107 protein-coding genes and 1 pseudogene (2 of these 108 cut by a window edge) are annotated in these 115,343 nt (G+C 45.8%); 57 read left to right on the top strand and 51 right to left on the bottom strand.

Features of this window, described 5'->3' with window-relative positions; genetic code table 11:
* Positions 1 to 1,144, top strand: the 3' portion of a protein-coding gene (locus EPL05_RS05785; RefSeq protein WP_128532996.1) for a PepSY-associated TM helix domain-containing protein. 26 nt of this gene lie to the left of the window's left edge; the window shows 1,144 of its 1,170 coding nt (coding positions 27-1,170); its start codon lies off the left edge, out of view; its stop codon occupies positions 1,142 to 1,144.
* Positions 1,145 to 1,249: 105 nt separating this feature from the next.
* Here the strand turns inward: EPL05_RS05785 and EPL05_RS05780 are convergent, their stop codons facing one another.
* The 7 genes from EPL05_RS05780 to EPL05_RS05750 all read right to left on the bottom strand — a co-directional run bounded on the left by EPL05_RS05780 (position 1,250) and on the right by EPL05_RS05750 (position 7,687).
* Complete coding sequence (locus EPL05_RS05780; RefSeq protein WP_128532994.1) at positions 1,250 to 2,278, bottom strand: ferredoxin--NADP reductase; 1,029 nt, start codon at positions 2,276 to 2,278, stop codon at positions 1,250 to 1,252.
* 3 nt (positions 2,279 to 2,281) lie between these two features.
* Positions 2,282 to 3,280 (bottom strand): zinc-binding dehydrogenase, encoded by a 999-nt coding sequence (locus tag EPL05_RS05775; protein WP_128532992.1) that lies wholly within the window; start codon positions 3,278 to 3,280, stop codon positions 2,282 to 2,284.
* A gap of 230 nt (positions 3,281 to 3,510) precedes the next feature.
* Positions 3,511 to 4,122 carry a superoxide dismutase gene (locus tag EPL05_RS05770; RefSeq protein ID WP_128532990.1) on the bottom strand — a complete coding sequence of 204 codons (612 nt, stop codon included), beginning with the start codon at positions 4,120 to 4,122 and terminating at the stop codon, positions 3,511 to 3,513.
* A 164-nt stretch (positions 4,123 to 4,286) separates the two neighbouring features.
* Positions 4,287 to 4,754 (bottom strand): nucleoside deaminase, encoded by a 468-nt coding sequence (locus tag EPL05_RS05765; RefSeq protein ID WP_128532988.1) that lies wholly within the window; start codon positions 4,752 to 4,754, stop codon positions 4,287 to 4,289.
* On the bottom strand, positions 4,754 to 5,128 hold the full coding sequence (locus EPL05_RS05760; protein WP_128532986.1) for an SdpI family protein: 375 nt from the start codon (positions 5,126 to 5,128) through the stop codon (positions 4,754 to 4,756). The genes EPL05_RS05765 and EPL05_RS05760 overlap by 1 nt, the downstream gene beginning before the upstream one ends.
* A 1-nt stretch (position 5,129) precedes the next feature.
* On the bottom strand, positions 5,130 to 5,465 hold the full coding sequence (locus tag EPL05_RS05755) for a tRNA-binding protein (RefSeq protein WP_128532984.1): 336 nt from the start codon (positions 5,463 to 5,465) through the stop codon (positions 5,130 to 5,132).
* 395 nt (positions 5,466 to 5,860) lie between these two features.
* Positions 5,861 to 7,687, bottom strand: a complete 1,827-nt coding sequence (locus EPL05_RS05750; protein WP_128532982.1) for an FAD-dependent oxidoreductase — start codon at positions 7,685 to 7,687, stop codon at positions 5,861 to 5,863.
* An 86-nt stretch (positions 7,688 to 7,773) separates the two neighbouring features.
* On the opposite strand from EPL05_RS05750, the gene EPL05_RS05745 reads away from it, so the two are divergent.
* A complete protein-coding gene (locus EPL05_RS05745) occupies positions 7,774 to 8,298 on the top strand; it encodes a YfiT family bacillithiol transferase (RefSeq protein WP_128532980.1) in 525 nt (174 codons plus the stop codon).
* Positions 8,299 to 8,517: 219 nt separating this feature from the next.
* Here the strand turns inward: EPL05_RS05745 and EPL05_RS05740 are convergent, their stop codons facing one another.
* The 12 genes from EPL05_RS05740 to EPL05_RS05685 all read right to left on the bottom strand — a co-directional run bounded on the left by EPL05_RS05740 (position 8,518) and on the right by EPL05_RS05685 (position 18,241).
* On the bottom strand, positions 8,518 to 9,936 hold the full coding sequence (locus EPL05_RS05740) for a hypothetical protein (protein ID WP_128532978.1): 1,419 nt from the start codon (positions 9,934 to 9,936) through the stop codon (positions 8,518 to 8,520).
* Between the two features lie 43 nt (positions 9,937 to 9,979).
* Entirely contained in the window at positions 9,980 to 10,777 is a 798-nt protein-coding gene (locus EPL05_RS05735; RefSeq protein ID WP_128532976.1) for a hypothetical protein, read from the bottom strand.
* Between the two features lie 23 nt (positions 10,778 to 10,800).
* A complete protein-coding gene (locus EPL05_RS05730) occupies positions 10,801 to 11,298 on the bottom strand; it encodes a heavy-metal-associated domain-containing protein (protein WP_128532974.1) in 498 nt (165 codons plus the stop codon).
* Positions 11,299 to 11,357: 59 nt separating this feature from the next.
* On the bottom strand, positions 11,358 to 11,747 hold the full coding sequence (locus EPL05_RS05725; RefSeq protein WP_128532972.1) for an HYC_CC_PP family protein: 390 nt from the start codon (positions 11,745 to 11,747) through the stop codon (positions 11,358 to 11,360).
* Positions 11,748 to 11,974: 227 nt separating this feature from the next.
* Positions 11,975 to 12,472: a DUF3347 domain-containing protein gene (locus tag EPL05_RS05720; protein WP_128532970.1), complete on the bottom strand. Its 498-nt coding sequence runs from the start codon at positions 12,470 to 12,472 to the stop codon at positions 11,975 to 11,977.
* A 16-nt stretch (positions 12,473 to 12,488) separates the two neighbouring features.
* Positions 12,489 to 12,929, bottom strand: coding sequence for a low molecular weight protein-tyrosine-phosphatase (locus EPL05_RS05715; protein WP_128532968.1), 441 nt, complete (start codon positions 12,927 to 12,929; stop codon positions 12,489 to 12,491).
* 98 nt (positions 12,930 to 13,027) lie between these two features.
* Entirely contained in the window at positions 13,028 to 13,822 is a 795-nt protein-coding gene (locus EPL05_RS05710; protein ID WP_128532966.1) for a S1/P1 nuclease, read from the bottom strand.
* A 1-nt stretch (position 13,823) separates the two neighbouring features.
* The gene (locus tag EPL05_RS05705) at positions 13,824 to 14,330 is read right to left on the bottom strand and encodes a fumarate hydratase (protein ID WP_128532964.1); all 507 of its coding nucleotides are present in this window, start codon (positions 14,328 to 14,330) and stop codon (positions 13,824 to 13,826) included.
* 66 nt (positions 14,331 to 14,396) lie between these two features.
* Complete coding sequence (gene fumC / locus EPL05_RS05700; protein ID WP_128532962.1) at positions 14,397 to 15,794, bottom strand: class II fumarate hydratase; 1,398 nt, start codon at positions 15,792 to 15,794, stop codon at positions 14,397 to 14,399.
* A 94-nt stretch (positions 15,795 to 15,888) separates the two neighbouring features.
* On the bottom strand, positions 15,889 to 16,200 hold the full coding sequence (locus EPL05_RS05695) for a hypothetical protein (protein WP_128532960.1): 312 nt from the start codon (positions 16,198 to 16,200) through the stop codon (positions 15,889 to 15,891).
* Entirely contained in the window at positions 16,200 to 17,216 is a 1,017-nt protein-coding gene (locus EPL05_RS05690) for a tetratricopeptide repeat protein (RefSeq protein WP_128532958.1), read from the bottom strand. The genes EPL05_RS05695 and EPL05_RS05690 overlap by 1 nt, the downstream gene beginning before the upstream one ends.
* A 2-nt stretch (positions 17,217 to 17,218) precedes the next feature.
* Complete coding sequence (locus EPL05_RS05685) at positions 17,219 to 18,241, bottom strand: tetratricopeptide repeat protein (protein ID WP_128532956.1); 1,023 nt, start codon at positions 18,239 to 18,241, stop codon at positions 17,219 to 17,221.
* A gap of 212 nt (positions 18,242 to 18,453) precedes the next feature.
* Between EPL05_RS05685 and EPL05_RS05680 the strand changes: the two genes are divergently transcribed.
* The 3 genes from EPL05_RS05680 (at position 18,454) to EPL05_RS05670 (ending at position 20,842) form a co-directional block, all read left to right on the top strand.
* Positions 18,454 to 19,662, top strand: coding sequence for a serine hydrolase domain-containing protein (locus tag EPL05_RS05680; protein ID WP_128532955.1), 1,209 nt, complete (start codon positions 18,454 to 18,456; stop codon positions 19,660 to 19,662).
* Positions 19,663 to 19,762: 100 nt separating this feature from the next.
* Positions 19,763 to 20,068, top strand: a complete 306-nt coding sequence (locus tag EPL05_RS05675) for a YbaB/EbfC family nucleoid-associated protein (protein WP_128532953.1) — start codon at positions 19,763 to 19,765, stop codon at positions 20,066 to 20,068.
* A 93-nt stretch (positions 20,069 to 20,161) separates the two neighbouring features.
* Complete coding sequence (locus EPL05_RS05670; RefSeq protein ID WP_128532951.1) at positions 20,162 to 20,842, top strand: metal-dependent hydrolase; 681 nt, start codon at positions 20,162 to 20,164, stop codon at positions 20,840 to 20,842.
* A gap of 52 nt (positions 20,843 to 20,894) precedes the next feature.
* On the opposite strand, the gene EPL05_RS05665 is transcribed toward EPL05_RS05670, so the two are convergent.
* Together EPL05_RS05665 and EPL05_RS05660 are read right to left on the bottom strand one after the other, a co-directional pair.
* A complete protein-coding gene (locus tag EPL05_RS05665; RefSeq protein ID WP_128532949.1) occupies positions 20,895 to 22,157 on the bottom strand; it encodes a glucose-1-phosphate adenylyltransferase in 1,263 nt (420 codons plus the stop codon).
* On the bottom strand, positions 22,154 to 23,578 hold the full coding sequence (locus tag EPL05_RS05660; protein WP_128532947.1) for a glycogen synthase: 1,425 nt from the start codon (positions 23,576 to 23,578) through the stop codon (positions 22,154 to 22,156). Before EPL05_RS05660 ends, EPL05_RS05665 begins: the two co-directional genes overlap by 4 nt.
* A gap of 368 nt (positions 23,579 to 23,946) precedes the next feature.
* Between EPL05_RS05660 and EPL05_RS05655 the strand changes: the two genes are divergently transcribed.
* Positions 23,947 to 24,279, top strand: a complete 333-nt coding sequence (locus EPL05_RS05655) for a hypothetical protein (protein ID WP_128532945.1) — start codon at positions 23,947 to 23,949, stop codon at positions 24,277 to 24,279.
* Between the two features lie 372 nt (positions 24,280 to 24,651).
* Here the strand turns inward: EPL05_RS05655 and polA are convergent, their stop codons facing one another.
* The 4 genes from polA to EPL05_RS05640 form a co-directional block, all read right to left on the bottom strand.
* Positions 24,652 to 27,462 (bottom strand): DNA polymerase I, encoded by a 2,811-nt coding sequence (polA, locus tag EPL05_RS05650; protein WP_128532943.1) that lies wholly within the window; start codon positions 27,460 to 27,462, stop codon positions 24,652 to 24,654.
* 152 nt (positions 27,463 to 27,614) lie between these two features.
* Complete coding sequence (locus EPL05_RS05645; protein ID WP_128532941.1) at positions 27,615 to 28,172, bottom strand: DNA-3-methyladenine glycosylase I; 558 nt, start codon at positions 28,170 to 28,172, stop codon at positions 27,615 to 27,617.
* A 382-nt stretch (positions 28,173 to 28,554) separates the two neighbouring features.
* Positions 28,555 to 28,686 carry a hypothetical protein gene (locus tag EPL05_RS24450; protein WP_262708155.1) on the bottom strand — a complete coding sequence of 44 codons (132 nt, stop codon included), beginning with the start codon at positions 28,684 to 28,686 and terminating at the stop codon, positions 28,555 to 28,557.
* 239 nt (positions 28,687 to 28,925) lie between these two features.
* Positions 28,926 to 29,282, bottom strand: coding sequence for a carboxymuconolactone decarboxylase family protein (locus EPL05_RS05640; protein ID WP_128532940.1), 357 nt, complete (start codon positions 29,280 to 29,282; stop codon positions 28,926 to 28,928).
* 138 nt (positions 29,283 to 29,420) lie between these two features.
* On the opposite strand from EPL05_RS05640, the gene EPL05_RS05635 reads away from it, so the two are divergent.
* The 4 genes from EPL05_RS05635 (at position 29,421) to EPL05_RS05620 (ending at position 31,947) form a co-directional block, all read left to right on the top strand.
* Complete coding sequence (locus tag EPL05_RS05635) at positions 29,421 to 29,798, top strand: VOC family protein (protein WP_128532938.1); 378 nt, start codon at positions 29,421 to 29,423, stop codon at positions 29,796 to 29,798.
* Between the two features lie 50 nt (positions 29,799 to 29,848).
* The gene (locus tag EPL05_RS05630; protein WP_128532936.1) at positions 29,849 to 31,090 is read left to right on the top strand and encodes a hypothetical protein; all 1,242 of its coding nucleotides are present in this window, start codon (positions 29,849 to 29,851) and stop codon (positions 31,088 to 31,090) included.
* A gap of 20 nt (positions 31,091 to 31,110) precedes the next feature.
* Positions 31,111 to 31,473, top strand: a complete 363-nt coding sequence (locus EPL05_RS05625) for a VOC family protein (RefSeq protein WP_128532934.1) — start codon at positions 31,111 to 31,113, stop codon at positions 31,471 to 31,473.
* Positions 31,474 to 31,542: 69 nt separating this feature from the next.
* Entirely contained in the window at positions 31,543 to 31,947 is a 405-nt protein-coding gene (locus tag EPL05_RS05620; protein WP_128532932.1) for a hypothetical protein, read from the top strand.
* On the opposite strand, the gene EPL05_RS05615 is transcribed toward EPL05_RS05620, so the two are convergent.
* Both EPL05_RS05615 and trmB read right to left on the bottom strand, forming a co-directional pair.
* Positions 31,904 to 32,236: an MGMT family protein gene (locus tag EPL05_RS05615; RefSeq protein WP_128532930.1), complete on the bottom strand. Its 333-nt coding sequence runs from the start codon at positions 32,234 to 32,236 to the stop codon at positions 31,904 to 31,906. The two genes, EPL05_RS05620 and EPL05_RS05615, sit on opposite strands and share 44 nt — an antisense overlap.
* A 10-nt stretch (positions 32,237 to 32,246) precedes the next feature.
* Entirely contained in the window at positions 32,247 to 32,894 is a 648-nt protein-coding gene (gene trmB / locus EPL05_RS05610; RefSeq protein ID WP_128532929.1) for a tRNA (guanosine(46)-N7)-methyltransferase TrmB, read from the bottom strand.
* A gap of 722 nt (positions 32,895 to 33,616) precedes the next feature.
* Between trmB and EPL05_RS05605 the strand changes: the two genes are divergently transcribed.
* The 7 genes from EPL05_RS05605 to EPL05_RS05575 all read left to right on the top strand — a co-directional run bounded on the left by EPL05_RS05605 (position 33,617) and on the right by EPL05_RS05575 (position 39,265).
* Entirely contained in the window at positions 33,617 to 33,982 is a 366-nt protein-coding gene (locus tag EPL05_RS05605) for a CoA-binding protein (RefSeq protein WP_128532926.1), read from the top strand.
* Positions 33,983 to 34,384: 402 nt separating this feature from the next.
* Positions 34,385 to 34,804, top strand: a complete 420-nt coding sequence (locus EPL05_RS05600) for a very short patch repair endonuclease (protein WP_128532924.1) — start codon at positions 34,385 to 34,387, stop codon at positions 34,802 to 34,804.
* A gap of 110 nt (positions 34,805 to 34,914) precedes the next feature.
* Complete coding sequence (locus EPL05_RS05595; RefSeq protein ID WP_128532923.1) at positions 34,915 to 36,084, top strand: DNA cytosine methyltransferase; 1,170 nt, start codon at positions 34,915 to 34,917, stop codon at positions 36,082 to 36,084.
* Positions 36,081 to 36,974 (top strand): BsaWI family type II restriction enzyme, encoded by an 894-nt coding sequence (locus tag EPL05_RS05590; protein ID WP_128532921.1) that lies wholly within the window; start codon positions 36,081 to 36,083, stop codon positions 36,972 to 36,974. Before EPL05_RS05595 ends, EPL05_RS05590 begins: the two co-directional genes overlap by 4 nt.
* A gap of 114 nt (positions 36,975 to 37,088) precedes the next feature.
* The gene (locus tag EPL05_RS05585) at positions 37,089 to 37,400 is read left to right on the top strand and encodes a hypothetical protein (RefSeq protein ID WP_128532919.1); all 312 of its coding nucleotides are present in this window, start codon (positions 37,089 to 37,091) and stop codon (positions 37,398 to 37,400) included.
* 153 nt (positions 37,401 to 37,553) lie between these two features.
* Positions 37,554 to 37,922 (top strand): DUF4476 domain-containing protein, encoded by a 369-nt coding sequence (locus EPL05_RS05580; RefSeq protein ID WP_128532917.1) that lies wholly within the window; start codon positions 37,554 to 37,556, stop codon positions 37,920 to 37,922.
* 521 nt (positions 37,923 to 38,443) lie between these two features.
* Entirely contained in the window at positions 38,444 to 39,265 is an 822-nt protein-coding gene (locus EPL05_RS05575; RefSeq protein WP_128532915.1) for an N-acetylmuramoyl-L-alanine amidase, read from the top strand.
* A gap of 443 nt (positions 39,266 to 39,708) precedes the next feature.
* Here the strand turns inward: EPL05_RS05575 and EPL05_RS05570 are convergent, their stop codons facing one another.
* Positions 39,709 to 41,367, bottom strand: coding sequence for a glutamine--tRNA ligase/YqeY domain fusion protein (locus EPL05_RS05570; protein WP_128532913.1), 1,659 nt, complete (start codon positions 41,365 to 41,367; stop codon positions 39,709 to 39,711).
* 542 nt (positions 41,368 to 41,909) lie between these two features.
* Here EPL05_RS05570 and EPL05_RS05565 point away from each other — a divergent pair.
* The 13 genes from EPL05_RS05565 (at position 41,910) to EPL05_RS05505 (ending at position 50,344) form a co-directional block, all read left to right on the top strand.
* Positions 41,910 to 42,332, top strand: coding sequence for a cobalamin B12-binding domain-containing protein (locus EPL05_RS05565; protein ID WP_128533066.1), 423 nt, complete (start codon positions 41,910 to 41,912; stop codon positions 42,330 to 42,332).
* A 10-nt stretch (positions 42,333 to 42,342) separates the two neighbouring features.
* On the top strand, positions 42,343 to 43,125 hold the full coding sequence (locus EPL05_RS05560) for an enoyl-CoA hydratase/isomerase family protein (RefSeq protein ID WP_128532911.1): 783 nt from the start codon (positions 42,343 to 42,345) through the stop codon (positions 43,123 to 43,125).
* 260 nt (positions 43,126 to 43,385) lie between these two features.
* A complete protein-coding gene (locus tag EPL05_RS05555; protein ID WP_128532909.1) occupies positions 43,386 to 43,982 on the top strand; it encodes a hypothetical protein in 597 nt (198 codons plus the stop codon).
* A 182-nt stretch (positions 43,983 to 44,164) separates the two neighbouring features.
* Entirely contained in the window at positions 44,165 to 44,731 is a 567-nt protein-coding gene (locus EPL05_RS05550) for an outer membrane beta-barrel protein (RefSeq protein ID WP_128532907.1), read from the top strand.
* Between the two features lie 173 nt (positions 44,732 to 44,904).
* Positions 44,905 to 46,341, top strand: a complete 1,437-nt coding sequence (locus tag EPL05_RS05545) for a sigma-54-dependent transcriptional regulator (protein WP_128532905.1) — start codon at positions 44,905 to 44,907, stop codon at positions 46,339 to 46,341.
* Positions 46,342 to 46,346: 5 nt separating this feature from the next.
* A complete protein-coding gene (locus EPL05_RS05540) occupies positions 46,347 to 46,562 on the top strand; it encodes a hypothetical protein (protein ID WP_128532903.1) in 216 nt (71 codons plus the stop codon).
* Between the two features lie 77 nt (positions 46,563 to 46,639).
* Positions 46,640 to 47,683, top strand: coding sequence for an AI-2E family transporter (locus EPL05_RS05535; RefSeq protein WP_128532901.1), 1,044 nt, complete (start codon positions 46,640 to 46,642; stop codon positions 47,681 to 47,683).
* A gap of 114 nt (positions 47,684 to 47,797) precedes the next feature.
* Positions 47,798 to 48,064 (top strand): YtxH domain-containing protein, encoded by a 267-nt coding sequence (locus EPL05_RS05530; protein WP_128532899.1) that lies wholly within the window; start codon positions 47,798 to 47,800, stop codon positions 48,062 to 48,064.
* Positions 48,065 to 48,111: 47 nt separating this feature from the next.
* On the top strand, positions 48,112 to 48,450 hold the full coding sequence (locus tag EPL05_RS05525; protein ID WP_128532897.1) for a phage holin family protein: 339 nt from the start codon (positions 48,112 to 48,114) through the stop codon (positions 48,448 to 48,450).
* A 3-nt stretch (positions 48,451 to 48,453) separates the two neighbouring features.
* A complete protein-coding gene (locus tag EPL05_RS05520) occupies positions 48,454 to 48,888 on the top strand; it encodes a hypothetical protein (protein ID WP_128532895.1) in 435 nt (144 codons plus the stop codon).
* A gap of 179 nt (positions 48,889 to 49,067) precedes the next feature.
* Complete coding sequence (locus EPL05_RS05515; protein ID WP_128532893.1) at positions 49,068 to 49,628, top strand: RNA polymerase sigma factor; 561 nt, start codon at positions 49,068 to 49,070, stop codon at positions 49,626 to 49,628.
* A 14-nt stretch (positions 49,629 to 49,642) separates the two neighbouring features.
* Positions 49,643 to 50,053 carry a hypothetical protein gene (locus EPL05_RS05510; RefSeq protein ID WP_208394681.1) on the top strand — a complete coding sequence of 137 codons (411 nt, stop codon included), beginning with the start codon at positions 49,643 to 49,645 and terminating at the stop codon, positions 50,051 to 50,053.
* 78 nt (positions 50,054 to 50,131) lie between these two features.
* Entirely contained in the window at positions 50,132 to 50,344 is a 213-nt protein-coding gene (locus EPL05_RS05505) for a hypothetical protein (RefSeq protein ID WP_128532891.1), read from the top strand.
* Between the two features lie 72 nt (positions 50,345 to 50,416).
* Here EPL05_RS05505 and EPL05_RS05500 read toward each other — a convergent pair whose 3' ends face one another.
* Both EPL05_RS05500 and EPL05_RS05495 read right to left on the bottom strand, forming a co-directional pair.
* Positions 50,417 to 50,899 (bottom strand): DinB family protein, encoded by a 483-nt coding sequence (locus tag EPL05_RS05500; protein ID WP_128532889.1) that lies wholly within the window; start codon positions 50,897 to 50,899, stop codon positions 50,417 to 50,419.
* Positions 50,900 to 51,055: 156 nt separating this feature from the next.
* A complete protein-coding gene (locus EPL05_RS05495) occupies positions 51,056 to 52,606 on the bottom strand; it encodes an NAD(P)/FAD-dependent oxidoreductase (RefSeq protein ID WP_128532887.1) in 1,551 nt (516 codons plus the stop codon).
* Between the two features lie 360 nt (positions 52,607 to 52,966).
* Between EPL05_RS05495 and EPL05_RS05490 the strand changes: the two genes are divergently transcribed.
* The 15 genes from EPL05_RS05490 (at position 52,967) to EPL05_RS05425 (ending at position 79,899) form a co-directional block, all read left to right on the top strand.
* Positions 52,967 to 53,536: an RNA polymerase sigma factor gene (locus EPL05_RS05490; protein WP_128532885.1), complete on the top strand. Its 570-nt coding sequence runs from the start codon at positions 52,967 to 52,969 to the stop codon at positions 53,534 to 53,536.
* A gap of 238 nt (positions 53,537 to 53,774) precedes the next feature.
* On the top strand, positions 53,775 to 53,939 hold the full coding sequence (locus EPL05_RS23895) for a hypothetical protein (protein WP_166727638.1): 165 nt from the start codon (positions 53,775 to 53,777) through the stop codon (positions 53,937 to 53,939).
* A gap of 10 nt (positions 53,940 to 53,949) precedes the next feature.
* Positions 53,950 to 55,158, top strand: a complete 1,209-nt coding sequence (locus EPL05_RS05485; RefSeq protein WP_243837221.1) for a glycosyltransferase family 4 protein — start codon at positions 53,950 to 53,952, stop codon at positions 55,156 to 55,158.
* Between the two features lie 128 nt (positions 55,159 to 55,286).
* Positions 55,287 to 58,091, top strand: coding sequence for a TonB-dependent receptor (locus EPL05_RS05480; RefSeq protein WP_243837220.1), 2,805 nt, complete (start codon positions 55,287 to 55,289; stop codon positions 58,089 to 58,091).
* Positions 58,092 to 58,173: 82 nt separating this feature from the next.
* Complete coding sequence (locus EPL05_RS05475) at positions 58,174 to 59,631, top strand: hypothetical protein (protein ID WP_208394680.1); 1,458 nt, start codon at positions 58,174 to 58,176, stop codon at positions 59,629 to 59,631.
* A gap of 77 nt (positions 59,632 to 59,708) precedes the next feature.
* Positions 59,709 to 60,308 carry a helix-turn-helix domain-containing protein gene (locus EPL05_RS05470; protein ID WP_128532881.1) on the top strand — a complete coding sequence of 200 codons (600 nt, stop codon included), beginning with the start codon at positions 59,709 to 59,711 and terminating at the stop codon, positions 60,306 to 60,308.
* A gap of 152 nt (positions 60,309 to 60,460) precedes the next feature.
* Entirely contained in the window at positions 60,461 to 63,745 is a 3,285-nt protein-coding gene (locus tag EPL05_RS05465; protein WP_128532879.1) for a TonB-dependent receptor, read from the top strand.
* 236 nt (positions 63,746 to 63,981) lie between these two features.
* Entirely contained in the window at positions 63,982 to 68,115 is a 4,134-nt protein-coding gene (locus EPL05_RS05460) for a hybrid sensor histidine kinase/response regulator transcription factor (RefSeq protein ID WP_128532877.1), read from the top strand.
* Positions 68,116 to 69,207: 1,092 nt separating this feature from the next.
* Positions 69,208 to 72,372, top strand: coding sequence for a SusC/RagA family TonB-linked outer membrane protein (locus EPL05_RS05455; protein WP_128532875.1), 3,165 nt, complete (start codon positions 69,208 to 69,210; stop codon positions 72,370 to 72,372).
* Between the two features lie 22 nt (positions 72,373 to 72,394).
* On the top strand, positions 72,395 to 74,065 hold the full coding sequence (locus EPL05_RS05450) for a RagB/SusD family nutrient uptake outer membrane protein (RefSeq protein WP_128532873.1): 1,671 nt from the start codon (positions 72,395 to 72,397) through the stop codon (positions 74,063 to 74,065).
* A 7-nt stretch (positions 74,066 to 74,072) separates the two neighbouring features.
* The gene (locus EPL05_RS05445) at positions 74,073 to 75,221 is read left to right on the top strand and encodes an IPT/TIG domain-containing protein (protein ID WP_128532871.1); all 1,149 of its coding nucleotides are present in this window, start codon (positions 74,073 to 74,075) and stop codon (positions 75,219 to 75,221) included.
* Between the two features lie 81 nt (positions 75,222 to 75,302).
* The gene (locus tag EPL05_RS05440) at positions 75,303 to 75,848 is read left to right on the top strand and encodes a hypothetical protein (protein ID WP_128532869.1); all 546 of its coding nucleotides are present in this window, start codon (positions 75,303 to 75,305) and stop codon (positions 75,846 to 75,848) included.
* A gap of 27 nt (positions 75,849 to 75,875) precedes the next feature.
* Positions 75,876 to 76,757 carry an AraC family transcriptional regulator gene (locus tag EPL05_RS05435; RefSeq protein WP_243837219.1) on the top strand — a complete coding sequence of 294 codons (882 nt, stop codon included), beginning with the start codon at positions 75,876 to 75,878 and terminating at the stop codon, positions 76,755 to 76,757.
* A 126-nt stretch (positions 76,758 to 76,883) separates the two neighbouring features.
* The gene (locus EPL05_RS05430; protein WP_128532867.1) at positions 76,884 to 78,626 is read left to right on the top strand and encodes an alpha-L-arabinofuranosidase; all 1,743 of its coding nucleotides are present in this window, start codon (positions 76,884 to 76,886) and stop codon (positions 78,624 to 78,626) included.
* A 4-nt stretch (positions 78,627 to 78,630) separates the two neighbouring features.
* Positions 78,631 to 79,899 (top strand): glycoside hydrolase family 27 protein, encoded by a 1,269-nt coding sequence (locus EPL05_RS05425; protein WP_128532865.1) that lies wholly within the window; start codon positions 78,631 to 78,633, stop codon positions 79,897 to 79,899.
* Positions 79,900 to 79,910: 11 nt separating this feature from the next.
* Here EPL05_RS05425 and EPL05_RS05420 read toward each other — a convergent pair whose 3' ends face one another.
* The 3 genes from EPL05_RS05420 to EPL05_RS05415 form a co-directional block, all read right to left on the bottom strand.
* Positions 79,911 to 80,576 carry a flavodoxin family protein gene (locus EPL05_RS05420; RefSeq protein WP_128532863.1) on the bottom strand — a complete coding sequence of 222 codons (666 nt, stop codon included), beginning with the start codon at positions 80,574 to 80,576 and terminating at the stop codon, positions 79,911 to 79,913.
* Between the two features lie 315 nt (positions 80,577 to 80,891).
* Positions 80,892 to 81,053, bottom strand: a complete 162-nt coding sequence (locus EPL05_RS24180; RefSeq protein ID WP_208394679.1) for a hypothetical protein — start codon at positions 81,051 to 81,053, stop codon at positions 80,892 to 80,894.
* Positions 81,011 to 81,883, bottom strand: a complete 873-nt coding sequence (locus EPL05_RS05415) for a sugar phosphate isomerase/epimerase family protein (protein ID WP_208394678.1) — start codon at positions 81,881 to 81,883, stop codon at positions 81,011 to 81,013. The genes EPL05_RS24180 and EPL05_RS05415 overlap by 43 nt, the downstream gene beginning before the upstream one ends.
* Before the next feature lie 123 nt (positions 81,884 to 82,006).
* Here EPL05_RS05415 and EPL05_RS05410 point away from each other — a divergent pair, with 123 nt between their 5' ends.
* Positions 82,007 to 82,783, top strand: a complete 777-nt coding sequence (locus EPL05_RS05410; RefSeq protein WP_128532861.1) for an NUDIX hydrolase — start codon at positions 82,007 to 82,009, stop codon at positions 82,781 to 82,783.
* A 17-nt stretch (positions 82,784 to 82,800) separates the two neighbouring features.
* On the top strand, positions 82,801 to 83,631 hold the full coding sequence (locus EPL05_RS05405) for an alpha/beta hydrolase (protein ID WP_128532859.1): 831 nt from the start codon (positions 82,801 to 82,803) through the stop codon (positions 83,629 to 83,631).
* Positions 83,632 to 83,848: 217 nt separating this feature from the next.
* Here the strand turns inward: EPL05_RS05405 and EPL05_RS05400 are convergent, their stop codons facing one another.
* The gene (locus EPL05_RS05400; protein ID WP_166727637.1) at positions 83,849 to 86,170 is read right to left on the bottom strand and encodes a family 20 glycosylhydrolase; all 2,322 of its coding nucleotides are present in this window, start codon (positions 86,168 to 86,170) and stop codon (positions 83,849 to 83,851) included.
* Positions 86,171 to 86,355: 185 nt separating this feature from the next.
* On the opposite strand from EPL05_RS05400, the gene EPL05_RS05395 reads away from it, so the two are divergent.
* Positions 86,356 to 87,222, top strand: a complete 867-nt coding sequence (locus tag EPL05_RS05395) for a PfkB family carbohydrate kinase (protein WP_128532856.1) — start codon at positions 86,356 to 86,358, stop codon at positions 87,220 to 87,222.
* Positions 87,223 to 87,248: 26 nt separating this feature from the next.
* On the opposite strand, the gene EPL05_RS05390 is transcribed toward EPL05_RS05395, so the two are convergent.
* From EPL05_RS05390 to EPL05_RS05370, 5 genes are all read right to left on the bottom strand, one after another.
* The gene (locus EPL05_RS05390; protein ID WP_128532854.1) at positions 87,249 to 87,848 is read right to left on the bottom strand and encodes a hypothetical protein; all 600 of its coding nucleotides are present in this window, start codon (positions 87,846 to 87,848) and stop codon (positions 87,249 to 87,251) included.
* Between the two features lie 196 nt (positions 87,849 to 88,044).
* Positions 88,045 to 89,328 carry an MFS transporter gene (locus EPL05_RS05385; protein ID WP_128532851.1) on the bottom strand — a complete coding sequence of 428 codons (1,284 nt, stop codon included), beginning with the start codon at positions 89,326 to 89,328 and terminating at the stop codon, positions 88,045 to 88,047.
* A 6-nt stretch (positions 89,329 to 89,334) separates the two neighbouring features.
* Entirely contained in the window at positions 89,335 to 89,559 is a 225-nt protein-coding gene (locus EPL05_RS05380; protein WP_128532841.1) for a hypothetical protein, read from the bottom strand.
* 137 nt (positions 89,560 to 89,696) lie between these two features.
* Complete coding sequence (locus EPL05_RS05375; protein WP_128532839.1) at positions 89,697 to 90,287, bottom strand: TetR/AcrR family transcriptional regulator; 591 nt, start codon at positions 90,285 to 90,287, stop codon at positions 89,697 to 89,699.
* 98 nt (positions 90,288 to 90,385) lie between these two features.
* On the bottom strand, positions 90,386 to 90,682 hold the full coding sequence (locus EPL05_RS05370) for a hypothetical protein (RefSeq protein ID WP_128532837.1): 297 nt from the start codon (positions 90,680 to 90,682) through the stop codon (positions 90,386 to 90,388).
* Positions 90,683 to 90,947: 265 nt separating this feature from the next.
* Here EPL05_RS05370 and EPL05_RS05365 point away from each other — a divergent pair, with 265 nt between their 5' ends.
* A complete protein-coding gene (locus EPL05_RS05365; RefSeq protein ID WP_128532835.1) occupies positions 90,948 to 92,288 on the top strand; it encodes a polysaccharide deacetylase family protein in 1,341 nt (446 codons plus the stop codon).
* 1,708 nt (positions 92,289 to 93,996) lie between these two features.
* Here EPL05_RS05365 and EPL05_RS24595 read toward each other — a convergent pair.
* The 9 genes and pseudogenes from EPL05_RS24595 to EPL05_RS05325 all read right to left on the bottom strand — a co-directional run.
* A pseudogene (locus tag EPL05_RS24595) lies at positions 93,997 to 94,290 on the bottom strand (tetratricopeptide repeat protein); the annotation flags it as partial.
* Between the two features lie 661 nt (positions 94,291 to 94,951).
* On the bottom strand, positions 94,952 to 96,241 hold the full coding sequence (locus EPL05_RS05355; protein ID WP_128532831.1) for an MFS transporter: 1,290 nt from the start codon (positions 96,239 to 96,241) through the stop codon (positions 94,952 to 94,954).
* 127 nt (positions 96,242 to 96,368) lie between these two features.
* Positions 96,369 to 97,748, bottom strand: coding sequence for a M20/M25/M40 family metallo-hydrolase (locus EPL05_RS05350; protein ID WP_128532829.1), 1,380 nt, complete (start codon positions 97,746 to 97,748; stop codon positions 96,369 to 96,371).
* A 65-nt stretch (positions 97,749 to 97,813) separates the two neighbouring features.
* Positions 97,814 to 98,125, bottom strand: coding sequence for a HigA family addiction module antitoxin (locus EPL05_RS05345; RefSeq protein WP_128532827.1), 312 nt, complete (start codon positions 98,123 to 98,125; stop codon positions 97,814 to 97,816).
* An 18-nt stretch (positions 98,126 to 98,143) separates the two neighbouring features.
* Positions 98,144 to 98,422, bottom strand: coding sequence for a type II toxin-antitoxin system RelE/ParE family toxin (locus tag EPL05_RS05340; protein WP_128532825.1), 279 nt, complete (start codon positions 98,420 to 98,422; stop codon positions 98,144 to 98,146).
* Between the two features lie 49 nt (positions 98,423 to 98,471).
* Positions 98,472 to 100,580: an ATP-dependent DNA helicase RecG gene (gene recG, locus EPL05_RS05335; RefSeq protein ID WP_128532823.1), complete on the bottom strand. Its 2,109-nt coding sequence runs from the start codon at positions 100,578 to 100,580 to the stop codon at positions 98,472 to 98,474.
* A 10-nt stretch (positions 100,581 to 100,590) separates the two neighbouring features.
* Positions 100,591 to 100,971 (bottom strand): RidA family protein, encoded by a 381-nt coding sequence (locus EPL05_RS05330; RefSeq protein ID WP_128532821.1) that lies wholly within the window; start codon positions 100,969 to 100,971, stop codon positions 100,591 to 100,593.
* A 32-nt stretch (positions 100,972 to 101,003) separates the two neighbouring features.
* Positions 101,004 to 101,147: a DUF6728 family protein gene (locus EPL05_RS23890; RefSeq protein ID WP_166727636.1), complete on the bottom strand. Its 144-nt coding sequence runs from the start codon at positions 101,145 to 101,147 to the stop codon at positions 101,004 to 101,006.
* Between the two features lie 74 nt (positions 101,148 to 101,221).
* Positions 101,222 to 102,700, bottom strand: a complete 1,479-nt coding sequence (locus EPL05_RS05325) for an OmpA family protein (RefSeq protein WP_317127882.1) — start codon at positions 102,698 to 102,700, stop codon at positions 101,222 to 101,224.
* A gap of 109 nt (positions 102,701 to 102,809) precedes the next feature.
* Between EPL05_RS05325 and EPL05_RS05320 the strand changes: the two genes are divergently transcribed.
* Entirely contained in the window at positions 102,810 to 104,096 is a 1,287-nt protein-coding gene (locus EPL05_RS05320) for an aminopeptidase P family protein (protein ID WP_128532819.1), read from the top strand.
* Between the two features lie 69 nt (positions 104,097 to 104,165).
* Here the strand turns inward: EPL05_RS05320 and meaB are convergent, their stop codons facing one another.
* Positions 104,166 to 105,065, bottom strand: coding sequence for a methylmalonyl Co-A mutase-associated GTPase MeaB (meaB, locus tag EPL05_RS05315; RefSeq protein ID WP_128532817.1), 900 nt, complete (start codon positions 105,063 to 105,065; stop codon positions 104,166 to 104,168).
* 96 nt (positions 105,066 to 105,161) lie between these two features.
* On the opposite strand from meaB, the gene EPL05_RS05310 reads away from it, so the two are divergent.
* Both EPL05_RS05310 and EPL05_RS05305 read left to right on the top strand, forming a co-directional pair.
* Positions 105,162 to 106,037 (top strand): glycosyltransferase family protein, encoded by an 876-nt coding sequence (locus EPL05_RS05310; RefSeq protein ID WP_128532815.1) that lies wholly within the window; start codon positions 105,162 to 105,164, stop codon positions 106,035 to 106,037.
* Positions 106,038 to 106,044: 7 nt separating this feature from the next.
* Positions 106,045 to 107,100, top strand: coding sequence for a glycosyltransferase family 4 protein (locus EPL05_RS05305; protein ID WP_128532813.1), 1,056 nt, complete (start codon positions 106,045 to 106,047; stop codon positions 107,098 to 107,100).
* Between the two features lie 4 nt (positions 107,101 to 107,104).
* On the opposite strand, the gene EPL05_RS05300 is transcribed toward EPL05_RS05305, so the two are convergent.
* On the bottom strand, positions 107,105 to 107,797 hold the full coding sequence (locus tag EPL05_RS05300) for a glycosyltransferase family 2 protein (protein ID WP_128532811.1): 693 nt from the start codon (positions 107,795 to 107,797) through the stop codon (positions 107,105 to 107,107).
* A 114-nt stretch (positions 107,798 to 107,911) separates the two neighbouring features.
* On the opposite strand from EPL05_RS05300, the gene EPL05_RS05295 reads away from it, so the two are divergent.
* From EPL05_RS05295 to EPL05_RS05280, 4 genes are read left to right on the top strand one after another with little or no spacing between them, the layout of a single operon-like run.
* Positions 107,912 to 109,051: a glycosyltransferase family 9 protein gene (locus EPL05_RS05295; protein ID WP_128532809.1), complete on the top strand. Its 1,140-nt coding sequence runs from the start codon at positions 107,912 to 107,914 to the stop codon at positions 109,049 to 109,051.
* Positions 109,052 to 109,109: 58 nt separating this feature from the next.
* A complete protein-coding gene (locus tag EPL05_RS05290; protein WP_128532807.1) occupies positions 109,110 to 110,945 on the top strand; it encodes an ABC transporter ATP-binding protein in 1,836 nt (611 codons plus the stop codon).
* Between the two features lie 12 nt (positions 110,946 to 110,957).
* Entirely contained in the window at positions 110,958 to 111,554 is a 597-nt protein-coding gene (locus EPL05_RS05285) for a hypothetical protein (RefSeq protein ID WP_128532805.1), read from the top strand.
* Positions 111,555 to 111,593: 39 nt separating this feature from the next.
* Complete coding sequence (locus EPL05_RS05280; protein ID WP_128532804.1) at positions 111,594 to 112,544, top strand: nucleotide-diphospho-sugar transferase; 951 nt, start codon at positions 111,594 to 111,596, stop codon at positions 112,542 to 112,544.
* Positions 112,545 to 112,592: 48 nt separating this feature from the next.
* Here the strand turns inward: EPL05_RS05280 and EPL05_RS05275 are convergent, their stop codons facing one another.
* Positions 112,593 to 113,285, bottom strand: a complete 693-nt coding sequence (locus EPL05_RS05275) for a porin family protein (RefSeq protein WP_128532802.1) — start codon at positions 113,283 to 113,285, stop codon at positions 112,593 to 112,595.
* A gap of 344 nt (positions 113,286 to 113,629) precedes the next feature.
* On the opposite strand from EPL05_RS05275, the gene EPL05_RS05270 reads away from it, so the two are divergent.
* Positions 113,630 to 115,343, top strand: the 5' portion of a protein-coding gene (locus EPL05_RS05270; RefSeq protein ID WP_128532800.1) for a glycoside hydrolase family 3 protein. Its footprint extends 11 nt past the window's final position; the window shows 1,714 of its 1,725 coding nt (coding positions 1-1,714); its start codon is at positions 113,630 to 113,632; the stop codon falls past the right edge of the window.

The following is a 115,343-nucleotide window of genomic DNA, read 5'->3' as shown; positions in this document are numbered from 1 at the left end:
TTTTTGCCACCGCTGGCTCGGATTCATTTCCGGGCTCGTGGTGTTTATAGTGGCTCTTTCCGGCTGTGTCTTTTGTTTTCAGGATGAGATCCAGGATGCTATGTACAGCTACCGCACTGTAAAACAGCAGAGTAAAGGCTACGTGCAGCCATCTGAACTACTGGCCTCGGTAAAGAAAGCATATCCGAAAGCGTCGCCCGATTATATTTACTACTATGGAGTTGAGCGCCCCGCAGGTGTATTGGCGAATTTAGGGGCGGAAGGCTACGAATATGTGTACCTGGACCCATACACCGCCAAAATAACCTATCACGAAAAGCCGCAAACCAACTTTTTTATTATTGTAGAGTACATTCATCTGTATTTGCTACTGCCCCCGGCTATTGGCAAATGGGTGGTTGGCATAGCGGTTATTATTTTTGTAGTGCTGATGATAACCGGCATAATACTATGGTGGCCCAAACGTAAAACCGACCGCAAACGTAGCTTTACCATAAAATGGGGTGGCCGCTGGCGCAGATTTAACTACGACTTACACAACGTGTTAGGGTTTTACGCCACCTCTATTGCGCTGTTATTAGCCATCACCGGACTGGCGATAGCGTTTGAGCCGGTGAGCAAAGCCATTTACAATGTAGCTAACCTCGGGCGTATAGATTACAAAAGTGAAGTAACGGAGCCCAAATCAGATTCGCTGAAGCGTTCTGGGTTGGCAAAACAACCGGTGATAGATATGGCTTTTGCTTATGCACGGAAGCAAGTTCCTAACGCCCAGATGTTTCTGATCCACAACGACCCTGCTCTTTCCGGGACTATTGGCGTAGGGGCCTATGCCAAATCTATGCACTACTCACACGCCGACGGCTTTGAGTTTGACAAGTACAACGGCAAACTGCTAAAAACGTACGACTACGAAAAAAAGAGCGCCGGCCTGAAACTGAACGAGATGAATTACGATATCCACGTTGGTCAGATACTCGGCTTACCGGGTAAGATCATCGCTTTTTTGGCGAGTTTAATTTGTGCCAGTTTACCCGTCACCGGTTTTATCATCTGGCTGGGAAAACGTAAAAAAGGCAAGCCAAAAAAGGAGAGGATAATAACCCACAGGCGGTCGCGAAAACACCAAATGCAAAAGATTTAGCCAAATTTACCTTCTAAAATCTCCGTGAATTTGCTATTTTTTTGACTTTTTAGGTCGATTTTATCGCTTTTTTCACCTTTTCCGCGCGGGAGAAGGCTGCTTTTTTTAAAGGTAGACGATCTCTACACCGTCAGTAATTGGATGGCCGGTGCAGGTAAGGATGCGTCCACCGGCAAGCTCGGTATCGGTGAGGACTTCGTTTTTAGCCATCTCTATCTGGCCGCTTGTGCAATTTGCCATACAGGCCGAGCAAATGCCGTGGCGGCAACTGTAGGGTAGCCGGATATTGTTTTGCAGAGCAGCCTGCAGGATGGTTTGATTTTCCCCAACTTGGATATCGTGCCCTTGGCCATTGTAGTTGATGCGAATATTTCGGGGTGGGTAATTTACCGCAGTGCCGGTTACCGGGACGGTCTCTAATACAAAATTTTCCTTGTGGATGTGCTTGTACGCTATGCCCATATAAAGCAGGGTGAGCCTTATCATCCGCATATAGGCAAATGGTCCGCAGAGATAAAATTCAGCCTGTTCTTTGGCGAAATTCAGCTGCTCGTTTACCAATCGTTCTACCAGGTTATTGTTGAGGCGGTTGCTCTCGCTGCTAAGCAGGTAAGTGATATTGAGGCGGTTGCGGTAATTAGTCGCCAGCTCATTCAACTCGTTGTGAAACAGGGTGCTGGCTTTGTTTTGGTTGCTGTAGATAAGGTGCAGCTTGCTGTTGCCCTGCCTGTTTAGGATATATTTGAGATGCGATAACACTGGTGTAAAGCCGCTGCCAGCCGCAAAATACACGACATCCTTCCCCGATTCATAAGCAGGGACAGTGAACACTCCTGCAGGTTTTACAGCAGTAAGAATATTGCCCACCTTTACCTTGTTGAGCAGGAAGCGGGAGATCTCGCCATTGCTGATGCGTTTTACGGTAATAGCCAGTCGAGGCTCATCCGGTGAGGAACTTAATGAATATGAGCGCCTTATCTCCTCGTGATGATGCCCGAATATAAACGTAAGGAACTGCCCCGCCTTATAAGGTACTGGTCGCAGTATCTTTTCTACGAAGTAAAAGGTTGCGGTATCGGGCGTTTCCCATTTAATGCCATCTACCCTAAGCTCTAATATATCGGGGTAAGTCATTCTTTAGCCAACGCTGATAACCAACTTGCCAAACTGCGAGGACTGCTCCATTTTTTTGAATGCCTTAGCCGCATCCGCCAGCGGGAAAACTTCATCTACCACCGGCACAATTTTGTGTTCGTTCACAAAGGATACCATCGCTTTAAATTCTTCCTGCGTGCCCATGGTGGTGCCCAATATTTGCAGCTGTTTCCAAAAAATGGGGCGGGCGTTCATTTCGGGGATATTGCCGGCGGTGCCACCAAAGAATACAATGCGTGCGCCGGGGTTACACAGATCTGGGATCTTGTTAAAATCGGGGCCAAGGGCGCTATCTGCCACTATATCAAAGCCACCGCGCGAGAAGTGTTTTAGTTCCTCCGCCCAATCCTGCGCTTTATAATTTACGCCAGCCGCTGCGCCCATCTGCTTGGCTCGAGCCAGCTTTTCGCCACTGCCCGATGTTACAAACACCTGCGCACCTACTGCAATTGCCAATTGCAGAAGGAAAGTACCCGTACCTGCCCCAACTCCTATAATAAGCACCTTGTCGCCTTTTTTGATCCGGGCTTTGGTGAACAGTGCACGGTAAGCGGTGAGCCCCGCCAAAGGCAGTGCCGCTGCCTGCTCCCAATTAAGATGAGCTGGTTTTGGGTAAAGATATTCGGCTTTAATTTTAACGTACTCGGCCAATGCGCCATCATCCGGCAGGCCCAGCATCTTAAAATCTTTGGATTGAAATTCCGGGTGCTCGCCCCAGTTATGCCCGGGGTTGATGATCACGTCTTTGTTTAGCCATTCTTCGGCACCCTCGCCTGCTTCGGCTACAATACCCGCACCATCGGCACCTAATATGGTTGGGTATTTAATGCCGGCGTATTTACCAATGGTTATCCAATAGTCGCGGCGGTTTAGGGCAGCGGCTTTTACCTTTACCAATACCTCGCCCGGGCCGGCGGTCGGCTTTTCAACTTCTTTGTATGCGATAGGGTTTTCTGCGGATTCGAGGACGATGGCTTTCATAAATGGTAAATGTTAATACCACCATGTCCTTGCGAGCGAAGCGCGGCAACTTCATAAGACAATCTTATTTGCAAAGCCGCCCTGCTTTCGGGCATGCTAAGGTTGCCGCGTCGCGCTCCTCGCACTGACATAGTGGGAATTATTGTAATCAAAAAAGCGGCAGTATTGTTTCCAACCTGCCGCTTTCGTATTCAAGTCCTCTCCTTTGGAGAGGATTTAGGCGAGGCTGCTTAAGCTATCGCTTTAGTGTATAACTCAGACACGTGTGCCCAGTTAATTACATTCCAAATAGCAGCCAGGTAATCCGGGCGGCGGTTTTGGTATTTTAAGTAATAAGCGTGCTCCCAAACATCGATACCTAAAACTGGCGTGCCTTTTACTTCCGCAATATCCATTAATGGGTTATCTTGGTTAGGGGTTGAAGTTACAGCCAGTTTTTTATCGGCAGTAACAATTAACCAAGCCCAGCCAGAACCAAAACGGGTTGCGCCAGCTTCCTGTACTTTTGTTTTAAAATCGGCAAAAGAACCAAAAGTGCTGGTAATAGCAGCTGCTAAAGCACCGGTTGGCTCCCCGCCACCACTTGGCGATAACAAAGTCCAGAACAGGCTGTGGTTGTAGTGACCACCACCATTGTTACGAACAGCAGGCGCGAACTTAGAGATATTTTTAATGATGTCTTCAATTTTAGCATCGGCCTCTGGTTTACCTTCTAAAGCTTTGTTTAAGTTGGTAACATAAGCCTGATGGTGCTTGCCATGGTGAATTTCCATAGTAGCTTTATCAATATGCGGTTCCAGTGCATCGGTAGCGTAAGATAACGCCGGTAGTGTAAATGCCATAATATTCAGTTTTTAAGTTTTACAAGTTGTGATGAGCAAATATAAGGTTGGAATTGGCTTTTTGTTCTAAATGAATGTCATTTGTTAGAGAAAGTAGTCCATAGTCGATAGTTCATAGACCATAGTAGTTACTATCGGCCATGGTCTATGGACCATCGACAAATTTATCTTTTACTTTTAAAAAAATCTTTCACCAGTTGCGAGCATTCATTTTCGAAGATGCCGCCGGTGATCACCGTTTTGGGGTGGGTGATGGTTTGGTTGAGCCGGCCAAAGCCCCGCTGGGCATCATAGGCGCCAAAAACTATCCTGCCCACCTGGAACCAATAGGATGCACCCGCGCACATTACGCAGGGTTCCATGGTTACATACAGCGTACACTCCGGCAGGTACTTGGCACCCATATAATTGGCCGCTGCGGTAAGTGCCTGCATTTCGGCATGGGCAGATACATCGTTCAGCCGTTCGGTAAGGTTATGCCCGCGGCCAATGATCTGCCCTTTGCAAACCACCACCGCGCCAATGGGGATCTCATCCTCCTTTAGCGCCAAACGCGCCTCTTTCAGGGCCTCGTTCATAAAAAATTCGTCGGGCGATATAGCGGGCTCGTCGCCAAAAGTAAAATATTTCATTACAGGTTATCAGGAGTTATTTGTTTCAAGTGCCGCTCGGTAAGCCTTATCATATTTATCAGCACGATAATAGCGGCGGTTATCATTAAGGCTATTTTAATAAGCACGAAGCTGTTTTCTTTCACGCCGAAAAGCATTAATAACGCGGTTATTAAAATGCCCGCAACAAGCATTATCCATGCATATTTGATCATCAGGGCAGTGGAATACCGGTTAGCTTCGTCCCAATTTTGCTGGTTTAGCATCGAGGCTGTCGTAGGGTAGCCATAAAGCGCGTTAATTTTTTTTGGCGGATAATATTTTTGAATATACCCAGCTGCCAGGAATATGAATCCTAAAAGCTGGGGGCCTATTATCCAGGTTACAAACAGCATGTTACACCAATTTACTGCCGTTGGGCACGGGTTTATCTATCGTGGCCAGTACTATATCGCCGTTCTCATCGGCAAAGCCGGTAACCAAAAACTCCGACATAAACGTAGCGATCTGCTTTTTTGGGAAGTTAACTACGCCGATGATCTGCCTGCCCGGCAATTCCTCTTTGGTATAATGTTTAGTGATTTGCGCACTGGATTGTTTAATCCCCAGCGGCCCAAAATCAACCCTGAGTTTATACGCGGGCTTGCGTGCCTCCGGGAAATCCGATACTTCTACAATAGTGCCGGCCCGTAACTCTACCTTTTCAAAGTCGTTCCAGCTGATGGTTTCCATATTGAGCACAAATATAGTAAACGCGAATTTCAGGAATTGTACGGATACAAATTTTATCTGCCGAGATGAATTTTCATAAAGGGAGAGTTTGAATTGTCGGGCTATTTAACTCACCCCGAATTCGCTCCGCTGTTCGACCCTCTCTAACTGCGGTAAAGAGAATGAAGAATCAAAAAACAAAAACTCCGCCCTTTGCGCAGCGGAGAGGGTTGGGGGGTGAGTAAACTCGCGAGGAGGACATGCCACTTTTGTTCCTCTATGGAAGAAGAGGCGACATGCAGATATGCCTTTGCCTTCATTTCCAAACAGGAGTACACCCGCATACAAGATAGCGACCAGGCAAAGTAACTTGGTTTCCCGCGCAAAACCCGAAAGCAAACATCCATCTCCCTCAATCAATTTATCATCTTCCCCGCCAGATCCACCTTGCGCGAAAATGGGTTCAAATACTTGTTTGCCAGTACCACAAACTCGCGGCGGGTAACCGGGCGGCGGGTATCAAAGGCAACAGTAAAATTGTATTTGGTTTTCCAGTTGGCGCGCATAATACGTTCCAGGGTCTCCGGGTCGGTGAGCGACATTTCGCTGATGTACGATAGCAGGTTACCCACCGTAAAGTTATCGCCCGGCTGTGTTTTGTTAAACCACAGGAACGAGCGGGTGTAAATTTCGTTCAAAAACGGTTTTACTTCTGCTGTATAAACCGTGGTATCGGGTTTAAAAAGCATTTGAGCGGTGGTGCCGCTAACAGAACGAAAACCGTTGAGCATACCGGTGGCTCCTACTTGCTGCACCGCGCGATAAGCCGGGTCGGACTTTGGGATATCGTTAAAGGGCATAATAGAGCCGCCGTATATCAATACCTCATCTTGTATATGGCGAACATCCAATTCTTTTGTGGTTTTGCCGTAGAATGCGCACCATGCTGCCGATGCACCCACACCCTGCCCCAGAGCCATTTGCACTGCCGGATCGGTAATGCTGCCATTTACCAAATGCGTAACCGACATAGCCTTCTCTGTTACAAACAGGTTCACGGCGTCTTTCACCACAATGCTGCCCAGCGGAACAGAATACGGCGGGAAAGGCGGGTACTTTATTTTTGGCGCACCGGGGATAATATAATGTTGGCCGGGTATGGCGTCGCCAATGCCGATAGCGGTTCGATACAACCTCGAGCCGCGGGTGTGAGGCGTATAAATATCATCAAGCACCATCCGCACTTCGCCATAGGCGCGCTTGTTCTCGCGTATGTAGGGTATCAGCGGCAGTTTGTCTTTGGTTGGGAATTCATCGGCGAGGCCCATGTTTTTATAGCCGAGTTCGGTTTGCAGATAGTAAATAAGCCCGAGGGTATGCAGTCGCGCTTTGCGGAAGGTTTCTGCTCGGTTTTCGGGCGAGAGGTCGTCTGATGTTACGGAATATTGGTTGGCGCAATCGTTCCAGTTCATCATGTACTTGTTATCAATCAGGGCGCCGGCCTTCAGCATTTTTTTAATGTCTATGCGTTTAAGGCAGGCGTATTGGCTGGGCTCGTAATTATCGGGCCGGGCAATGGTTTTATCCGCCGTTCGGCCGTAATCTTTTAATATGGCTACCCAGCTAATGTCCTGGATCTGATTGGTTGGGTCCCCCGGGGCTTGTGCCTCTCCGGTTTCCTTTCGGCTATCAAAACCGGTATTAAATATAGCGCCTGCTTTAGTGGCTACATCGGCATATTCGGTAGCGTCAACCACGGCTTTGGCTTTTATTACATCCGTTTTGCCGTTTACGGTGATGCTCACCTCCCAGCCCGTGCCGTCTTTTTTAATAGCCGTAAATGGCGTGTTGAGCATTACGGTGAGGTTTTTTACGGTGTCAGTCAGTTTTTTAAGAATGGATGCCCCAACGGATGGCTCAAAGGTAAGCACGGCGTTAAAGGTGGTATCGTACCCCAGCCTTACTTTGTAAAATTTTTTGATCCGCTCCCTAAACTCACCATAAAAACCGTTGGGCAGATTACGGTTAGCCTCTAAAATGCAAATGCCGCCAGCCGTCATAGCGCCGCCGAGCCATGGGCCCTGTTCTATCAGCATGGTTTTTACGTTACTGCGGGCGCTTTGTATGGCAGCCGCTACGCCGCTTGCACCACCGCCAACTACCAGTACATCGGTTTTAATAGTATCGGCATAAGTAGTCGCGGAGAGGAGTATGAAGAGCAGTGTTAATATTTTTTTTATCATCAGTTTACAAAACAAGTACAAAACGCTAATTTAGGGCAAATCCTTATGGATACATCAAAATATATTCGCCATAAAAATTAAGAGACATGACAGACGAGCAGATGCGTTACCCTATCGGGAATTTTGTAGCCCCGGTATCCTACATCATTGAAGATAAGCGTAAATGGATCAGCGTACTCCGCAACCTGCCTGGGAAAGTCAGGAACGTTATTATGCCCCTAACCGACCAGCAGCTCAACACCGCGTACCGCACCGGCGGCTGGACCTTAAGGCAGGTTGTACACCATCTGGCCGATAGCCACATGAACTCGCTGGTGCGTTTTAAGTTGGCCCTTACCGAAGATAAACCCACTATAAAACCTTACGAAGAAGCCGACTGGGCGCTGCTGCCCGACTACCGCCTGCCCGTAGAGTCATCCCTCAGGATGCTGGAAGGCATCCACATCCACATGGTTGCCCTGTTCGAAAGCTTTACTGAGGACCAATGGGATAAAACTTTTGTACACCCCGCATCGGGCGATACAGTTACCCTAAAAAAAGCCCTGGCGTTGTACGCCTGGCATAGCAAACACCACCTGGCGCATTTAACCGAAACCATAAAGAAATTTTAGGGCGTTGCCCTTGGCCCAGGCTTTCTGCTCATACGCGCACAAAGCCTTATGCTCGGGGCCGGTATCCGCGCCAATCCTTAACGCGGGGATTGGTCCACAAAAAAAATAGCGATGGGTTTTAAACCCATCGCTATTTTTTTACACCCTCTTTACCGTAGGTAGAGAGGGTCGACCAGCGTAGTATCGTCGGGATGAGTCCCCGGCGAGTGGCTTTCCAACTTACATGACCATATCCATCATTTTATCCATCTTATGCTTACCGCCCATTTTCATGAGTGCAGGCGTAATCCGTAGGTAAACCTGGAAACCCAGAGGCGCATTGCCGTACAGCGTTTTCAATTGCGTTGGCGAAAAATTTGCAGTCGCTTGTGTACCCACGGTTAGGTTTGTTTGCTTAAACGTAGTGAGGATACGGTTATACCCGAGCGTAACAGCATTGATGTTGAAACGAGGATCGGTTGGGTATTGCGCTTCCAGATCCAGTTCTCCGGCATCTTTTTGTACATATTCGTAGCGGCCATAGATGGCGTTTTTGTTGAACTGGTAAGCATGTTCCAGCAATATCGCGGGTTCGTTTGCGCCGCTGCTGTTATGGTGGTTTTGCCCAAATACCAGCGTAGTTGCCACATAGCTGGCATCGCCCAGCATTTTGGTGTGAATGGCCGAGGCGGTAAAACGCCTGATGTTTTCCAAAGGCTCGGCTTCCTCCGGGCTTTTCAGCCACCCGTTAGAAACCTGCAGCGCCCATTCTTTTGATGGGTTTACCGATAAGCGAACCGAGTACGAATCGAATTTAGCTTTGTCGAAATCATAGCGGTGCTCGTCTGGCTCGCGCCCGGTAAATACCGATCCCTCCAGCTTTACGTTTTTATAACGGAAACCCAAGGTAGCCGTACCAAAGGTAATATGCGTGGCATCGGCATAGTGGTGGCTCAGCGGCGCATCAGGGTTATTCATGGCCGAAAGGCGGTGCATAAAAACTGGCGGCCCTAAGGCAGGCTCGCCGGGATAACCAATCGATAGCGATACGTCGGCATTTTTTGCCACCCGTTGGGTGTAGGCGATGCTCAGTTCTGCAAAAAGATCGTGCGGGTGCTGGCGATCTACCAGTTTATTGCCCTTGTACGATTCGCCTGTTTGGTAAAGCAGCGGATAACCTCCGGCACCAACGGTGAAAGGGTCAAAGGAAAACATGGTATTAATGGCGAACAGGCCGTTTTTGCCAACCTTGCGCTGCGCCATATACATCAGCCAGTTTGGTGCATCAAACTGAGTACCGCCGCGGCTGCCTTTGTTAAACAGGTCTTGCTTGTTATAACGTAAAAATACGCTGCCGTGTACCATCTGCATCCATTTTTTCCCGTGGATCATGTACATATACATCGGTGTTTCATCCGGCACCCAAGAGGTGCCCGAGCCATCGCGGTTCATGGGCAGGTCCAGCGAGAACTGGCTGGTCATCATGGTCATTTTGTGCGTGGTATCGTGCTGCATGTTTTTCATCATGGCGGCATGGTCGTGTTTCATGAGCTTCTTAGCGGCAGTATCCTTTTGCATGTGCTGCATATTGCCCATATCCTGGGCGTGGGTTGCCAGCATTGCAAAGAGCGAGGCTATTATTAAAATATTTTTTTTCATGGCAAGTTTTTTTAAAGGGGCGCGACACGTCGCGCCCCTGATCTTATAAATTAAAGAAGTTGTACTCGAAGCGGATGAGGTACATGTTCTTGCTGAAACGTTCCATCGAATTAAAAAGGGGAGTACGGTACGAAAGATCCAGCCGGCAAACGCTGTTGAAAATGAATTGCACAGCGGGGGCCGCGTCCAGGTAGCTTTGTGCATAACCGGGGTTGCTTTTGCCAAGCAATTCGGCATAAACGTTTACATTAACCTGGTTGTAATTGCTGTAGCGTTTGGGCAACAGCAGGTAACCGGCAGACAGACTATAGGCTACCGCGTTTTTTGCACCCATAATTGGCGGTACATTCCCGTTATTATCAAATGCCCGCAAATAACTTGCCGAGCCCGACAAGGCCAGCTTATGCATCAGTTTGGTGAAGATAACCCCGCCCTGCAAGCCACTGTTATCGCCCTCTAAAGCAATTTCCTGTGTATTGAACGGGTTGCTGCTGATAGACGCCTTCCCAAACACCGCCCCACGAAAATGTGATTGCACGCTGTCTATAGATAAAAACCGGAATTTGGCGTAAGCACTGCCGCCTTCGAGGTGTTGGTTCTGCTGGTAAAAGTTTGATACGTAGGCCGAGCCGTGCACCATCAGTTTACCGGTAGCACCGTACATCATTTCCAGCGTGCTGCGGTTTTTAAACTCTGGAGAAGAGAAACCCTGGTTCTCTAAACGGATGCCTAAAGAATGGGCGGCCATATTACTCGCCGGTTCGGTGTTTACGTATAACTCCTGCCCAAATGTGGTGTACGCAGATGCCATAAGGCAAAATGCCAATAAAATAGCTTTCATAAATAATGAGTTTTAGAAAGCGCTTAAATTGCTACGTGGTAAGTTTTGCCCGATGCAGCCGGTGTTTCCGGGTTTTTACCCAAATACTTTTTAGATACCGAATTTGGCGCGAAGCCCTTATCTACGATGGTTAACAATACCTCGCCGCTCAGCGGTTTATCGGCATTTAACAGTTTGTAGGTATCGCCGCCATAAGTAAAGGTATTTTCCGCAATAGTGGTGTTAGCGAAGTTGTAGGTGGTTTTTAAGTAGTTCACAAAAAAACCGGCGCTTTTTATCTTCTTGCTGATCTGCTCAAAATCTACCGGTACGCCTTCTTTAAAGGTAATGTTGTAGATATTGCGGATCAGGTCGGGTTTTATTTCGCTTACGAACGGCAAGGCTTTGATCGCCTTCTCGGTAGATTTTGCGCAAAGCGAGCAGGTAAGACCACTAACTTGCAGTTCGGCTTTGGTGAATTGTGCTTTTGCAACAGTTACAGTTGCTATAAAAAGGATGATGTATATTTTTAACGTTTTCATTGTTTTTAAAAATTGAATTGAATTGATAGTATAATTAATTTTGAAATTAACTACGGTTATCAAATTCGGAAAATGCAATTTTTAAGGAAAACGGCGATCCCCTCAGATGGAATATCCGGTGGGCCGCGGTCGAAAAGCTTTTCTAATACAGATTGCTGCGCCGATAGCAGGAAATCGGCCAATGGGAATTTTGGCAAATCAAAAGCAAACAGCCTGGAGAAAAACGAAGTGGATTCTTTTTGATGATCGTCCTTCACCTTTACATCCAGCTTGCTATCCTTGCAGCAATTCATTTTGCTTTTTGCCATGTTTGTGGAACAGGGTATAGCCGGGGCATTTATCTGTACATCTGCAACATGGCTGCCGCAGTAATGCAGGTTTAGCGCAAAGCCGGCCACTGTAATAGTGTACAGTAACGCTAATAGCAATGCTCCCTGCTTTTTTATCATATTACAAAAGTAGTGTTTAACTCACTGATTACAAATACATTTTTTACGCTTTTTTATTTAACCCCCTGTCATGTCGAACGCGATAGCGAGGAGAAATATTATACACCATGCTCTTACGCCAGCGCATTTCCGCTACGCATGTTCGTATGTAGGGCTTATGAGATTTCTCTTTCGCTCTTACCTCCCCGCGTGCTTTATCGAAATGACAACGAGATTTAGGATAGTGTTTATTTCGCCGCAACCTTTAAAGTAGCCGTTACCTTACCGCATTCCAGCATGTCTTCGCCGTAATACGGGTTACGGATATCTTTAGATTCGCTTAACCAATAGGCCTTTTTCATGGGGCAATACTGTTGGTAAAGTGGTGCGCTGGTCATGTTTAAGCCGGATAACAGGGCGAACATATTTTTAGACAGGCTTTGGAAATGCTCGCGCTGGTGGTCAATAACAGTAGTTTCGCTGATGTGGCGGCTGTCGTATTTTAACTTTTCCAGGTAAGCGGCATAAGTTTTTTGTTGCTTTGGCTGCAATGTTTTTACCGGGAACGCGGTTAAGGTGCCGAGTAGTTCCTTCGAGCGGCTTTTTGTTAGTTCGGCGTTACTGCCTACTAAGGCATCCTTTACACCAATGTATGATGCCGTTAGCTTATCAACGCTATTGATCTGCTGCGCGTTAGCGGTTACGATGCTAAATGCGAGGATGATGCTTAAAAAAAGTAGTTTCATATAATATCCTGATTAATTACTTGGTTTTATATTCCTTGATAATTTCCTTGCAACCGGCCTCAATTAGTTTAAATACAGGGGCGAATTGCGTGTCGTCGTAATAAGGGTCGGGCACTATTTTGTCGCCCAATAGTAACTTAACTTTATTCCTGTCGACATTATTGCGTGCTTTGGCTAAAATGTCGCTCAGGTTACTTTTATCCATCACCAATATCAGGTCGAACTTGTCGAAATCGCTTACGCGGAACAGCCTGCATATTTGCCTGCTGATGTCCACACCCTCATCGGCTGCGGCGCGGATGGAACGCCTGTCGGGCGGGGAACCAATATGCCAGTTGCCCGTCCCTGCCGAATCTACTTCCCAATCCAATCTTTCCTTATCTGCCAGGTGCTGCATAATACCCTCCGCCAACGGCGAACGGCAAATATTGCCCAGGCATACCATTAATATTTTCATTCCGTCGATGTGCAAATTTCAAATGTGCAGATGTGCAAATTATTTGAAAGCGCAATCATCTGCACATCTGAAATCTGTATATCCGCACATATGGGGTTTTATCCAAATATCTCGTTTAAAACACCGGCAAGCCTCACGCCACCTTGTAGCAGGCGCTGGTTTACTACGCTGATGAATTTGTAATTATAGTTGTAGGGGCTTACCTTATCGCCATCTTTAGAGTAGGCGTAAATGTCCTGGCATATCACGTTAGATTCGTAAAGCCATTGCGCTATCGGCGCTTTTTGCCATGCGGCGCGTTGTGCTGCGGTGGTGTGGTTAATTTCGGTAGCGTATTCGGTAAAGCTCATCTGCTGAAAATCTATCAGCTGCGAATCCCAGATGGTATGCAGGTTGGTTGGGTTGTTAAACCAGGTAACTTTTACATCGTTGCCGCCTTTATCAAAGCTGTGCGCTGTGTGCATTGGCTGATGGATGTCTTCAATTAAATGAATAAGCATGTGCAGCGCAAAAAATTTCTGGTCTTTATTCAGGGTTTTCTTTTTTAGTTCGCCCATTAAAAAGTTCAGTTTAGTGTACGCATCTGTAACGGTATCCTGGGCTAAATATGCCTTTATTTCGGGCAGGGTGTAACCCTTATCCAAATTAACATAATGCCATGTCTCGGTGAATTTATAATCCGGGTTAGAGCGTTCAAAATCGGCCCAGTTGCCGGCCAGCGCCAGCGATTCGTTCCCCAGGATGGCTTTGATGGCCGCGCGCGCCTTTGGGGTAAGGTAGCTATAAGCTATTTGCCCGGTAATACGGTGCCCGTTGGTGCCCCAGGCCATAGCTTGCGCCGGGAAGTAAAGTACGGCTGCCGCTACAAGCAGCTTTTTAAACAAGTTTTTCATATTATAATGGTTTTGGAGTACAGGAACTTCGTTTTGTTAAACGCGCATCGAAGGGGATAACGCTTGATGTTGGGAAAAATTGAATAACCGAATCAGCTTTTTTAACGAGTTTAAAGGTCTCCTCGTACTTGCCCGAGCGGAAACAGCCGCCCTCTATTTTATAGGTAAGGTCGGCATTGCTAAACAGGCCTTTCAAACGCAGGGTATCGTGCTTTTGCTCGTAAACGCCCTTGGCATATTCGCTCCATTGCCCGTTTTGTACGCAGCTATCCGGGTAACCACCATTGGCTTTGCTGAACGATCTGATGCTTACGAAGAACGAATCGCAGCTGAATTTGAAATGGTAGAGCGAATAGTTCAGCAGTTTTTTTTGCAAAACGACACTGCCCTGCTGCCATTCGCCCTGTAAAGCAGTTTCGCCGGGTCCCTGCATATCGGGATTGAAGCGGCAGCTTGAGGCCAGTATAAAGACGAAGGACAAAAGATAAAGGATGTGGCTTTTCCGCATAAAACATTAAAATGCCCCTCTCCATTGGAGAGGGGTTGGGGTGAGGCTTTTGGATAGAAGGACTAACTATTTCAGCCCGCCTATCATATCTTCGGGGCGTACCCATTGGTCGAATTGTTCGTTGGTAAGGTAACCCAGGCCAACGGCAGCTTCGCGAAGCGATAGGTTTTCCTTTAACGCGGTTTTGGCAATTTTGGCCGCGTTCTCATAACCGATGTGCGGGTTAAGCGCGGTTACCAGCATCAGCGAATTTTCGAGGTGCTTTTTGATGCCCTCATAGTTTGGCTCAATACCAACGGCGCAATGGTCGTTAAACGATACACAAGCATCGCCAATTAAACGGGCCGACTGTAAAAAGTTAGCCGCCATAACCGGTTTAAATACATTGAGCTCATAATGCCCGTTGCTGCCGCCGATGGAAATGGCAACATCGTTCCCCATTACCTGCGCTGCTACCATAGTAACCGCTTCATTCTGGGTTGGGTTAACTTTACCCGGCATAATAGATGAACCCGGTTCGTTATCCGGGATGTGGATCTCGCCGATGCCCGAGCGCGGACCTGATGCCAGCATCCGGATATCGTTTGCTATTTTCATTAACGACACCGCTATCTGTTTCAGCGCGCCATGGCTTTCTACAATGGCGTCGTGCGCGGCTAATGCTTCAAATTTATTTTCGGCAGTAATAAACGGCAGGTTGGTGAACTGCGCAATGTAATCGGCAACTTTTACATCATAACCTTTGGGGGTGTTGATGCCGGTGCCTACCGCTGTGCCGCCAAGAGCCAGTTCGCTCAGGTGCTCAAAGGTATTACGCAGCGCTTTTAAACCGTGGTTCAGTTGCGATACATAGCCCGAAAATTCCTGGCCCAAAGTAAGCGGTGTGGCATCCATCAGGTGGGTGCGGCCAATTTTTACTACGGCTTTAAAAGCTTCGCTTTTTGCCTGCAGGGTATCGCGCAGTTTTTCTATGCCGGGGATAGTAACATCTATCAGGATCTTGTAAGCAGCAATATGCATTGCTGTAGGGTAGGTATCGTTTGATGATTGCGATTTGTTTACATCATCATTTGGGTGGATAAAGGTTTTGCCCTCGCCCAAAGTATTGCCCTGTAGTACGTGGCTGCGGTTGGCAACTACCTCGTTCACGTTCATATTTGATTGCGTGCCCGAACCTGTTTGCCAGATCACCAGCGGGAACTCGCCATTTAGCTTGCCTGCTAAGATCTCATCGCAAACGGCGGCGATCATGTCGCGTTTTTCGGCAGGGAGTACGCCGCAATCGGTATTGGTATAAGCTGCAGCTTTCTTCAGGTAAGCAAATGCTTCAATAATTTCCTTCGGCATAGAAGCTTCGGGGCCAATTTTAAAGTTGTTGCGGCTGCGTTCGGTTTGCGCACCCCAGTATTTGTCGGCCGGTACCTGTACCGCGCCCATGGTATCATATTCGGTTCTGAAACTCATATGGATATATATGTTTTGCGGGGGCAAATTTAGGGTTTTAAATGGAGTATGCCGAAGAGATTAAGTAATCTTTTTGGTACAAGCCTGGAGGGATCTACTTGACTTTTTTTTGTACGTAAACTAAGCGCCCTTTAAAAGTTGGTTCGCGTTCGTTTACTATTAAAGCCAGCACGAGCAGCGCGAAACAACTTATTGCGGCGTACTTGCAAAAAACTATACCATTTAAAATAGATAGCTGCTCGTCATCTAAACCATAAGTGGGGTCTTTACCTGCTTGCTGAAAATCCTGCACCTGGTACTTGTAGCTTACCATGCTATTAACGTAACCGTATGCAAACAGCAGCGTTAGTAGAGTGAGCGCTATAAATGAAATTGAAATCACCCTTTCTGTTATCCGTATCTTCATTATAAAAATTTAGGATTATTCTGCGAAATCCAATTTTCCAAAGCCTTCACCTTATCGGGGTTATCCTTTAGCCATTTCATACTTTCCGGCTTAGCGCTTTGGCTGATGTAGCGGGCAAAGGGGGGGACGTTATCCGTTAGCGTCATGGCTTTAAAATAGGTAGCTAATGATTGCCAAAATGCATATTTTTCAACGGGGATATTACCCACTGCATTGAAAATGCCTTTAAGTTGACCCGCTAACAGATCAGCAGATGTAGCGTACTTTCGGTTTGCCAGGCCTGCAAGTGCTTTTATTAACACTTTATTGCCGGGATCCGCAGAACTCATCACAGGCGATGCATGATAACCTGGCTCTGGCTTTAAAACACCGCCCTGCAAAATATTCTGTAAGTTGCCGTAAGCTTCGGCACTGCGGGAAGTATTAGGTTCCAGCATTAAAAAGCGGCAAAAACCAAATGTCGCTTCCGCCCGTTTATTTTGGTGAAAGGCCGATAATGCGTACATCCGGGTACTACCCGCATCGCTGCTATCCAACTCCATAGCCATGGCAAAAGTTTGTTCCGCCTCGCCATATAACTTACCCTTAAAATAGGCTATCCCTAAATTGTAGTAAATACGCTGGTTGCTGCCGTCGGCTTTAATAGCGTTTTGGTAAGCGTTAACCGCATTGGGTAGCTGGTTTACACTTTGGTAAATGCTCCCCATGAGGCTGTAAGCCGCCGCAGTGAATTTGGGGTTGTTGCCTTTGGTGGCTTTTTCAATAAATGGCAGAGCCTCCGCATTTTTACCTGCCGAGAAAAGCGTAAACGCCATTTGGTAATTGGCCTGCACATTGTCGGATTCGAGTGCTAAGGCCGCTTTGTAGCTCTCTGCTGCTTCCGGGTATTTTTTTTGATTGTTTAGTTCTACGCCTTGTTTAATAAGGCCTGCCACACTATTATCGCTTTGGGCCAGCGCATTAAAGCAAGGGCCCCAAGCACAAATAAAAATGATGATGCTTAAGTAAAACCGCATATTTAAAATTCCCGTTTGGTTGCTTTTAGCCAGTCGTCAAAAGCAGCGAGGTCTTTGTCGTGCTCTTTAAACCAGGCGAGGTTCTCTTCTTGGTAACCGCTCAGGCTAATATAACGTGTAAACGCGGGCATATTGCTTGATGCGGACAGGGTTTCAAAAAAATTGGTAAAGTATTTTGCCACAAATGGGTGGTCCTTATCATCAGCTATATTGTGCGAGACCTTAAATAGTTCGGTTAGCTGCAACGTCAGCGAGTCGGTTGCAGAGAGCTCTTTTTTATCGGAGGTCGCGTTGACAACCGCCATTGGCATCAATAAATTCCCGGTGCTAAGATCTTTTTCGTTTATGGTTATCGATACACTTTTTTCGCCGGTTTTCTTCACGCCGTTATTGATGATCGCCTTCACATAGGCCAGGGCCTCGGGCGAGCGCTTTGTTTGCGGCTCCATCAGTAAGAAACTGCACCAGCCCAAAAGCGATGCCCCCAACTTGTTTTGGCGGTTTGTGGCCATCGCGAATATCCGCTGGCTGCTGGCGTGTTTAGGATCTAACTTAATAGCGGTAATGGCGTTTGCTTCGGCATCGGTGTATTGCTTCTGGCCATAATAAGTGACGGCTATATTGTAATACAGGCGCTGATAATCGGGCGCGGCGGCTATTCCTCTTTTATAGTATTCCAGCGCCTTATCGGGTTGTTTATTATCATCGTAAATGTTGCCGATCATGTTGTAGCCATCGCCGCTTTCGGGGTTTATTTTTATAGCGGCTTCCAGGTAGGGGATGGCGTCCAGCGGTTTTCCTTTCGCCTGTAATGTATAAGCCGTTTCATAATTAGCGTTGTAGCTTCCGGGTTCTATCTTTAGCGCCTCTGCGTATTTGGCTATGGCATCGTCGTATTTTCCTTCATCGTTCAGGGCAACTCCTTGCTTTATCAGTTGTTTTACTTTGTCGCGGTCCTGGCTGTAAGCGGTAACCGAAATGGCAACAAAGGCCAGCAGCAGTAAGGTTTTGTAAAGCGGTTTCATTGTGTAAGGTTTATATTGTTAATTATAACAATAAGATGCCAGATGGAGAAGGATTCCATAATTTTTTTAGAACAAAACACAAGAGCAAGATTTATGCTTGTGAGGATAATTTAACTTGTTTTTATTTATGTTGAAACATTATTTAAACTTTTCGCTTATTGCTTCTATATATTTTCCATTTTTGCCTTTCGTTTAACGAATATTTTTTACCTATGAATTTTGCTCTCAAAGCTGCGTTCGCGGCTTCCTTGTTCTTGTTTTCCGCCTGTTCGTCCGGCTCGGGCGACAAAAAGAATGCCGCTGCCGACACAATGAAGCCCTTTGATCCAACCGGATTATTAAAATATAACCCTAAAGACGCCGATAAAAAAATTGATGAATTTATGCAACATCTGCATAAAGTTAGCGGTTTTAACGGCAACGTGCTGGTTGCTAAAAAAGGCAAAATAATTTACGAGAATGCACTGGGCTGGGCCAACCACCTCACCCGGGACAGCCTGAAGCTTGGTTCGCAGTTTGAGCTGGCATCGGTAACCAAAACCATGACCGGTACCGCCATTATGCAGCTTTGGGAACGCGGTAAACTTAAACTCGACCAAAACGTTAAAGAATTTTTTCCCGATTTTCCGTATGAAGGGGTTACCATCCGCCTGCTGCTTACGCACCGCTCGGGTATGATGAACTACGTGTATTTTGTAGATGGTATTTACCGCGCAGAACACCGCGACCAGAAAAAAGGTTTAACAAATGCCGGGGCTATGGCGATGATAGCGCAGTATAAACCGCCGCGCTACATTGCTCCCGATAAAAAATTCCATTATAACAATTCGAATTTCATGGTGCTTGGTGCCATTATTGAGAAAATTACTGGTAAAAGTTACGCCGATTATATGATGGAGAATGTTTTTAAACCCGCCGGAATGAAACATACCGCTGTTTATTCTAAAGCGGTGTATGATAAAATACCCGTTGATGTAGTTGGGCACGACCGTAACAGTTGGCGGTATTCTGTAGCGCAAAACTTTTTAGATGGCCCTGTTGGCGACAAAGGCATTTACAGCACCGTTGGCGATCTTTACATTTTTGACCAGGCGCTTAGGGCCGGGCGTTTAATAAAACCCGCCACGCAGGATTCGGCTTACACGCCGCGCAACCCAATGGTGCGCGGACATTTTAACTATGGCTACGGCTGGCGTTTATTTGAAGCGCCAGGCCAGCAGGTGATCTATCACACTGGCTGGTGGCATGGCTTCCGCCATATTTTTTTGCGCGACATGAAAAACGATGTAACTATTGTTTTGTTAGGTAACATGGTTAACGGAAGTTTATTGCACCTGGACGATCTGTATAAAATGATCGGTATGCCTATAGTGCGAAAAGGGGCCTATAATGGCGCGGGGGATGAGGCGGAGGATCAGTAGTACCCAAACCCCTAAAGTGTGAGCCTGATTCTATCCCGAGGATAAACTAAACTTAACCATAAATATAAACTTTACTCCCCTTTAGGGGTTAGGAGGCATCATGTTCGATAAATTAATGGAAGCCCAGCAAAAGGCTGGCGAAGTAAAGAAAAGGCTGGACGCGATCAGCGTAACCGGCAGTGCCGAAGGTGGTAAAATAACCGTGCAGGCCAATGGTAATAAAGTGGTTCAATCTGTAAGTATTGATGAGGCTTTTTTAAAGGAAGCGGATAAAGAGGAACTGGAAGAACTGCTGGTTATTGCCATTAACAAAGCCATGGAGCAGGCCGATAACGTTAGCCAAAGCGAAATGGCCGCCATGACCAACGCTATGTTTGGCGGTATGGGTGGCTTGTTTGGCAAGTAATATTGCCGGTATGTAATATTACCGTTAAACATTGTTGCGCGTTTAAACATCTAACCGGTATTTTGTAATTTGAGCCTTTTAATTTGATCACTTATGAAAGTTACCTATTTAGGCCAGTCGACCATTGAGTTGGAGGCTGCCGGAAAAAAATTACTGTTCGACCCGTTTATTACTTATAATGATCTGGCTAAAGGCATTGTTGATGTTGCAAGTCTTAAACCCGATTACATCCTGGTATCGCACGGGCATGGCGACCATGTTGCCGACCTGGTGCAGGTGCAAAAGCAAAGCGGTGCAAAAGTTATCTGCATAGCAGAAATTGCCGGATGGCTGGGTAAACAAGATATTGATAACGTGCATGGCATGAATATCGGCGGCGGCTTCAACTTTGATTTTGGCCGGGTGAAGATGGTGAACGCTGTACACTCCAGTGCATTGCCAGATGGTAGTAACGGTGGTAACCCGGCCGGTTTTGTGATTTCCTCGGAAGGCAAGAAGATCTACTTCGCCGGTGATACCGCGCTTACCTACGATATGAAGTTGCTGGAAGATGAAAACCTCGACTGGGCGTTTTTACCAATTGGCGATAACTATACCATGGGCGCGGATGATGCCATTAAAGCAGCGGCGTTTATCAACTGCAAAAATATCATCGGCATCCATTACGATTCGTTCCCGGTGATTAAGATAGATAAGGAAGAAGTAAAAGAGAAATTTATTAAAGCGGGGCTTAACCTTAAGCTGCCTGCTATTGGCGAAAGCTTAGATCTTTAACAGAACGGCCCCGAAATTTTCGGGGCCGTTCTTGTTTATGATACTATTTGTTTTAGATCACTGTTCCGCTTGGTATAATAGCACGTTTTTTAACAATAACGATGCCATCCACAACTGTATAAGTAGGGAAATCCCCATCCGGCAATCTGCCGCCGCAGTTTATCTTTACGTCGTCGCCTATGTAGGTGTTTTTATCAATGATCGCGTTTCGCAGGGTACACCTGTCGCCAATACCCATAACCGGGTCGCCGTTGGCTTTGGCAACTGCAATTTCATCCAGGGTTTGATAATTATCGCAACCCATTACATAGCAGCTATCTATTGTGGTATAAAGCCCAATACGTGTACGGATACCTACAATAGAGCGGGTGATCAGGCTGGCGTTGATGATACAGCCATCTGCAATGATAGACCTATCCAAATGTGTGCCAGATATTTTGGTTGGCGGCAACATGCGTGCACGGGTGTAAATTTGGTTTTTATCGAACAGGTTAAACTGAGGGATATCATCTGTAAGCCCAAGATTAGCATCAAAAAAAGATGGAATGGTACCAATATCGGTCCAGTAGCCTTCGTATTGGTAACTAATAACTTTATGCCCTTCTATTGATTGCGGGATAATTTCTTTACCAAAGTCGGTATGGTCATTACCTTCCAGCAAATCGTATAATAGTTTACGGTTGAAGATATAGATTCCCATCGACGCCAGGTAAATACGGCCCTGCTCCTTCATTTCTGGGCTTACTTCTGATACCCAGTTCTCGAAACCGGTTTTAGGTTTTTCGATGAACGACGTGATCAGGTTCTCATTATCCGTTTTCAGTATACCGAAACCCGGAACATCATTCACATGTACAGGAATAGTGGCGATAGAGATATCTGCCTTTTTTTCGATGTGCTGTTTAATCATCTCATCAAAATCCATCTGGTACAGCTGATCGCCCGATAGTATCAGCACGTATTCAAACTCGTGCACGCCCAGGTGGTGCAGGCTTTGCCTCACGGCATCTGCAGTTCCCTGGAACCATCCCCCGCTGGTAGGGGTTTGTTCGGCGGCCAAAATATCCACAAAAGCAGTACTAAACGTGCTGAAGTGGTAAGTGTTTTTGATGTGCTTGTTAAGCGATGCCGAGTTAAACTGTGTTAATACGAATATCCTGTCGATACCCGAGTGCAAACAGTTGGAGATGGGGATGTCAACCAATCGGTATTTACCAGCAATAGGCACTGCCGGTTTCGAACGTGTTTGGGTTAGCGGTGCTAAACGGCTACCCTGGCCGCCGCCAAGTACAATGCTGATTACTTTTGATGTCATATCGTAGGAGTTAAACTTTCGTATAGGTCAATATATTCTTTTGCCGACCGGTACCACGAAAAATCGAGGCCCATCATGCGCTTGCGCAACAACAACATTTTTTTAGAGTCGCTGTATAATTCAACAGCGCGTGTGATAGAACTACTGATATCATCCACGCTAACGTTGTTAAAGCGGATGCCGTAACCGTTTTCGTCGCCAAAATCAATTACGGTATCAGCAAGGCCGCCCGTGGTACGTACCACAGGTATAGTGCCATAACGGATAGCGTATAGCTGGTTTAAGCCGCAAGGCTCCACACGCGATGGCATCAGCAGGAAATCTGCCCCGGCGTAGATCAAATGCGCCAGCGATTCGTCATATCCAATAAACACGTTACAGTTTTGCGGGTAAAGATCTTTGAGTTTTTGCAGGGCCATTTCGGTTTCCGGGTCGCCTGTGCCAAGTATCAAAAAGTTAACATCATCGCCGTGTTGCTGTATGCTGCGCTCGATGGCGGCAGGTAATACATCGGCACCTTTTTCTACAACCAAACGGCCAATGAACACGATCAAAGGTTTATCAGCCGAAAGATGGAAACGGGTACACAGTAATTCTTTATTCTTTTGCTTGCCTTTATTAACCGTGGTAGCAGTGAACTTATTGGGTACCATTGGGTCGGCATTAGCATCCCAAACGTCGGTATCTATACCGTTGATGATGCCGTAGCCTTTATGTCTTTCTACGTAGAAAAGGTATTCTAATCCGTTAGAGTTGATGGAGAGCTCTTTTAAGTAATTGGGCGATACCGTGGTGAACCGCCAGCAGCATTTTACTGCCGATGCAAGCGGGTTGATGCCGCCGTTCCAATCCAGCAGACCGGTTTTATAAAAGTCAATTTCGGGCAGCAGGTTTAGCCGTTCCCAGCCAAAAGCGCCGTGGTATTGCCCGTTGTGGATAGTAAATATGGTTGGGATGTGTGCCAGTCGGGTGTATAAGGCCGAGTGGTACATCATAAAAGGCACCAGGCCCGAGTGGTGGTCGTGGCAGTGCACCAGGTCCGGTGTTTGGCCGCTCCAGTTTATCCAGTCTAAAAAGCAGATCTGGAAAGCCATAAACTGATCCTGCTCATCCGGGTAGCTGTAGATATTTTCCCTATCCAGCAGGCCGGGGATCTTTATTAAAAAGAGCTCGAAGCCCAGTTTATCGGTAGTTTCTTTTAATATTTCGAAATAGATCCTTCGGGTGCCCAATAGCGTTGTGCCCTGGAAAACCACAACAAAAGTGTTTTCGTGAACAAACTTGCGGTTGTAAAAAGGCATTACTACAGCTGCGTTTTGCCCTGCCTGGTTCTGATACTTAGGCAACGCACCAACAACATCTGCAAGCCCGCCAACTTTGGCAATAGGATAGCATTCGGCACTCAGGTGGAATATTCTCATTCGGGATTGTGTTGGTTAAGGTACTAAACATTTCCTCAAATGAACAAACATATAATTTGAAAAATGTGTTTGAAATGGTGTTATTTTTTAATTAAAACACGTTGATAATTACCATTTCGGTATTTATCTAAAATAGACGAACGCCTTTGTTGCGGATTTGGCAATGGTTGGTTCGACGGATCAAAACTGGCGCATTAATACAGCTTTATTATTCAAGAGTTGGAGGGATTGTACGGCCAAAGTTATTATTAGACCAAAAAAATCCGATATTAACATTTTCCGAAAAAATGGAAGGGAATTAAAGATATTTTAAAAACGGAGTCGGCGCAAGACTTAAATGCCCCCCCCCCGTTTAACATAACTCAAGCATGAATTTAGATAACATCAGTACACTAGATTTACACGACCAAACTGTAAGTGAATTGTCCTTGGACCTTGAACATTGCAAAATCATAATAGGCGTAAGTGTCTATAACGAATTGACTCAAAATTACGATGACATCCGAATATCTTTCCATCATGTAAAAAACTTGAAAATGGATGCTATCAATTTGCCAAATCTTGAGCCTTTAGAAATAAATGCTTTTGATATATCTATTATTGAGTCACATAAATGTGCAAAGATTTTGCTTCTTCAAGGCTTTGGAAATCCAACTTTAGGGTTGTTTTTTTTGTATAGCCATGAAGTAATTGACATATAACTGGCTTGAAATAATTCAAAGTAAAAAGCTGTAAGATTGAGTTCGTATGGAAACATAACCGGAATAAGTTCAGCCGCGATCAGCCTCTTCTATTCCTTTTAATACACCGTTTTGTTGTTCGATGGATAACTCGCCAAACCCAGCCCATTTGTTACCCTTCGTTTCTGTTTGACTTTCCATCTAACAAATTATTAAAGAACTATTTGGGCGTTGCCTTCGGCCCGGGCTCTACACTACAACTCCTCATTTCGTGCTGCTGATAGAAGCAGCTCTCCATTCCGGGGTTTCCGCTACGATCCCTAACGCAAGATTCCTCGCTTTGCTATACTTATTTTTTGAATTTATACGTTGACGAATTAGCAGTTGTTCCTATCAATGCGCCTCCAGCCAATTCACACCTGTGCCTATCTCTACCATAATAGGCACTTCAGTTTTAATGGCGTTCTTCATGTTCTCTAAGATGATGGGTTTTACTATCTCCACTTCGTAGTGAGGCACATCAAACACCAGCTCATCATGCACCTGCATGGTCATGCGTGAATCAAGCTTTTGGGCCTTAAATTCGCGGTGAATGTTGATCATGGCTATTTTTATCATATCTGCCGCCGAACCCTGGATAGGGGCGTTGATGGCATTTCGTTCGGCAAAACCACGTACGGTTTGATTGGCGGAATTTATATCGCGCAGGTAGCGGCGACGGCCCATCAGGGTAGTAACGTAACCGTTCTCGCGGGCGAAGTTCATGGTATCGGCCATGTATTGTTTAATGCCCGGGTATTGGGCAAAGTAGTTCTCAATGATCTCGGCGGCTTCTTTTCTGGGGATGCCTAAGTTTTGTGATAAGCCAAATGCCGATTGCCCGTAAATTATCCCAAAGTTTACCGCTTTGGCGTTACGGCGCTGCGTGCTGTCTACCTCATCAATACCTATACCGTAAACTTTAGCGGCGGTGGCCGTGTGGATATCGATATTATCTATAAAGGCCTGGCGCATGTTAGGGTCTTTGCTTATCTCCGCAATAATGCGGAGTTCAATCTGCGAATAATCCGCAGATACGATGACATGATTTTCATCGCGCGGGATAAAGGCCTTCCTTACTTCCCTGCCGCGCTCGGTACGGATAGGGATGTTTTGCAGGTTTGGGTTATTGGAGCTTAAACGCCCGGTTGCAGCAACCGCCTGGTTATAGCTGGTATGGATGCGCCCGGTTTTAGCGTTCACCATGGTTGGCAAAGCATCGACATAGGTAGATTTTAGTTTTTGCAACTGGCGGAAATCAAGGATATCCCTTACGATATCGCTTTTTGCAGCAAGGGATAAAAGCACATCCTCGCCGGTTTGGTATTGGCCGGTCTTGGTTTTTTTGGCTTTAGGGTCAAGAAGTAATTTCTCAAATAGCACTTCGCCCAATTGCTTCGGCGATGCGATGTTGAAACGTACGCCCGCTTTTTCGAAAACCACTTTTTCCAGCTTGGCTATATCCACTTCCAGTTCCTTGCTAAACTCCCGCAGCGTTTCGTGGTCAATGCGCACACCTTCGTGCTCTACATCGGCCAGTACATATATCAGCGGGTTCTCTATCTGGTGCAGCAGATTTTCGGCACCTACCTCTTTTATCTTCGGCTCAAAAATGGTTTTCAGCTGCAGGGTAACATCGGCATCTTCGGCGGCGTAATCTTTTATTTTTTCTATCTCCACATCGCGCATATTGCCCTGGTTTTTACCTTTAGGGCCAATCAGCTCGGTAATGGAAACGGGTTTGTAGTTGAGGTAATTTTCCGACAGGATATCCATCCCGTGGCGGGTATCCGGGTCTATCACGTAATGGGCCATCATGGTATCAAACAGGTCGCCCTTCATTTCCACGTTATACCATTTCAGCATCAGGATATCGAACTTTAGGTTCTGGCCCGTTTTGCCAATTTTCTCATTCTCAAACACGGGCTTAAATTCGGCTACAATTTTTATGATCTCCTGCTCATCAACCGGAACCGGCACATACCAGGCCTGGTTGTGCTTCACCGCGAAGGATAAGCCCACCAGCTCGCATTGGTTGGCGTCGGTACCGGTAGTTTCGGTATCAAAACAAAAGCTCTTCTGCTCGCTGAGGATCTTGATCAGTTCGGCACGTTTCTCGAAGGTATCGGCCAGGATATACTCGTGTTCAACCGTGTTGATGTTTTTTACTTCAGGCTGATTAGGCGCTTCGTAAATATCCTGCGTCTCTACGGTGAGCGTAGTACGGGCACCGGCAACAGGGTCGCCAAACAGGTCGGTTTGTACGGATACGGCACGGGTTTCGGTAATGCTGAAATCATCACCAAATACACGGCGGCCCAGGGTACGGAACTCCAGTTCGGCAAAAAGCGGTTCCAGCAGATCTTTGCTTGGTGCGCACATTTCCAAGCCAGCCTCGTCAAGCTCCACCGGGGAGTTGAGGTTAATGGTAGCTAACCGTTTCGACATTAGGCCCTGCTCTGCATAGGTCTCTACGTTTTCTCTCAGCTTACCTTTTAATTCGTGACTATGAGCAATAATTTCTTCTACCGAGCCGTATTGCTTGATGAGCGCTTTAGCGGTCTTTTCACCAACGCCGGGGATTCCGGGGATACCATCCACCGCATCGCCCCAAAGGCCAAGGATATCAATTACCTGCTCGGGGCGCTCTATCTCCCATTTGGCAAGCACTTCTTTTACACCCAGAATCTCCATGTCGTTACCCATGCGGGCAGGTTTGTAGATGCGGATATTTTCGGATACCAGCTGCGCGAAATCTTTATCGGGCGTCATACAGTAAACCTGGTAGCCTTTCTTCTCCGCTTTTTTGGCAAGGGTGCCTATGATATCATCAGCCTCGTAACCGTCACTTGTGATCAGCGGGATATTAAACCCCAGTACAACATTAAATATATAGGGCAGGGCTTTGCTCAAATCCTCGGGCATTGCCTCGCGGTGAGCCTTGTATTTTTCGTATTCTACGTGGCGTTCGGTGGGGGCATCGGTATCAAAAACCACTGCCATGTGGGTAGGCTTTTCTTTTTTCAATACATCAAGCAGCGTATTGGTAAAGCCCATTACGGCAGAGGTATTTAAGCCGCCCGACGTAAAGCGCGGGGTTTTACTTAATGCAAAATGCGCCCGGTAAATAAGGGCCATGCCGTCCAATAGAAAAAGCTTTTTCATAATAATTTACTGATTTCACCGATTACACTGATCGTTTTGATCTCACGGATAGGTGTACGTTTTCAAAAATACAATTATGTTTCTCAACCAGTTTACTAATCGGAAATCATTTTTTAAAACAGTGAAATCATTTCAATTGGTGGAGCCAAAACTTACCTAAAAGAACAGGCGGGGATATGATCGTTCACCATGCCGGTTGCCTGCATAAAAGCGTAGCAAATGGTGGTGCCGAAAAATTTGAAGCCGCGTTTTTTCATGTCCTTGGCAATAGCGTCAGATTCGGGCGTACTTACTTGCCGGCCATGATAGGTTGTGATGGGTTTGCCACCGGGCATAAAGCTGTACAGGTAGTTGTTGAACGAGCCAAACTCCTTTTTCACATCCATAAACAATTGCGCGTTGCGAATGGCCGACGATACTTTTAACCTGTTGCGAATGATGCCGGCATCCTGTAACAAGCGTTGCTGGTCTTCTTCCGTAAACGCCGCTACCTTCTCTACATCAAAATTGGCGAAGGCGTTGCGGTAACCGTCACGCCTGCGCAAAATGGTGATCCAACTTAAGCCTGCCTGGGCAGCTTCGAGGGTTAAGAATTCGAAAAATATAAGGTCATCATGGATGGTTTTACCCCATTCTTTATCGTGGTATTCCATATAAAGAGGGTCGGTACCGCACCAGCTGCAGCGGGTTATTTCCTGGGTAGATGACATGGCGTTTCGGCTTGTTTTAGTGCTGATGGCTTTGTTGCCAACAGCTGCGCCAAATTAACAACTAAAGTTATATATTGCTAATATTTTTAGACTTTTGCTTGATGCGTTTGGGTACTTTTACTCTCGCCTAAATGACTTTATATCTGTTATCAGATTGAAGCTATTTATGCGCTGGCTTTGTAGGGTACTTATAACTCGTTTAATTAACGGGTACTCTGTATTTCGGTCAGCTTTTATGCCTATTCTCATTGCGTGGCGATTAACAGTTATACTCGCTTGCTTTGCAGCTTGTATCCAGGCGCCCAGTTCGTTTTCTACATTACTTAATTTGATGCCTGGTTGGTTGTAATAGGCTTTATTTTCTGGCCAAATACGATTTTAATTACGATAACGGAACACCAATAACATCCATAGCCTCAAACCTTGCAAACTCTGCCGGTGTAAATTGCAGGTCGTGTTTTTGGGCCATATTTAGCAAGGTCTGTCTGCGTAGTTCACTGTTTAACTCCATCATTACTTTGCCCTGCCCTATTAGTAGTATCCCTGTCCAAAACCATCAATATTACAGCGGAAGCAAGAAGATGCAGGCATTTGGATGTTAAGTGGATCGGGGTGTTTTGGCCTCGCCATTGAAATATACAGCAGCAAGAGCAAGAAGGCAACAGAGCATACCGCAGCCAGGTCAATTGGCACATAAGGGCATGTTCTTCTTGTGTACATGGCATTAAAGTTTATACAATAAATTTACATAATCTATTTTGCAATCCCAACCTCATTCAACTCATCCCAATACTCCACCGCCCTGCGGTAATGCGGGATAACAATGGAACCGCCTACCAGGTTGGCTATCATAAAAACTTCGTTCATTTCATCCTGCTTTACGCCGGCTTCGTGGCATTTGCCCAGGTGGTATTTAATGCAATCGTCGCAGCGGAGCACCATGCTGGCTACCAGGCCCAGCATCTCTTTGGTTTTTACATCCAGCGCGCCATCGGCATAAGTGGTGGTGTCTAAGGCGAAAAAACGCTTGATATTGGTGTTAGCGGTGTCCATTATCCTATCGTTCATTTTGGTGCGATAGGCTTCAAAATCGTTTATTAATTGTCCCATGTGTATACTATTAAATTAAAACCCCCGCATTTTTTAACCAAAATTTTTAGCTTTGCGGCAGCGCAAATTTAAATTTTGTAATGCATTGTTTTAGTTGTCTGTGCTTTATTCATTACTAGGAAGTAAAATTAAGTCATCATGGAAAGCCTTTCACCAAACATCTTTGTAAACAACATTAACAAGACCATTGAATTCTATACCCTGCTGGGCTTTGAACTGGCCATGAGCGTACCCGAAACCGGGCCCGACCTGGTGTGGGCCATGATGGTTAAAGGCAACGTAACCTTGATGTTCCAGTCTATAGAGAGCTTGGCGGAGGATCTGCCCGAAATTAAACGTACCGATGGCGGCTCGCTGCTGTTTTATATAAAACTGCAAGGCATCCGGGTGTTTTTTGAGGATATAAAAGATAAAGTTACCGTGCTGAAAGGGCTCGAAAAAACCTTTTACGGCGCTACCGAATTCTCCATCCTCGATAACAATAGCTACGTTTTAACTTTTTCCGAAGACGAATAAATTATCATTCCCATTTGTATTTTATATGCTTTTACTACCAAACCTTACACATGAAACCATTTAATTTTACGCTAATAGTGTTCCTGCTATTTTCTATTACCGTTAGCGCGCAAAGTAATTACAAACCCGGTTATATTATAAACGCGCAAAACGATACCGTTAAGGGGTTTGTAGATTACAAGGAATGGGGAAGGAACCCTAAACAGGTATTATTTAAAACCACAACAGCCAACTTGCCGCAAAAAATTACAACATCTGTTGCTAATGGGTTTGGGGTTGACGGATTGGAGTATTATAACCGAGCCGTAGTTAAAGTGAGCACCAGCCCTGTTGAAATAGCAAAACTTAGCCGCGGTATAGACACAACCTATATAACAGACACTGTTTTTTTGAAAGTTATAGTTAGTGGAAATAAACTAACGTTTTATAAACTTACCACGGATATAAAGCCGGTTTTTTATATTAGCGATAAGCAGGCAAAAGAAATAACAGCGCTAAACCAGTACATATACCTAAGTAGCGAAAGCGGAGAACTGATTAAGGCAAACCCTTACACCAACCAGCTTTTAAGCTTGGCTGAAACACTTCAACCTGATAATAAAAACTTATACGCTTCTATCGATCAGACGAAATATGACGAAGGTGAGTTAACGAGGATCATCGTTAAATTAAATGGCAGTGTTAGCCAGCAAACCGTAATTAATAATTTGGGATCCCGTTTTTTTATTGGTGTAGTTGGCTTAAGTAACAAGCTTAAGTTTAGCGGCGCTTCCGGCCCTTTTTCTGATGGCAAATCGGCTACCTCTTTTTCGCCGGCAGTATCAGCCGGGATAGATTTCTTTACCAACAAAAACACCCGGGCAATGATAGTAAGGCTGGAAGGCATGGTATCAATAACCTCCTATAAAATAGGCGAACCTCAAGGTGGCAGCACGCCTGCCAGGAGCCTTAACTTTAAGCAATTGAGCGCTTCTATCATCCCTCAAATTCTTTATAATTTTTATTCAACAGAAAAATTAAAGGTGTTCGCTAATGCAGGTATTGGGGTAAACTACTATCATTACAATAAATATTTTTACACAATAAGTGATGCTGATTTTATAAATAGCAAAGAAGGATTCCCCGAGTTTGAAAACTTCCAGGTGATCATTCCATTATCGGTTGGAGTAGAATTTAATGAGCGGGTACAAATTTATAGCGGTTACATTATCCCAACCACACTTACAAATTATATATCCTGGGGTGCAAAAATCACCGCGATACAGGCTGGTGTTAGGTATTTATTTAAGTAAAACTATTTGGTTGGGAGGATATGATAACCTTTAAACGGCTGGACCATTTTCATGTTTGCGTACCGCCCGAGCGGCTGGAGGAAGCACGCCTGTTTTATACCGAAGTTATAGGCATGGAGCTTATTTACCGGCCCGATGATCTGTTCCCTTCGGCAGGGTATTGGTTTAACATAGGGAGTGTGCAGCTGCATATAGGGGTGGAGCCCGCTTTGCCACGCACCATCAGGCATGTGGCCATGGAGGTTACCGATATTGCGGCGGCAAGGGCGCAGCTGGCAGCCAATTGCGTGGAGATACTGGAGGAACCCATCCTCCCCGGCAGAACCCGTTTTGCTTTTATCGACCCGTTTGGCAACCGCATGGAACTGCTGCAAATACTATAGTACTACTTGTAGTTGTGTGAATTACACTAAGTGCTAAAACTTTAGTATATTGCTTTTCCTTTAACGTTTATGAAAATACTTACCCCGGCAATGCATGGAATTGCAGACTACCTGATGGTGCTGTTCCTGTGGTCGGCACCAACGCTTTTTGTTTTACCGGACGACCTGGCTCGCCTTGCCTACGCTTTTGGGATAGCGCATTTGGCCCTCACTGTTTGTACCGATACCACATCGGGCATATTTCGTTTTTTTTCAATGCCTATGCACGGGCTGATAGAATTTGGGGTAATCATAATTTTGGTGACTGTAAGCTATACCATTTTTAGGTACGACGAACGCGCAAGGGGGTTCTTCCTTACCTACGCCGTATTACTGCTGGTGCTCTTTTTGGTGACCGACTACACCGACTCTGAAAAACCGGTGAGGAGATTCAGAGGCCCAACTCGAGTGCCGGGTCCCAATACAGCTCTTTAAAGTTCTGCACCTGGTTATCTTTTACGGTGATGCCTTCGTTTGCCAGCAACTGCTCCATGGTATCGCCACCAAAGTGGAACTTCCCGGTTAGCAGTCCCTGCCTGTTTACCACCCGGTGTGCCGGTACCGGCGGGTTTGCCGTTCCGCAGGCCATCATGGCGTAACCCACTATCCGCGACGATTGCTTCGACCCTAAATACGCCGCTACGGCCCCATAAGAGGTCACCCTACCCTTTGGTATCAGGCGTACTACATCGTACACGTTATCGTAAAAGGTATAGTCCGGCATCGGGTGGTGGTTAAAACGAAAACTTAAGGTAGTTAATGTTTTTGTTATGCTTCAAATATTTTTTCTCGTAGTAGGTTTTTATCGATAGCACCTCATCCGCAAATTCCGAATGGTACAGGTCCTCCGTACGGGCATGGAGGGGCAGGTTAAGCTCGGCTATCTTATCGACGGTATAGGCGTGCAGGCCGTCGTTATCGGTCTTTAAATTCACGCAGCCACCGGGTTTTAGCAGCACGCGGTACTTATCCAAAAAGCGGGGCGAGGTTAGGCGTTTTTTCTCGCGGCTCAGCTGGGGTTGCGGGTCGGGGAAGGTGATCCATATCTCGTCTACCTCGCCGACAGAAAAGTAGTCAGTCAGGTTCTCTATCTGTATGCGCAGAAAAGCAACATTAGGTACACCATCTTCCAGCGCGGTTTTAGCACCACGCCAAATGCGGTTGCCCTTATAATCAACCCCAATAAAATTCTTATCGGGAAACAGCTGCGCCAGGTTTACGGTGTATTCGCCTTTACCGCAGGCCAGTTCCAGCACAACGGGGTTATCGTTCTTAAAAAAGCCGGTGGCCCATTTGCCCTGGTAAGGTTTACCAGCGTCCAGTTGCAGCACATTGCTAAAAGTATCTATCTCGGCGAAGCGCCTAATTTTGTCTTTTCCCATAAAGGCGCAAAATTAAAAAAATAAATGGGGCTTCGTTGGGTTCTGTTGTTATGTTCTATAGTGCCTTGTTAGGAGCGGATAGTATGTTAGGTTAAGCCTGTGGATGTTCATTTCTTTTGGCACCAAAAGAAACGAACCAAAGAAAAGTGCCGGCTGCGCCCTGTTCTATGAACGGTTGTGCTTTAGCACCGCCAGTGGTTGCCGAACAGGACAAGGCCGGTTTTTTGTGGGCTTCGTTGGGCTACTCTTGCAAATCAAATCCAATTAATCGTATAAATCTCATAAATCCCGGTTCAGACAGTCAGCAGCTCAGCTTCGGGCGAAAGCGGGCAGAACGTGGTGGGCTGTGGGCGGGAAGGGCATAGCAATACTTGCAGAAGGGAGGGGTAAGCGGGGCGCGAAGCAGGGCAAGATTTTGCAGCCCGTGGTTCTGCCCGGTTTGCAGGGCAAAGGCCCGTGCGGCAAAGAAGCCTAATTGCTGAAAGCAGTTTTGTTACTTTTGGTGCATCAAAAGTAAAAGCCCTCCCGCGGCGAATGAGCGGGACGATGCTTTCATATACCCACAGCCTTTTAATAGCCGCACAGCCACCTGCAACTGCCACCGCCACTCCTCCCTTCCTACAACTGCAACCGCCACTTCCCCCCTCAGTCAGCCCCCTGTAAAAACCCCAACGCCCACCGCTACTAAAAAACCAAATCCCTACCTTGCACGTTATACCACTATGGCCGATAAAAAAACACTGATACTGGGTGCAACGCCCGACGCAAGCCGCTACGCCTACCTCGCCGCTAACCGACTGGTGAGCCGCGGGCACAGTATCGTAAACGTGGGCATTAAAACCGGCGAAGTAGCCGGCGTACCCATCGAAAAGCCCGAAACCATCCATACCGATATTGATACTATAACCCTGTACTTAGGCCCGCAAAACCAGCCGCCCCTGTACGATTATATCATCAACACCAAGCCCAAACGCATCATATTTAACCCCGGCACCGAAAACGCCGACCTCCGCCGCCTCGCCCACCAAAATGGCATCGAAACCGATTATGCCTGCACCCTGGTGCTGCTGAGCATTGGGCAATATTAGGGGGAGTGAGTGGTGAGTTGTGAGTAGTGAATGGTGAGTAGTTTTATTTTTTGTCATGGTGAGCGATAGCGACACCATCTAATCCCAAAGCGGCAGGTAGCCGAAATGCTTCTTTTTACAGGAAAACCACCGCTGGTACCAATAGGCCAGTGCAGCCCTGCTATACGCGTATACGCGCGCAAGGCCTTAATCACAGGCCGGTACCCGCTGCTATCAGGTTTGGTGTTGGCGGGCTTGTGCTGTTTCGGTTGTTTCACTTGTTAAAGTAACTGGGGAGTGAAACAGCTGAAGCAAGGTGGAGAGCGTGATGGCTACCTTGCATGCGGGCCATGAGTGTGGATGCCTTGGGGGAGTTTCAACTGGATTTGATAAACAAACTGGAGAAAAGCAGGTTTAAATAACATGGCAGACGTACATTCCAAAGAAACCAGAAGCTACAATATGTCGCGCATTAGGAGTAAGGATACTAAGCCCGAACTGCTGGTGCGGAAGTTTCTGCATAAAAATGGTTTCCGTTACCGCCTGCATGTGAAGGATATGCCGGGCAAGCCTGATATTGTACTCCCCAAATACAAAACTGTGATTTTTATACATGGCTGCTTTTGGCATGGGCATACTAATTGTAAATTATACGTTGTACCAAAAACCCGAACCGATTGGTGGCTTAATAAAATCAAGGTTAATAACACTAATGATTTACTAAACGAGAGCCAGTTAAACGACCTAGGATGGCGGATATTGAAAATTTGGGAATGCCAAATAAAAAAACCCAATCAGGACAAAACGCTAAATAACCTAATTAGTCACCTAACTAAATTATAATTGTTAACATGGCGTGTTAGTAAATATTTCCTAAAAATATTAGCAATCTTGCTAATGTTTTTTAATTTAGCGTTCAATCAAAAACCAGCAAAAATTCAATAAAATAAATAATGACATTAAATCATATAGATTGTTTTTCTGGTCCTGGCGGAATCTGCACTGGGTTCAAAGCGGCAGGTTTTAAAACTCTTGTTGCGATAGAAAGGGTAAAAAGTTGTGTTGAAACATATAAAGCGAACCACTCGGAAGTAAAAGTTCTACATAGAGATATAAGGGAAGTTACAAACGAAGAGATAATTGAGGCAGTAAACGGTCAGAAAATAGATATCGTTTCGTCCGGTATGCCTTGTGAAACATTTAGTACAGCAGGATCTACTTCAAGAAGCTCGTATGATTTTCGACAACAGCTTTATTCCGAAGCTATACGGATAGCAAAAGCGGTGAATTCGAGGATAATTCTTTTTGAAAATGTTCCTGCAATTGCGACAAAAAAAACTATTAAAGATGGCAACAGGCTTGTAGTCGATGATATCATAGAAGAACTTGCAGCTAACGGATATATTCACTTTATAAAAACGATATTAAATTCGTCAGATTTTGGAGTGCCTCAAAACAGGAACAGGTTTTTTTTGATTGCTACCACAGACGAAACACTTGATTTAAAAGTTCCGATTTCACACCACAAACAAAATCTGACTGTTCGAGATGCCTTAGTAGGTTTGCCAAAAATGAAAGCAAATGACCCAAGAGAATATAAAGTCTATAATGGTGAGGATAATGATTATACCAGGTTGCTTAAGGATAGGGCATTCTGGAAGATTGAAAATAGGCTGAATGGGAAAATTTCATATCACATATCACCAAAACATCGAAAAGGCACAATAGAAAGATTTGGTTTATTGGAGCCTGGTGAAAGCCTTGTAGACTTGTTCAAAAAATTCGATCCCGAAGAAGTTAAAAGGCTACAAGCAAATAAAGTTCTTCCAAAAAAATGGTTCATACAACGTAACAAACGCCTGAGATTAGACCAAGCCAGCAAAACCGTTACATCACATTGCCTTGATGAATTGGTACACCCAGAAATGGACAGGTGCCTAACCGTCAGAGAAGTTGCAAGACTGCAAGGCTTTCCAGATTTCTACGATTTTATTGGCGGACCCTTCATCTGCCCACACATTTCTGAAACACAAGATAAATATGAACAAATAGGTGATGCAGTTCCACCACTTTTAGCGTATCATTGGGGATTAGTGATCAAAGATATTTTAAGTGACCAATGATGCAAGTAAAAGATTTTTGCGAGAGCCAATATGAGATACTTTTTCAACTCAATTATGAATTGCTCAAATTAAAATCAAGTAAAAGAAAAATCAAGAATATTGACAAACTCGACGAAGAAATCAAAATACAAGCGCGAAAACATGCGATTCAAGAAACTGTGCGTGAAGCGTTGTTGCAATTTCCCAATATCGAGCCAGCCGAAATTTGGAAATATATTTATGTAGCACATGTCAATCATCGCTCTGGTGAGACTGACAGCGAAAAGATCAAACAAATCATTGCAGCTGATCAGAGTTGGAAGAAATCCAGTGGTCATGCATTTGAATCAATGATTAAGGATATGGCTAACCCTCATTTGGCTCGATATTCATTAAAAATATTTTTGCAAAAAGATATAACTGTTCTTTTAAAAGAACGTAAAATAGTGAACGACCCAGAAGACATAACCATAATACAGGGGCTTACAAAAACAGACATATTTGATTTATTTATCGGTATAAACTTGGACTCCGATACTTATAAAATATTTGGAGTTATTCAATCAAAAACCAGTATCCGGGAAAGAGTATCGAAAGACCGTGAACCTTCGCAAAAAGCAATGGCTAACTTCTTCTTGTCAATTGCGATTGTTTTAGATGGGGATTTTCTGAAATTGCCGAAATTTAAATCTATGGTAAACGGCACAACCACCGAATATGATATTAACGGATGGCACGCTATGTACGTATTCTCCAATAATAAAACATATGAAGCAGATAGGATTTTTACATTTGATAGTAAAATGGCAACTTTTATAACTCATATGATAAGTGCGTCACAATTTTGGATTAAAAGTCGTCAAAGATTCAATCACTCATGGCGACCGCCGTTAACTGAACCCCTAATTTAAGCGTATGATAGCATGGTGTTAAACATGCCAGAAAATCCACAATGGCACTTTCAAGCCCCTAAAGTTCACTTATATCCGATTGCCCACCTCAACCCAACTGGCTAATTTAGCCGGATGCCCAATATCAAATTCAACTACCTCTACCGCGATGCCGGTAACTATAAAAACTATGGTTCTGTGGTATTCGCCAACCCCGATAATGTTTCGTTGGAGGATTTAGAAGCATTCATCCGCGCCAATCTTATAGAAGAACAATGGTTTTACAATCATCTCTGGCATGTGCCCGACCTGCACTTCGGCACCTGGGATAACGAGTTGGATCATACTTATCACGAGTTCGAGAGCATTGAGTACACCGATGAACCCGTAAACGCAGCGTTCTTAAAAATCGACAACGTCCCGTTTCCTCCGCAGTTCCCGCGTTAAGGATTGCAGCGGGTACCGGCCCTGTGGCGTAAGGCCTGCAGGCGTATGAGCGGAAAGCCTGGGCCGCAGGCAACGCCCATAATTTTCTGTTTTGATGAGGAGCTTGCGGCCTGGCTTATATTTTGCTTATTTTAGCACAACAATGCATTAACCATGATGAAAAAACTAATGATAATTATCCTGCTGCTATCTGCTACCCTTGCCTTTGCGCAAAAGATACAGCACCCCAAACAAGCCATGACAGACGCGCAAGTAGCCACCATACTGGCCGACATGAAGAAAAAGGGCAGCGACGGCGAAAAGGTGCTGGCCCTCAGCGCCGGCGTTAAAGACAAAGGCATTAAGGTAGACCAGCTTGCCACTCTGCTTAACCAGTTCGGCACCGACCAAAGCAAACTCATCTGCGCCAAGTTTGCCTTACAATACACGGTAGACTATAAAAAGTACGACAAAATTCAGGACCTCTTCGGCGACGAAGAAAGCAAGCGTGAGCTGGAGGATTTTGTGAAGAAGAATAGGTAGGGGGGGAAGTAGTAGTGGCGGTGGCAGTTGCAGGAGCGGTTGTAGCTGCAGGGGTACTGCAGCGGTTGCAGGAGATTTGCTGTTGTGCCTTGTTAGGAGCGTAATGTGGTTTATTTACGTCAGTCTGCTCTTGGCCGCAGTGGCCCATTACTTTTGATGCACCAAAAGTAACAAAAGTGCTTTCAGCAATTAGGCTTCTTTGTCGCACAGGCCTTTCCCCAGCAAAGCGGGCATAACCAAGCCGAGAGTTTATTCACGGTTGTTTATTTTTAAGGTGTTCATGAGGTCGCTGCGCTAAGTTTTTCTTTGATTACTTTCTCTTTAGCGGAAAAAAAGAAAGTGACATCCACAGGCTTGGCATAACCCCCTATCTGCTCCTAACAAGGCGCAGGCCGAACGAGCCAAACCCACCACCATCTAATAAAGCACAAACCCCCTCCCTATAATATCCCTATATTGCCTCCCAATAAAACAGAAGTATCGGTTTGGTGGTTGCACCAATGATAATCAGATCAACTTTCATGAAAAATTACTACTTCCTACTCTTCGCCGTTATAATATTATCGTCATGTTCTAAAAAGATACTGCCTTATGCCGCTACCAATAAGGTGTACGCCACCCAAACTGATAGCCTTATTGCCGTGATACAAAAGCAGGACACCCTTACCCTTGCCGATAGCCTGGGCAAAGCCATCCCCAGCGAATGGGTGGGCACCGTAAATTTTAACCTGCGCAAGCCCAACTATGTAATTATCCACTATACGGCGCAGGATTCGCTGGCGCAAACCATTAAAACCTTCACGCTGGTAAAACCGCAGGTGAGCGCGCATTACGTGGTGAGTAAGGACGGCAAAATTGTACACATGCTAAACGATTACCTGCGTGCCTGGCATGCCGGCATCAGCAAATGGGGCAGCATTAGCGATATGAACAGCTGTTCGATAGGCATCGAACTGGATAATAACGGTAAGGAACCCTTCGCCCCGGCACAGGTGAAAAGCCTGCTTGCCCTGCTGGCGCAACTGAAAAAGGTGTACAACATCCCCACCAACAACTTCATTGGCCATGGCGACATTGCCCCTCCCCGCAAACCAGACCCTGGTGTGTTTTTCCCCTGGGCACAGCTGGCTAAAAAAGGCTTCGGTCAGTGGGCAGACGCAGCACAGCAACCCGCTCCCGAAAATTTTGATTACGCAACCGCATTAAGGTTGATTGGCTACGATACGAGTAACCTCCCCGCCGCCATCAGCGCCTTTAAACGCCACTTCGTCCAAACCGACGACCTGCCTGTACTAAGCTGCTGCGATATGGATGTGTTGTATAATGTGTATAGGAAGTATTGAGAAGCCTCACCTGCCCTCTCCAAAGGAGAGGGTTTTAAAATGCTTTTTTTTAAGTCCTCTCCTTTGGAGGGTAATAGCCTATCAGAAGACAGTGTTTATTAAATTTCATTACTGGTTATAATAAAAGTTTTAAGTTTTATGGTGACACTATTTTGGTGAAAATAATGTTAACCCTGCATTTTTTTATCTTATTGATTATCAGATGATTAAAAATTAAATATCGAAATTGTGTTAAGTTATGTTAACCCCAATCAAGCATGTTTATAATCAGTAAAATGGGGCAAAATTGAAACAATTCATAGAGGGCTTACAAAATTGAATATGCTGTCTTTTAATGGGCTATTACTCTTTGGGGAGGATTTAGGTGAGGCTTCTAATACTGGCACAAAAAAGCCCGCCTGATAAAATCAAACGGGCTGCTAAACTTTTCAAAGCCTTTTACCTTACTTCTTCACCCACCCATCCTTTAACGTCACCGTACGGTTAAACACCAGTTTATCGGCGGTGGAGGTTTTATCAAGCGTGAAATAACCTTTGCGCATAAACTGCACCGGGGTGCCAATTTTAGCGTTGGCAAGGTCGGCTTCTATGTAGGCTGCGGGCAGTACCTGCAGGCTGTTAGGGTTTATGTAATCTTTAAAATCCCCGTCCTCGCTGCTTGGGTCTTCCACCTGAAAGAGGCGGTCGTACAGGCGCACTTCAGCTGTTTTGCCGTGCTCTACGCTCACCCAGTGGATGGTGCCCTTAACGTTGATGCCGCTGGTATCGTTCCCACTTTGCGATTCGGGGATGTACGTACAATGGATCTCGGTGATGTTACCATCGGCAGCCTTAACCACACTTTCGCCTTTTACAATGTAAGCGTTCTTGAGGCGTACCATGCCGCCAATGCTCAGGCGGAAATATTTTTTAGCGGGCACTTCCATAAAGTCCTCGCGCTCAATCCAAATCTCACGGCCAAAATTAAACGCGCGACTGCCATCGCCGCCCTCAGCTTCCGGGTTATTCTCTCCGTGGAATAGCTCGGTTTTGCCTTCCTCGTAGTTAGTGATCACCAGCTTCACTGGGTCCAGCACAGCCATACGGCGCCAGGCGGTTTTGTTCAGGTCCTCGCGGATGCAGAATTCCAGCAAACCAACATCTATCATGTTCTCGCGTTTTGCAACACCAATACGCTCGCAAAACTCGCGGATGCTGGCAGGCGTGTAACCACGGCGGCGCAGGCCGCTAATAGTAGGCATACGTGGGTCGTCCCAGCCATCAACATGGCCATCTTCTACCAGTTGCAGTAGCTTGCGCTTGCTCATTACGGTGTAGTTCAGGTTCAGGCGGGCAAACTCGTATTGCTTGCTCGGGAACAGTTGCAGGCGCTCTATAAACCACTCGTACAGCGGGCGGTGGGGGATAAACTCAACCGTGCATATTGAGTGAGTGATCTCTTCAATGGCATCGCTTTGTCCGTGCGCAAAATCGTACATGGGGTAAATGCACCAGGCATCGCCGGTACGGTGATGGTGGGCATGTTTAATGCGGTACATCAAAGGGTCGCGCAGTTGCATGTTGGGCGCTGCAAGGTCAACCTTGGCACGTAATACTTTGGCGCCATCGGGGTATTTACCGGCTTTCATATCGGCAAACAAAACTAAGTTTTCCTCAACCGAACGGCTACGGAATTCGTTAGCAATACCAGGTTCAGTCGGCGTACCTTTTTGTACAGCAATTTCCTCGGCGGTACTATCATCAACGTAGGCAAGGTTTTGCTTAATCAGCTCAACGGCCAGGTCATATAATTTATCAAAATAGTCGGACGCGTAAAGCTCTTCGGCCCAGTCGAAACCCAGCCATTTTACATCTTCCTTAATGCTGTCAACGTATTCCACATCCTCTTTAACAGGGTTGGTATCATCAAAACGCAGGTTGGTTTTGCCGCCATATCGCTGTGCCAAACCAAAGTTTAAGCATATCGACTTCGCGTGCCCGATATGCAAATAACCGTTCGGCTCGGGTGGGAAGCGGGTTAACACCCTGCCATCGTTCTTCCCGGCAGCCAAATCCGCCTCAATAATTTCCTCTATAAAATTCAGTGATCTTTCTTCGCTCATGGTGTCTCTAACAGGCTGCAAAAGTACGGATAGACTACGCAGAATTTTGCACTACTGCACATATTTTCTGCACATATTTGCAGTAGAAGTAAAATGTAGGATTCAAGTTGCTGTTAAGATATAGCCAAACGATGAAGGAAAAGCTGTAGAGAAAACACTTTGAATCGGCCGAAGGCATTGCCATAATTGGTGAGTTTCTGAACCATGATTTAATTGATTATAAGGATTACGGGATAAAAAGGAATGTTCAGAAGAACCCAACGAAGCCCTCAAAAAACCGGCATCAGGAACGTTCGGGTGGCACAGGCCATAAATATCCACTAACTTTCACAGAACGTAACGTGGCCGGCACTTTTCTTTGGTTCGTTTCTTTTGGTGTCAAAAGAAATGAACATCCACAGGCTCGGCATAACTTATTGCCGCCCCTAACAGCGCACAACAGAACAATCAGCATAAACCTCTCCACCAACAAGCCACAACACAACAACGCCTCAATCAAAAACTATTTTACTACTTTTACCAACAACCAATCGGCATTTACCATGAGCGATACCCAATTCAACCGCCCCATTCGTGTTTTAGTAGCCAAGGTAGGGCTGGATGGGCACGACCGTGGCGCCCGTATCATAGCCACCACCCTGCGCGATGCCGGCATGGAAGTGATCTACACCGGCCTGCGCCAAACCCCCGAGATGGTGGTGAACACCGCCCTGCAGGAAGATGTGGACGCCATCGGCATCAGCATATTATCCGGTGCGCACATGACGGTTTTCCCTAAGGTAATGGCGCTTATTAAGCAAAAAGGCATGAGCGACGTACTGCTCACCGGTGGCGGCATTATCCCTGCCGATGACATGGCCGAACTCAAAAAAATAGGCGTAGGAGAACTCTTCCCACCCGGCACCAGTACCGCAGATATTGTAAAATACATCACCAACTGGGTACATGCCAATCGTAACTTTTAATACCAAAAGCATGGAATTTCAGAATTTATTGATAGGAAATAAAGGGCGCATCCAATACATTATCATCAACCGCGAAAGTAAGCTGAACGCCCTGAACAAGCAAACCCTTCAGGAATTGCATACCGCTCTTACCGATGCATTCGGCAATGCCCAAGTTGGCGGTGTCATCATCACCGGGGCAGGGACCAAAGCCTTTGTGGCCGGTGCCGATATTGCCGAATTTGTTGGCGTAGATGCCGAAGGCGGGCGCACAATAGCCCAAGAGGGCCAAACCCAGGTATTTGATATAATAGCTAACGGCAGCAAACCGGTAATAGCCGCGATAAACGGCTTCGCTTTAGGTGGCGGACTGGAATTGGCTTTGGCCTGCCATATCCGCATCGCAAGCGATAACGCTAAAATGGGCTTGCCAGAAGTTACGCTGGGCCTGATACCCGGTTACGGCGGCACGCAGCGCCTCACACAATTGGTTGGCCGCGGCAAAGCCTTGGAAATGATCATGACGGCAGATATGGCAAACGCTGCCCAGGCATTGCAATTCGGGCTGGTAAATCATGTTGTAACACAGGAAGAGTTGCTGCCCAAAGCAGAAGAGATCCTCAGTAAAATACTCACCCGTGCACCGCTGGCATTGGCATCGGCGATAAAGGCTATAAACGCAGCAAATACCGAATGTGTGAACGGCTATGCGGTAGAAATTGCCGAGTTTTCCAACTGCTTCGGCACCGAAGATTTTACCGAAGGTGTTGCCGCATTTTTGGGCAAAACAAAACCGGTATTCGAAGGAAAGTAGCCTTACGCGCTTTTTTTGGCTTTTTTCGACTAAAAACAACGAGATATGGTTCGATTTTGGCGACCTAAAATTTACCCAAAACTAGCCGTTGTATCCTAAGTTTACACTCTCCTGACCAAAACACTCATCTGGTCAAAAAATAAAATATTGTTAATCAATCGATTAAATTAACCTTACAATCGGATGAAAAACCATAGCTGATTTCATGCTTTACTTTGCCCTGTGCTAATAAGAAAGCACAGATTTAAATTTACAAGATCATGAAAAACGCACTAAAAATCACAACACTTGCATTAGCTTTCGCCGGATTATCATTTGCTGCAAAAGCTCAAACCACTACTACATCAACCACTACTTCAGGCGGCATACGCTACAGCATCGGTGTTGATGCTGGCATCCCAACAGGTACTTTTAACAATGGCTTCAAATGGAATTTAGGCGGTTCGGTACAGGCAGATATCCCGGTAGCTAACCAGTTGTTTTTTACCTTAAACGCGGGTTATAACAACGTATTTGGCGAAACCATTCACATAGCAGGCGGTAATACAAGTTCTACTCTTGAGGTTCCAAACCTGCAATTATTACCTGTTAAAGCCGGTTTAAAATTCTTCCCGGTAGCTAACTTCTACATCCAGGGCGAAGCAGGCGCTGCATTCCTGTTAAACAAATCAGATTTCTTTAACGATAAATCTGTAGCTTTTGTTTACGCTCCCCAAATTGGTGTACAGTTCCCGGTTAGCACAAGTGGCAACTTTATTGATGCCGGTGTGCGTTACGAGGGTACCACCAAATATAGCAGCGCGTCTGATGCCAGTAAAGTAAACTTTGTAGGCATACGTTTGGCTTACGGTTTCTAATATCGCCCTACATTTACAATCACCGAAAAACAATAAAAACGGGGAAGCTCAACGGCTTTCCCGTTTTTTGATTTTACTGGTTTAAATCCCAATAAAACGGTGCCATAATATTTAACAATTTGTTAATGCCTCGCTTTGTATCATTGCAGGCAGATTCCGCGTAAAGCAATAAATACTAAACCATGAAAACATTTACCCTCCTCTTTACCTTTGCCATCTTATCATTAACGGCTGTTGCTCAAAAAAACTTTCCGCAAAAACTGCAGTTTAGCATCGGTGCCGATATCGGCCTGCCTACCAGCGGCATAAAAGAATCACATTCGTTTATGCTGGGCGCCTCCGCGCAAGCGGGCATTAATTTAGCTAAGCCATTACAATTAACAGCCAATATTGGGTTTTTAAACTTTTTTGGTAAAACCGTAACCTACAACCTGCAGGATGCACCATCGTATGCTACATCGTCCGATTTGCAGGTGCTACCGATAAAGGCCGGTCTTCGGTATTTTTTAGAACCAAATTTTTATATTCAGGGAGATGCCGGCGTTGCCATCATCCTTAATAGGGCCGATCTTAGTTACGCCCACTCCAGCGCGTTTACTTATTCGCCGCAAATGGGGGTATTGTTTTCGGCAGGGGCAAAAAACTTTATAGACCTGGGCATCCGTTACCAGGCAACCGGTAAATACGATGCGGAAGACACTGCAAGCAAGTATAGCTTCCTGGGGCTGCGCGTAGCATATGGCTTTTAACTAAGGGGCAATAACAGAGCTTTTTAAAGGAGCGAGTCTGAACGGTGGGTAGGGGCCTTGGGCTATTAAAACTTATTCCAATTTTTTCGACAACATTTAATTAATTCGAAAAAATTGGCAAATATTTGTACCTTACCTACCTATTACGCTACCTGATAACTGTTTTTTCCTATATGAAAAAGATTCTCATCATTGATGACGAGGTTAACGTTGGGTTGTTACTTTCTAAGTTCTTAACACGCAACGGTTTCGATGTAGATACTGCCACAAACGGCGGCACGGGAATGGAGTGCCTGAAAAATAAAGATTACAACCTGGTGCTTTGCGATTTCAGGCTGGAGGATACCGATGGCCGCGAAATGCTTAAGAACATTAAGGCGCTTTACCCAAAAACGGGCGTAATTATTATCACGGGCTACTCTGATATTAAAATGGCGGTGGAGCTTATTAAAATGGGTGCCTACGATTACATCACCAAGCCCCTTTATCCCGATGAGATATTAAACACCATAAATAAAGCCATAGAAACGCAATATGCATTGCAGGAGATGGCCGCTAACGACTACAGTAGCGATAAACCGCAGAAAGAAAGCAAAAAGCAAATATTATCCGGCGAGTTTGTTGTAGGTACCAGCCGGGCCTCAAAAGAATTATTAAAACAGATAGAACTGGTTGCCCCTACTAATTACAGCGTTATCATACTGGGCGAGAGTGGTACGGGCAAGGAATCGGTTGCTAAAAGTATTCACCTAAACAGCCTGCGCGCTAACCAGCCATTTATAGCTATGGATTGCGGCTCGCTCACCAAAGAGCTTGCCGCGAGCGAGTTCTTCGGGCATGAAAAGGGCTCGTTCACCGGTGCTTTTGCAACCAAGATAGGCCACTTTGAAATGGCCAACGGTGGCACCCTGTTCTTAGATGAAGTGGGCAATCTATCCTACGAGATCCAGGCTGCGCTGCTGCGTACCGTTCAGGAGCGCAAAGTGAAGCGGATTGGCAGCACAAAAGAAATAGACCTTGATGTGCGCATTATTATAGCCACTAACGAGAATCTGCAGGATGGCATCACAAAAGGACGTTTCCGTGAGGACCTGTACCATCGTTTTAACGAATTTAGCATCCAGATGCCCCCGCTGCGCGATCGTGGTAACGATATTATGATGCTGGCGGAATATTTCCTAAAAATTGCTAATCGCGAACTGGATAGGAATGTAACCAGCTTTTCGCCAGAGGTGGTAGAGTGCTTTATGAATTACCGCTGGCCGGGTAACATCCGTGAGTTGAAGAACGTAGTGCGCCGTGCAACCTTACTTACCGAAGGAACCGAGGTGGGGATGAAAACCCTCCCGCTGGAGATCTCAAACTTTAAAGTAACCGCTTACGAATCGCATGGGAATAGCAGCCATAGCAACGGGGCGTCTTTCCAGGACCAATCCGAAGCAAAAGAGGCACCAAAGCATGACCTGAAAAACGCGGCGCTCGGTGCCGAGCACGACACCATACTGAAAGTACTGCGCGAGGTAAACTTTAATAAAACAAAGGCGGCCGAGATCCTGAATATCGACAGGAAAACCCTCTACAATAAAATGAAGGCCATCAACCTTAAATAATATTTATGGCAGCCACAACCGGCAACACGCCCGATGCTGACGCCCTTTTAATGCTGAAGCACGATATTAAAAATCAACTATCCAACATCCAGCTGGCTATAGAAGGGTTGCGATATGAGGTTGAAGACTTAGATGGCGACACCAGTTTGTATATTGAAAGTATGCTTGCAGCAGCACAAAAGATTGATAAATTGCTGGATATTATACAAACAGATATTTAATTTCATATAGGCCCTGTACTACTAAAACTTTTTAGGCTTTCTTTGTTTATATAGCATACTTAAGGCTTTTCACGGGCATGTCCATTTTCAACTACAAGCAGCGTAATAACATCGTATTGGTAAGCATCATTGTGCTTGGCTGTTTCTTGTTATACGCACTAAGCGAATTATTCAGTTCCATCCTCGGCGCTATTGTGCTGTTCACCATCTTCCGCCCGTTTTTTTTGTGGATGGTGGAGAAGAAGAGGCTCAACGCTACATTGTCGGCGCTCATCATTATCTTTATTTCGCTTATTGTTATTGTAATACCATTCCTTTCCCTAAGTATTATGGTGATAGGGAAAATTGGGAGTATTAATAAGGATGCTATTCATATAGACCAATGGACCGCTAAGATTGATGCCTTTACAGGCGCCAATTTAAACCAGCCGCATTTTGCTGAAGAGACACTGCAAAAGCTGGGAGCTTACGGTGCTGATTTGTTCCCATCAATATTGGGCAGTGCGGTAAGCATTATACTTACCTTATTGGTGATGTACTTTTTAATGTACTTTATGTTTACGCAAATGCGCGCGTTTGAAACCGGGTTGCTAAAATACGCGCCCTTTCGCGAGCAGCATGCGCTTAAATTTGCCCAGGCCCTGCGCGATTCCACCTTTTCCAACGTGCTGGGGCAAGGCATTATTGCCATAACTCAGGGCGTATTGTTGGCCATGGGCTTTTATGCGTTCGAGATCCCCGATGCTATATTTTGGGGTGTAATAGGTGTGTTCCTCTCGTTCTTGCCGGTAGTTGGTGCGCCTACCATGTGCATCCCCGCCAGTATCATATTTTTTGCAAGCGGGCACAATGTAAAAGGCATACTGCTGCTGGCTTATGGGTTACTGTTCATAGGCAACATTGATAATGTGCTGCGTGTTATTATCAATAAAAGGGTAGGCAATACACACCCCATCATTTCTGTGATCGGGGTTTTCATTGGGTTGCCGCTTTTTGGCATACTTGGCCTGGTTTTTGGGCCTGTGTTGCTGTCATATTTCTTATTATTGCTGGAGATATACGAAACAAACCGCCTTGCTGCCGACAGGCTGGAACGAATAAGAACCGGGGTAGATACGTAACAATAAAGCGCTCTTGAGCGTTATTAGTATATTGCAGAAATGCGTTTTAAACTATCGCAGCAAATAAATTTGATAATTAATAAAACAAATATTCAACTTAAAAATTAATATAATATGAACGATAACACAAAAGTGGTTGTCGCGCTGCTTGCAGGATTAGCAGCAGGAGCGGCACTTGGAATTTTATTTGCACCAGAAAGAGGTACAGAGACCCGTGACAAACTTTCCGATTCATTAAAGAGCCTGGGCGATACCTTAAAAGAAACCGCCTCTAACGAGATTGACAGGTTGTTGAACCTGAAAGATACGGTAGTAGAAAATATTAAAAGTAAAGTAAAATCTACCGAAGAAGAATACCAGGACGACCTGGAGCACGCATAAGTTTACCGTTTTCGGTTTAAGTAAGGCCCTAAACATTATCGCTATTTATGGAACCACAAAAAGAAGCAACACGCCCCATTATTGAACAGGCGCAGGAGTACGTTGAAACCCGCGTAAAGCTGTTAAAATTAGAAGTAATAGAACGCAGCACCGCTATTGTAGCCAACGTTGTGGTTGAGCTGACGGTGGTTGTCTTTTTTTTACTTACCTTTTTGTTTGCGAGTTTTACGCTGGCCCTCTTTCTTGGCGATGTAATGCACTCGTATTGGATGGGCTTTGGCTCGGTTGCAATATTATATATGCTGCTGGCTATAGTTTTGTTGGTTGCCAAAAAGCCAATAGAGCGCCCTATTGTTAACATATTGGTAAGAAAGCTATTTAAATAAGATATGGAAATCCTGATACAGAATGTAAACGACCTGAAAGCAGAAATAACGAGGCTGAAAAACCTGGAGGTTGAGAAAGCCGTGGCTTTAAAGCAACGTTTTAGCAGCCCGGCAGCTATTTTCTCTACAGCAATGACGCTATTCCCAAAATCGCCAACGGTTGACGGTGTTAAAAACGAGAGCTTTTTTAACCAGGATTTTTTAGGGTTGATATCAAGAATAGCCTTGCCGTTAACATTAAACAAAACTATATTTAAGCATTCGAATTTTTTGGTGAAAACGCTGGTAGGGATACTGTCTCAAAAGGCGTCACACTATATCAGCGAAGATGCGGTGAGCGGTGTTTGGGGTAAAGCTAAGGCGCTGTTTAACAAATTCGCAAAAAAGGAAGATGAAGAAGAAGAGCCCGTGCCTCCACAGGCATACGTGAAATATTAAATAAAACATTCAGGCCTTGTTGTGAAACACGGCTTTAGAGGGATAGGCTTTAAATAGCTTATCCCTTTTGTTTTTTATGACCCTGGGCGCATCGTCAAAAAAATAAAAAATAGTTTAAAATGTTTTTACGGCACAGTCGTCTTTATATTTAAACACTCATACAATTGCAAAGCGTAGTAATGCCCCAAGATAAAAACAGCCATATCATACACACTATTACAGCGTATGGTAAAAGCCTGTTGGGGTTTATCCGCAAACGGGTGAAAAGCGATGCCGATGCCGAGGACATTCTGCAGGATGTTTGGTACCAGTTTAGCAACGTGGTTAACTCGGAGCCGATAGAACAAACCAGCGCCTGGCTGTATCGTGTTGCGCGTAACAAGATACTGGATAAGCATAAAAAGCATACCGAGACCCTGCTGGATGATATGCTGGGCAACGATGCCAGGGATGACGATGATGCGCCGGACTTTAGCGACATTCTGCTCACCGAGGCCCGCACACCTGAAACCGAGTACGTACGCAACCTTTTTTGGGAACAGCTTTTTTTAGCGCTTGATGAATTGCCCGAGCTGCAGCGGCAGGTGTTCATTTGGCACGAACTGGACGATGTTCCTTTTGAAGAAATTGCAAAACGTACCGGCGAAAACATCAACACTTTGGTATCGCGTAAGCGTTATGCGGTGCTGCATTTACGTAAGCGTTTAAAGCAATTGTACGATGAAATTAATGATTATTGATAAAAACTATTAAAATGAATATAAAAAATAGAAAAAAACTATTCCTTATTCCGTTTGGAATAGCAGCGATATTAGCCCTGGTAAGTTACGTAGTAATGCAGCTGTGGAATCACCTGCTGCCAGAGATCTTACACGTGGGCGCCATTACCTTTTGGCAAGCCATGGGTATATTTATACTGAGCAAAATTCTCTTCGGTTTTGGTGGCAAAGGCGGGCCGGGTGGTGCCCCATGGATGCGCCGTAAGCAAATGATGGAAGAACGTTTTAGAGGCATGAGCCCCGAAGAACGCGACCATTTTAAAGCCCAATGGAAAGACCGCTGCGGCTGGGGAAGAAAAGGGGAAGGCTGGATGGGCAGAGATGCTTTTAAGGGCGATAAACCGGAAGCCCAATTTGAAACAAAGGAAGAAAAAAGTAAAGAGTAAGATCTCTAACGTCCTGCTGAGCTTGTTTCAGCGGGACGTTAGTTTATTAATTGAACATACACCTAAAACAACAAACCTATGGATGTGCTGATATTTAAAACAAGTGTTGCTACGCCGGGGCAGGCAAGCCGCTTACAACCATTGTTAAGCGCCCTGGCCGATATCAAACAATACACTTTCGACCTGGAGGATTGCGACCGGGTGCTTCGCATCGTAAGCAGTCGTATCGAGCCGCAAACCATCAACCACATCCTAAGAATAGCAGGCTTTAGTTGCGAGGAACTGAAATAGCTTTTGGCAGTTCACGGTTTGCTTAAGCTGCATTTATGCCTGCTCACCGTTATCTGTAAACTGCGAACATCCTCACCCAACTATCCTGTTCAGCAGCGCCAGTTGCCCGCTGTGGTAAACGTGGTGCTGTATCAAGCCTTCTACAAGCGCGCGGTAACTTACTCCCGTACCCAATTTGCGGTTGCGTTTATCATTGGTAGGCGCATTCCATTTATCTTCCGGGAAATCTTCTATTATTCCGCTCAGCGTAAGGTTGGCCAATTTAAAACTGTTGACAAGGTGCTGCCATTTTTGCTCATCGGGCAGGCCGGGGTCGGCCCAGTCGCCGCCTGCGGGTTCGCCAGCTGTTTGCCCCTGCATACGGGCCGTGGTTTCTAAAGTCCAGCCAAGCATGTGTAGTACGATGCCTGCTATATTATGCACCGAACCCGGCGGCGTTTCATAAGCCGCATCAAAGGAGATATTATCAATAATATCATACGTGTTCGGCCCATACCATGGGTCGCCACTGAGGATGCTTTGCAGAGATGCGTTTAGTTGTTGGGAAGTGCTCATATCCGTTCAACGAATGACAGGGCCTTTAGGTTTTTCTGAAAAGCAATGCCTGGGGTTTCATCGGCGCCGTTAGCCCATCTTTCTGTCCAAGCCGCTGGTAGAAGCGGCTTTCCCGCCAATCGGGTTTAGGTTTTAGCAGCCTTTCGCCAAGATAGGTTAAGCAAAAAACCTTGCCACCCCGTCCGCGCAATTCACCCCATCAATCGCGGCGGAGATAATCCCACCGGCATAACCCGCGCCTTCTCCGCATGGGAATAAACCCGCAACCTGCGGATGCTGGTAGGTTTCCCTGTCGCGTGGTACTTTGATGGGCGACGAGGTGCGCGATTCTACCCCAACTAATATGGCTTCGTTGGTATAATACCCTTTCATTTTGCGGCCAAAGGCAGGTAACGCTTTGCGCAGGCGGGCGTGGATCCAATCGGGCAGTACTTCAATTAAATCCACGCTTTTACAACCGGGGAGGTAGGAATTTACGGGCAGGTTGGCAGATACGCGTCGTTCTACAAAATCAACCATGCGCTGTGCCGGTGCTACCAGGTTACCGCCACCGGCTTTAAACGCCAGGTGCTCGGCTTTCTGTTGAAAATCCAGCATGCGGAACGGATCGGCCATATCGCCTTTTACATCTTCCATGTTGATCTGTACAACGGTGCCCGAATTGGCGAAAGGGTTATTTCGTTTGCTGGGGCTCCAGCCGTTCACTACAATTTCATCTGCAGCTGTAGCGCAGGGGGCTATGATGCCACCCGGGCACATGCAAAAAGAGAATACGCCGCGGTCGTCTACCTGTTCCACCAAGTTATAATAGGATGGGGGCAGGTCTGGTCCCCGGTATTCGCAATGATACTGGGCGCGGTCTATGATCTCCTGGGGATGTTCTATCCGTACACCGAGGGCGAACGGCTTGGCCTCTATCAAGATCCCCTGCGCGTGCAGCATCCGGAACATATCGTGCGCCGAGTGTCCGGTAGCCAGTATCACGGCATCGGCCATTAACTTTTCGCTGTTGGCTAACTGCACACCTTGCATCTTTCCAAATGATACCAATAGTGAAGTTACTTTAGTATCAAACAGTACCTCGCCACCTGCGTTCAGGATACTTTCGCGCATGGCGGTGATGATCTGCGGGAGCTTGTTGGTGCCAATGTGCGGGCGGGCATCCACCAAAATATCTTCGGTAGCGCCGTGGGCCACAAACGTTTTTAGTACGCCGGTAACATCGCCGCGCTTGGTGCTGCGGGTGTAAAGCTTCCCGTCAGAATAGGTACCGGCGCCGCCCTCACCAAAGCAATAGTTCGATTCCGGGTTTACCAATCCCTGTTTATTGATGTTGGCCAGGTCGCGCCGGCGTTGCTTCACATCCTTGCCGCGTTCTACGATGATAGGTTTTAAGCCTTGCCCGATGCATTGTAGCGCGGCAAACAAACCGGCAGGGCCTGCGCCTACTATAATAACCGGCTTGGCATCCTTTACATTTTTATATTGATGGTTGTAGATCTCGGGCGTGTATGGCTCGTCGATATAAATACTCAGCTGCATCCGGTAGAGTACCTTCCGGCCCCGCGCATCAATCGATCGCTTGAGTACCTTAAAGCCTTTTATCCTTTTCTGTGGGATATTAATAGCTGTGGATGCAAGAGCGGTTAAAACCGCTTCATCTTCCTGTTGCCCGGGCGGACAAACAATTTCTGCTTCTTTTATCATGTTGTTGCCGGGTTTTTATCCTGGATGGTACAAAGATAGTTTTTTCAGTTGGCAGTTTTCAGTTGGCGGTTTTCGATAGTCCCGTCTTTTCTTGGCGTATAACAGGTGTTTTGGCGGGACATTACCCCGTGAAAACACCCACTTTACAATTATTTAACACACTGTTGTATCACAACTATTTTCGCTTCCGGAAGGCTGTTTACTCAGTGTGAAGGGTACACAAAAAATAACGTACGCTAAAGAACGCTAACTGTACGGAAGCGAACAGTTTAAAATCGCCTATGAATTTAATATGCTTAAAATCAACTACTTGCAAAAATGGTTTAGTTTTGGCATATACCGAATCACGACAATATCACTATGACACCGAACACCGACACAAAATTAAGCAGCCTTTGGGAAGGATGCTTACGGAACGACAGAAAGCAACAGGAACAGTTGTATAAAATGCTTGCTCCTAAAATGCTTGCCGTATGTATGCGCTATGCAAAAGATAAAGATGAGGCCCAGGATATCCTGCAGGAAGGGTTTATTAAAATGTTTAAAAACATGAAAAACTACCGCGGCGAAGGCAGCCTGGAAGGGTGGATCCGCCGTATTATGGTACACAGTGCTATATCCCGCTATCGCAAAGCAAAAACGATGGTTTTGGTTGATGACTTTGCCGAGCAGAACATCCCGGTGAGTAACAGCTACAACGCCAACGGTTTAGAAGCACAGGAATTGATGCAAATGGTACAGGAGTTGCCAAAAACCTACCGCTCCGTATTTAATATGTACGCCATTGAAGGCTACTCGCACCAGGAAATAGGCAGCAGTTTGGGTATGTCGGAATTATTATCGCGCACCACCCTGCACCGTGCCCGTGCCATTTTAAAAGACAAGTTGAACAGCTTAGCAACAAGAGAGCGCCACTGCCTGGCAGGTTAACCAAATCCCCCGAAGATTAACTTGATATATGATTTATTGATTACCTGGCACGCCTGCAGGCATGATCAATAAATCAACATCAGCGGCAAATTCCTCCCAAGCCCTGGTAAATACAGTCCCCCCCCCCCCAAAAATTATCGCCTATTACTGGCTCTTTTTGATAAGCCGTATCATAATAACAACTTAACATACCGGTTAAACTAAGACCGTAGCTTTATAGTATCAAAAAAACAAAACTATGGAAGCGGGATACAGCACAGTTGACCTGGTGATGCTGGCTATAGCAGCATTTGTAATTTGGGTGGCCATGCGCACGCCGAAGAAAGAAGGTATATCAAAACAAGAGAAACTTCAATATAAAATAAAACGCAAAAGCCGTCGCGGTCACCCGGTTCCTTATTAATAAGTAATGGATGATGAGCCAATACGCGGGTTTTGAGCTGGCCGGTATCCAACGCAAAGTTAGAGTAGCTTTTTTTGCGGAGATATTAACGGAAGGACTGGACGGTGCCATACGCACCATGTACCAGCTGATTGATCGTATAGACCGTGAGCGGTTTGAGTTCCTGTTTGTTTATGGCGATGGGCCGTCAAACATACGCGGGTTCGAAAGTATTAAAGTACCCACCTTAAACCTGCCTATAAACGCGGGATATTCTATGGCATTGCCTGTTTTTGCGCAAAGCAGATTAAAAGAAACGCTGCAGCATTTCGCGCCCGATGTGGTGCATATTGCAACGCCATCGCTGCTGGGCAGCTTTGGTTTAAATTATGCGGTGCAAAATAAGCTGCCCGTAATTTCTATCTATCACACACATTTTCTTTCTTATATCGATTACTATTTTAAGCATGCGCCATTTTTAATAAGCAGCATGAAGCAGTTACTTGCAGCTAACCATAAGACCTTTTATAACCAATGCCACAAAGTGTATGTACCCTCTGAAAGCATTGAGGCGGAACTAAGCGGCATTGGCATAGCACCACAGCGTATGCAGCTATGGAAGCGCGGTATCGACACCAACTTATTTTCACCATATAAAAAGAATAAGAACACCTTGCAAAAACTAACCGGGAATAGCAACCCCTGCATTTTGTTTGCCAGCAGGGTGGTTTGGGAGAAAAATTTGGAAACACTGTTTGAAGTGTATGAGGAGCTGCAAAATAGTGCCGAACCGTTGAATTTTATAATAGCTGGCGACGGCACCGCCCTGAAAGCCTCTAAAACCCGGATGCCGAAAGCCATTTTTACAGGCAAGATAAATCACAGCCAGTTGGCTGTATTGTATGCCTCTTCGGATGTTTTTCTGTTCCCCTCCGTATCCGAAACCTATGGGAATGTGGTGCTGGAGGCCATGGCTTCGGGCTTGCCTTGTGTAATAGCAGATGGCGGGGGCTCTAAAGATTTTATTAACCAAGGCGTAAACGGGTTTAAATGCCAGCCTTATAACGCCAAAGAATATGCCGGTAAAATACGCCTGTTATTGGCCAACCAAGCCATGCATGCCCAATTTATTGAGGAGGGGCTACAATACAGCAGTAATTTTAGTTGGGAGGAACTGGCCGCAACCTATTTTGATGATGTAACTGAGCTGGCGGGCAAAAATGTGTTAACTGCTGTATAGTTGGGTGTTGTGTTAGGGTAAATTGAGGTAGTTAACGCAGGGGTAACATAAACGCTTTGTTATGGTAATGCTCCGGTAACACTGTGCTAACACGGGGGTAATACTTTTGTGACGATAAATTAAGTCACGTGAAAAAAATTATATACGCAACAATTCTATTCGTTCTTGCCACATTTTCTGCAACCACATTGCTGGCTCAAAACCCAGGCAAAATTGTTGGTAAGGTAATAGACCAAAAAACAAGTGAAACCCTGATAGGTGCTACCGTAAGCATAGAAGGCACCACAAAAGGGGCCGCTACCGACGTAGACGGTCGTTACTCGTTAAGCGGCATTGCACCGGGTAGGTACACCATATTGGTAAGATATATTGGCTACCAGGCAAAATCGATATCGGATATCGAAGTAAAGGCAGGCAGCGCCACCCCGCTTGATGTTACCCTTGCGCCATCGGCAACAACGGCATTAAGTGAAGTTGTTATTAAAGCCACCTATCGCCAGGAATCTGTAAACGCACTATACGCCATTCAAAAAAATAGCGTATCAATCTCTGATGGTATTTCTTCAGAACTGATCCGCAAATCGCCGGACAGAAATACAAGTGATGTGTTAAAACGAGTAAGCGGTACCACCATACAGGATAACAAATTTGTGGTAGTGCGTGGCTTAAGCGACCGTTACAACAGTGCGTCCTTAGACGGCGCGCCGCTGCCGAGCACCGAGCCAAATCGTAAAGCCTTTTCTTTTGACATTGTTCCTTCAAGCCTTATAGATAATATCATCATCAGTAAAACCGCCAGCCCAGATCTCCCGGGCGATTTTGCCGGTGGCAACGTACAAATATTAACAAAAGACATCCCCGATAATAACTTTCTTACAGTTGGTATAGGTTACAGCTATAACACACAAAGCACTTTCAAGGATTTCCGCTCGGGCTTCCGCAGCGCCAGCGATTATTTTGCTTTTGATGATGGGAGCCGTAAACTGGTTAGCAATTTCCCTACTACAAATGAGGTGTTAAACGGCCAGGTGACCGGTAGCCGGGCTATTCAATCTATCCAAAGCCTGAACAACGATTTTAGTATTTATAAAAGCAAAGCTTTGCCGGGACAAAATTACCAGGTAACCCTTGGTAACGTTGCCGAGATAGGTAAAAACAAAAACCGCTTCGGTACCACTGTTTCCTTAACTTACCGCAACACGCAAACTATAGTTCCCGATCTGCAACAGCAGTTTGATAGTTATGATTACCATAGCGAACAAAACAAATTTTCGACCAACATTGGCGCCCTCGCTAACTTTGCATACAGTTTCGGAAAAAATAAGATCACCTTTAAAAACCTATACAACCGCATATTGGACGACCAGTTTACTTACCGCACTGGTTCAAACACTGGTTCAGTTTCATCCGACAACCACTTCTACGCATTTGATATGCTGGAAAAAGGCCTTTTCAAATCAACCTTAGAAGGCGAACATGCACTTGGCAAAAAGACTTCCAAGATAAAGTGGAACCTTGGTTTTTCTAATATTGTTAATGATCAGCCCGATCAGAAGAAAGTAAACTACAAGCAAAACAACACCGGCAATCCTAACGAGCCGTACGTTGCCGCAATAAGCTCCACGCTTGGTAAAGAGAACGCTCGCTTATTTTCTCACTTGAATGAAAATATATATTCTGGCAAAATAGACTATAACCTGCCTGTTAGTTTATTCACACAAAGCACGCTAAAAATAGGAGTAAGCTCACAATACAGGGATAGAACCTTTGACGCCCGCTTTTTAGGCGTTGTATTTAATGAGGAGACTGCCGGAAAACTAAATTATGATGTAGCGCAGTTATTGCAACGCCCCATACAAACGCTGTTTGGGCCAAACCTGATCAAATCGGGCGTGTTTGACCTGGATGAACTTGCAAACCTTACAGACAGGTATACTGCCAATAGCCTTACCAACGCTGGCTATGCCATGCTGGATAGTAAAATGGGCAAAAAGGTACGCGTGGTTTATGGTTTACGGGTTGAAAAATTTGACTTAGACCTCGTTACTCAAGACCCTAACCAGCCGAAAGTAAAGCTTAATAATACAGATTTCCTTCCGTCCGTTAACTTTACTTATGCTTTAACTCCGAAAGCGAATTTTAGAGCATCGTACTTCCGCTCTGTTGCGAGGCCCGAGTTTAGGGAATTAGCACCATTTGCTTATTACGACTATGAGATGCTGGCATCAGTACAAGGTAATGCCTTTTTGAAACGCACTGTTATAGATAACGCCGACCTGCGTTACGAGTTTTACCCGGCTGCAGGCCAGATATTTTCTATCTCGGGGTTCTATAAGAAATTCCAGAACGCTATTGAGCCTTTAATAGAAGATGAGAACTCATCAACTACCATCAGTTATTTCAACTCAAAATCGGCTTACGTATATGGCGTGGAGTTAGAGGCACGCAAAGCGCTTGATTTTATTGATGATGGTGCCTTCTTTAAAAATAGTACAGCTTATGTGAACGCTTCGTTTACCAAATCGAAAGTAACAAACCCTATCGATGGTGTGCCACGTTTAGAAAAAACACGTGCATTGGTAGGCCAATCGCCATACGTAATAAACGCCGGTTTAACCCATACCGAACTTGATAACAAATTATCGTTCAACATCCTGTTCAATCGTTTAGGCAAACGCATTTTTTATGCAGGGGGTACCAGGTTTAGCAGCGTGTACGAAATGCCAAGAAACGTGCTCGATTTCCAGGTAGGTTACAAAGTTTTAAAGAGCAAAGGCGAGATAAAATTAGGTGGCAGCGACCTACTGAACGCCAAGTATAATTTCCAATATCAACTGGATGGTAAGCCCTACACTTTCTCGGGAACAGGCTCTACCTTTAAAAGATATACGCCGGGTTCAAACTATTCATTATCATTTAATTATACGTTTTAATATTAAGCCATTTGTTATTGGTTAGTTAACACAGCGTTAATAATAGAAGCATTAATTTGTATCAAAATCGAAAGAGTTCATTATGAAAAGATCATTATTATTTTTAGTATTAGGCACTGCAATTACGTTTGCATCGTGCACCAAAAAAGAGGCTATTATTGATCCGGTTCCACCGGTAGTTCCCCCAGTAGTAGTTCCTGTTACAGCAGTAGAGGTTTCTGGCGATATCGCTACCAGCACTACCTGGACTGCTGATAAAATTTACACATTAAAAGGGTTTGTGTATGTTACAAACGGCGCAACTCTTACTATAGAAGCAGGTACAATTGTAAAGGGCGATAAAGCAAGCAAAGGTACTCTTATAGTTACCCGCGGCGCAAAATTAACGGCCATAGGTACTGTTGATAAACCAATTGTGTTTACTTCATCATTCGCTGCAGGTACACGTTCATCCGGCGATTGGGGCGGTATCATCCTGTTAGGTAAAGCACCTGTAAACCAAGGCGACAACGTGCCTATTGAAGGTGGTTTGGATGCAAAAGGCGACGCTGCTAAATATATTCAGTATGGTGGTACCGATGTTAACGATAACTCTGGTACTTTAAAATATATACGTATTGAGTACGCAGGTATCCCTTTTTCACCGGATAACGAGATCAACGGCCTTACGTTAGGTGGTGTTGGCGCTGGTACTACTTTAGATTTTATACAAGTAACCCGTTCTGGCGATGACTCTTTTGAGTGGTTTGGCGGTACTGTAAATGCAAAGCACCTTTTAGCTATCGGTGGTTTGGATGATGACTTTGATACCGACTTTGGCTTCTCGGGTAAAGTGCAGTTTGGTATTGGCCAACGTTACCCATCTATTGCAGATAACTCTGGTTCAAACGCGTTCGAATCTGATAACGATGGTTCGGGTTCTGATAAATTACCACAAACTGCGGCTGTATTCAGCAACATGACCTTGATGGGTCCTGCGCAAGGTCCTGCAATTCCGGCAAACATCAGCGCAAACTTCCAGCACGCTGCCCAATTACGCCGTAACTCTGCCGAAAGCATCTTAAACTCAGTATTTGTTGGCTTTATAGAAGGTGTTTACATCGATGATTCTAAAGTAACCACTGTAGGTTCAACTTCTACCAACTACACTGCCGGCCGTTTAGTTTTCCAAAACAACCTAATATATGGCAGCAACAGAAAAGGTAACGAAGTAAAAGGTGATAACGCAGTTCAGAAGGCTATCTTCGAAACTACTTTAAGGGCTACAAACACTTTTGATGCAGCATCATTCGGTTTAACGCTAATAACCGATCCTTACAAATACGGTTCGGACTTTGCTTCTCCTGGTACGCCTAACTTTGCACCGGTTGCCACTTCTCCTGCTGCATCTGGCGCTTTGTTTACCAATGCTAAAGTAACTGACGCATTTTTTGACAAAGTTACCTACCGTGGCGCTATCGGTACTACCGACTGGACTATTGGCTGGACTAACTTTAACCCACAGGTTATGCCTTACACCACCCCGGGTGCTGTAAAATAATCACATTTAAATATTAAAAAGGCTGCCTCACCACATGAGGCAGCCTTTTTTAATTAAGTACTATAGCGGTTGATCAGATGAGTTTTTTGCACGTACATTTTAGTGAGATAGATACCCAGATATCGGCCTTTGCCAGGGCAATTGCCTTGCCCATACGTGTTTTTATCCTGCGGATGATAGCCGAAAATGGTAACAGCCTAACCAAGCAGGCCTTTTACACCAGCGCCTTTAATACAAAAACCATTAATAAGCACATACAGGAACTACGCGGGCTGGGAATTATAAAAACCAAAACGGTAAAAGCCGAAGTGACTTATTGTATCGATGAGAAGCTGTTCGGCCAAATGTCGGCCAACTTTAGTGCGTTTTTCGAGCAGAACTCTTTACAAGGCGAAGAACAGATAAGTACAAACTCCACCCATGCAGCAGCCGGCCCGCCAGAATCGTTACATTTTTCCAGTTTTGGTGCTTATATTAAAGAACACCGGCTGGAGCTGAACCTTTCGCAGGCGGCCCTTGCCTCAAAAATAAATATCGATCGCGCCCTGCTCAGCCGGATAGAAACCGGCAAAAAAGACCTTAGTGCCGATAAGTTGCCCACACTTGCTAAAGCACTTTACTTGAATGTTGATGAGCTAAGAGATGTTTCGAGGAAACTGAGTGCTATAACCACTTGAAAGGCAATCACATATAATTTAAACTGATTTATTGTTAACATTGAATTAACACAATGACGTATCACATGCGTACACAACGGAGTGAAAGATAATTCTGCCGTAACATTGGGTTAACATTATAGCCGAACCTTTGTGGTGTTAAAATAACACAAATGAAAAAGCTATACTTTATACTAATCACTTTACTTTTTGCCACAGTTGCAAATGCACAAATAACCACTGCGGTTATAAGCGGTAAGGTGGTAGATCAAAAAGGAATTTCTCTGCCAGGCGTATCTATCTCTGTTGTAAATACCAGTACAGGTACCCGCTACGGCTCACAAACAAATGCCGAAGGGCGTTACACCATCCCCAACTTAAACGCGGGTGGCCCTTACACAATCAGCGCCACTTTCATCGGGTACAAAAAAGATGAACGTACCGATATTAATCTATCTTTAGGAAGCGCGACATTCAACTTTTTATTGATAGACGAAACTACTTCTTTAAAAGAAGTAAGGGTTACAGCGTCTGGCGGTGCTACCAAAACAGGCGCAACCACGCGCATCAGCCAAAATCAGATCCGTAACCTGCCTACCATTAACCGCAGCCTGCAGGATCTTACCCGTACTACGCCGCAAAGCAATAATAACTCTTTCCAGGGTACCAACTACCGTTACAACAACGTAACGCTCGACGGTGCCATTAACAACGATGCGATTGGTTTCAGCCCATCGCTTGGTGGCCAGTCGAACGCTTCGGGCCAGGTGGGTAGCAGTACCCGTACCAGCCCGGTATCCTTAGATGCGATACAGGATATACAGGTACTGGTTGCACCTTACGATATTAAAATTGGTAACGTATTGGGCGGTAGTATCAACGCGGTAACCCGTAGTGGTACTAACGATTTTACAGGATCTATATACGGTTATGGCCGAGGTGCCTTCTTAGTAGGCCAAAACAATGCTAAAGCTGCATTGGGTGGCGATGGCTCAAGCCTGCCGTCATCTTTCCATGATTACCAAACCGGCATCCGCTTAGGTTTCCCGCTCATCAAAAATAAGCTGTTCTTCTTCACCAACGAAGAAATTGCCCGCAGGCAGGATCCCGTTATAAGGGGCCTTGATCATGATGGTGCAGCCAATATATTAAGCCAGGCCGACGGTGATAAAATTGTTACGGCATTTAAAGCATTTACTACCGATGCTGCCCATCCAAATGGCATTGACCCGGGAACGTATAACAATACTTCTATCTTCTCGCGCAGCAACAAATACTTTAATCGTATCGACTGGAATATTAACGATAAAAATCAGTTGACCATACGTAACAACACTATCTCGTCAACCGCTACAAACTTAGAGCGCGATCAGCAGAACTTCCGTTTCAGCGGTATCGATTACACATCGCACAATAACTCAAGCTCAACCGTTGCCGAATTGAAAACACGTTTCAGCAATACCTTAAACAACAGTTTGGTAATTGGCTACTCAAACGTGCACGATTACCGCGACCCTAATTCGAACCCGGCCCTGCCACAGATTGAAATTACCGGTAAAACACCAGGCACCACCATATTTTTAGGGACAGATCGTGAAGCTGCCATATTTGATATGCGCCAAAAAACTACCGAGTTTACCGATAACTTTACCCTGATAAAAGGTAAAAACACCTTTACTTTTGGTACACACAACGAGTTTTACGATATCACCTACAACTTTGTTAACGCCTGGAACGGCCGTATTGCTTACAGCAGTATAGCTAACTTCCTGGCCAATAACCCATCGCGTACACGTGCCAACTATAACTACATCAACAACACACGCGATTATATTATGGCCAACCCATCGGCAAGGTTTAAAGTGAACCTGCTTAGCCTTTACGGCCAGGATGAGATACAGCTTACAGATAACTTTAAGCTTACCGCCGGTGTGCGCTTTGATTACGCCGATGTGCCAAACACCCAGCCGCTAAGCACCAAAACAACCAATGCACCGGTTGATGTTAACTACGGCAATACCTTTACCTATACCAAACCTGCCGATATCAAAAATAACTACCTGGGCAACGTGCAAATAAACCCAAGGGTATCTTTTAACTACGATATCAATGGCGATCAAACAGCTATATTGCGTGGTGGCACGGGCTTCTTTACCGGCCGTGTACCATTTGCATGGTTTGGTTATGCGTTTTATAATAATGGCGATACTTATGGCGCTTACGATAAAAAACCAACCGCAGCAGCGCCAATTACCCCGGGTACCAATCCGGTACAGGCACCTGTTAACGGCGGCTTGGGTTATGTAACAAAACAAACCAACCCGGCACCAAACGTAAGCCCAACCGGCCCAACCCAGGTTGACTTAATTGACAACAACTTTAAAATGCCACAAGTATGGCGTACCAATTTAGCTTACGATTATACTACTGCCAATAAATGGAAATTCACCGTGGAAGGTATTTACACCAAAGTTATCCGCGATTTAAAATTCCAACAGGTAAATACTATCGACCAGGTAACTTACTACCCATATGATGTAAATAAAGAGCAGCCGATATTTGTGAACAAAGGCGTTAACCCGTCATACACCAACGCTTACCTGTTATCAAACACCAACCAGGGTTACCGCTACAGTGCTACCGCGCAAATAGCCAAAACCTTCCCGTTTGGTTTAACAGCTAACGTTGCCTATACCTACGGTCACTCTAAAGATATTACCAACGGTATCCGTAACTCAATGGAAAGTAACTGGCAGTTAAACCAGGCGCTTAACCCTAACAACCCGGGTTTAGCTAATTCTAACTTTGATATCCGTAACCGTATAATATCTTCTGTTAACTATAATGTTGCCTGGGGTACCAATAAAAGCCTGGTATCTAACTTTACGTTCTTCTTTAGCGCACAATCGGGCAATCCATACACTTATGGCTTCCTGCCAAACTCGATTGACGGAACAGGCCAGCAAGTTAGTTTAGCCTACATTCCTAAAGTCGGCAAAACGGTAGATTTCTTTAGCGATATAGCCGGTGGTGCAACTGCTGTACAGCAAGCCGCCGCTTTTGACACCTATATTAACGGTAACAAATATTTATCAAGCCGCCGTGGCGAGTTTACACAACGTAATGCCGCTTTCACTCCATGGAACAACAATCTTGATTTTCGCTTCTCTCAAGACTTTAAGTTCGGTAGTGGCAAACGTAAACAGGTGATCACCTTTACTTACGATATTGTGAACTTAACCAACCTGTTAAATAAAAATTGGGGACAATATTACTTTTCGGCTAACACCTTTAACTCAACAAGCAGCGTTGGTTTAACACCAAAAACAACACCTGCTTTTGCATCAGCATCAACTACTAATCCTAAGTATACTTTTGCTGATCCGGGCGTGCCGTACTCAGTAGACTTGTTTGCTTCGCGCTGGCAGATGCAGTTTGGCTTGCGCTACGCATTCTAAACAAAACAACATCATTTTATTTACCAAGCGCCAGGCATAAGCCGGGCGCTTTTTTGTTTGTGTGCGGTTGTAATTGCCTGGCGGGGAAAGTAATAGTTATATATTGTAATAAAAGTATTACAGCGGGCCTTAATAAATTAGCTATTTTTGATTGACCAATTATACCATTCGCCAACCGGGATTTGTTTTTGATGTTTCTGCTGCGGGCGATGGACTATTTATTCCTGGGAATTAGAATGAGGAGATACCGTGCTTACCTGCTTGCATTTTTAACGCTATTTATGGCGTTAAGGCTATGCGCGCAAAATAACGAGTTCCAGTTCTCCAAGCTCGATATCACTAACGGGTTGTCGCATAATCAGGTGAACTGCATGTTAAAGGATAGCAAGGGTTTTATGTGGTACGGCACGCTATCCGGCTTAAATAAATTCGATGGGTATAAATTCAAAGTGTTTAAGCATATTGCAGGGGACACCACCAGCCTCAACGACGATTTTATTGTAAGCATATCGCAGGGCCCTAATGATAAGCTTTGGATAGAAACCCGCAACGGTTACAATATTTACGACCCGGCTACCGAAAAATTCAGCCGCGATATTGGTAGTTACCTCGGGCTAATAGGCGTTCCTACCCAGAATTTAACAGCCGTAAAAAAAGACCGTTTTGGCAGCTTTTGGTTTTTAAACTCTGTTACAGGCCTCTACAAATACGATGCGGCAAAAAACCGCACAACGCACATCAGCAACCACCCAACAGATAAAGGCTCTATTTACAGCAATACCGTTGCCGACCTGGCAGCCGATTCTAAAGGCAATATTTGGCTGGTGTACAATAAAGGTATCTTAGAACGCATCGATGCCAAAACCTATAAAGTAAACTACCGTAAAATCCTAAGCGAATTACCGGCCGGGTTAAACACCGGCTATCGCGTTTTTATTGATAAGGACGACGATATATGGTCATTTGTACCTACCTATTCGTCTGGCGTTTACTACATCAACAATAACCAAACTATTTTTAAACATTTAGATAAAGGCCCCTCCCCCAAGGGTTTGAACACCAACGTGGTATCAAACCTGATACAAGACGATAAGGGTCGCATTTGGATAGCGACCGACCACGGCGGAATCAACCTGCTCAACAAGAAGGACTTTACCATAAAATATTTGCTCAACCGCGAAGACGATAACAAAACCGTTAGCCAAAACAGCATTATTTTGTTGTATAAAGATAACGCGGGCATTATTTGGGTAGGCACCTATAAGCGGGGGCTGAGTTACTACCACGAAAGCATTATCAAGTTCCCACTGTATACGCATCACCTGTCTGACCCGGCGAGCCTGAGTTTTAGCGATGTAAACAAATTTATAGAAGATAAGGCGGGCAACCTTTGGCTGGGCACCAACGGGGGTGGCCTGGTTTATTTTAACCGCAAGGATGGCAGCTTTAAAAAATACCTGCACGACGCCGCCAACCCCAACAGCCTTACCAATAACGTTATTGTGAGCATGTACCTGGATCATGAGCAGAAGCTGTGGATAGGTACCTACTTTGGCGGGTTAGATTGTTTCGACGGGAGAACGTTTAAGCACTACCGGCACAACGACACCGATCCGGGCAGCCTGTCTGAAGACAGGATCTGGTCGATACTGGAGGATAGCGATCACAATCTTTGGGTGGGAACACTCGCCGGCGGATTAAACCTGCTCAACCGCAAAACCGATAAGTTTACACATTACGCTTTTAAAGCCGGTGTAAATAATTCGCTGCACTCCAATTATATGTCGGCACTAATGGAAGACCGGCGCAAAAACCTGTGGGTAGTAACCGCCTACGGTGTTGATGTGCTTAACCGTAAAACCAACGAGTTTTCGCACTATATACATGATGATAAAGACCCTAACAGCCTCGTTAATAATTTCACAAACAACATTATAGAAGATAGTAAGGGCTTGGTTTGGATTAGCACCCGCGAGGGGCTCAGCATCTTCGACCCTGTAAGCGGACATTTTACAAACCTTACCACAAAGGACGGGCTGCCCGATAATACCACCATTGATATGCGCGAGGACGATAACCACAATATTTGGGTAAGTACGCCAAACGGCCTATCTAACATCCTCGTGGATAGGAGTGCCCCGCTGTTAAAATTCAGGTTTGTAAATTATAATGAAAAAGATGGCTTGCAGGGCCGGGAATTTCAGCCCTATTCATCATACAAAACCCGTAGCGGCGAATTGATATTTGGCGGCAGTAATGGCTTTAATGTTTTCCGCCCGGCCGATCTGCATACCAGCAGGCATATCCCCGAATTGGTTTTTACTGATTTTCAGGTGTTTAACAAGAGCGTAGCGGTCGGTGAAAAAGTATTAGGTAGAGTTATCCTCCCCAGTTCCATCAGCGAATTAAAGGGAATAGAGCTGAACTACAATGAAAACGTGTTTTCGTTTGAATTTTCCGCCCTCAATTACTTCGACCCGGATAAGGTGAAGTTTGAATACAAGATGGAGGGCTTTGATGGCAACTGGATAACCGCAGACAACCTCACCCGCAAAGCACCCTACACCAATTTGGATGCGGGCGATTATACCTTTAAAGTGCGCGCTTCAAACGCCGGTTTTTGGAACAGTAAGGAAATAAGCCTGCACGTAAAAATTCTGCCTCCATTTTGGAAAACCACCTACGCCTACCTCCTCTACGCGTTGGTTTTCATCTGCGCCTTATTCTACATCCGCAGGGAAGGTATTCGCAAGCTTCGTACACAGTTTCTGCTGGAAAAAGAGCGCGAAGAAACCCAGCGCCTGCATGAGCTTGACCTGATGAAGATAAAATTCTTTACCAACGTAAGTCATGAATTCCGCACGCCACTCTCGCTTATTATGGCACCGGTGGATAAAATTGTGAAGACCGTAAAAGACCAGGATGTAAAAAACCAGCTTTTACTGGTAAACCGCAATGCCAAGCGCCTGCTGAATTTGGTAAACCAATTGCTCGATTTTCGGAAGATGGAATACCAGGAACTAAAGCTGCACAAACGCAGCGGAGATATAATTGCGTTCATCCGCGAGTTGTCGCACTCCTTTACTGATGTGGCCGAGCAAAAAGGAATTGATTTTGTGTTTGATACCGAGGTGGAAGAATACTACACCAGTTTCGATCATGATAAGATCGAACGCATCTTGTTCAACCTGTTATCCAACGCTTACAAATTTACCCATGCGGGCGGGCAGGTGAGTGTGCTGCTGAATTTACGGAAGGACAGCAAACTGGAGATCAAGATCATTGATACCGGTATTGGTATCGATCACGATAAGATCGAAAAGATCTTCGAGCCATTCTTCCAAAATGACCTCCCCGGCAGTATGCTGAACCAGGGCAGCGGGATCGGTTTATCTATCACCAAGGAATTTGTGCGCCTGCACCAGGGCGAGGTATTTGTAGAGAGCGAACCGGATCAGGGCAGTTGCTTTACCGTTTTATTGCCATTACAGCAGCTGGATAAAAAACTGTTTACCGATACGCCTGTGCAATTGCCTCATCATCCGGATGATACTTTTGATACCGGTCATAAAAAGCTTATCCGCATTAAAGATGCACGCGATGTCAAAAGGCCTACCGTATTACTGGTGGAAGATAATGACGATTTCCGTTTCTACATAAAAGATAACTTAAAGGATTCCTTTAACATTATTGAGGCCGAGAACGGTAAAAAGGGCTGGCAGAAGGCGCTCGCTCAGCACCCTAACCTCGTGGTAAGTGATATTACCATGCCCGAAATGAATGGCATAGACCTGTGCCTGAAGATCAAGAGCGATAAGCGTACCACGCATATCCCAGTTATATTATTAACCGCCATAGCGGGCGAGGAACAGCAACTGAAAGGCCTGGGCACCGGTGCCAGCGATTACATGACCAAGCCGTTTAACTTCGAAATCCTGGCATCCAAGATCAAGAACATCCTGAGCCAGCAAGAAAATATGCGCAAAACCTACCAGAAGCAGGTAGATGCCAGCCCTACAGAAATGGCGGTAGATTCGCCAGACGAGCTGTTCATCAAAAAGGTATTGGTACTGATAGATGGCAATATCTCCAATCCCAATTTCTCGGTAGAGGAACTGAGCAGCGAAATGTTTGTGAGCCGTTACACCCTCTACAAAAAAATACTGCAGATGACGGGCAAAACTCCCAACGAACTGGTACGCCAGATGCGCCTTAAACGCGCGGCGCAGTTGCTGGAGACCGGGCACCTAACCATCTCGCAGATATGCCACAAAGTGGGCTTTAAAAGCCAGAAGTATTTTGTAAAAACCTTTAAAGCCGAATTTAACACCATCCCATCCCGCTACGCGGATAGTTTTAACGAGGAATAGCTAAGTTTCAAAAGGCTCCCCTTACCGGCTATCATAAAACGTTCCGGTGGAACATTAAAATGGATTTTGTTTCTCTATCCATGAGCCGTCCCGAAGGGACGAGAATACGAGCCAGTATCCCTTCGGGATACCTTATGGGTTGTTTCTCTACCCATGAGCCGTCAAGAAGGGACGAGAATACGATCCAGTATCCCTTCGGGATACCTTATGGATTTTGTTTCTCTACCCATGAGTCGTCCCGAAGGGACGAGAATACGAGCCAGTATCCCTTCGGGATACCATGGATTTTGTTTCTCTATCCATGAGCCGTCCCGAAGGGACGAGAATACGAGCCAGTATCCCTTCGGGATACCTTATGGGTTGTTTCTCTACCCATGAGCCGTCAAGAAGGGACGAGAATACGATCCAGTATCCCTTCGGGATACCTTATGGGTAGAAAAAAAATATCAATACCGCCGCGTTCCATTGGAACGCATTATGAGTTCCGCGGATTTTTTGAAGTGCACCACATTTTATGTGATAACTTAAGCGGTGGGAGACCTGATAGAACTCTTGTTACATCCTACCTTGGATAATCAAAATACTACAGGATAGTGTATTATATACATCATGCATCTCGCTTTACTCCCCCGGATGAAATTCTCCGCCACATCATTAAAATATAAACCCTTGTTACGATTTTAGGTAATACTATTCTTACCCTTTATAAAGTACTCCACCCCAAAAAAGGGTACACATTTGTAACTATTCTCGCCAGATAGGTGCCTGTTATTATATTAATTGACTGATTTCCAGATAATTAATTCGGGTTGACATTTGTGCCCCTATTTATCCACAACGGGGCTAATTATACCATATAATTTTAACCCAGTATAATGAATATAGCCCGGTACCAATTAGCCGCGGCAATATTGTATAAACCAACAGAACCAAATTTTTATTTTTTTTTTAATTGCAGGGCATCACCGGTGGCTATGAGCTATCAGATTTTGCTGTAGCCGTTTCGCCGCTAATAATGGTGTTTTGGCACCCTGTGAGCAAATACATGTACCAAATTAAATCGAATATAAAACCAACACAAACCAAAACAACATGAGGAAAATTCTACGAATAGCACTGCTGTTTGCCTCCTTTTTCATTTGCGCCCGAAGCATGGCGCAAACAGGCGGAACAGTGGTCAGAGGAACTGTAGCCGACGACAAGGGCATAACCTTGCCCGGCGTAACCGTTACGGTGAAGGATGCCAAAGTAAATGCAATTACCAATATCGACGGTAACTACACCATTACAGTGCCTGCCGGCAGCCGCATTTTAGTTTTCAGCTTTATTGGTATGCAACAGCAGGAAATTACCATTGGCAGCCGTACGCAAATTGATGTAACGCTAAAATCATCTACTACCTCGCTTACCGATGTAAACGTGGTAGCTATCGGTTACGGTAGCCAGCGCAGGCAGGATGTCAACGGTGCCATATCATCCGTAAAAGCATCGGATATCGCCAATATCCCGCAACCCAGTATCGATCAGATGCTGCAGGGAAAAGCGGCGGGTTTAACTATCACCCAAAACTCGGGTGCACCAGGTAGCTCTACTTCGGTAAGGGTGCGTGGGGTTACCTCGCTTAGTTTATCAAACGAACCACTGTATGTTATCGATGGCGTACCTATCTCAGGCGATGCTACAAACAAATCTACCAGTGGCCGCTCTCCACAGCTGAACAACGTTAATAACGATCAATCTGCCGTGAGTCCGTTAGCTTTGATCAATCCAAGCGATATCGAGTCTATCGATGTTTTAAAGGATGCATCGGCAACGGCTATTTACGGCAGCCGTGCATCTAACGGTGTAATTATCATCACCACCAAGCGTGGAAAAAACGGCGGCGCACGCGTTGCTTATGATGGTTACGCGGGTTTTCAGGAGCAGGGCAAATTCTTAGATATGATGAAACTGCCGCAATACGCTACACTGCAAAACGCACTGGCCGATGCACAAGGCACCCAGCGCCGCAGCGAATTTGCCGACCCAAGCCTGCTTGGCCCGGGCACCAACTGGCAGGAGGAGATCTTCCGTACCGCGCCAATGCAAAACCATCAGTTATCATTTTCGGGTGCTAAGGATGGTGTAGATTACTATATATCTGGCGGGTACCTAAAACAACTGGGTACCATCCTCGGTAACGATTTTAACCGCTATAACTTCCGTACCAATGTAAACGGGCAGGTAAAGGAGTGGTTTAAGGTAGGTGCTGCTATCTCGGGTAACCGCAGTAACCAAAACGTATCCATTGGCGATAACAATGGTGTTATTTACGGCGCGTTATTAAGCGCTCCCGATCAGTCGGTACGTAATGCGGATGGTACTTTCTCGGGCCCTTTGCCGGAGGCTAACCAACAGGGCGGGCAGATCAACCCGGTTGCCCGCGCGTTGGATATATACAACAACCTGGTGCGTAGCAATGTAAACGCGAGCATTTATGCCGATACCCGTTTCTACAAAGACCTGTCCTTACGGTCGGAATTGAATGGTGATTTCAACTGGTCGAACGCAAAGGTTTTCCAGCCATCGTACGCGTACGGCCCATATAATGTTAACCCTACGGCTAAACTTAACGTGTACAATGCGAACTCGAACTATTGGGGTTGGAAAGAATATTTAAATTACAATCACACCTTTGGTACAAAACATGCCGTTACCGGTTTATTAGGTTACGAGGTGAACGAGAGTAACTGGGGCGGTATTGATGCCGGCGTACAGAGCTTTTTGAGTAACGACCTCAAAACCCTGAACCTGGGCGATGCCAAAACCGCTACCAATGGTGAGTATAAAGACGGGCAGTCGCTCGAATCACAATTCGCACGTGCCATATACACGTACAATAACCGTTACAGCATCACCGCGACTATCCGCCGTGATAAGTCCTCTAAATTTGCCGAAGGCCATCAGGTGGGTTACTTCCCATCGTTCGCGGTATCATGGCGCTTATCTGAAGAGCCGTTTTTGGCCAGCGTAAAATCTGTTGCCGATAATATTAAACTGCGCGTAGGTTACGGCCAGGTGGGCAACCAATCGGTACCGAACTATCTTTACGGCTCCGCACTTAATTCGTTAACAACCGGCTTGGGTACAGGTTTTACTATTGATAAAGTAGCTAACCCTAACTTAACCTGGGAAACAGCCATCCAAACCGATATCGGTGTTGATTTCTCTTTGTTTGGCCGCATAGATGCCAGCTTCGATTATTTCGACAAAACATCAAAAAACTTCCTGTTCCAGGCAGCGTTGCCGGCTTTCTTATTAGGCCAGAGTGCTGAGTATTCGGGTACGGGTGTTATCAACCCTCCGTTCATCAACGGTGGTAAATTGTATAATCGCGGTTTCGAATTTACCATCAACTCGCGCAATATTGCAGAGAAGAATTTTAAATGGAACACAACCGTTATCTTCTCAAAATACAAAAATAGAGTGGTTTCCCTTGCAGAGGGGGTTCCGTTCATCAACCGTTCGGTTGGCGTAAGCTTCCTGTCGTTGCCGGTTACCCGCACAACAGTAGGCGGCCCTGTTGGTGAGTTTTATGGTTACAAGGTTAAGGGCATCTTTAAAACTGCCGAGCAGTTGCGCACAGCACCTACCCAATTTGGCCGCCCGGTAGCTAATAACTCAGGTGGGACTTATTTAGGCGATATCCAGTATGAGGATCTGAATAACGATGGCAAGATAGATGAGGCAGATCAAACCTCACTGGGCAGTGGTAATCCTAAGTTTACTTATGGTATCACCAACAGCTTTACTTACAAATCGGTAGATCTTTCGTTCTTCCTGAATGGTTCTTACGGGGCCAAAATATTCAATGTATTAAATTATTCTATCGCAGGCTTATCCGGTTTATACCAAAACCAATTGGCTTCGGTATCTAATTTCTGGACACCCACCAACTCCGATTCAAATATCCCTACCCCAAGAGGTGGCGATAACCCCAACCTGAAGAACTCCGACAGGTTTATTGAAAGCGGTTCGTTCCTGCGTATCCAAAACGTAAGCATCGGCTACAGCCTGCCATCGGCATGGATAAAAAAGGTAAAGCTTAACCGCCTGAGAGTTTATGCAAGCGGTCAAAACCTGTATGTGTTTACCCCATACAAAGGGCTCGACCCGGAAATTGGTTCGCTAAACCAGGACGCGTTTTTAACAGGTGTTGATGTGGGCAGGTACCCTGCGCCGCGCACTATCACCTTTGGTATCAACGCAGAATTTTAACTAAATATTAGAGAGAATTGAGATGAAAAAATATTTAAAATATATAATGTCGATGGCTGTTGTAGCAGGAGTTACAACCAGCAGTTGCAAAAAAGACTTTTTTAACCGCCCGCCCCAAAGTGCTATTACTTTGGATAACTACTATCAAACAGATGCACAGGTTACGGCCAGTACCAACGCGCTTTATAGTGCTACCTGGTTTGGCTGGTGCGGTAAGGCTGGCTGGAGCATCACCGATCTTAGCGGTGGTAACGGCCGTACCTACTCGTCTGACGTGGTAAACTTTTCCAATTTTTCGGTTACGGATGGCAACTTTGAGCTGAGCGGTGCCTGGAACTCGTTATTCATCACCGTAGCGCAGGCAAACGCGTTGATAAACAATCTGCCGGTTAAAGTGCCTTCAACAGTAAGCCAACCGGTAATTAACAATGCCCTTGGCGAAGCGCACTTATTCCGTGCTTTAGCTTACTTCCACTTAGTGCGTGGATGGGGCCCTGTGCCAATTATTGAGAATAGCTTAGATTATGTAAAGGATTACCAGATCAATGCCAACGTGGTACCGGATGTTTACAAATTCATTGTGAACGACTTAAAATTCGCGGAAGCTAACCTTACCGTAATGGGTCCGCGCAGCGGCAAATCATCGGGCAGGGTGTCAAGCGGCTCGGCTTCGGCCTTGTTAGCGAAAGTGTACTTGTACATGGAAGATTATACCAATGCAAAGGCGCAGGCCGATAAAGTGATCAACAGCGGTGAGTTTAAATTATACGGAGCGGATGTTGCCGGTAAAACCTACAACGACCTGTTTTTAACCGCCAATAATAACAACGAGGAATCTATTATCCAGTTGCAATGGTCGGCTACAGGCGGTTACGGTAAAGGTAACCCGCAGCAGGCCTCATTTGCCTATAACTCACTGATCACCGGCACAGGCGATGGCTACGGTGCAATAGCCCCAACATTCGACCTGCAGGATATGTACGATCCGGGCGACCTTCGCCGCAAAGCAACCATCATGCTGCCGGGAGATCATTATCCCGAGATCAATTCAGATAAAGGCGGTTACACCCTGCCTGCCGATGCCAGTTCACAAGGCACGCATGCACAGGTGAAGAAATATGTAGTAGGTACCCCCGCAGATAACGGCGGCGTAAGCGCGGCACAATCGGCACCAAATAATACCTACATGATGCGTTTGTCGGATGTGTATCTGATCAAGGCCGAAGCTGTAATGTCAGGCGCCTTAACCAGTTCAGATCCTCAGGCCTTAGCAGCTATAAACAAAGTGCGTAACCGTGCAGGCCTTGGCAACTTAACCGTTATCAAAAGGTTTTACAGTATACCTAACCCTAATATTTCTCACTACGGCGCGTTCCCGTCACCTGCTGTTCCTGTGAATTTGCTTCGCGATGATATTATCGACGAAAGACGCAGAGAGTTTGCATTTGAGGACGATTTCTTTTTTGACCTGGGCAGGGTAGATGGCTTTAATGCTACTGCGCACCCTAAAGGCATCCAGATGATAAAACAACAGGATCGCGGTACATCTGATAACAGCACGCCGCCTGTACGTTACGCAAACGAGTTTAACGCCAACGTAACCGATGCAAGTTTCCGCCTGCCTTATCCGGCTACCGAAGTAGCATCAAATCCAAAACTGAAAGAGGCACCAGTACCTTACGTTTTTAAATAGTAATACCATGAAAAAGATATTAAAACAAACAAGATCATTCTACTGGATACTATCGGTATTGATGGTGTTCGGCATTGCATCGTGCAGAAAAGACACGGTGCAAACCGGCGGCAAAGGCGCGCCAAAAGTAACAAGGGTAAGGTACCTGAGTAAGACAGATACTATCGAAAACGTATCACACCCCGTTAATCTCGATTCTGCTAACGTTTACAACGATATTAAGGTAGTACCGTTCGACTCTACCGTGGTAGCGGGCAGGCTAAACACCCAGTACGCCATAGTAGGCGAAAACCTGCTGAGTACTACCAAGGTATTGGTAAACGGCAAGCAGGTTTATTTTAACCCCGCTTTGGTTACCGATAACATTGTCATCTTCACTGTTTCGGCAGATGTGCCTTTTGGGCCAACACAAACCAATAAGCTAACCGTGGTTACCACCCAGGGTACGGTTGATTACGATTTCGGCATATTGCAGCCGCCACCGGTAATTACATCGTTTACCCCATTAGCAGCCGGTGCAGGCGATATTGTTACCATAACCGGAAGTGTGCTGGCCGGTGCCACTGTTAAGTTTGACGATACACCGGCTACCGTAATTGGCACACCAACCGATACTGAAGTGAAGGTGCAGGTACCTGCAGGCATAGTGCAAGCTTACCTTTATGTAACCACATCGGGCGGAACCTCTAAGTCGGCAGCAGCGTTCGGCTTTAAATCGGTGCTGTATGATGAAGCTTTGCAAAATGGATGGGGCAACTATGATGGCTACGGAAGTACCCGTAACTTTAAAGACACCCAGCATCCTAAACGCGGGCTTTACGCTATTGCTACAACAGTTGATAACGGTTACGGTGCCCTGCAGATAGGCTACGGCGGCGCTACCCTCAATGCTAAAACAAAAGGCTTTACGGCGCTTAAATTCTCTATCTACGGTGGTGCCGGTATTAAAGATGGCGATAAGGTGCGTGTGGTGATCAACGGCGGTTACGGCGATGGCGTAAGCGTGGTAGTTACCATGAAAGCCGGCGTTTACACCGACTATACCATACCGCTTAGCCAATTGGGCGACCCAGGCAACATCAACGAGTTTGTAATGCAAACGCAGGGAACTGCCGCTCCGGCAACCTTCTACGTAGACGATATTGGTTTCATATAATAGTTTGATTTAGTTAATAGCCACCGTTGGTCCGTTCCGGGCCGATGGTGGTTTTTTTAAAACCTTCAAATTTTTAACCACATGAAAATTTATACGCTGTTAGGTTGTGTTCTGTTTTTTTTGCTTGCGCATACAGCATCGGCGCAAAAAAATCTCGTTAGCAACGGTGGCTTTGAAGACGCGCTATCCGACTGGACGGCCGATAATACAGCTAAAATTACCCCTTGGGATTATAAAGGCGGCAAAAATGCCTGTGCCATTATTGTGTACAACGCCAATAATTGGGTAGGCCTCAGCCAATCGGTACGCATCCCCAAAAACACGCTTGGGATGGAGTTTTCGGGATGGCTGAAAACCATTAACGTGGTAAAGGGCGACGACGAGTGGAAGGGTGCTATTTTTAACATTGAGTTTTTAGATAAGGCGGATAAGAAAATTGGCGATGGCGAAAACATTGCCCGCCTAAGCGGCGATCACGATTGGGAGCAGGCCAAAAAACAAGTTAAGGTGCCGGCAACCGCCGTTAGTTTCAGGGTGCTGCTGGCCATGGGCTATGCATCGGGCACCATGCTGATAGATGATATTACCGCCAAAGTTTTAAATGCAGAAGAAGTGGCAAAGCTGTGACCCGTTCACAGCCTGTGAGATAATGATATGATGACATCCAACAACGTAATGCACGAGATAACGCCGCTTACCCCAGGCGACTGTTTTACCATATCTTCCAGAGTGAAGAACAAGTTTGATTTTCCGCTGCACTACCATGATGAATATGAACTTAACTTCATCATTAACGCCAAAGGCGCAAAACGGGTAGTGGGTGGCAATATAGAAGTGATAAACGATATGGAACTGGTGCTCATCGGCCCAAACCTGTACCATACCTGGTTTACCCACCAGTGCTGCAGCGAAGATATTACGGAGGTTACCATTCAGTTCCATAAAGATCTGTTCGATGATAAATTCCTTCGCCGTAACCAAATGAGCTTTGTAAAGGCCATGCTGGAGCGCTCGCAACGGGGCATCAGCTTTCCACCTCAAACGATAATGATCTTAAAAGACAGGCTGTTATCATTGGATAAAAAAAATGGTTTTGATTCGGTGCTGGAGCTCCTCTCCATTCTGCACGATCTTTCCATCTCCCGTAACATGAAAACCCTGTCGGACCCCGCGTTTGCTATCGAAAAATTCAATTACAATAGTCGCCGCATAGAGAAGGTTTATGAATACCTCAATACCAATTACACCAAATCGGTAACGCTGGCCGAAGTGGCCAGAATTGCCAATATGCCCGAGGCATCTTTCAGCAGGTTCATTAAAAAACGCACCGGCAAAACTTTTATCGATAGCCTTAACGAGATCCGCCTTGGCCACGCCTCGCGGATGCTGATAGATAGCACCACTACGGTGGCCGAAATAGCCTATAAATGCGGTTTTAATAATATCTCCAATTTCAACCGGATTTTTAAAAGGAAAAAATTATGCATTCCAAAGGAATTTAGAGAGACCTATACGGGAAATCGAATTTTTATATAGTTGAAAAATGGTGCTAAAAAACAGCTAAAAGGCGCGAAAAAAACATAAAAACGTGCAGGTTTTTGAAGGTAAAGTTTGCTTTTCGGGGCTTTTTTATCAAAAAAGGGCAAAAAATAAAACATCGAAATGAAAAATTTTAGAAAATTTGGGGCAGCATTAGTGCTTACCCTGGCCATTTTGCAGGCCTGTAAAAAAGAGAGCAAGCCCGTTACCCCTGTAGATATGGGCGGCACTACAGACGGCGGTACAACCGTTATCCTCCCCCAAACCGACCCGGCACTGGCCGCGAGCCAGGGTTTTTTCCTGGATGCCTGGGCACCTAAAACATTTGAAATTCCCGCCACGCTGAAAACAGCCGCTAAGCCGGCTGCCGGCAGCATCACCGCTACTGTTGATTACAGCAAAGTGGTAAGCAAGGTATCTAAATACCTGTTTGGTAATAATACCAATCCCTACATGGGCCAGTACATTACCGAGCCCATTTTGATGGAGAACCTAACCGCACTTTCACCAAATATTTTGCGTTTCCCGGGTGGAAGCCTTTCTGATATTTACTTTTGGGATGGTGTTATCCCCGCCGATGCGCCTGCTCAGATCCTGAACAACGCTGGGGTTGCTGCCGACGCTGGTTATTGGCTGGGCAACAGACCCGATAGCTGGACCTTCTCTTTAGATAACTATTACAAGGTTTTGCAGCAAACCAACAGTACGGGCATCATCACGGTAAACTACGGATACGCCCGCTACGGTACCGGCCCAAAGCCTGCCGAAGCAGCTGCGCACCTGGCCGCGCAATGGGTACGCCACGATAATGGACGCACCAAATACTGGGAAATTGGTAACGAGAACTATGGCACATGGGAAGCGGGTAACCGTATCAACACTGCCAACAATAAAGATGGGCAGCCACAACTGTTAAACGGTACCCTATACGGCAACCACTTTAAAATTTATGCCGATTCGATGCGTAAGGCTGCTGCCGAGGTTGGTAATACCAATATCAAAATAGGGATAGTACTAACCGAGGCGGATGAAAAAAACAACACTTCCACCATTATCCAAAACTGGAATGCCAATGTGCTTTCACAGGCAGGTAACTCGCCCGATTTTTACGTGGTGCATAATTACTACACACCTTATAATCAAAACTCTACCCCCGAGGTGATCCTGGCAACCCCCGGCCCGGTTACCACCGGTATGATGAACTGGGTTAAAACATCTGCCACGAATGCTGGCGTTAACCAAAAACCGGTTGCGCTGGATGAGTGGAACATTTTCTCTACCGGCTCCAAACAAATGGTATCAAACGTAACAGGCGTACACGCCGTAATGGTATTGGGCGAAATGCTGAAGAACCAATTCAGCATGGCAAGCCGCTGGGATTTGGCCAATGGCTGGGAGAACGGTAATGATCACGGCCTTTTCAACATAGGCGACGAGCCCGGCGCGGCAAAATGGAATGCAAGGCCCGCCTTCTACTATATGTATTACTTCCAAAAATACTTTGGCGATAGGATGGTAAGCTCAACCGTAACCGGCAGCCCTGATATTATGAGTTACGCTTCGTCGTTTACATCGGGGCAGGCAGGTACGGTATTGGTAAACAGGAGCAGCGCCGACCATGTGGTTACCATCAGCTTTAAAAATTTCGCCCCCGGCACAAAATATTACTACTACACCCTTAATGGCGGTACGGATAACGGCTCCTTTTCGCAAAAGGTTTTAATCAACGGAACAGGGCCTTCAGGTACTTCGGGTGGCCCGTCAAACTATGCTACAATTGCGGCAAATACTTCCGATATTGCAGGTGGTATAACCGTAAACGTGCCCGCCCGCGGCGCGGTATTCCTCATTGCAGAAGGTAAATAAAACTATGATAACAAAACATTTAGCAGCCGGCTGCCTGGCCTTGGCCGGGATTTTAACAATTAATTTTAAGACATCGGCGCAAACTGATGGCGCGGCACCCGTGGCCGTAGCCAAAGTTAAACTGGAAACCGGCAACCTGGCGCCAACCCCGCCAATGGGCTGGAACACCTGGAACACCTTCCAAACAAAAATTGATGAGCCGTTGCTGAAAGGAATGGTGGATGCTTACGTATCATCGGGCATGAAGGATGCAGGATACCGGTATTTTGTGTTGGATGATGGCTGGATGATGATGGAACGCGACACCAAAGGCTACTTGGTTGCCGACCCGAAGAAATTCCCTAATGGAATGAAAGCCTTTGCCGACTATGTGCATAATAAAGGCCTAAAGTTTGGCATTTACAACTGCGCGGGTAACAAAACCTGCGCCGGTTACCCCGGTAGCCGTGGGCACGAATACCAGGATGCCCGCCTGTACGCATCATGGGGTGTTGATTTTTTAAAGTACGATTGGTGTAATACTGATAGCCTGAACGCAAGGGAAGCCTACATCACCATGAGTTCGGCGTTAAAGGAAACCGGGCGGCCTATTGTTTTTAGCCTGTGCGAATGGGGTAACCACAAACCCTGGCTTTGGGCAAAAGGCGTTGGCGAATTATACCGCACCACCGGCGATATCACAGCCAATTTTAGCCAGGATAAACACATGGGTACCTGGACTGCCAGCAGCGTAATGACCATTTTAGATAAACAACCCGCCATTCGCCAATATAACGGCCCCAATCATTGGAACGATGCCGATATGCTGGAAGTGGGTAACGGCATGAGCTATGCAGAAGACAAAGCCCATTTTTCGATGTGGTGCATGTTATCTGCTCCGCTGGCAGCCGGTAACGATCTGCGGAATATGTCTGAACAAACCAAATCTATCTTAACCAATAAAGAGGTAGTAGCGATAGATCAGGATGTTTTAGGTATAGCCGCCTATAAGATACCGATGGCGGATAGCGTTGAAGTTTGGGTGAAGCCGCTAAAGAATAACGAGGTGGCTGTTTGTTTCCTAAACCGTTCTAACCACGCCCAAAAGCTTAATATTAAATGGGGCGACTTGACTGTGGAAGATAAAACAACCGGCTTAAACCTAAAACTCGCCAACGGCACTTACACCCTGCGCGATCTTTGGTTAAAGAAGTCTTCGGGCACCACAAAAGGCAACTTTAAGCAGGATATTGCATCGCACGATGTGCTGATGCTGAAGATGGTAAAGCAGTAAGAAAACTTTGATTATTCATCCGGTTTTACGCTTTCCTTTTTTGCTTTTTCGTCGAGTTCTTTTAAATTGGTGTCGATAGGGTGCGCCTTCAACAATTTCGCGAAGAACATTAAATTCGCCACGAGGTATCTTACCGTTTGGTTGGTGAAATAATGCTTCTCGCCGCCGGCTTCTACATAATCTTTACCGCGGCCGGCAAGGCCAACCCAGTAGGCGTTTACATTTGGCGGGATGGTGAAGCCAAATTCCTGCATAGCCCAAAGTACTTGCGCGGCACAGGAGTGGGCACCATCTTCGTTACCTGTAATTAAGCAACCCGCTACTTTGTTGTAAGTGAAATATTGCCCTGTTTCTTCATCCGCGAAACCTTCTTCATGAAAAATGGCATCCAGCCGCTCAATAACCAGTTGCGCTGTTGATGCCAAACGTCCCATCCAGATAGGAGTAGCCAGGATGAATATATTGCATGTCCGTATTTTTTCTAACAAGATAGGCCACTCGTCGCCATCGCCCAGGTCGCTTTCGTTGCCGAATTTCACCTTAAAATCTACCAATCGTAACACCTCGGTTTCAGCACCCTGTTCCTGTAACTGGGCCACAGCTTTATTGATCAGAGCGTCGGTATTGGAAAAATTTGGCGATGGTATTAAGGTGCAGTTGAGGATGAACGCTTTCATAGTAGCAGGCTGTTTATTGCTCAACAGCCTGCTTGCAAATATGTTGTTGCAAAGCTCTTTTTATCTTTATGGAAATGTTTATAAGACGTTTGCGAGCCTGAAGAATCTAACGAGTCCCTAAAAAACCGGCATCAGGAACGCACGGGTGTCACAGGCTCTGAAACCGCAGTAACTTAAAAAGTGCGGAACGTAGCCGGCAGTTTTCTTTGGTTACTTTCTTTTGCTGCCAAAAGAAAGTAACTTCCACTGACGATAATACTACATTGCCATTCCTAACAGAGCACTAATAACGATCATCATTTTGCCCAATTGGCACTACGCCATTCGTCCCGCTTTTTCCACCAGGTTTTTGGTGGCCGTTGTGCCTGCATAATCCTCAGGGTATTTAGCATCCTTACTGTACATTTTCAGCAACCCGCCTTCATACTCAACACTCACCCAACCCTTAAAGCCCGATTGCTTAATGATCTTGAACATCTTATAAAAGTCGGTCTCCGGGTCGTTGCCATCTTCGCTAAAAAAGTGCGATTTAGCGTGTACCCCTTTGCATAAGGCATCAGTTCGGTTATGCCCTTGTATTTATCGTATTCCTCCAGGCATTTGGTTTCCATATATCCGGCAATATCATTGGTTTTGGGCTTGGTGCGGTTGATGCAGAAATTGCCAAAATCGGCCAGTACGCCGCAATGTTTGCTGTCCACTTGTTTCATCACATCGGCCAGCCAGGCACCGTTGCAGGAGATGCCCACGTGGTTCTCCACAATAACATCTATCTTGCTTTTCTTGCCATATTCTATTAGCCTGCCCAGGCTATCCACAGCAGCTTTTGCTACATCGGCAGGGTTGCCATCGCCTTCCACATTTACTCGTATCATAGGGCAGCCTAAAGTTGCCGCGGCATCTATCCATTTATAGTGGTTTTCAACGGCTTTTAAACGTACGGTTTCGGTCAGGTCGCCAAGTACGCCCTCGCCATCGATCATAATGCGGAGGTTGTAGCTGCCGTTATCCGCAGCACGTTGTTTAAGGTCGGCCAGATACTGTGCGTCCGTTGCTTTATTGGCGAAAAACATCGAACAATAATCCAGCCCGCTAATGCCAAGTTCTTTTGCCTTGGCCGCAAAATCCAACGATTTTAGCTTACCCGTCCAAAACTGACTGGCGAAGGAAAATTGCGAAACGGCTATCTTAAAAAACAGTTCCTTGCTGGTATCGGCGTACAAATATTCGGGCAGGGTGGCTGCCAGTCCCAGGCCCGCCGCGCTCATAGCGGTTTGCCTGATAAAATCTCTGCGGGTAGTTTTCATGATGTTGGCTTACGGGTTTTAGGTTTATAAAAATGAAGGTAGATACAATATTTTGTTATTTAGTAAAATTTACTAAATAAATTTCTCAGGCAGAATTTACGCCGGGGATTGTTAATTTAGCGCATGGTTACGCAGGAGCAGATAGAAGATTTTATACTGAACGGGCATAAGGATTACGTCCCCCATGTGTCTTTAGATTGCGCCATTTTCGGTTACCACGAGCAGCAGCTAAAGTTATTGCTGATAAAACACAAAGCGGTAGATGGCTGGTGCCTGCCGGGGGGATACATCAAACGTACCGAGAAACTGGTGGAGGCTGCCGCCCGAAACGTAAAGGAACGTACCGGCGTGGATAACCTGTTTTTGCAGCAGTTTAAAACCTTTGGCGACCCAAACCGCGCCAAGTTTGAGGAGTTCGACGAAGAAAAATGGGGGCAAATTTTAGGCGTGAAAGTGAGCCGCAACAACTGGCTGATAGACCAAACCATCTCCGTTGGTTTTTATTCGATAACCGATTTTTCGCGGACGGTTTTGCAGCCCGATATGATGAGCATAGATTGCGAATGGTTTGACATAAATAACCTGCCTGCGCTGGAATTCGACCACGACGAGATGGTGCGCGAGGCCCTGCACACCATGCGCATACAGCTGTACCATTACCCTATCGGTTACAATATGCTGCCCGAAAAATTTACCCTGACCGAGATCCACGCGCTGTACGAAACCCTGCTTGGCAAAAAGCTCGATATCAGTAATTTCCCAAAGAAACTGATTGCGCTTGGATTGCTGATCAAACTGGACGAGAAACGCAGCATTGGCCCGCATCGTTCGCCGCATTTGTACAGGTTTGATAAAGAACGCTACGACGAGGCGCTGAAAAATGGCGTGGTTTTAAGCTGATTATTTTATTTTTGAGGATGAGAAAATTACTGCTGCTGCTTGCCGTATTGTTTACCTGCAATGTATCAAATGCTCAGATTGCCTCTATTGCCAAAGGCGAGCGTTACCCGCTTAATATCGGTATTATCGATCACGTGCAATCCGCTGTGCTTGGCGAGGACCGCACCCTGAATATTTACCTGCCCGATGGTTACGATAAAGATACCACCACCAAATACCCGGTAATTTACCTGCTGGATGGTAGCAAGGACGAGGACTTTATCCACGTGGTTGGCGTTGTCCAGTTTTTGAGCATGATACAGGCCATGCCCAATACCATTGTGGTAGGCGTAGCCAATGCAGACCGTAAAAGAGATTTTACCTATCCATCGGCCAATAAAGCTGATGCGAAGCTGGTCCCCACATCCGGCGGCTCGGCAAAGTTCATGGCTTTTTTAGGGACCGAACTGCAGCCGCATATCCAAAAGTTTTATAAGGTAAGTAATAGTAAAACCCTCATTGGGCAATCGCTTGGCGGTTTACTGGCAACGGAAATACTGTTGAAGAAACCGTCGCTGTTTACCCAATACATTATTGTAAGCCCAAGCCTTTGGTGGGATACCGAAAACCTGCTAAAGGGCGCTGTTGCGATGCGCCGTTCTCATTCGTATAAAGGTGTAAACGCCTACCTGCTTGTGGGCAACGAAGGCCCGCAAATGGTAGGGGATGCTAAAAAACTCTCTCAAATTTTAGAGGGCGATAGGGATTTAAAATCCACCTATAGCTATCTCCCTAAAGAGAATCATTTGACCATTTTGCACAACGCCGTTTATGAAGCCTTGCTGGCGCTGAATAAAAAGGCCCGGTAAAAAGCCGGTCCGAATGCTCAGGGTAGTCTTATCCTGGTCTGTGTTTTCCCGCCCATCAAATAGCCAAAAAAAATGTTTTGTATGTTAACCCTGCAAAAGTTTAACTAATTGATTGTTAGTGACTTAAAAAGTTAACACTCTGAAATGTGTTAACTTTTGTAAACTTTTTTACCCTTATTATAATGGCGTTTGCCGTGAAACGCTGTTCTGTTCCTGCTTAATAAAACAAGCTCCCCGCCTCTATTTCTCCCTTTGCGGCCTCACCGGGCTCAATCATATATATGTGTAAAGGCGTTTGCCTTACTCTGCTGCCGGGCGTTTGCACCGGTGCCTGGTAAATGTATTTCACCTTTATTTTGTGGAGTCCTTTGGCTAACGGGAGCACGTATTCGGTTTCGGTTAGCTTTTCGCCGTCGATAAAGAGCTGTGTATCGGTGTATGATGCCTGCGAAAAATTATAGCTGCCGTCCTCGGGGATATCGATATAGCCATCATAAACAATACCGAAGTAAGGGTTATCTTTTTTTAGCACTTCGGCGTTTAACTTATCTGTGGTTGCCGAATCGGTAAGGGTAACGTAATCCAGTTGGTCGGGCGAGGTGAAGCGGCCTTTTACCAGTTTGTACTTGAGACCCGGTTTGCCATTAGCGTAAACAGTAGCCGGGATAAGCGGGCGATTGTACATCAATACGCGGGTAGCAATGCTGCGCCTTCCTGAGGGGGTGATCACCCGGGCCTTAAACTCGCGTTTTTCGTTTGCCGGGATGATAATGGTTACCGGCGATACGTACTGGAGGTCGGTATCCAACGGATCGCGGCCGTTTAAAGTGTAATATATTTTAGCGCCCGGCACTACCGATTGCGGCGTATAGGTGAATTTATTCCCGAACAAAATGGTATCGATAACCGCGAAGGGTGTGGGGACGCGATAGTTATAGTCCATCGCCTCCAGTCTGCCGAAATGGTTGGCAAGGCGTACATCGGCAAAGTTATCGTAGTTCTTGTTTTCGGGTTTGGTCCATGCTACCTCAGCCAATGCGAACAGGCGCGGCAGGATCTGGTATTGCAGCTTGGCCATGGTGGGCACGTACTCTGTCCATAGGTTACCCTGGGTGCCCATTACATATTTCTGCTCATCGGGGGTTAGTTGTTTAGATACGGGGTCATATTCATAAGTTTCTTTCAACACCGCATATCTCCCAAAAGATACCGGTTCCTGCGGCGAGCCGCTTTGGTAATGGTCGAAATAGTTACCGGTAGTTTGCGGCGTCATAATCACGTTATGATGCTGGCGTGCTGCGGCAATACCGCCTTCTTCGCCCTGCCAGCTCATTACTATGGCATTTGGGGCAAGCCCGCCTTCGAGGATCTCGTCCCAGCCTATCATGGTGCGGCCTTTGCCGTTGATGAATTTTTCCATCCTCTGTATAAAATAGCTTTGTACTTCTTTCTCATCTTTCAGGCCTTTCTCCTTCATTAAATTCTGTACAAATGCCGATTCTTTCCAGGGCTGCTTATTGGCCTCATCGCCACCCACATGGATATATTTACTTGGGAACAATTCCATCACCTCGGTAAGCACATTCTCTAAAAAGGTAAAAGTTTCTTCGGTAGGGCAATAGATGCCGCTGATGCTTCTGGAAGGATTTTTAGGATCGTCGGGTTGGCAGCGGAGTTCGGGGTAGGCACGCAAGGCAGCATCCGAATGAGCGGGCATTTCAATTTCGGGGATCACGTTGATGAACCTGTCGGCAGCAAATTTCACTACATCGCGGATGTCGTCCTGGGTGTAGAAACCACCGTAGCTGAGGCTGTCGGGCCAGTCGCGATTGTTGCCGTACATGGTTTGCTGGCGGTAGCCACCAACCTCGGTTAGCTTGGGATATTTTTTGATCTGGATGCGCCAGCCCTGCCCATCCACCAAATGCCAGTGGAAGGTATTGAGCTTATAGGCCGCCAATAGCGCTATCACCTGCTTTACCTGCGGGACGGTGAAAAAATGCCGCGATACATCCAGCATCATGCCCCGGTAACCGAACCTGGGGGCATCCTCAATGGTAACGCACGGTAATTTCTCCCTGGCCGAAAGCTGTACGGGCATTAATTGTATTAATGTTTGTATACCATAAAATAGCCCGGCACCCTTACCTACTATGGTTATCTTTTTTGGAGTGATGGTGAGTTTGTAACCCTCGGCAGGCAATTTATCTGCACCGTAGGAGGTTAACACCAGCCCTGCCGATACCTTGACTTTAGGGTTGTGTTTAGCGATTTTGTTATTGAAATGCCTGCTATCCTTCAAATAGTTTTTCAGGAAAACAACGGCTTTATCCGCTGGCCAATCAGCTTTTATAGGGGTTTGCGCGCTGAAGATAAATGCGCCCGCTACTTTTTTTACTGATGCCGGTGCAGGGATAATACCCAGGTAAGGGTCTTCGGCTGGTACCGTTTGAGCATTAGCCGTGGTGACAGATATCAGCGTCAAAATCGTTATAGCAGCAAATAAAGAGATAACTTTTTTAGCAGTATTGGTAGTCATGATGTAGTGGATGTGAGATGGCACAATTTAATGATAAAATGCGCACTAACGTAGTATGGTAATGTAACCTGCTTGTGACGCTTGTTTTTCAATCCGTTCAAATACATTTTATAGTTGATAAAACTTAAATATTATAAAACCGGCCACAATGCCTAAATTGCATCCCTCAATTTCCCGGAACTTTTATGCTTGATATTTGCTGCATTGGCCACATCACCCTTGATAAAGTAGTAACCCCCCGCGCTGTAATGCACATGGCCGGCGGCACCGCTTTTTATTTTTCGCACGCTATGCGCAACATGGATGTGAAGTATGGGCTGGTTACAGCCCTTGCCGAAACCGAGTTGCAAAGTGTTACCGATCTGCGCGACCTTGGCATCGAAGTGAAAGCACTGCCCAGCAAGCATACCGTTTATTTTGAGAATATTTATGGCGAAAACCAGGACAACCGTACCCAGCGCGTACTGCAAAAAGCCGATGCCTTTAGTGTTGCCGACCTCGCCAATACCGAAGCCATTATCTTTCACCTTGGCCCTTTACTGGCAGATGATATCCCTACCGAACTCATTAAAAACCTGTTTAGCCGCGGTAACGTTTCGTGCGATGCACAGGGGTATTTGCGCGAGGTAATTGATAAAGGCGTACACGCTATAGACTGGGCGGATAAAAAAGAGGCGCTGCAATACATAGACATATTGAAGGTGAACGAGCGTGAGCTTGAGGTACTTACCGGTACCGCTGATATCATAGAAGGCGCGCAGATACTGGCTGATTGGGGTGTAAAAGAAGTAGTGATGACCCTCGGCAGTATGGGTTCTGTAATTTTTTATGATCATACCTTTTACGAGATCCCCGCCTATAAACCCACCGAAGTGGTTGATGCTACCGGCTGCGGTGATACCTACATGGCCGGCTACCTGTACCGCCGTATAAAAGGCGACTATGTGTTAGATGCCGGTAAATTTGCCTCTGCCATGGCCGGGCTAAAAATTGAAAATGCCGGGCCGTTTAAAGGCACAACAGATGATGTGAAGGCGATGATGGGGAGATAGTTAAGTTGCAATCTTCAACCAGGTGATTACCTTACCTGAATTTCCGGAAAAGGAATCCCGATCAATGCTTTTATGTTCTCCTTTCTGAATTCTGAAAGATTTGTTATTAAGGCAGTTGTGCCATCGCGATATGCTCTGTGGCTTACGCCCAGCATTAAAACACCCTTATGGCCGGCTTTATCAGTGTATTCCTTATAGTGGTAAGCGCTCCATTCTAAAAGCTCAATTTTGTTTCCACTGCTTTGGCTCATCAAAAAATCAAGTATAAACTGCTTTCCATCAGGGCTTTGGTTTACTTGGTAATTACAAACCGCATCCGTTTTTTTGCGCTCTAATATGGTTTTTACCTGGGCCGATAACGCATCCTTAGCAGAAAAATCTCCCTGTACAAAATCCAGCAATACCATGTCGATAAAATGATCGGCAATATCTCCTTTAGGTAAATATTCGTGCTTGTAATAAACTGCATTTGGGTGAGAGCTCCAGGACAGCTTAAAGTCTGCCTTATTGAATGTTATAATATCCGATGTGCCATAATAATTGGTTACTTCTTCGGAAGGTTTATGCCCCGATTTTGTAAAAGAGGACAACGAAATAATTAAAATTAGTGCTGCAATATTTTTCATCAATTGCTGATGTGATTAGTGTTTGTTTTGTTGTTTACTATCAATGTCTCAATATAGTTATTCCATCTGAAAAGGCAGCAAAACGCCATTTTACCTTGCAAAATTTGCTAAAATTTGCTGTTTTTAAGCAAAAAAAGGGCGAAAAACTTGCTTTTTCACGCCTTTTTTTGGTGTTTTTTTAAGCTTTCGAAATTTTTTAAAACCCTTCGCTCAATATTGCTTCGCCTTCGGGTATTACCATTTTTTTGTCTTCCATTTTGTTTTTGGTGAGATTATCTACCCGGCGCAACAACAATATGCTGATCACCGATATCACCACAATAACATAACCCACCCAGTTGTAATGTACCAGCGGACTACCCTTTGATGCCTGCGACACCAGCGCGCCAGATACCACGGCGCCAACACCGCCCGCTATCTGCTGCATAGAAGCGTTGATGCTCATAAAAGCTCCGCGGTCGGCCATATCCGGGATGGCGCTTACCAGGGCCCCTGCTGGCACCATCCGACTCATGATGCCCATCATCATCAGCACGTTAAATATCACTACCTCCCATAGCGGGGTGCGGCCTAAGTTGGTGTACACCACGCACATTACCATCATACAGATAGAAGCGATGGCGAAAATTACATACTTATCAATCTTATCGCTCAGGCGGCCTATCAGCGGCATAATAACCAGGCCGCTAATGCCCGATACAATAAGCAATACCGTTAATTGATCATAACTTACCCCAAGGTTATTTACCGCGAAGGCACTGCCGAAGGGCATCATCATATACCCACCTATAGACATTAGCGCTGTAGCGGTAAACCCAATACGGTAGTTCTTTTTGGCAATCGTATGCCACAGGTGCTCAAAGGGCGATTTGTCGTGCTGGATGGCAAGGTGAGCCGTAAGCGGTTTAAGGTAAACGGCAATAGCAGTAAATATAAGTATGCTTATGGCCGCCACCATCCAAAAGGGTGCCTCCCATCTCCACAGGGTTGCTATGTATATGCTGATAGGCACTCCCAGCACCTGGCTGGCACCAAAGCCCATTTGGGTAAAGCCCATAACACGGCCACGTTGCTGTAAAGCAAAAATATCGGTTATGATAGCCATGGATACCGACCCGATAACGCCACCAAATAAACCTGTAATTATACGGGCGGCCAACAGCGCCTGGTACGATTCGGCGAAGCCGCAGAAGATGGTACCAACAATAAAGCCGGTGTAAAAAAAGAGCAGTAATTTTTTACGGTCGAACTTATCGGCAAAGCCCGCGGTAAGCAGCCCCGAAATACCGGCGCTAAAGGCGTAGGCCGATACCGCCACGCTAAAGGCCTGCGGTTTTAGATCGAGCGATTTCATCAGCATATCGCCCAGGGGCGACATCACCATAAAATCCAGTATCACTGTAAACTGGGTAATGGCTAAAATAAATATAACGAATTTTTGATAGCGGCTAAATGGTACAGCCGGTTGTTTTGATTGCATGTTGGTTTATATTAGTTCACGGCACTCGTAGCCGTGATAGTTTATCAATTCAATTATTTCCTGGTGGCGCAGGGTGTACGATACTATCCGCAGTACACAGTCTTCATCCTCGGTATCTACGCTCCATTTTTCAACCCCCGGCCTATCGCCCAGCATGGCACATACCAAAGCCTTATCGGCGTCGCAGCTGATGTTGGTTTTAAATAGCAGTACGTGGTTAAAATTCTCCATGGTATCAACTTTATCTAATAACTATTGCCGGGCAAATAATTGGACAGTACATCACTTTTCTTTTTTTGGCAGCTTATCCGATGGGGCTCTATCATCGTTGACGATCATCAGCCCGGAATATTGGATACGCCGCCGCTTTATTTTTTTAATCCCTTCACCACCAGGCCAAAGGTTTTCCATAGTACCTCATCGGTTAATTTAAAAGGCATCCCGCCCAGGCTTTGCCCTTCGTAATCAAACCGGGCCAGCGCATACAATGGCGAGAAGGCTATAGACCAATAAGTTTCAAAAGGCATCTTTTCTATCTCGCCGCGCGCTATTACGTTATGCATAAACTTGCCCATCATCTGTTTAAATTCCTGCAGAAAACCCGCGAGAAACTTCTCCTGGTAACTGGAGCTCCGCAACTGGTCGAAAAACAGGTTAAGCTGTGGGTGCTCCTTCATAAACTGGTAACGGTTTCTCCACTGTACGCGCAGCCCGGCTTCAAACGAGGCATCCGGGTCAAAATCTTTGATCAATGCATCGCTAAAAAGCGTGCCGCCTTCAGCTGCTATGTTCATTATCAAATCGTCCCTGTCTTTATAATAGATGTACAACGTAGCTACAGATATCCGGCATTCTTTAGCCAGTTTATTCATGCTAAAGCCTTCCATGCCATGTTTTACCATCAGCTCTACGGCTTTTTGCTTTACCAGTTGTTCTTTACTATTATCTCTTGTACGCATGTTTTGTTTAATACGCTACAAATATAAATGAATATTCATTTACTTATAAAATATATTTTATTTTTTTAACAGGTAAGAAAAAAGAAGGATGGGATGAATTAACCCTGCTGTAAAGAATTGCTGTAAAGAGGCATGCCGGGATTTATCCGTTGATGGAAAAGCCGCCTATTTAGTTTGGCTTTAAGTGCCGAGGTCTTAATTTTGTTCAGTTGCCTGTTGAGGTAATTTTGGCAGAGTAATAAAACGGTGAGTGCCGATAATATTTCGACAATGGGACTGAGGCTTGGGGGTGTTTGTTGTACTGCCTGATTGAGCTGATCGGTATGGGCCGGTTGGCCAACAATATTTAAAACGGATAAAAGTAAAATGAGGACGATTAAAATACGGATGATCATTTTAAATTAGTTACCACGGAAAGCTAAGGCTGGGGAATCTATTGATTGTGATAAGGTTTAGGGGCGCAATAAAGATAGGTTGCCGCAGTCAAATAAAAAATACGTAGAAGTACCCGATTTTCACCCTTTTTTTTAGGGTGAAAACACGGTATAAAATATCAAATAAAATACTGATGCTGCTTTTGTAACAATTACCAAGGTTGGCGCTTTGCTTACGGCTTTCGTCTTATATTCGCTTTTATAAACCGCTAATCATCAGCCTTAAATGAAATATCTAAAGTTATCTGCCTTCGCGTTTATATTGTTTGCGTACCAGGCGAAAGCCCAGTCGCCGGGCGAAACTACGATCACCCGCTGGCCGGACGATAAGCGCGGCGCCGTTTCTATCACCTTTGATGATGGCTCCATTAACCAATTTAAGCAGGCCCTGCCGGTACTTAATAGACTAAACCTTAAGGCTACCTTCTTTATTATTACAGGGCAAATACCCGGCTCCAGGTATCCGGGCAAATTTATTGGCCGGCCTGTAAACATCATTATTGCCGAAACTGCCACCATACCAACCAATGCGGAAAATTTTTATGAGCGCGCCTCGGCAGCAGGCTATCTGGGTTTGGTTGGCCCGCTGGATTATCATTATAAAGCGGGCTCGCTGGTAGATGCCGGGAAACTAACCGATGCTTACGCGGTGATGGATGAGCTATACCAAAAAGTACGTAACAACGAATTTAAGCCCGGTATTCAGCACAATACCGAATATATGGACGCCCACGGCACCACCTGGGCCGATATACGTGGCTACGCCAAACAGGGGCACGAATTTGCCAGCCACATGGTTACCCATCCCCGCCTGGCAGCGCTGGACGAAGCCAATATGCTTTACGAGATGAAAAGCAGCCGCTTGGATATTTTAAGAGAGTTAGGCGAACGCTACACCTTCTCTGCCGAAGGCCCTTTCGGCACCGAGAATGAGCGGGTGATGCAATACCTATACAAGGTTTACCCCGCCTTACGTAACCGCATGCCCGAACCCTGGTTAAAAGAGATCAGTCGTGGCAACCGCAGCGAGCCCGGCAGCACCGATAAGGAATACATCCAGTTTCAGCGCGGGGCAACAACCAAAACACCCATGCCCATGATGAAAGCCTGGGTTGATACTACCGCCAATAAAACTAATACCTGGCTGGTGCTTACCTTCCACGGTGTTGACGGCATTGGCTGGGAAGCATTAACCCACCAGCAACTGGATGAGTACTTTAGCTACATTAAAGCCAGCAACGATAAACTATGGGTGGCCACGTTTGGCGATGCGGCGCGTTACCTGCGCGAGCGGCAAAGCGCCAGCGTAAGCGTAAAAGACATAGGTTGGCGCATTACTGTAACACTTACGCACTCTCTTGATAAGCGCATGTACAACCTGCCGCTTACACTAAAAACTTACGTGCCTGCCAATTGGAAAAAAGTGCAATTAACGCAAGGGAATTATGCACCTAAAGCCCGCATACTAACACCTTTAATGATGCCGGGCCACAACAGGCCATACGTTTTATATGAGGCTTACCCAAATGCCGGGGTGCTAACACTCGTGCCCCTAAAGCGTAAATAGTTTAGGTGCCCTGCGGCGCATTTTGGTTGTAAGAACCGAATATGTAAGAACGCCGGTAACAGCTCCCGCATTCGTACCGTTTTATGGGCAGCCAAAAAAATAATGTTTTCATCCAAAACGGCCTTTTGGCCCTTCGGTTGAGGATGCCCACAATGCACTTGGGGCATTTGATCTTGTTGTTGTTTGTTTCCATAGGGGTCGTTGTAAACGTTAAACTTTAATTATTATCGTCAGTTACCAACGGTTTGCAATGGGTTTAGTAGTACCGCATTGCCTCGTGGTAGCTAAAAATGGAACTATTTTACAGGTAGCAAGCTTGCTTTAGTATGTTGTTGTAACACCTGGCATACAACAAAAAATAAATGGATGCAGATGGCGATGAATGTATCAGGCAAGGCCGATGCCCTGCTGCTCGCCGTTAAAAACGATGCGTTCCCAAAAGAGGAGGGAATCCGTTTTTAATGTTTTGCTGCGCTGTGCGTAATCGCGGTAGCGATCTGCAAAACTGTATTTAAAGCGTCTCTAACTGGTTATGCTGCAAATGCAGGCGGGGAGTTGGGCGTTTATAAAATAAATATACAGCTTTTATTGCATTATAGTTAATCTACTGCTGAATTAATTAATACCGGTTTCCCGCGTGAAATTAATTAGCTGATTAATATATCAAATATGCTGTTATGATAATTTAAAAGAAAATTTTAGGGGTGGACAAAATCAGGACAAATGGGGCTTTCCTAAATAAGCAGCCTTAAAGTTTTGTAACCATATCTTCAATTTCGTCTCCGGCCTTCAGCTCCATTTTTTTACGCAGGCGTTGCTTGGCTTTCTTTATCCCATCGGTAGTAATACCCAGCATACCGGCCATTTCGCGGTTGTTTAAATTGAGTTTTATAAGGGCCATCAGTCTTGTATCGGTGCCGGTAAGGTGCGGGTATTTATTGCGCAGGCGATAAAAAAACGCGGGGTGTACCTTGGTAAAAAGCTTTTTAAATTCGCCCCAGTTCTCATCCGTCATAATGTGGGCTTTCATCATATTATCCAGCTCGCGGGCATCGCCTTCGCTGCTGAATTTTAGCTGCAGTTTTTCCACCTCGGTTTTAAACTCCTCTATCAGCAGGTTCTTCTGCATCAGGTTTTCGGTATAGCCATGCAGGGCAAGCGTGGCGTTGTTTAGTTCTTCGTCCAACCGTAATTTTTCTGATGCCAGTAGTTCCTGGTCCTTTTTTGTTTTTAGCCGCTGCCGTTTATAAATGAGTATACTTATCACCATTAAAAGCAATAGTACAATAATAACGGTGTTGCGTTTGTATGCCCCAATTTCCGCGTTTATCTTCAGTTTATTTATCTGGGCCTTGCTTTTATCCAGTTCCCATTGCAAGCGTACGCCTTCAATAGCAGCAAGGTTGTCGCGGTTTTCGAGGCTATCCTTGGCGGCGCTGTATTTTTTGTTGAACAGGTTAGATTGTGTCATATTACCAAGCTTTTCATACAGCGATGCTTTCAGCTTGTAGTACGTTACGCGGTACTTCAGCACATCTTCGCGGCTCTGGTTTAGCAATTCATCTGCTATGGAAAGTTGTTTAGATGCCTGGCTTAGGCTATCGGCCTCCAGGCTTATTTTTACCAGGCGCAGCAGTGCCGTAACGGCATTAACGGTTTGGTTGTACTGTAACGATACCTTATAATCTGTTTGAATGAGCGGCAGCGCTTTTTTATACTCCCCCCGCATAAAATATATCGAGCCAATGTTGCCGGTTGTAATACCTACCCAGGCACTGTCGCGAATGGTTTTGGCCATATTTAAGGCCTCATCAAAGTACCGCATGGCGGTTTTAAACTGCTGGGTACTACGGTAAGTTAAGCCAATAGTGTTTAAGGTATTTATGCGCGCCCGTGTTGCCGGCTGCTGATATTTTAAGGTCTGTTTCAGGTTTTCGCGGGCGTTATCATAATCGCCCATGGCGTAGTAAAAATCGGCGAGCTCAGAAAAATAGGAGCCCATATCCGGCACTTTATCAAAACCAATTTCGCGGAATTTTTCCTGCGAGAACAAAAAGTACCGGCAGGCGGAAATGTTTTGTTTGTAGATGAGTAGGTATACCGCCTTGCGGTGCATGTATATGGCGGTTTCGAGCGGCAACGCGTGCTCATCGGCAAACGATATTGCTTTGTCGTAATACAAGTTGCTTAATGGGTTGTACCTGCGGTTTACCGAATAGTAATCGGCTCGCATATCAAACACGGCGCACTCCAGTGGCAGGTCGGCCTTTTCTTTTGCTATGACGGTAAGGTCGTCCAGGCTTTTCATGGCGTCCCGCTCGGCCATATTACGGCAATTGTTTTTGTACATCAGGCGCGCGCCCTCAACCCGTTTATCTTCGGACAAGTTTTTGATGGAGACGAACAGGCCGAACTTGTAGGCGTCAGGTTTATTTTGAACGGAGGCTTTGAACCCGGATAAAACAGGCGCGACAAAAAATAACGCCAATATCAGCAGAACGCTTTGTGATCTATTTAAACATTTCGGGGTCAATGTGCAGTTCAGTTGAGCTACTAAATATAAGCATTTTACACCTGCCCCTAAGTTAAATTTAAATCAATTTTTAATTAACAGGCCATTTTAGTAATTGCTTAAACCGTTAATTAAGTATTGGTTTAAGCAATTAGTTTTCGGCAACCGCTTCGGGGGTTTGGATCTGGTTTAACGAGAGCGGTATGAGGCTTTTGGTTTTGAGGTAGGTGATGGTTACGATAGCCAAAGTCATGCTGCCGCCAAATAATACCGCGGGGATTGTGCCCAGCAACCGCGCTGCCGTACCCGATTCAAAGGCACCTATTTCGTTAGATGAGCCGATGAACATGGCGTTTACCGCCGATACCCGGCCACGCATATGATCGGGTGTTAGCAGCTGCATAATGGTGCCACGGATAATTACGCTAACACTGTCAAAAGCGCCTTCGGTAAATAAAAAGATAAGCGATAAGTAGAAACTTCGCGATAAGCCAAAGCAAATGATGGAGAAGCCAAAGCCGGTAACCGCTATAAGCAAATTGCGCCAGGGCTTGCCCATAGGCGAAAACCGGGCCATAGCCAACATGGTTAATACTGCGCCAAGCGATGTGGTGGCGCGCATAATACCCAGGCCCTCGGCACCAACCTTTAATATCTCGTTGGCAAAAACCGGAAGAAGTGCTACTGCTCCGCCAAAAAACACCGAGAAAAGATCGAGGCTCATGGCACCTATCATCATTTTACTGTTGAATACAAATTTTATCCCCTCCGAAAGGCTTTTCCAGATATTCTCCTTCGGTACAAAAATAGGCGGGTATGATCTTAAGAGGTAAATAAGCACCAGCGATATGGCCAGGAAAACAAGGATAACCGCGAAGGTGATCGAAATACCCAGAAACCCATAAATAAGCCCGCCTGCCGCGGGGCCTAAAATTGATGCAATTTGCCAGGTGCTGCTGCTCCAGGTGGCGGCGTTGGTGTAAATTTCTTTTGGTACACTTTGGGTGTAAATAACAAACGTAGCGGGGCCGTAAAATGCACGTGCAACGCCGTTAAAAAATATCATTACATAAATGGTGGGCACCACCCAGCTCTGGTGGATGTAATTACCGGCACCCTTCAGGGTTATTAAAAACATCACCAATGAGGAGATGAAAACCCCGATAAATATCAGCAGCAGCATTTTGCGTTTTTCAGATTTATCGGCAATGTAGCCACCGTACAGGGCAATGCCAACCGCAGGGATGGCCTCGCAAAGCCCAACAAGCCCGAGGGCGAAAGGATCCTTAGTGAGGTGATAAATATAAAAGCCGATGATAACGGCCTGCATCTGGTAAGCAAATGTGAAGCAAAAACGCATACCGATATAAGATCTGAAATCCTTATATCGTAATGCGGCAAACGTTTCTATCCGGGGGCTTGTACTATCTTCTTCGGGCATTGATGAGGTATTTGTGTTGAGGCCTGCAATTTACAAACCTGTGTTTTTATTATGGCAATGGTAAGGGTTTTGTGGCTTTATTATAACAAAAAAGAGGCGCTTTATGTGGCGCCTCTTTTTATTTGTTTTATAAGCCGTGCTGGTCTATCAAATAAACCAAGGCTGCTATAGCGCCTGCACCCAGTTCCAGCTCGCGTTTGTTTACGTTCTCAAAAACATCGTTTGGCGTGTGATGGATATCAAAATACCGTTGCGAATCTGGGCGGAAACCTATCAACACGATAGATGGTATGGTTTCTTTAAGCGGACCGATATCTGTACCGCCGCCACCTGCTACCAGCCTGTCGGCCTCGTAGGGTTCAAACAGCGCGCTGTATTTATCGTTAATGGCTTTTAATTGTGCCGCAGGTATGCCTTGGAAACTGAAACCGCGCGGGGTGAAACCACCTTCGTCTGTTTCTATTGCTGCGATGTGCTCCTCTTTGTTTTGAGCGGCAACTTCTGCGTATTTAAGGCCGCCTTTGTGCCCGTTCTCCTCGTTCATAAAGAATACCGCGCGCACCGAATTTTTTGGTTTGTAGCCGGTTTTTTTGAAGATGCGCAGCACCTCTACCGATTGCATTACGCCGGTACCATCGTCATGCGCGCCCTCGGCCAGGTCCCACGAATCGAGGTGCCCGCCTACGCTAATGAATTTGTTAGGGTGTTCGCTGCCGGTGACCTCGCCGATGACGTTGTATGATTTTACATCGGGGAGGGTTTGGCAACTTTGTTTAAAGTAGAATTTAATAAGGGGCAGCTTGCGCAGTTTTAACATGTTGCTAAGCTTATTTGCCGCAAGGGTAGAGATAGCCGCCGCGGGGATCTTTCGGCCGCCTTCTGCATACACGGTACCGCCGGTGTGTGGGTAATCGTCAAGCGCAGGGGTAATGGAGCGTACAATCGCGCCAGCCGCACCATATTTGGCAGCAGCCGATGGGCCTGCAAAGCGTTGGATCCCCGCCGCACCATAACCCTGTCCGGTTTCGATAAACCGGGGATCGAATGGGCCGTTAAAGAAAACGATCTTGCCTTTTATTACGCTTTCGCCAAGCGCGTCCAGCTCTTTAAGACTTTTAACCTCAACAATGTTGGCGGTGATACCGGCCGCAGGCGTACCAACCGACATGCCCAGCGCAGCGATAGGAACCTTAATGCGGGTTTTACCATCAATAATAAAGCCCTCCTCCTTAGCACCGCGAACCCAGTGCGGGACCATTACTTCCTGCAGGTAAACCTTATCGAAGCCATAGGTATCCATGAGTTTTTTACTCCACGCTACAGATTTTTCTGCACCAACCGATCCGCTTAAACGCGAGCCTATTTTTTTGCACAGGTAACGCAGGTTTTCGTAGCATTCGCCGTTTACAAGAGCTTCATCATACAGCTTGCGGATCATTAATGAATCTTGCGCTTTAAGCGTGGTAACGGCAAAAAATAAAGAGAGGAGGAGTAAGAATTTCTTCATCGTGAATGGGTGTTTAAGTAAAAATAATCTAAATGTAATAGTTAAGATGTTAAACACGTTAAAATTTATGCAACCTTTGGTTGCCAAAAAATTTTAACGTGTTTAACATCTACTGTTTTACGCGCCAGGGCTAAATCGTAATTTTCCTGGGTATGTAACCAAAATTCGGGCGTAGTATTAAAGGCAGTACTCAGGCGAAGTGCCATTTCGGTACTAACACTTTGTTTGCCATTAATAATTGCCGATAATGTTTTACGTGTTGTGCCTAATCCGATAGCAACTTGTTCCACGGTTAACTTTTTACCGGTTTCTTCCTGTAGTCCTTGTATAGTTTCCCGTATTAATTCGCCTGGGTGGGCGGGGTCGAACATATGCATTTTAAATCTCCTTCCTAATTAATGATAATCTAAATAATCCACTTCGTAAACATTTTCGCTTATAAGCTGAAAAATGATGCGGTAGTTTTTATCAACTTTAACAGCCCAAAAGGTTTTTAACTCGCCGGTTAATTGATGCAGTGCGTAGCCGGGGACGTTTAGGTCGTTAATAACTTTTGCTGCATGTAAGCGGGTTAAAATTAATCGTATTTTGCTTAAGTTTTGAGGTTGAAGTTTGGAGGCATCTCCTTTTTCGAAATATTGTCTCAACCCCTTATGGCGTATACTTACGATCATATACAAATGTAACATGAAACGTTTCGCGTTGCAAATTTATTTTTATTTTTCACGAGATCTTATCCCAGCTTAAACCTGCATTTTTTGCCTGGAAGGGTTGGTTTAGCAACAGGTTCTCGGGCAGGGCGAGTTGGGGGTCTTTCGTTAAAATATCTTCTACGCATTTGCGTGCTGTTATTAGTAGCTCCTGGTCGGTAGCGAGGTTGGCCACTTTCAGGTCGAGCACACCGCTTTGCTGGGTGCCTTCAATGTTGCCGGGGCCGCGCAACTGCATATCTATCTCGGCTATCTCGAAACCGTTGTTGGTTTTTACCATGGTGTTAATGCGTATACGGCCATCGTTGCTGAGTTTGGGGCACGTCATCAGGATGCAGTACGATTGCTCAGCACCGCGGCCCACCCGCCCGCGCAACTGGTGCAATTGCGACAGCCCGAAGCGTTCGGCGTTCTCTATGATCATCACCGATGCGTTGGGTACGTTTACCCCAACCTCTATTACGGTAGTGGCCACCATTATCTGCGTTTCGCCTTTAATGAAACGCTGCATCTCAAAATCTTTATCGGCTGCGGCCATTTTACCGTGCACCACACTGATGCGAAACTGCGGCAGCGGGAACTCACGGCTCATGATCTCCGTACCATCCATCAGGTTCTTCAGGTCCAGCTTTTCGCTCTCCTGTATCAGCGGGTAAACTACGTATATCTGCCGACCCTTGGTTATCTCCTGTTTCATTAATCCAAACATGCGCAGGCGCTGGGCCTCGTAAAAATGTTTGGTTTCTATAGGCTTGCGCCCGGCGGGCAGTTCGTTAATTACCGATACATCGAGGTCGCCGTACAAGGTCATGGCCAGTGTACGGGGAATGGGGGTGGCCGTCATCACTAAAATATGCGGAGGAACAATATTCTTGCGCCAAAGCTTGGCGCGTTGTTCCACTCCAAAGCGGTGCTGCTCATCTATCACCACCAAGCCCAGGTTTTGGTATCGTACTTTATCTTCTATAAGGGCGTGCGTGCCTATGAGTATTTTAAGGCTGCCATCCTCCAGCTTTTCGTGGATAACCCTGCGTTTTTTTTGCGGCACCGATCCGGTTAGCAAGGCCACTTCTACAAAATCGTCGCCAACCAAACTTTTAATGGTTTGAAAATGCTGATTGGCCAATATCTCCGTAGGTGCCATAATACAGGTTTGGAAACCATTATCTATAGCGATGAGCATACTCATTAGCGCCACTACCGTTTTACCGCTACCTACATCGCCTTGTAGCAGGCGGTTCATCTGCACGCCGCGCTGGGTATCTATGCGGATTTCTTTTAAAACCCGTTTTTGCGAATTGGTAAGCTCGAAAGGTAGCTTATGGTGGTAAAATTCGTTGAAGTAATGGCCCACTGTTCCAAAAATATTGCCCTTGAATTTGGACGCACGGGTGAGTTTGTTTTTGAGCAGTTTCAGTTGCAGAAAAAACAACTCCTCGAATTTTAAGCGTTGGATGGCCTCGTTAAGCTGCGCGGCATTATCCGGGAAGTGAATATTGCGGTAGCTATCGGCACGGGGTGCCAGCTTAAAACGGTTTAACAAATAGGCGGGGATGTTCTCGTGAATATCTTTAGCGTGCTGATCCAGCAACCCTGCTATAAGTTTTTGCAGCCCTTTGCTATCCAGGGTAAACTGCTTTAGTTTTTCGGTAGAATTGTAAGCGGGTTGCAGGGTAAGGGTACCACGTTGCTGGGCCGCGCCGGAGTTGTAAAGCTCCATCTCCGGGTGCGCCATCTGGGCTTTGCCATTAAAAAAGCCGGGCTTGCCAAACAGTACGTAAGCCTTACCGGGTATAAGAGTTTTCTCTACCCATTTAATACTCTGGAACCACACCAGTTCTATAATACCTGTGTCGTCCTTTGCTTGGGCTACGAGGCGTTTGGTGTGTTTTTCGCCGATGATCTCTTTGGAGATCAATCGCGCCAGCACCTGCACATAAGGCATATCGGGCTGTACATCCTTTATCTTATAAAACCGGGTACGATCTATATACTTATACGGGAAGTGTTTGAGCAGGTCCTCAAACGTAAAAATTCGCAGCTCTTTCTTTAGCACTTCTGCACGGGCAAGGCCTACACCTTTTAAATACTCAATGGGTGTTTGAAACTGCTGACTGTTCAATTTTTAAAATTCAGGGCTTTAACGCAATTACCGAGATCTCTACATTAACACCTTTTGGCAGGCCGGCAACCTGTACGGTTTCGCGGGCGGGGAAATCGGCAGTAAAATACTTGCCGTATACCTCGTTCACCTGCTCAAAGGTTTGCATATCGGTTAAAAAGATGGTGGTTTTAATAATGCTGTCAAAGCTAACGCCGGCTTCATCTAATATGCCTTTTAAATTCTCCATTACCAGTGTTGCCTCATCGGTAATGCCGGTGGTTACAATTTTGCCGGTGGCGGGGTTCATCGGAATCTGGCCGGATACAAAAAGTAAGCCGCCTGCGGCTACTGCCTGGCTGTATGGACCAATAGGGGCCGGGGCGTTAGTGGTATTGATAATGGTTTTCATGTAAGTTTGGTTAGGGCAACAGGTTAGCGCGGTTACTTCTTCAGAATAAACCAGTAGATAAGCTTATAGATAATGCCAAGCAAAAACATGCTGATTGCAATGGCATTGATGATATGCATTACCTTAAGATTAAAACTGGTTGGCCGGTTAGGGTCTTTTTTGCGGAAGAAATACATACGGCAAATTTAACAAAAAAAAGAAAGCCCCGGGTTATCCGGGGCTTTCGCAATAATATTATTCTAAAGGAATATTATTTCTTAGCGAATGCTACACGACGGTTAAGTACGCGGCCTTCTTCAGTAGAGTTATCAGCAATTGGGTTTGTTTCGCCAAAAGCTTTAACTTTTACTTTAGATGCAGTAACACCAGAGTTAACTAAGTAAGTTTTTACAGAGTTAGCACGGTCACGTGATAATGACATGTTGTGAGCAGCAGTACCTTCAGATGAAGCGTAACCGTTTACCTGTACAGTTGCACCAGATGAACGTAAGTCAGCTGAAGTAGCATCTAATGTAGGGTAAGATGATGTACGTAATACTGAGCTATCAAATTCAAACTGGATGTTTGAATAAGCAGTACCAGTTTTAGACGAATCTGACATTGCAGCAGTAGCTGGGAATACGATAACGCAACCAGAACCATCAACTACGCTACCGGCAGGTGTGTTAGGGCATTTGTCGAATTGATCAGCAACACCGTCACCATCAGAATCTTTCTTAAGATCGGTAACAGCGTTTTCAACGTTAGTTACACGAGTTTTAAGAGCTTCAACTTCCTGGCGTAAAGCAGCATCGTACAATTCGTCGTACATCATAGCTACAGGGTTAACCCAGTCTAAGTTTGGTTTGCCTTTGCCACCTAAAGTGAACTCTAAACCAGCGTAACCGTAAGAGAATTTATCTCTTGTGTCGCGCTGAGTAGCAGTACCATCAAAGTTGTAACCATCAATAAAGTTCATGGTGTAACCTAAGTTAAGGGCAACCGCGTCAGTAAGTTTGAATTTAACGCCTGCACCAATAGGGATGATCAACTCTTTAACAGTTCTTTTGCTTGTTCCGCTACCTGGTTGGCCCGGAGTAGTTGGGTTACCGTTAGCATCGTTTAAGTAAAAATTGAAAGCATCTGTACCACCGTTGTACTGAGCAACTGTTTCAGCGTAGCTTGGTTTGTAAAATGCTAAACCTGCACCACCTGTGATGAAGAAGTTAACAGAGTTTTTACGACGGATAAAGTCGATAGTAGCAACGTTAACAACACCACTTAAAGTAGCAGAGTAGAATTTAGTAGCGAAGGCTGTTCTTGAACCGATTTGCTGTGGGTTACCATTGTCATCATTTCTGCCTTTAACTTGTCCACCGTGTAAGTCTAACTGTAAGCCGAATGAATGGGCTAACTGAGAACGCAAAGAAATACCGTAACCGATACCTAATTGTGCTTTTTCCCAATCGTTAACACCGCCAATTGCAACAAATGGTGATGTTAAACCACCGTTGATACCGATGCTAAAGGTTTTGTACTGTCCCCTACCACCAAATACCTTGGCGGTGGTTGTGCCAGATGACATTGTTGTGTCTGTTGACATTGTTGTAGTGGTAACGGTTTTAGTGGTGTCTTGCGCACTAACCATCCCAGCAGTCAACAAAGCAGCGAACGACAAGGTAGCTGTTTTCTTTAATGTAGAATAATTCATAGTTTTAAGATTAAACGATTTATTTGTGATTTTTTTCAAAATTAGTAATTATGTTTGAAACGATTACCAAACTTTGTTCCAAAATTTACAAATACTACTACAAATAATAAAAACAAATTGTTTTTATTAAAATACATATTCCTGAATTATGAAATATCTACCTGTAAATGAGCAGCTATTTACAATTAATAGAAAAAATTTCGTTTCCCGACTTAAACCCAGTTCTATAGCTATTTTCCACCCAAATGATGAGTTTTTGCGTAGCGGCGATCAAAATTTTATATTTAAGCAAAATCCTGATTTTTTTTACCTCTCCGGTATCGATCAGGAACAGAGTATTTTGGTTTTATTTCCCGATTGTCCTAATCCGCTATACAAAGAAGTACTGTTTTTAAGACAAACCAGCGAGCATATAGCTATTTGGGAGGGTCATAAGTACACCAAGGACGAAGCAAGGGCTGCATCAGGTATCCAAACCATCTTTTGGCTGCAGGACTATGACAGTATTTTGCATGGTATTATTAACTATGCTGATAATGTTTATATTAACACCAACGAGAACGACCGCTACAGCCACACCGTGCCTTACCGCGATATGCGCATGTACGAGGCGCTGCGGTTAAAGTATCCTTTGCATAATTACGAGAGATCGGCGCTGATACTACGCGACTTACGTGTAATAAAATCTGATACCGAGATAGCGCTTACCAAAACCGCTTGCGGGCTTACGCGTGATGCATTTGTACGTGTACTGAAATTTGTACAGCCGGGTGTAGCAGAGTACGAAATTGAGGCCGAGATCATCCACGAGTTCATTAAACAGCGCGGAACGGGCCATGCTTACAGCCCTATCATCGCATCGGGCAACAACGCCAATGTGCTGCACTACATAGATAATAACCAGATTTGTAAAGACGGCGATGTGATATTGCTGGATTTTGGAGCCGAGTACGCCAACTATAACGCGGATATGACCCGCTCTATACCGGTGAGCGGCCGCTTTACCCCGCGCCAGCGCGATGTGTATAATGCCGTACTGCGTGTAATGAAGGCCGCTACCAGCATGATAGTGGCAGGCACCATTTGGAACGAGTACCACGAAGAGGTTGGTAAAATAATGGAGAGCGAACTGATAGGGCTTGGCTTGCTGGATAAGCACGACGTAGCCAAACAGGACCCTAAAGCGCCATTGTATAAACAATATTTTATGCACGGCACCTCGCACCACCTTGGTTTAGATGTACACGATTACGCCAGCCGCTACAAACCCTTCGAGGTTGGTAACATCCTTACCTGCGAGCCGGGCATTTATATCCCTGCCGAAGGTTTGGGTATCCGGTTAGAGAATAACATCCTTATCACCCAAGATGGAAACATAGACCTTATGGCCGATATACCGGTAGAAGCAGCACATATTGAGGAGATAATGAATTAGGCCGCCCCCAACCCCCTGAAGGGGGAGCTTTTGAAAAGCATAAGGCGAAAAGGTGGGTACTTTCCCCCTTTAGGGGGTTAGGGGGCCTAAGTTTGCAATAAAACGATACAGATTAAAATCTTCCTTTTTCAACGCTTCAGCAATATCTTGCTGGAGCTTTTTTTTGTTGATGCCGGCCATGCGGTTTTGCTGGATGAGGTTGTAGGCTTTTTGGGTGAGCAGCAGTTCGCGGCGGCTATTGGGTATTTTGGTTGGGGCTAATATCATCCCGGCTATTTCGTCTATCCCTTCGTTTTTGGTGGCAACGGCGCGTAACACCGGGATCTGCGCCCCTTCTTTTTGGTGGATGATCTTTTTTAAGTTATTGATAAATGAGTCGGCACCCTCCCTGTCGGCTTTGTTGATGATAAAGGCATCGGCAATTTCCATCAGGCCCGATTTGATGTTCTGGATCTCGTCGCCTGCCTCGGGCACCAACACCACAAATGTTTGGTCGGCCAGGCCCGCAATTTCCACTTCCGATTGGCCCACGCCCACGGTTTCGATGATGATATGATCAAAACCCGATGCACGCAGCACATCGGCCATCTCGATAGTTTTGGCAGACAAGCCACCCAGCGAACCACGGGTGGCCAGCGAGCGGATAAACACATCCGGGTGGTTGAAATGTGTGGCCATGCGGATCCTGTCGCCCAGTAGCGAGCCAAAATTAAAGGGCGATGTAGGGTCGATAGCTAAAATGGCCACTTTTTTACCTTTATCCAATAAGGCGCTGATGATGGCATTTACCAGTGTGCTTTTGCCGGCACCCGGCGGCCCGGTAATGCCGGTTACTGGTGTAATATTGTAGGGTAGCGATCTTAAAAGTTCCTCGGCGCCCGGCAGGTTGTTTTCTACAACGGTTAGTTTGCGCGCAACCTTTCGGAAATCGATACTGCCCGGGATGCTATGTAGAGTTTGATTTGCCATTTACGCGTTGTTTGTAATTAACAAAATTAGATTTAATTAAACAAGCAGGTATAAAATGTGTAGATAAGTATATTTGCCCAAAACACACCCTGCCGAATGAAAGTAGCCGGTTTTACATTTATCCGCAACGCTGTAAAGAACGATTACCCCATAGTTGAGGCCATTACCTCTGTTTTGCCGCTGTGCGATGAATTTATTGTGGCTTTGGGCGATAGCGATGATGGCACCGGGGAACTGATAGCGGGCATAGGCTCGCCAAAAATAAAGATTGTTAATACGGTATGGGATAACAGCCTGCGCGATGGGGGGCGGGTATTTGCCCTGGAGACAGATAAGGCCTTTGCTGCCATTTCGCCGGATGCCGACTGGGCCTTTTATATACAGGGTGATGAATGCGTGCATGAAAAATACCTCCCGGAAATAAAGAGGGAGATGGAGGCTAACCTCAGTGATGAAAAAATAGAAGGCTTGCTTTTTAAATACCTGCATTTTTACGGCTCTTACGCTTTTTACGCGCAATCGCGCAGGTACTACCGCCGGGAGGTCCGCATTGTGCGCAACAATAAAGGCATCCAATCATACCGCGACGCGCAGGGTTTCAGATGCGGAGACAGGAAACTGAATGTGAAATTGATAGATGCCTATATATACCATTACGGATGGGTGAAATCATCAAAAGGCCTGCTGCGGAAGGGACAAAACTTTACACAGTTTTATAACGCGGAATACGTGCCCAACGAACAAGCGATAGAAGAAAACGAATTTGATTACGGAAACGCCGACAGATTGCTGACCTTTAAAGAGTCCCACCCCGCTGTGCTGTTGCCTCGAATACAACGGGCAAACTGGAAACTGGACATCGATGTGAAAAAAATGTCGCGGATGGATTTCCGGCGGAAGGCGCTGCAATGGATAGAGGACGTTTTTGGCTGGCGGGTTGGCGAGTATAAAAATTATAAGGTAGTTAAATAGCAGCAATATGCAGAAGCCGGCAGTTTTGGTCACGTTTGATTCTATGAAGTATCCCAACTCGGGGTTTTTCTATTTTGGTAAAAGTTTGGGCAATTGTATACTGGATGAAAATGATCGGTTCGATCTTACGTATTACCTGCACCGCCGTGCTATTTACCAGTTCGAAGACCGGATGAAGATTCAATACATATCCAAACTGCACAAGGTATTCTTTCCCTCAAGGGGACAGTATGACCTGGTGCATTTTACCGATCAGTACTGCAGGCTGCGACCGCAGCGGGTTAAAGGCAAAAAAATATTAACTGTGCACGATATTAACTTTATGCACGAACAACTGCCACCCCGGAAAGTAAAAAAGAAACTGGACCGGTTAACACGACATATTGATACCTGCGATAAGGTGGTGGCCATATCCAACTTTGTTGCGCAGGATATTTTAAAGCACTTTCCATCTGCACAGGGGAAGATCCAGGTTATTTATAACGGGGCTGATAAACTAATCGTTGACGAAGATCATCAGCCGGCTTACCAGCCTTCAAGGCCATTTATATTTGCCATTGGGCATGTAGCGCTTAAAAAGAATTTTGCCGTATTACCCGCCTTGCTGCATGGTAACGATTATGAATTGATCATCGCCGGCATTGAAACACCGTACAAGGATGAGATAGTGGCCGAAGCCCGAAAATGGCATTGCGAAGACCGGGTGAATATTACCGGGCCCGTTAGCGATGCCGATAAAGCCTGGTATTATAAAAACTGCCTGGCATTTGCTTTTCCATCTATAGCCGAAGGGTTTGGTTTGCCGGTGATTGAGGCCATGTATTTTGGCAAGCCGGTATTTTTGTCGACCCACACTTCGCTGCCCGAGGTTGGCGGCGACGCGGCCTTTTACTTTGACAGCTTTGAAAGCGGGGCCATGCAAAGCGTTTTTGCGGCAGGGATGGAGAAATATAATGCTACAAAAGATATCCAAGCCGGTATCATGGCCCATGCCGAAACCTTTAACTGGCATAACACCGCCCGCCAATACCTCGCGCTTTACAACGAATGTCTGGGTTTATAACGCGCTAATTTCTCAGCTTTTCTTTCAGCAGCCTGAACCTGTAACGGAGCCATATTTTTATGCCGAAATTTTTAAGAATGAGGTTCCCTCTTTCCTTTTCAAATACCTCATCAACCGCGTGGGAGGATAAACCTTCGTGGCTGTAATTGGCTATGATATGGTCTTTGTATTCGAAGGTGAAGCCTTTGCCAAAACATTGCATGTTAAAGGCCCAGTCGGCAAAAACGCGGTAGCGGGTGTCGTATTGGACGTCCCTAAAAACAGCTGCGGGGTAAATGATGGATTGATGGTAAATGCCAACCTTCGCCATATAATAGGCGCTTACCTTACCGGCACGTTTTACCCCTTTGTGGATCACGTTGGCGTAATAGATGTTGTTGTCTTTCAGTTCTTCGGCAAAAGCAGAGAACTCCGGCAGCAGTTCATCATCGGCACCTAAAAAATAAACCCAGTCGCCGGTGATATGTTTAAGAGCCTTGTTCATGGCATCGTAAATGCCTTTATCGGGTTCGCTTTGCCAAAAAGCGATGCGCGCGGTGTTTGCCTTTAGAGTTTCCGGTGTGGCATCCGTGCTGTTGCCATCGATGACCACCAGCTCGGTGTTGGGATAAGTTTGCGCTAATACGCTATCCAGGCAGGCCTGCAGGGTTGCAGCGGCGTTGTATGTAACAATAATTATGCTTAGTTTACCACTCAATTAGCTGTACACGGCTTTATTTATATCCTGTTATATTTGCCTGCTCCTTCTTTGCGCAAAGTAAATATTTAAGCCGGAAAAGCAGGCATGGTGTAAAAAAATCAACGTTTATTAATGGCCCAAAACCGGAACTTATTCAGGCTTACCCGCTTTATTTTATTAAAGCTGCCCTACCTGTTCAGGTTTTTGGCGCTGTTCCGGGGAGCGCCTGCTAAACGCCTGCTCATCATTAAGGCAGATGCTATTGGCGATTATATCCTGTTCCACAATTTTATTGAAGAGGTAAAGCATTCGGCCCGGTACCGGGATCATGAAATAGAATTGCTCGGTAATAAAGCCTGGGAAAGCCTGGCCATGGCTTATGATAGGGAGTACTTAACTAACAACTACTTCATCAGCACCAGCAGAATAGCTTACCGGCCTATGGCGGTACTTAAACTGGGCTGGACTTTGTTTAAACGGAATTATGCCGTAGTACTCAATCCATCCAGCACCCGCACTTTTATCCCTGATGGGCTGGCGGGATTAACCGCCGCCAAACAGATCATCGGTTTCGAGGGTGATTTTGAGGGGATGCCGAAAAAGTACAAAGTAAAAACAGATAAATTCTACACCACTAAACTGCTATTGCCGACCGGCATTTACCACGAATTCCACCGCAATAACTTTTATTTTACAACGGTGCTTGGGCAATCCACGGCGCTTGCAAAACCGGTTATTATTATGGAAAGTAAGCCACGCGCGGGCATCATCATTTCCCCGGGGGCGGGAGAAAAAAAGCGCGGCTGGGAGATAGAAAAGTTTGCAGAACTGATCAAACGCATTCGTGAGCAAAGCACAGAGACCATTTACATTGCCGGCGGTCCGGATGAAGCAGTTGTGAGCCAGCTCATTTGCCACATGGCCGCAGCAGAGAATGTGATTGATCTCACCGGTAAAACTACACTACCGCAATTAGTGGAACGGGTTGCCGCCTCGTCGCTCATCATCGGTAACGATAGCAGCGCCATCCATATAGCTGTCGCTACAAATACGCCCTCGGTTTGCATCACCGGCGGTGGGCATTTCGATAGGTTTGTGCCTTACCCGGCCGATATTACGGGCGGCCCCGCCTGCGTTTACCAAAAAATGGACTGCTACTACTGCAACTGGATCTGTATATACCAAACCCAACCCCAAGAGCGTTTCCCTTGCATCAGTATCGTTACGGTTGATATGGCCTGGCAGGTTGTGCGGCCCCTGTTGCGTCCATAAATGCATTATTCGGTTAATTAGCTAATTAAGCTAACTTTGCACCTCTATATTATTTTTAATGAAGACCTATTTTCGTCTGCTTTCTTTTGCTAACCCCATTGCCCGGTTTGCTATTCCTTATATTATATCCACCGTACTTTACGTAATTTTCAGTACCAGCGTATTGGTTTTGCTGGGGCCGCTGATGAACACGCTATTTGATGTGAGTAAAGATAGCGTCCATACAGCTGCAGAAGTTTTGAAAAAGCCATCGATGCTTGATCTTTCGGGCTGGTTTAAATATTACCTCCAATATTTTTTAACCAATTACGACAGGTGGGCGGCCCTCAAATTTGTGTGCGGCGTAATTGTAGTTTCTGTTTTTTTAGGGAACCTGTTTCGGTACATATCCCAGCGTGTTATGGAAAATTTGCGCGTTTACACCCTGCTCAATTTGCGCCGCGCCGTATTTAATAACGTGATGAACCTGCACATGGCTTATTTTAATAACGAGCGTAAGGGCGATATCATTACCAAGGTATCATCAGACGTGCAGGTGGTGCAATTTTCTGTAACCAGCACTTTGCAGGTTGCTTTTAAAGAGCCTTTGCAATTGATCGCCTTTCTCGTGGCACTGTTTTTAATATCGGTAAAACTAACGCTCATTTCGCTATTGGTTATCCCTATATCGGGCTTTATCATCTCGCGTATTGTAAAACGCCTAAAATCACAGGCGGTGGCAGGGCAGGAATCTTATGCCAACATGATCAGTTATTTGGATGAAGCACTATCAGGTATAAAAATCATCAAGGCTTTTAACGCTACCGATTTTATTAAGGACCGGTTTGATAACGAGAATAAAAAGTATTCAAAAATATCCAAATCGATAGCTAAGCGCCAGCAACTGGCATCGCCGGTATCCGAAAGTTTATCTATCACTATGGTAGCCTTTATTATGCTGTACGGCGGGTATATGATCTACAACAACACCTCCGAGCTTGATCCCGGGCATTTTGTGGCCTATATCGCGCTATTTTCGCAGCTGATGCGCCCTGCAAAGGCGCTGACCGATTCTTTTAGCAACATCCACTCTGGCATTGCTGCCGGTGAGCGCGTGCTGGCACTGATAGATGAAAAACCAGCGGTTACCGATGCAAAAAACGCGGTAGCGTTAAACGGTTTTAATGATGCTATCCGTTTTGAGAATGTAACCTTTGCCTATCAGGAGAAGCAGGTTTTATCTAATGTGAATATTACTATCCCCAAAGGTAAATCGGTAGCCTTGGTTGGTCCATCGGGCGGTGGTAAATCTACAATGATGGACCTCATTCCCCGCTTTATGGATCCGCAGGAAGGCCGCATCACGGTAGATGGTGAAGACATTAAACAAGTAACGGCAAACTCCCTGCGTGGCTTAATGGGTGTTGTAAACCAGGAATCGCTTTTGTTTAACGACACTATTTACAATAACATCGCCTTTGGCAAAACCGATGTAAAGCCCGAAGAGGTGGAGGCTGCTGCGCGCATTGCCAATGCCCATAATTTTATTTTAGATACCGATAACGGTTACCAAACCAATGTGGGCGATAGGGGTGCCAAACTCTCCGGCGGGCAAAGGCAGCGTATTTGTATTGCCCGCGCAGTACTCAATAACCCGCCCATTATGCTGTTGGACGAGGCCACGTCGGCCCTGGATACCGAATCTGAAAAACTGGTACAGGAAGCGTTAAATAACCTGATGAAGAACCGTACATCGCTCATCATCGCCCACCGTTTAAGCACCATCCAAAATGCCGATAAGATTATCGTACTGGAAGGCGGGAAGGTAATAGAAGAGGGTACGCATCAGCAACTATTGGCGCAAAACGGTTTATACCGCAGGCTGATAGATATGCAAACCTTTAACGAAGGGTAGGGCTGCACAACAATGATACACGTTATAATTACTACCGCAAATATTGCAGAAGCATACGATAGTCGCAAAGCCCAATATATCGAATCCATTGAGGCTTGCCTGCAATACCAACAATATTTTGATTCGTATACCGTGCTGGAATGTGTATCTGCAAACGAGCAGTACCTTGATGCATATAATACCCACTATAGTACACTTGGTAACCCGTTCCCTAATAAAGGGCTGAACGAAATGAGCCACCTAAAAGGTTATTTGGAAAACGCTGTCCTCCCCAATGATGCGGCCATTATTAAACTTTCGGGAAAGTATGTTATTGAGGATTACTATTTTTTTGAAAAGGTGGCAAAACTGAAAGATGAGTTTGACAGCCTGTTTAAAAATGATAATGATGTGTACGTGGGTAATGGGTACCATACTTTTTTCTATTACATGAAAAAGGGGCTTTTTTTGGATACCATTAATAGCCTCGAATTTTCAGTTGGCAATATTCGGCCCATAGAGTGGGATGTGAAAAGCTATTTAATGGTCAACGAGCGGCATGCCGAGATAGACCGCCTCGGGCTTATAGCCCGGCAGGGCACCAACTCCGAGAAAATATTCCGTTGTTAGGCAAGGCGCGTGGCGGCTTTAAATAAATACCTTTGTAACATGAATGCAGGCAGCTCAGCATATCAAACCAAATCTGCGGTACTCTTTATCATATTTAACCGCCCCGGCGTTACAGGGCAGGTTTTTGATAAGATAAAAGAAGCCCGCCCGCCAAGGTTATACATAGCAGCAGATGGTGCTCGCAGCAATCACGATGGTGAAACTGCGTTGTGCCGGGAAACCCGCGAAGTGGTTGGTAAGATAGATTGGTTGTGCGATGTGAAAACACTTTTCCGGACTGATAACCTTGGGTGCAAAGAAGCGGTATCATCCGCAGTAACCTGGTTTTTTCAGCAGGAGGAGGAGGGGATCATATTAGAAGACGATTGCCTGCCAGCCAACAGCTTCTTTGAATTTTGCGACGAGTTGTTGGAACTTTACCGCTACGATACCCGCATACGGCACATAACAGGCTGCAATTTGCAGCAGGGTAAAAAATGGGGAGCTGCCAGTTACTATTTCTCTAACATTACCCACATTTGGGGCTGGGCAGGTTGGCGCAGGGTATGGAAAGATTATGATAAAAACCTTAGCCGGTATAGCGAAAGCGAAGTTAAGCACCAGTTAGAGAATGTATTTGGCCACACCATGGTAGTAGAAGCCTGGGTGGAAATTTTTAAATGGGTAAAGGCCGGTGAAATAGATACCTGGGATTACCAATACGGTTTCCTGAATTATTTTAACAACAGCCTCTGTATAATCCCAAACCAAAACCTCATCAGCAATATTGGTTTCGGCGTAAGTTCTACTAATACGCACAATGCGACTGACCCCAACGCGGCCATACCTTTAGAAGAAATGGGCAGCCTTACCCATCCGCTTTATTTCCTGCCCGAAAAGCAGGCCGACTTTTGTACAATAGATCGCGATTTTAATATTGCCAAACGTGTAGAACGTTATAACAGGCCCAACCGGAAATTAAAACGTTGGTTCAAATCCGTTTTTAAATAACAAAGCCACCCCTTTCGAGGTGGCTTCGGTATATTGCCCCCGGTAATATTACTGAAACTTAAACCCTAAGCCTATCTGGAATACCTGGTTGCGGTAATCGGGGATGCTGGAGTTTGCGTCGCCGCGGTTTTGGTTAAAGTCCAGCGCGTAACGGAAACGGAGTTCCGCGTTGCGATTAAGATCGAAACCAACACCAATTAAACCCGACAGGTAACTTTTATCGCGCAGGCCGTCGTAATTATCACGGTAAATGGTGCTGAAACCATCATCGTAAGTATTACGGGTTGATGTTTGGAAGGTAAGCTGCGGGCCAACCACAATATTAAAACCCCTGGTTACGCGTAATTTGGCAAGCAAAGGGATATCAATAAAATTGGTGCGCTGGCGGAAGGTACCGTCCGGTGTTTCGGCTTTGTAGCCTTTTTGCGAGAACAGAAACTCCGGCGCGAAGGAAAGCGGGTAAGCAATAGGTACTTCAAATGTTAAACCGATGTGTGCGCCCGCTACGCTGCTGGTACTAAAATCGGCATTGTAGGCATCAACCGTGTTGCTGATGTTTAGACCACCGGCAATACCCACCTTGGGTTTGTACCAATCGTCGACGGGGCGGTAACGGTGTGACTGCTGCTGAGGCGGTAAGCGCCTGACTACACGGCGCGGGTACCGGCGGGGGCCATCCTGCGCATTTACCGAGGCCGCCATGGTAAGCAGGCCTATAGCTAAAAAGAGTAATTTTTTCATGTTTTTTTGATGTTTATCGAAGCTATTAAGGCATACCTTGCCCGCGCCGCTTACTGGTTATGTTGATTTTTTATATTCAATAGAGTATTTTTTTTCGTTAAGGTTTATTTAGGTGCTGATAAAATAGATGTTGATTTTAAATTGTATCAGTTTTTTTACAAGAAGGAGGTCTGAATCAGAATTTATAGGATTGAGAATTTTCAGAACAAAGAGAAAATCAACCTAAGCACCTATCAGGCCTGTACATTAAATTCTGTTCATTCTAAAATTCTGAAAATCCTGATTCTGACAATCAAAAAAAACAATTACCCGTTTTTAAGATTTAAGCTACATTTACCATCGCCATGCAGTTGAAAAAATACTTTAGCTATATCCTCGTTTTCGCCCTTATTTTAATAGTTGAGAGCAGCTTTGCCCAAAAGACCAGCCTTGTGAGTTCGCTCGCGCTGCAAAACCAGTGGGTAGATTCTGTTTACAATAAACTGAACCGCAGGCAGCGCATTGGCCAGTTGTTTTTTGTGCGCGCCCATACCAATCGCGGGCAGGCTTATTCCGACTCGGTAGGGAAGGTGATCAAAAAAGAGCATGTTGGCGGCCTGGTGTTTTTCCAGGGCGGGCCGGGCAGGCAGGCCAATTTGGTTAATCAGTATCAGCAGATCTCGCGTATCCCCCTGCTTATTGCTATGGATGGGGAATGGGGGTTGGGGATGCGACTGGATTCTACCATATCATACCCGTACCAAATGGCGCTTGGTGCCATACAGGATAATAACCTTATTTACAAAATGGGGCAGGCCGTAGCTTACGATTTTAAAAGGCTGGGTGTGCAGATCAACTTCGCGCCCGATTTTGATGTGAATAACAACCCCAATAACCCGGTGATCAACTACCGTTCGTTTGGCGATAATAAATACAATGTGGCCCGCAAAGGCATAGCTTACGCCAAAGGAATGCAGAATGCCGGCCTCATCGCGATAGCCAAACACTTCCCGGGGCATGGAGATACCAATGTAGATTCGCACTTCGATCTACCCTTGTTGCCCTTTACACGCGAACGGCTGGATTCCCTGGAGATGTACCCTTTTCACGAAGCCATCAACGCGGGCATCGGTGGCGTAATGATAGCCCACATGAGCATCCCCTCGCTGGATACCACCAAAAATTTGCCGTCCACCTTATCGCGCCCTATTATTACCGATATCTTAAAAGATTCGCTGATGTTTAAAGGGCTGGTGGTGTCTGATGCCATGGAGATGAAGGGCGTAACCAAATACTTCCCCAACGGCGAGGCCGACCTGAAAACCTTTATGGCCGGTATGGATCTGATAGAACTATCGGAGAACTCCAAAAACGCAGCCAAGCTCATCCGCAAGGAAGTGCGTAAAAAACACATCGCCCCTGAAGAATTTGAGGCCAAGGTGAAAAAGATATTAGCCGCCAAGTACTGGGCAGGCTTAAGCACTTACACACCTATTGTAACCGAAAACTTAGCGCAGGACCTTAACCGCCCCGCCGCCACCGAACTGGTGCAGCAGCTAAGCGATGCAGCCATCACGCTGATAAAAGGCGATAGTCGTTTGCTGAAACAGGATACCACCAAGAAAACCGCCATTGTAAGTATCGGCGTAACCGGGCAAACTGTTTTTCAGCAGGAACTTTCCAAAAAATACCCAAACAGCATGTTGTTTTTGGTTGGCAAGGATACCCCGGTATCGGCCCTGAAAAAAATGCTTGAGTCATTAAAGCAATATGAGCAGGTGTTTGTAAGTATCCATGATACCCGCCTGCGCCCCCAAAGTAAGCTGGATTACAGCAGCGATGTGAAGCTGCTAATTGCCGAACTGGCCGCCAAAAACAATTCGGTAATTAGTGTATTTGCAAATGCTTATACCATTGCTGGTTTGCCGGGCATAGAAAAAAGCGGTGCTATTTTGGTGGGGTATCAAAAGGATGATTCCATGCAGCGTGCTGCCGTAAAAGCCATAACCGGGCAAATTAAGCCAACCGGTAAGTTGCCGGTAAGTGTGAATACATTTTTCCCAACCGGTACAGGGATGA

The sequence above is a fragment of the Mucilaginibacter gilvus genome, from assembly GCF_004054195.1.
Taxonomy (GTDB): Bacteria; Bacteroidota; Bacteroidia; order Sphingobacteriales; family Sphingobacteriaceae; genus Mucilaginibacter; species Mucilaginibacter gilvus.
This window is presented reverse-complemented; position numbering and strand designations above follow the sequence as displayed.

Bases quoted from the DNA above. Each gene is read 5' to 3' on its own strand.
- EPL05_RS05555 (WP_128532909.1), top strand. From the start codon at position 43,386: ATGAAAAACGCACTAAAAATCACAACACTTGCATTAGCTTTCGCCGGA.
- EPL05_RS05355 (WP_128532831.1), bottom strand. From the start codon at position 96,241: ATGCCCGAAGAAGATAGTACAAGCCCCCGGATAGAAACGTTTGCCGCA.
- EPL05_RS05585 (WP_128532919.1), top strand. From the start codon at position 37,089: ATGCCCAATATCAAATTCAACTACCTCTACCGCGATGCCGGTAACTAT.
- EPL05_RS05580 (WP_128532917.1), top strand. From the start codon at position 37,554: ATGATGAAAAAACTAATGATAATTATCCTGCTGCTATCTGCTACCCTT.
- EPL05_RS05410 (WP_128532861.1), top strand. From the start codon at position 82,007: ATGGTTACGCAGGAGCAGATAGAAGATTTTATACTGAACGGGCATAAG.
- EPL05_RS05625 (WP_128532934.1), top strand. From the start codon at position 31,111: ATGATAACCTTTAAACGGCTGGACCATTTTCATGTTTGCGTACCGCCC.
- EPL05_RS05290 (WP_128532807.1), top strand. From the start codon at position 109,110: ATGAAGACCTATTTTCGTCTGCTTTCTTTTGCTAACCCCATTGCCCGG.
- EPL05_RS05350 (WP_128532829.1), bottom strand. From the start codon at position 97,748: ATGAAGAAATTCTTACTCCTCCTCTCTTTATTTTTTGCCGTTACCACG.
- EPL05_RS05420 (WP_128532863.1), bottom strand. From the start codon at position 80,576: ATGAAAGCGTTCATCCTCAACTGCACCTTAATACCATCGCCAAATTTT.
- EPL05_RS05495 (WP_128532887.1), bottom strand. From the start codon at position 52,606: ATGATAAAAGAAGCAGAAATTGTTTGTCCGCCCGGGCAACAGGAAGAT.
- EPL05_RS05520 (WP_128532895.1), top strand. From the start codon at position 48,454: ATGGAAATCCTGATACAGAATGTAAACGACCTGAAAGCAGAAATAACG.
- EPL05_RS05510 (WP_208394681.1), top strand. From the start codon at position 49,643: ATGAATATAAAAAATAGAAAAAAACTATTCCTTATTCCGTTTGGAATA.
- fumC (WP_128532962.1), bottom strand. From the start codon at position 15,794: ATGAGTTTCAGAACCGAATATGATACCATGGGCGCGGTACAGGTACCG.
- EPL05_RS05440 (WP_128532869.1), top strand. From the start codon at position 75,303: ATGAAAATTTATACGCTGTTAGGTTGTGTTCTGTTTTTTTTGCTTGCG.
- EPL05_RS05500 (WP_128532889.1), bottom strand. From the start codon at position 50,899: ATGAGCACTTCCCAACAACTAAACGCATCTCTGCAAAGCATCCTCAGT.
- polA (WP_128532943.1), bottom strand. From the start codon at position 27,462: ATGAAAAAGCTTTTTCTATTGGACGGCATGGCCCTTATTTACCGGGCG.
- EPL05_RS24450 (WP_262708155.1), bottom strand. From the start codon at position 28,686: ATGATGGAGTTAAACAGTGAACTACGCAGACAGACCTTGCTAAATATG.
- EPL05_RS05590 (WP_128532921.1), top strand. From the start codon at position 36,081: ATGATGCAAGTAAAAGATTTTTGCGAGAGCCAATATGAGATACTTTTT.
- EPL05_RS05730 (WP_128532974.1), bottom strand. From the start codon at position 11,298: ATGAAAACGTTAAAAATATACATCATCCTTTTTATAGCAACTGTAACT.
- EPL05_RS05635 (WP_128532938.1), top strand. From the start codon at position 29,421: ATGGAAAGCCTTTCACCAAACATCTTTGTAAACAACATTAACAAGACC.
- EPL05_RS24180 (WP_208394679.1), bottom strand. From the start codon at position 81,053: ATGTTCAAGATCATTAAGCAATCGGGCTTTAAGGGTTGGGTGAGTGTT.
- EPL05_RS05560 (WP_128532911.1), top strand. From the start codon at position 42,343: ATGGAATTTCAGAATTTATTGATAGGAAATAAAGGGCGCATCCAATAC.
- EPL05_RS05630 (WP_128532936.1), top strand. From the start codon at position 29,849: ATGAAACCATTTAATTTTACGCTAATAGTGTTCCTGCTATTTTCTATT.
- EPL05_RS05370 (WP_128532837.1), bottom strand. From the start codon at position 90,682: ATGATCATCCGTATTTTAATCGTCCTCATTTTACTTTTATCCGTTTTA.
- EPL05_RS05390 (WP_128532854.1), bottom strand. From the start codon at position 87,848: ATGAAAAATATTGCAGCACTAATTTTAATTATTTCGTTGTCCTCTTTT.
- EPL05_RS05395 (WP_128532856.1), top strand. From the start codon at position 86,356: ATGCTTGATATTTGCTGCATTGGCCACATCACCCTTGATAAAGTAGTA.
- EPL05_RS05525 (WP_128532897.1), top strand. From the start codon at position 48,112: ATGGAACCACAAAAAGAAGCAACACGCCCCATTATTGAACAGGCGCAG.
- EPL05_RS05365 (WP_128532835.1), top strand. From the start codon at position 90,948: ATGAAATATCTAAAGTTATCTGCCTTCGCGTTTATATTGTTTGCGTAC.
- EPL05_RS05760 (WP_128532986.1), bottom strand. From the start codon at position 5,128: ATGCTGTTTGTAACCTGGATAATAGGCCCCCAGCTTTTAGGATTCATA.
- EPL05_RS05405 (WP_128532859.1), top strand. From the start codon at position 82,801: ATGAGAAAATTACTGCTGCTGCTTGCCGTATTGTTTACCTGCAATGTA.
- EPL05_RS05735 (WP_128532976.1), bottom strand. From the start codon at position 10,777: ATGAAAGCTATTTTATTGGCATTTTGCCTTATGGCATCTGCGTACACC.
- EPL05_RS05415 (WP_208394678.1), bottom strand. From the start codon at position 81,883: ATGAAAACTACCCGCAGAGATTTTATCAGGCAAACCGCTATGAGCGCG.
- EPL05_RS05470 (WP_128532881.1), top strand. From the start codon at position 59,709: ATGAGTTTTTTGCACGTACATTTTAGTGAGATAGATACCCAGATATCG.
- EPL05_RS05595 (WP_128532923.1), top strand. From the start codon at position 34,915: ATGACATTAAATCATATAGATTGTTTTTCTGGTCCTGGCGGAATCTGC.
- EPL05_RS05435 (WP_243837219.1), top strand. From the start codon at position 75,876: ATGATGACATCCAACAACGTAATGCACGAGATAACGCCGCTTACCCCA.
- EPL05_RS05645 (WP_128532941.1), bottom strand. From the start codon at position 28,172: ATGTCATCTACCCAGGAAATAACCCGCTGCAGCTGGTGCGGTACCGAC.
- EPL05_RS05490 (WP_128532885.1), top strand. From the start codon at position 52,967: ATGACACCGAACACCGACACAAAATTAAGCAGCCTTTGGGAAGGATGC.
- EPL05_RS05515 (WP_128532893.1), top strand. From the start codon at position 49,068: ATGCCCCAAGATAAAAACAGCCATATCATACACACTATTACAGCGTAT.
- EPL05_RS05460 (WP_128532877.1), top strand. From the start codon at position 63,982: ATGAGGAGATACCGTGCTTACCTGCTTGCATTTTTAACGCTATTTATG.
- meaB (WP_128532817.1), bottom strand. From the start codon at position 105,065: ATGGCAAATCAAACTCTACATAGCATCCCGGGCAGTATCGATTTCCGA.
- EPL05_RS05720 (WP_128532970.1), bottom strand. From the start codon at position 12,472: ATGAAACTACTTTTTTTAAGCATCATCCTCGCATTTAGCATCGTAACC.
- EPL05_RS23890 (WP_166727636.1), bottom strand. From the start codon at position 101,147: ATGTATTTCTTCCGCAAAAAAGACCCTAACCGGCCAACCAGTTTTAAT.
- EPL05_RS05445 (WP_128532871.1), top strand. From the start codon at position 74,073: ATGAAAAAGATATTAAAACAAACAAGATCATTCTACTGGATACTATCG.
- EPL05_RS05375 (WP_128532839.1), bottom strand. From the start codon at position 90,287: ATGCGTACAAGAGATAATAGTAAAGAACAACTGGTAAAGCAAAAAGCC.
- EPL05_RS05705 (WP_128532964.1), bottom strand. From the start codon at position 14,330: ATGCGGAAAAGCCACATCCTTTATCTTTTGTCCTTCGTCTTTATACTG.
- EPL05_RS05685 (WP_128532956.1), bottom strand. From the start codon at position 18,241: ATGAAACCGCTTTACAAAACCTTACTGCTGCTGGCCTTTGTTGCCATT.
- EPL05_RS05540 (WP_128532903.1), top strand. From the start codon at position 46,347: ATGGCAGCCACAACCGGCAACACGCCCGATGCTGACGCCCTTTTAATG.
- EPL05_RS05725 (WP_128532972.1), bottom strand. From the start codon at position 11,747: ATGATAAAAAAGCAGGGAGCATTGCTATTAGCGTTACTGTACACTATT.
- EPL05_RS05655 (WP_128532945.1), top strand. From the start codon at position 23,947: ATGAATTTAGATAACATCAGTACACTAGATTTACACGACCAAACTGTA.
- EPL05_RS05745 (WP_128532980.1), top strand. From the start codon at position 7,774: ATGACAGACGAGCAGATGCGTTACCCTATCGGGAATTTTGTAGCCCCG.
- EPL05_RS05320 (WP_128532819.1), top strand. From the start codon at position 102,810: ATGAAATATCTACCTGTAAATGAGCAGCTATTTACAATTAATAGAAAA.
- EPL05_RS05330 (WP_128532821.1), bottom strand. From the start codon at position 100,971: ATGAAAACCATTATCAATACCACTAACGCCCCGGCCCCTATTGGTCCA.
- EPL05_RS05605 (WP_128532926.1), top strand. From the start codon at position 33,617: ATGGCCGATAAAAAAACACTGATACTGGGTGCAACGCCCGACGCAAGC.
- EPL05_RS05640 (WP_128532940.1), bottom strand. From the start codon at position 29,282: ATGGGACAATTAATAAACGATTTTGAAGCCTATCGCACCAAAATGAAC.
- EPL05_RS05485 (WP_243837221.1), top strand. From the start codon at position 53,950: ATGATGAGCCAATACGCGGGTTTTGAGCTGGCCGGTATCCAACGCAAA.
- EPL05_RS05575 (WP_128532915.1), top strand. From the start codon at position 38,444: ATGAAAAATTACTACTTCCTACTCTTCGCCGTTATAATATTATCGTCA.
- EPL05_RS05465 (WP_128532879.1), top strand. From the start codon at position 60,461: ATGAAAAAGCTATACTTTATACTAATCACTTTACTTTTTGCCACAGTT.
- EPL05_RS05695 (WP_128532960.1), bottom strand. From the start codon at position 16,200: ATGAAGATACGGATAACAGAAAGGGTGATTTCAATTTCATTTATAGCG.
- EPL05_RS05275 (WP_128532802.1), bottom strand. From the start codon at position 113,285: ATGAAAAAATTACTCTTTTTAGCTATAGGCCTGCTTACCATGGCGGCC.
- EPL05_RS05450 (WP_128532873.1), top strand. From the start codon at position 72,395: ATGAAAAAATATTTAAAATATATAATGTCGATGGCTGTTGTAGCAGGA.
- EPL05_RS05545 (WP_128532905.1), top strand. From the start codon at position 44,905: ATGAAAAAGATTCTCATCATTGATGACGAGGTTAACGTTGGGTTGTTA.
- EPL05_RS05675 (WP_128532953.1), top strand. From the start codon at position 19,763: ATGTTCGATAAATTAATGGAAGCCCAGCAAAAGGCTGGCGAAGTAAAG.
- EPL05_RS05680 (WP_128532955.1), top strand. From the start codon at position 18,454: ATGAATTTTGCTCTCAAAGCTGCGTTCGCGGCTTCCTTGTTCTTGTTT.
- EPL05_RS05740 (WP_128532978.1), bottom strand. From the start codon at position 9,936: ATGAAAAAAAATATTTTAATAATAGCCTCGCTCTTTGCAATGCTGGCA.
- EPL05_RS05505 (WP_128532891.1), top strand. From the start codon at position 50,132: ATGGATGTGCTGATATTTAAAACAAGTGTTGCTACGCCGGGGCAGGCA.
- EPL05_RS05775 (WP_128532992.1), bottom strand. From the start codon at position 3,280: ATGAAAGCCATCGTCCTCGAATCCGCAGAAAACCCTATCGCATACAAA.
- EPL05_RS05340 (WP_128532825.1), bottom strand. From the start codon at position 98,422: ATGATCGTAAGTATACGCCATAAGGGGTTGAGACAATATTTCGAAAAA.
- EPL05_RS05430 (WP_128532867.1), top strand. From the start codon at position 76,884: ATGAAAAATTTTAGAAAATTTGGGGCAGCATTAGTGCTTACCCTGGCC.
- EPL05_RS05280 (WP_128532804.1), top strand. From the start codon at position 111,594: ATGAATGCAGGCAGCTCAGCATATCAAACCAAATCTGCGGTACTCTTT.
- EPL05_RS05710 (WP_128532966.1), bottom strand. From the start codon at position 13,822: ATGAAAAACTTGTTTAAAAAGCTGCTTGTAGCGGCAGCCGTACTTTAC.
- EPL05_RS05530 (WP_128532899.1), top strand. From the start codon at position 47,798: ATGAACGATAACACAAAAGTGGTTGTCGCGCTGCTTGCAGGATTAGCA.
- EPL05_RS05750 (WP_128532982.1), bottom strand. From the start codon at position 7,687: ATGATAAAAAAAATATTAACACTGCTCTTCATACTCCTCTCCGCGACT.
- EPL05_RS05690 (WP_128532958.1), bottom strand. From the start codon at position 17,216: ATGCGGTTTTACTTAAGCATCATCATTTTTATTTGTGCTTGGGGCCCT.
- EPL05_RS05475 (WP_208394680.1), top strand. From the start codon at position 58,174: ATGAAAAGATCATTATTATTTTTAGTATTAGGCACTGCAATTACGTTT.
- EPL05_RS05715 (WP_128532968.1), bottom strand. From the start codon at position 12,929: ATGAAAATATTAATGGTATGCCTGGGCAATATTTGCCGTTCGCCGTTG.
- EPL05_RS05620 (WP_128532932.1), top strand. From the start codon at position 31,543: ATGAAAATACTTACCCCGGCAATGCATGGAATTGCAGACTACCTGATG.
- EPL05_RS05400 (WP_166727637.1), bottom strand. From the start codon at position 86,170: ATGACTACCAATACTGCTAAAAAAGTTATCTCTTTATTTGCTGCTATA.
- EPL05_RS05780 (WP_128532994.1), bottom strand. From the start codon at position 2,278: ATGACTTACCCCGATATATTAGAGCTTAGGGTAGATGGCATTAAATGG.
- EPL05_RS05600 (WP_128532924.1), top strand. From the start codon at position 34,385: ATGGCAGACGTACATTCCAAAGAAACCAGAAGCTACAATATGTCGCGC.
- EPL05_RS05670 (WP_128532951.1), top strand. From the start codon at position 20,162: ATGAAAGTTACCTATTTAGGCCAGTCGACCATTGAGTTGGAGGCTGCC.
- EPL05_RS05295 (WP_128532809.1), top strand. From the start codon at position 107,912: ATGGCCCAAAACCGGAACTTATTCAGGCTTACCCGCTTTATTTTATTA.
- EPL05_RS05425 (WP_128532865.1), top strand. From the start codon at position 78,631: ATGATAACAAAACATTTAGCAGCCGGCTGCCTGGCCTTGGCCGGGATT.
- EPL05_RS05310 (WP_128532815.1), top strand. From the start codon at position 105,162: ATGAAAGTAGCCGGTTTTACATTTATCCGCAACGCTGTAAAGAACGAT.
- EPL05_RS05660 (WP_128532947.1), bottom strand. From the start codon at position 23,578: ATGAGAATATTCCACCTGAGTGCCGAATGCTATCCTATTGCCAAAGTT.
- EPL05_RS05535 (WP_128532901.1), top strand. From the start codon at position 46,640: ATGTCCATTTTCAACTACAAGCAGCGTAATAACATCGTATTGGTAAGC.
- EPL05_RS05565 (WP_128533066.1), top strand. From the start codon at position 41,910: ATGAGCGATACCCAATTCAACCGCCCCATTCGTGTTTTAGTAGCCAAG.
- EPL05_RS05385 (WP_128532851.1), bottom strand. From the start codon at position 89,328: ATGCAATCAAAACAACCGGCTGTACCATTTAGCCGCTATCAAAAATTC.
- EPL05_RS05455 (WP_128532875.1), top strand. From the start codon at position 69,208: ATGAGGAAAATTCTACGAATAGCACTGCTGTTTGCCTCCTTTTTCATT.
- EPL05_RS05665 (WP_128532949.1), bottom strand. From the start codon at position 22,157: ATGACATCAAAAGTAATCAGCATTGTACTTGGCGGCGGCCAGGGTAGC.
- EPL05_RS05615 (WP_128532930.1), bottom strand. From the start codon at position 32,236: ATGCCGGACTATACCTTTTACGATAACGTGTACGATGTAGTACGCCTG.
- EPL05_RS05550 (WP_128532907.1), top strand. From the start codon at position 44,165: ATGAAAACATTTACCCTCCTCTTTACCTTTGCCATCTTATCATTAACG.
- EPL05_RS05770 (WP_128532990.1), bottom strand. From the start codon at position 4,122: ATGGCATTTACACTACCGGCGTTATCTTACGCTACCGATGCACTGGAA.
- EPL05_RS05305 (WP_128532813.1), top strand. From the start codon at position 106,045: ATGCAGAAGCCGGCAGTTTTGGTCACGTTTGATTCTATGAAGTATCCC.
- EPL05_RS05380 (WP_128532841.1), bottom strand. From the start codon at position 89,559: ATGGAGAATTTTAACCACGTACTGCTATTTAAAACCAACATCAGCTGC.
- EPL05_RS05570 (WP_128532913.1), bottom strand. From the start codon at position 41,367: ATGAGCGAAGAAAGATCACTGAATTTTATAGAGGAAATTATTGAGGCG.
- EPL05_RS05285 (WP_128532805.1), top strand. From the start codon at position 110,958: ATGATACACGTTATAATTACTACCGCAAATATTGCAGAAGCATACGAT.
- trmB (WP_128532929.1), bottom strand. From the start codon at position 32,894: ATGGGAAAAGACAAAATTAGGCGCTTCGCCGAGATAGATACTTTTAGC.
- EPL05_RS05765 (WP_128532988.1), bottom strand. From the start codon at position 4,754: ATGAAATATTTTACTTTTGGCGACGAGCCCGCTATATCGCCCGACGAA.
- EPL05_RS05755 (WP_128532984.1), bottom strand. From the start codon at position 5,465: ATGGAAACCATCAGCTGGAACGACTTTGAAAAGGTAGAGTTACGGGCC.
- EPL05_RS23895 (WP_166727638.1), top strand. From the start codon at position 53,775: ATGGAAGCGGGATACAGCACAGTTGACCTGGTGATGCTGGCTATAGCA.
- EPL05_RS05345 (WP_128532827.1), bottom strand. From the start codon at position 98,125: ATGCATATGTTCGACCCCGCCCACCCAGGCGAATTAATACGGGAAACT.